The 107160-nt window shown below is 69.5% G+C and carries 71 protein-coding genes; 26 read left to right on the top strand and 45 right to left on the bottom strand.

Translation table 11 applies throughout. The features are described from left to right. Positions 1-385: 385 nt before the first annotated feature. Complete coding sequence (locus ACFXN1_RS28120) at positions 386-1354, bottom strand: helix-turn-helix transcriptional regulator (protein ID WP_379443336.1); 969 nt, start codon at positions 1352-1354, stop codon at positions 386-388. A gap of 92 nt (positions 1355-1446) precedes the next feature. Here ACFXN1_RS28120 and ACFXN1_RS28115 point away from each other — a divergent pair, with 92 nt between their 5' ends. The 4 genes from ACFXN1_RS28115 to ACFXN1_RS28100 all read left to right on the top strand — a co-directional run bounded on the left by ACFXN1_RS28115 (position 1447) and on the right by ACFXN1_RS28100 (position 4620). Next, on the top strand, positions 1447-2601 hold the full coding sequence (locus ACFXN1_RS28115) for an epoxide hydrolase family protein (RefSeq protein WP_379443338.1): 1155 nt from the start codon (positions 1447-1449) through the stop codon (positions 2599-2601). 33 nt (positions 2602-2634) lie between these two features. After that, entirely contained in the window at positions 2635-3216 is a 582-nt protein-coding gene (locus ACFXN1_RS28110) for a TetR/AcrR family transcriptional regulator (protein WP_379443340.1), read from the top strand. 80 nt (positions 3217-3296) lie between these two features. Continuing rightward, positions 3297-4058 (top strand): SDR family NAD(P)-dependent oxidoreductase, encoded by a 762-nt coding sequence (locus ACFXN1_RS28105; protein WP_379443341.1) that lies wholly within the window; start codon positions 3297-3299, stop codon positions 4056-4058. A 136-nt stretch (positions 4059-4194) separates the two neighbouring features. Next, entirely contained in the window at positions 4195-4620 is a 426-nt protein-coding gene (locus tag ACFXN1_RS28100; RefSeq protein WP_379397209.1) for a DUF4254 domain-containing protein, read from the top strand. 6 nt (positions 4621-4626) lie between these two features. Here ACFXN1_RS28100 and ACFXN1_RS28095 read toward each other — a convergent pair whose 3' ends face one another. Genes ACFXN1_RS28095 through ACFXN1_RS28070 form a run of 6 tightly spaced genes read right to left on the bottom strand, consistent with a single transcriptional unit; the run spans position 4627 to position 12679 of the window. Beyond that, complete coding sequence (locus ACFXN1_RS28095) at positions 4627-6561, bottom strand: acetoacetate--CoA ligase (protein ID WP_379443343.1); 1935 nt, start codon at positions 6559-6561, stop codon at positions 4627-4629. A gap of 11 nt (positions 6562-6572) precedes the next feature. Then, positions 6573-7406 (bottom strand): HpcH/HpaI aldolase/citrate lyase family protein, encoded by an 834-nt coding sequence (locus ACFXN1_RS28090; protein ID WP_379443345.1) that lies wholly within the window; start codon positions 7404-7406, stop codon positions 6573-6575. Next, complete coding sequence (locus ACFXN1_RS28085; RefSeq protein ID WP_379397724.1) at positions 7403-7912, bottom strand: MaoC family dehydratase; 510 nt, start codon at positions 7910-7912, stop codon at positions 7403-7405. Before ACFXN1_RS28085 ends, ACFXN1_RS28090 begins: the two co-directional genes overlap by 4 nt. 11 nt (positions 7913-7923) lie before the next feature. Continuing rightward, positions 7924-9084 carry an acyl-CoA dehydrogenase family protein gene (locus ACFXN1_RS28080; RefSeq protein ID WP_354836432.1) on the bottom strand — a complete coding sequence of 387 codons (1161 nt, stop codon included), beginning with the start codon at positions 9082-9084 and terminating at the stop codon, positions 7924-7926. Beyond that, positions 9081-11108, bottom strand: a complete 2028-nt coding sequence (locus ACFXN1_RS28075; RefSeq protein ID WP_379443347.1) for a biotin carboxylase N-terminal domain-containing protein — start codon at positions 11106-11108, stop codon at positions 9081-9083. Before ACFXN1_RS28075 ends, ACFXN1_RS28080 begins: the two co-directional genes overlap by 4 nt. Positions 11109-11116: 8 nt before the next feature. Beyond that, positions 11117-12679, bottom strand: coding sequence for a carboxyl transferase domain-containing protein (locus ACFXN1_RS28070; protein ID WP_379443349.1), 1563 nt, complete (start codon positions 12677-12679; stop codon positions 11117-11119). Between the two features lie 112 nt (positions 12680-12791). Between ACFXN1_RS28070 and ACFXN1_RS28065 the strand changes: the two genes are divergently transcribed. After that, on the top strand, positions 12792-13382 hold the full coding sequence (locus tag ACFXN1_RS28065; protein WP_379443351.1) for a TetR/AcrR family transcriptional regulator: 591 nt from the start codon (positions 12792-12794) through the stop codon (positions 13380-13382). Between the two features lie 244 nt (positions 13383-13626). Here ACFXN1_RS28065 and ACFXN1_RS28060 read toward each other — a convergent pair whose 3' ends face one another. Both ACFXN1_RS28060 and ACFXN1_RS28055 read right to left on the bottom strand, forming a co-directional pair. Further along, positions 13627-14391 carry an enoyl-CoA hydratase gene (locus ACFXN1_RS28060; RefSeq protein WP_379463704.1) on the bottom strand — a complete coding sequence of 255 codons (765 nt, stop codon included), beginning with the start codon at positions 14389-14391 and terminating at the stop codon, positions 13627-13629. Between the two features lie 20 nt (positions 14392-14411). Next, positions 14412-14855 carry an SRPBCC family protein gene (locus ACFXN1_RS28055; RefSeq protein WP_354836440.1) on the bottom strand — a complete coding sequence of 148 codons (444 nt, stop codon included), beginning with the start codon at positions 14853-14855 and terminating at the stop codon, positions 14412-14414. Positions 14856-14950: 95 nt separating this feature from the next. On the opposite strand from ACFXN1_RS28055, the gene ACFXN1_RS28050 reads away from it, so the two are divergent. Then, positions 14951-16171, top strand: coding sequence for a TetR/AcrR family transcriptional regulator (locus tag ACFXN1_RS28050; RefSeq protein ID WP_379443361.1), 1221 nt, complete (start codon positions 14951-14953; stop codon positions 16169-16171). A 3-nt stretch (positions 16172-16174) separates the two neighbouring features. Here the strand turns inward: ACFXN1_RS28050 and ACFXN1_RS28045 are convergent, their stop codons facing one another. Continuing rightward, positions 16175-16378, bottom strand: coding sequence for a hypothetical protein (locus tag ACFXN1_RS28045; RefSeq protein WP_364614165.1), 204 nt, complete (start codon positions 16376-16378; stop codon positions 16175-16177). A 321-nt stretch (positions 16379-16699) separates the two neighbouring features. Here ACFXN1_RS28045 and ACFXN1_RS28040 point away from each other — a divergent pair, with 321 nt between their 5' ends. Beyond that, a complete protein-coding gene (locus ACFXN1_RS28040) occupies positions 16700-16921 on the top strand; it encodes a hypothetical protein (RefSeq protein ID WP_379443355.1) in 222 nt (73 codons plus the stop codon). A 525-nt stretch (positions 16922-17446) separates the two neighbouring features. Next, positions 17447-18322: an esterase/lipase family protein gene (locus ACFXN1_RS28035; protein ID WP_379443356.1), complete on the top strand. Its 876-nt coding sequence runs from the start codon at positions 17447-17449 to the stop codon at positions 18320-18322. A gap of 25 nt (positions 18323-18347) precedes the next feature. Here ACFXN1_RS28035 and ACFXN1_RS28030 read toward each other — a convergent pair whose 3' ends face one another. Continuing rightward, on the bottom strand, positions 18348-19016 hold the full coding sequence (locus tag ACFXN1_RS28030) for a TetR/AcrR family transcriptional regulator C-terminal domain-containing protein (protein ID WP_379443358.1): 669 nt from the start codon (positions 19014-19016) through the stop codon (positions 18348-18350). Positions 19017-19118: 102 nt separating this feature from the next. On the opposite strand from ACFXN1_RS28030, the gene ACFXN1_RS28025 reads away from it, so the two are divergent. Further along, positions 19119-19601, top strand: coding sequence for an ester cyclase (locus ACFXN1_RS28025; protein WP_379399462.1), 483 nt, complete (start codon positions 19119-19121; stop codon positions 19599-19601). Positions 19602-19923: 322 nt separating this feature from the next. Here ACFXN1_RS28025 and ACFXN1_RS28020 read toward each other — a convergent pair whose 3' ends face one another. From ACFXN1_RS28020 to mftF, 6 genes are all read right to left on the bottom strand, one after another. Further along, positions 19924-20070, bottom strand: a complete 147-nt coding sequence (locus ACFXN1_RS28020) for a hypothetical protein (protein ID WP_157184737.1) — start codon at positions 20068-20070, stop codon at positions 19924-19926. Positions 20071-20190: 120 nt separating this feature from the next. After that, complete coding sequence (locus ACFXN1_RS28015; protein WP_354836456.1) at positions 20191-20409, bottom strand: MbtH family protein; 219 nt, start codon at positions 20407-20409, stop codon at positions 20191-20193. Between the two features lie 13 nt (positions 20410-20422). Beyond that, positions 20423-39316 (bottom strand): non-ribosomal peptide synthase/polyketide synthase, encoded by an 18894-nt coding sequence (locus ACFXN1_RS28010; protein ID WP_379463703.1) that lies wholly within the window; start codon positions 39314-39316, stop codon positions 20423-20425. Then, complete coding sequence (locus tag ACFXN1_RS28005) at positions 39316-57420, bottom strand: non-ribosomal peptide synthase/polyketide synthase (RefSeq protein WP_379444649.1); 18105 nt, start codon at positions 57418-57420, stop codon at positions 39316-39318. Before ACFXN1_RS28005 ends, ACFXN1_RS28010 begins: the two co-directional genes overlap by 1 nt. Positions 57421-57860: 440 nt before the next feature. Further along, entirely contained in the window at positions 57861-59213 is a 1353-nt protein-coding gene (locus ACFXN1_RS28000; RefSeq protein ID WP_379399465.1) for a GAF domain-containing protein, read from the bottom strand. A gap of 389 nt (positions 59214-59602) precedes the next feature. Next, on the bottom strand, positions 59603-61000 hold the full coding sequence (gene mftF, locus ACFXN1_RS27995; protein WP_379399466.1) for a mycofactocin biosynthesis glycosyltransferase MftF: 1398 nt from the start codon (positions 60998-61000) through the stop codon (positions 59603-59605). Between the two features lie 374 nt (positions 61001-61374). On the opposite strand from mftF, the gene mftR2 reads away from it, so the two are divergent. Beyond that, positions 61375-61995: a mycofactocin system transcriptional regulator MftR2 gene (gene mftR2, locus ACFXN1_RS27990; RefSeq protein ID WP_354836466.1), complete on the top strand. Its 621-nt coding sequence runs from the start codon at positions 61375-61377 to the stop codon at positions 61993-61995. Between the two features lie 72 nt (positions 61996-62067). Continuing rightward, the gene (locus ACFXN1_RS27985; RefSeq protein WP_379399467.1) at positions 62068-63123 is read left to right on the top strand and encodes a 2Fe-2S iron-sulfur cluster-binding protein; all 1056 of its coding nucleotides are present in this window, start codon (positions 62068-62070) and stop codon (positions 63121-63123) included. A gap of 109 nt (positions 63124-63232) precedes the next feature. Here ACFXN1_RS27985 and ACFXN1_RS27980 read toward each other — a convergent pair whose 3' ends face one another. The 6 genes from ACFXN1_RS27980 to ACFXN1_RS27955 all read right to left on the bottom strand — a co-directional run bounded on the left by ACFXN1_RS27980 (position 63233) and on the right by ACFXN1_RS27955 (position 68733). Continuing rightward, a complete protein-coding gene (locus ACFXN1_RS27980; RefSeq protein WP_379441853.1) occupies positions 63233-63817 on the bottom strand; it encodes a transglycosylase SLT domain-containing protein in 585 nt (194 codons plus the stop codon). A 327-nt stretch (positions 63818-64144) separates the two neighbouring features. Next, positions 64145-64924, bottom strand: coding sequence for a DNA alkylation repair protein (locus ACFXN1_RS27975; protein ID WP_379441855.1), 780 nt, complete (start codon positions 64922-64924; stop codon positions 64145-64147). A gap of 55 nt (positions 64925-64979) precedes the next feature. Beyond that, positions 64980-66068, bottom strand: coding sequence for a hypothetical protein (locus ACFXN1_RS27970; protein WP_379441856.1), 1089 nt, complete (start codon positions 66066-66068; stop codon positions 64980-64982). 115 nt (positions 66069-66183) lie between these two features. After that, positions 66184-67329: a lipase family protein gene (locus ACFXN1_RS27965; RefSeq protein ID WP_379442007.1), complete on the bottom strand. Its 1146-nt coding sequence runs from the start codon at positions 67327-67329 to the stop codon at positions 66184-66186. Positions 67330-67519: 190 nt separating this feature from the next. Next, entirely contained in the window at positions 67520-68146 is a 627-nt protein-coding gene (locus ACFXN1_RS27960) for a TetR/AcrR family transcriptional regulator (protein WP_379399597.1), read from the bottom strand. A 233-nt stretch (positions 68147-68379) separates the two neighbouring features. After that, positions 68380-68733 (bottom strand): SPW repeat protein, encoded by a 354-nt coding sequence (locus ACFXN1_RS27955; RefSeq protein WP_379399471.1) that lies wholly within the window; start codon positions 68731-68733, stop codon positions 68380-68382. Positions 68734-68890: 157 nt separating this feature from the next. On the opposite strand from ACFXN1_RS27955, the gene ACFXN1_RS27950 reads away from it, so the two are divergent. Together ACFXN1_RS27950 and ACFXN1_RS27945 are read left to right on the top strand one after the other, a co-directional pair. Continuing rightward, entirely contained in the window at positions 68891-70111 is a 1221-nt protein-coding gene (locus ACFXN1_RS27950) for an NAD(P)/FAD-dependent oxidoreductase (protein ID WP_379441857.1), read from the top strand. A 114-nt stretch (positions 70112-70225) separates the two neighbouring features. After that, positions 70226-71005: a glutamate racemase gene (locus ACFXN1_RS27945; RefSeq protein WP_379441859.1), complete on the top strand. Its 780-nt coding sequence runs from the start codon at positions 70226-70228 to the stop codon at positions 71003-71005. 6 nt (positions 71006-71011) lie between these two features. Here ACFXN1_RS27945 and ACFXN1_RS27940 read toward each other — a convergent pair whose 3' ends face one another. The 8 genes from ACFXN1_RS27940 to hppD form a co-directional block, all read right to left on the bottom strand. Continuing rightward, a complete protein-coding gene (locus tag ACFXN1_RS27940) occupies positions 71012-72208 on the bottom strand; it encodes a hypothetical protein (protein WP_379463702.1) in 1197 nt (398 codons plus the stop codon). 174 nt (positions 72209-72382) lie between these two features. Then, a complete protein-coding gene (tuf, locus tag ACFXN1_RS27935; protein WP_379399475.1) occupies positions 72383-73573 on the bottom strand; it encodes an elongation factor Tu in 1191 nt (396 codons plus the stop codon). A gap of 118 nt (positions 73574-73691) precedes the next feature. Then, positions 73692-75794 (bottom strand): elongation factor G, encoded by a 2103-nt coding sequence (gene fusA, locus ACFXN1_RS27930; RefSeq protein ID WP_364614108.1) that lies wholly within the window; start codon positions 75792-75794, stop codon positions 73692-73694. 177 nt (positions 75795-75971) lie between these two features. Then, positions 75972-76442: a 30S ribosomal protein S7 gene (gene rpsG, locus ACFXN1_RS27925; protein ID WP_030517120.1), complete on the bottom strand. Its 471-nt coding sequence runs from the start codon at positions 76440-76442 to the stop codon at positions 75972-75974. Continuing rightward, entirely contained in the window at positions 76442-76816 is a 375-nt protein-coding gene (rpsL, locus tag ACFXN1_RS27920; RefSeq protein WP_014353064.1) for a 30S ribosomal protein S12, read from the bottom strand. The genes rpsG and rpsL overlap by 1 nt, the downstream gene beginning before the upstream one ends. A gap of 277 nt (positions 76817-77093) precedes the next feature. Continuing rightward, positions 77094-77672, bottom strand: a complete 579-nt coding sequence (locus tag ACFXN1_RS27915; RefSeq protein WP_354836489.1) for a DUF3558 domain-containing protein — start codon at positions 77670-77672, stop codon at positions 77094-77096. Positions 77673-77683: 11 nt separating this feature from the next. Next, positions 77684-78214: a DUF3558 domain-containing protein gene (locus ACFXN1_RS27910; RefSeq protein WP_379441861.1), complete on the bottom strand. Its 531-nt coding sequence runs from the start codon at positions 78212-78214 to the stop codon at positions 77684-77686. Between the two features lie 164 nt (positions 78215-78378). Continuing rightward, positions 78379-79614 (bottom strand): 4-hydroxyphenylpyruvate dioxygenase, encoded by a 1236-nt coding sequence (hppD, locus tag ACFXN1_RS27905; RefSeq protein ID WP_379441863.1) that lies wholly within the window; start codon positions 79612-79614, stop codon positions 78379-78381. A 137-nt stretch (positions 79615-79751) separates the two neighbouring features. Here hppD and ACFXN1_RS27900 point away from each other — a divergent pair, with 137 nt between their 5' ends. Continuing rightward, positions 79752-80270, top strand: coding sequence for an Lrp/AsnC family transcriptional regulator (locus tag ACFXN1_RS27900; RefSeq protein ID WP_379441864.1), 519 nt, complete (start codon positions 79752-79754; stop codon positions 80268-80270). A 21-nt stretch (positions 80271-80291) separates the two neighbouring features. Here ACFXN1_RS27900 and ACFXN1_RS27895 read toward each other — a convergent pair whose 3' ends face one another. The 3 genes from ACFXN1_RS27895 to ACFXN1_RS27885 form a co-directional block, all read right to left on the bottom strand. Further along, on the bottom strand, positions 80292-81404 hold the full coding sequence (locus tag ACFXN1_RS27895; protein WP_379441866.1) for a winged helix DNA-binding domain-containing protein: 1113 nt from the start codon (positions 81402-81404) through the stop codon (positions 80292-80294). Positions 81405-81464: 60 nt separating this feature from the next. Continuing rightward, positions 81465-82439, bottom strand: coding sequence for an NADPH:quinone oxidoreductase family protein (locus ACFXN1_RS27890; protein WP_379399480.1), 975 nt, complete (start codon positions 82437-82439; stop codon positions 81465-81467). A gap of 247 nt (positions 82440-82686) precedes the next feature. Then, positions 82687-84474, bottom strand: coding sequence for a protein kinase (locus ACFXN1_RS27885; protein ID WP_379463701.1), 1788 nt, complete (start codon positions 84472-84474; stop codon positions 82687-82689). 331 nt (positions 84475-84805) lie between these two features. Between ACFXN1_RS27885 and ACFXN1_RS27880 the strand changes: the two genes are divergently transcribed. Next, entirely contained in the window at positions 84806-85582 is a 777-nt protein-coding gene (locus ACFXN1_RS27880; protein ID WP_354836503.1) for an acyl-ACP thioesterase domain-containing protein, read from the top strand. A gap of 543 nt (positions 85583-86125) precedes the next feature. On the opposite strand, the gene ACFXN1_RS27875 is transcribed toward ACFXN1_RS27880, so the two are convergent. Next, the gene (locus ACFXN1_RS27875; protein WP_379441868.1) at positions 86126-87793 is read right to left on the bottom strand and encodes an FAD-dependent oxidoreductase; all 1668 of its coding nucleotides are present in this window, start codon (positions 87791-87793) and stop codon (positions 86126-86128) included. Positions 87794-88018: 225 nt separating this feature from the next. Here ACFXN1_RS27875 and ACFXN1_RS27870 point away from each other — a divergent pair, with 225 nt between their 5' ends. Next, on the top strand, positions 88019-88510 hold the full coding sequence (locus ACFXN1_RS27870) for a SixA phosphatase family protein (protein WP_379441869.1): 492 nt from the start codon (positions 88019-88021) through the stop codon (positions 88508-88510). Positions 88511-88536: 26 nt separating this feature from the next. Here ACFXN1_RS27870 and ACFXN1_RS27865 read toward each other — a convergent pair whose 3' ends face one another. Continuing rightward, entirely contained in the window at positions 88537-88740 is a 204-nt protein-coding gene (locus ACFXN1_RS27865; protein WP_354836509.1) for a hypothetical protein, read from the bottom strand. A gap of 150 nt (positions 88741-88890) precedes the next feature. Between ACFXN1_RS27865 and ACFXN1_RS27860 the strand changes: the two genes are divergently transcribed. Then, positions 88891-89382: a MerR family transcriptional regulator gene (locus ACFXN1_RS27860; RefSeq protein ID WP_379399486.1), complete on the top strand. Its 492-nt coding sequence runs from the start codon at positions 88891-88893 to the stop codon at positions 89380-89382. An 18-nt stretch (positions 89383-89400) separates the two neighbouring features. Here ACFXN1_RS27860 and ACFXN1_RS27855 read toward each other — a convergent pair whose 3' ends face one another. Next, positions 89401-90204 (bottom strand): dioxygenase, encoded by an 804-nt coding sequence (locus ACFXN1_RS27855; RefSeq protein ID WP_379399487.1) that lies wholly within the window; start codon positions 90202-90204, stop codon positions 89401-89403. A 67-nt stretch (positions 90205-90271) separates the two neighbouring features. Next, on the bottom strand, positions 90272-90907 hold the full coding sequence (gene ribA / locus ACFXN1_RS27850) for a GTP cyclohydrolase II (RefSeq protein WP_379441871.1): 636 nt from the start codon (positions 90905-90907) through the stop codon (positions 90272-90274). 114 nt (positions 90908-91021) lie between these two features. Here ribA and ACFXN1_RS27845 point away from each other — a divergent pair, with 114 nt between their 5' ends. Continuing rightward, positions 91022-91483, top strand: coding sequence for a MarR family winged helix-turn-helix transcriptional regulator (locus ACFXN1_RS27845; protein ID WP_379441992.1), 462 nt, complete (start codon positions 91022-91024; stop codon positions 91481-91483). A 16-nt stretch (positions 91484-91499) separates the two neighbouring features. Here the strand turns inward: ACFXN1_RS27845 and ACFXN1_RS27840 are convergent, their stop codons facing one another. Further along, on the bottom strand, positions 91500-91898 hold the full coding sequence (locus ACFXN1_RS27840; RefSeq protein WP_379441993.1) for a MerR family transcriptional regulator: 399 nt from the start codon (positions 91896-91898) through the stop codon (positions 91500-91502). A gap of 45 nt (positions 91899-91943) precedes the next feature. On the opposite strand from ACFXN1_RS27840, the gene ACFXN1_RS27835 reads away from it, so the two are divergent. The 4 genes from ACFXN1_RS27835 to ACFXN1_RS27820 all read left to right on the top strand — a co-directional run bounded on the left by ACFXN1_RS27835 (position 91944) and on the right by ACFXN1_RS27820 (position 94646). Then, entirely contained in the window at positions 91944-92732 is a 789-nt protein-coding gene (locus ACFXN1_RS27835) for an alpha/beta fold hydrolase (RefSeq protein ID WP_379441995.1), read from the top strand. 107 nt (positions 92733-92839) lie between these two features. Beyond that, positions 92840-93322 (top strand): carboxymuconolactone decarboxylase family protein, encoded by a 483-nt coding sequence (locus ACFXN1_RS27830; RefSeq protein WP_379389289.1) that lies wholly within the window; start codon positions 92840-92842, stop codon positions 93320-93322. 3 nt (positions 93323-93325) lie between these two features. Next, the gene (locus ACFXN1_RS27825) at positions 93326-93640 is read left to right on the top strand and encodes a GNAT family N-acetyltransferase (RefSeq protein WP_354836525.1); all 315 of its coding nucleotides are present in this window, start codon (positions 93326-93328) and stop codon (positions 93638-93640) included. A gap of 16 nt (positions 93641-93656) precedes the next feature. After that, positions 93657-94646 carry a pirin family protein gene (locus ACFXN1_RS27820; protein WP_379441996.1) on the top strand — a complete coding sequence of 330 codons (990 nt, stop codon included), beginning with the start codon at positions 93657-93659 and terminating at the stop codon, positions 94644-94646. 54 nt (positions 94647-94700) lie between these two features. Here the strand turns inward: ACFXN1_RS27820 and ACFXN1_RS27815 are convergent, their stop codons facing one another. After that, the gene (locus tag ACFXN1_RS27815) at positions 94701-95540 is read right to left on the bottom strand and encodes a helix-turn-helix transcriptional regulator (RefSeq protein WP_379441997.1); all 840 of its coding nucleotides are present in this window, start codon (positions 95538-95540) and stop codon (positions 94701-94703) included. A 165-nt stretch (positions 95541-95705) separates the two neighbouring features. Between ACFXN1_RS27815 and ACFXN1_RS27810 the strand changes: the two genes are divergently transcribed. Then, the gene (locus tag ACFXN1_RS27810; protein WP_379399495.1) at positions 95706-96713 is read left to right on the top strand and encodes an aldo/keto reductase; all 1008 of its coding nucleotides are present in this window, start codon (positions 95706-95708) and stop codon (positions 96711-96713) included. A gap of 21 nt (positions 96714-96734) precedes the next feature. On the opposite strand, the gene ACFXN1_RS27805 is transcribed toward ACFXN1_RS27810, so the two are convergent. Together ACFXN1_RS27805 and mqo are read right to left on the bottom strand one after the other, a co-directional pair. Then, positions 96735-97226, bottom strand: coding sequence for a PaaI family thioesterase (locus tag ACFXN1_RS27805; RefSeq protein WP_379441999.1), 492 nt, complete (start codon positions 97224-97226; stop codon positions 96735-96737). 112 nt (positions 97227-97338) lie between these two features. Continuing rightward, a complete protein-coding gene (gene mqo / locus ACFXN1_RS27800; protein WP_379442000.1) occupies positions 97339-98844 on the bottom strand; it encodes a malate dehydrogenase (quinone) in 1506 nt (501 codons plus the stop codon). Positions 98845-99098: 254 nt separating this feature from the next. Here mqo and ACFXN1_RS27795 point away from each other — a divergent pair, with 254 nt between their 5' ends. After that, a complete protein-coding gene (locus ACFXN1_RS27795) occupies positions 99099-99980 on the top strand; it encodes an LLM class flavin-dependent oxidoreductase (protein WP_379442002.1) in 882 nt (293 codons plus the stop codon). 13 nt (positions 99981-99993) lie between these two features. On the opposite strand, the gene ACFXN1_RS27790 is transcribed toward ACFXN1_RS27795, so the two are convergent. Next, a complete protein-coding gene (locus ACFXN1_RS27790) occupies positions 99994-100530 on the bottom strand; it encodes a CGNR zinc finger domain-containing protein (protein ID WP_379442003.1) in 537 nt (178 codons plus the stop codon). A 39-nt stretch (positions 100531-100569) separates the two neighbouring features. Between ACFXN1_RS27790 and ACFXN1_RS27785 the strand changes: the two genes are divergently transcribed. Further along, the gene (locus ACFXN1_RS27785; RefSeq protein WP_379442004.1) at positions 100570-101538 is read left to right on the top strand and encodes a DMT family transporter; all 969 of its coding nucleotides are present in this window, start codon (positions 100570-100572) and stop codon (positions 101536-101538) included. Positions 101539-101667: 129 nt separating this feature from the next. Further along, entirely contained in the window at positions 101668-102363 is a 696-nt protein-coding gene (locus ACFXN1_RS27780) for a hypothetical protein (RefSeq protein ID WP_379399501.1), read from the top strand. An 83-nt stretch (positions 102364-102446) separates the two neighbouring features. Here ACFXN1_RS27780 and ACFXN1_RS27775 read toward each other — a convergent pair whose 3' ends face one another. Continuing rightward, on the bottom strand, positions 102447-102917 hold the full coding sequence (locus ACFXN1_RS27775; RefSeq protein ID WP_379442006.1) for a hypothetical protein: 471 nt from the start codon (positions 102915-102917) through the stop codon (positions 102447-102449). A gap of 135 nt (positions 102918-103052) precedes the next feature. After that, positions 103053-107006 (bottom strand): DNA-directed RNA polymerase subunit beta', encoded by a 3954-nt coding sequence (locus ACFXN1_RS27770; RefSeq protein ID WP_379399503.1) that lies wholly within the window; start codon positions 107004-107006, stop codon positions 103053-103055. Between the last annotated feature and the right edge of the window lie 154 nt (positions 107007-107160).

The raw sequence follows: 107160 nt of genomic DNA, 5'->3' as shown, positions 1-107160 counted from the left end.
ACCGGCGCGATCACTCCTCCGACCGCCACCATCACCAATGATCGGCGGTCACGGCGAAGGGTAAAGCCCACCAGGCGATAGTCCGATCTCGGACAGCACACCCCGCCTCAAACCCTCACCCCGACACCGACCCTCCCACGCTCACCACACCACTGCCTGCCGGAAGGTCGATCCTTTGGCTTCACAACCGATCGGCACTGTCCCCCAACAAGCCCAAGCCATCACGTGGCGACCCCAACCCCGTAATCCCAGCGAATACCTCCTGCAGCAACCCCACATGCGGCTTCAAAGGCGAGGGGGCTGGAAGGTGCAGGCGCGGACGTGAGCCCGACCCCCTCCCTTCTCCAGGCATCTTTAATCTTTTGATCTTTTGGGTTTTGGTTCTTCATCTTTTGGCTTCTATTGCCCGGGCGGCGCGGTCGCGGATTTTTCGCAGCTCGTCGGTGAGTTGTTGGGGGCTGTGCACTTCGAATTCGACGCCCAGCTCCAGGAGGCGGTGTGCTACCCATTCGGGGAGGTCGTCTCGGGACATGTTCAGGGCGCAGGTGTTTGGTCCGTGCGGGATGATGTCGCCGGGGCCTTCGCCCAGCCGGCCGATTACGGCTTCGGCGGGAGCCGCGATGTCGACCTGGAAGTGCAGGGTTGGGGTGCCCCAGTCGGTTCGCTCGCCGGTTACGTAGGCGGCGGGGTTGGCGGCGGGGAGGTCGCGTGGGGTGAAGCGGGCACCGGTGGGGTGGAGGCGGTGGATTCGGTCGGCGCGGAAGACGCGCCAGTCGTTGCGGTCGAGGTCGAAGGCGACCAGGTACCAGCGGTGCCGCCGCAACACCAAGCCGACGGGCTCGGTGTTGCGGCGGGTTTCGGTGCCGTTGGCTGCTTCGTAGGCGAAGCGGATTCTCTCCCTGTTGGTCACGGCTGCGGCCAGGGCGGTGAGGAGCTCCGGGTCGACAGGGGTCGCTCCGGCGCGGGGCGGGACGGTGGCGGCTCCCAGGACTCGCACCCGGCGGCGCAGTTTGGCGGGCAGCACCTGTTCGATCTTGGCGAGCGCCCGGACGGACGCTTCCTCGATGCCGGCGATGGCGGACCCCGCGGCCGCCCGGAGGCCGACCGCGATGGCGACGGCCTCCTCGTCGTCGACCAGCAGTGGCGGCATGGCGGCCCCGGCGACCAGGCGGTAGCCGCCGGTGGCGCCCATGGTGGCCGCGACGGGGTAGCCGAGATCGCGGAGGCGGTCGATGTCGCGGCGCACGGTGCGATCGGTAACGCCGAGGCGTTCGGCGAGTTCGCTGCCGGGCCATTCGCGCGGCGTCTGCAGCAGGGACAGCAGCCGCAGCAGGCGTGCCGACGTGTCGCTCATACCCGCCATCCTCCGTTCGAAATAGGACGAGAATAGTCCTATATGACTCCTACCGTGGTCAGCGGATCGTCCGCCCGACGTCAGGAGTCACGATGACCAGCACCGATATCCGCCCGTTCCGCATCGCCATCCCGCAGTCCGATCTCGATGACCTCCTCGACCGGCTGGCACGAGCCCGCTGGACCCGGCAACTCCCGGGACAGGGCTGGGAGCGCGGTGTCCCGGTGGCCTATCTGCGCGAGCTGGCCGAATACTGGCGCACCGAATTCGACTGGCGCGCACAGGAAGCGGCGCTCAATGAATTCCCGCAGTTCCTGACCGAGATCGACGGGCTGGACGTGCACTTCCTGCATGTGCGCTCGGACGACCCGGACGCGCTGCCGCTCATCCTCACCCACGGCTGGCCGAACAGCTTCGTGGAGTTCACGAAAACCATTCCCCTGCTGACGAATCCGCGAGCGCACGGCATGGAGTCGGCACAGGCGTTCCATGTGGTGATCCCTTCGGTGCCGGGTTTCGGATTCTCGGCGGCGCCGCGCGAACCGGGCATGCGACCGCGGCACGTGGCTCGCATGTGGGTCGAGCTCATGGCCCGCCTGGGTTACGAAAGCTACGGCGCGCAGGGCGGGGATCTGGGTGCGTACGTGGTGCAGGAGATGGCGATCGCCGCCCCCGGCCACCTGGTCGGCGTGCACATCGACGGCGGCATCGGCCTGCCCACCGAGGCGGACGTCCCGACCATGACGGCCGAGGAACGCGCCGAATGGGATCTCATGCAGAAGTGGCAGTCCGGCGTGAATCACCATGTCCTGCTCCGCCAGGCGCCGCAGACCTTCGCGCACGCCTGGACCGACTCCCCCATCGGCCTGCTCGCGTGGCTGGTCCACAAGTTCGACGAGTTCTCCCCGCTGGCCGACCGGCTGGAGGACGCCGTGGACCGCGACCAGCTGCTGACCAATGTCAGCATCTACTGGTTCTCCGATACCGCCGCCACCTCGTCCTGGCCCATGTACAACGGACTGGGCGACCATGGTTTCGTGTGGCCGTCCGGCCAGAAGCTGGTCCCGGTGGGCGTGTACGCCGGGGGCTCGCCGCTCATGCGCCGGCTCGCCGATCGCGACAACACGATCGTGCACTGGCCCGAGGGCAACACGGGCAACCACTTCCTGGCCATGGACGTCCCCCGGGCGCATGTGGCCGATATTCAGGCCTGCTTCGGCAAGATCCACCGAGCCCGCCATATTTGACCGATTGGTCTTGAAAGTCGTAGTGTCCTCGCTATGGCGAGGACCAAGGAGTTCGATCCGGACACCATGCTCCGCCGCGGTCTCGAATTGTTCTGGGAGCGCGGCTATGAGGCGACGTCCATGTCGGATCTGGTTGAGCATCTTGGGATTGCGAGGGCGAGCATCTACTCGACCTTCGGCGGCAAGCGCGACCTCTACCTGAAGGCCCTGCAGCGCTACCTCGAGACCACCGATCCGGTGATCATGGACGAGTTGTCGCAGCCGGGTCCGGTCCTGCCCGCGGTGCGCGGACTCGTGCAGCGGTTCGTGCGCGAAGCATCCAGTCCCGATTCATCTCTGGGCTGCATGGTCGTGAACAGCGCGGTCGAGTTGGCGCACTGCGACGAGGCGGTGGCGCGGCTCGTGGAGTCCAGCTGGGCACACCTCGAAACGACATTGACTTCCGCGCTGCTGCGCGCCCGCGCACAGGGCGAACTGGCCGCGGACGCGGACCCGCGCGCACTCGCCCGATTCCTTCTCGTCTTCTTCCAAGGAGTCCGCGTCATCGAGCGCACGCCGGATTCGGCTGCACGCCTGCAGGATGCGGCCCGCGTGGCCGTATCCGTGCTCGGCTGAACAGGTTTCCCATTCATCCACAGCTTTCCCTACTGCCTACATTCGAGATCGATCATTCTGAAAAGGAGTTACGAACCGTCATGAGCACCCGATTCGATGACAAAACTGTGCTGATCACCGGCGGCGCGGGCACGATCGCGGGCGCGACCGCCCAGGCCTTCGCCGATCTCGGCGCCACGGTGGTGCTGGCGGGCCGTGATGCGCAGCAGCTGGCCGACGCGGCCGGACGAGTTCGGCCGGCGAGCGGCACGGTGGACTGGGTGGTCGCCGACGTCACCGACGGCTACCAGGTCGCGGCCATGATCGAGGAGGTCGTGCGCCGACACGGCGGCCTGCACGTGGCCTTCAACAATGCCGGAATTCTGGGCACGCCCGCCCCGGTCGGCGAGCTGGAGGATGCCGACTGGCACCGGGTGCTGGATGTCAACCTGACCGGTGTCTTCCTGTCGATGAAACACGAGATCGCCCATATGCGCGGCAATGGCGGCGGCGTCATCGTGAATATGGCCTCGAATATCGGCACGCACGGCCGCCGTCCGGGTCTGGCGGCCTACGCGGCATCCAAAGCGGCGGTCAGTGTGCTGACACAGACCGCCGCGCGTGACCATATCGGTGACGGTATTCGCATCAATGCGGTCAGCCCGGGTGCGACCGATACGCGAATGTCCTTCCGACCGGGCGAAACTCGCGCGGATCGCGATGCGCGCGTGGCATCGGCAATTCCGCTGGGCCGGGTCGGGGATCCGGCGGAGATCGCGGCCGCCGTGGTGTGGCTGGCCTCCCCGGAATCCGCTTTCGTCATCGGGCACGATCTGGTGATCGACGGCGGCGCTACGGCTTGATCTCACCGTTTGCCCAACGGGTACGGCGAGCTTCCAATAGCGGAATTGAAGTGGGGTGTTGAACCGGCAGACACGTCCCTGTCATCTGCGCTGACTAACGTGCTGGGAATTCGCAGGTCGCGTTATAGGAGTCGCGATGAGGGATACACTGCCATCCAAGAACCAGGTCCTTGAGGCTTGTCGAGGTTCTGGTCAGCCCGGTCATCCACTACTACGCGCGGCGCAGGATCTGACCGCGCTGCACGAGCGCCTGCTCAGTGCCGAACCGGCCCAGCTGATCGAACTCGACACCATCCGGACGGATCTGGTGCATCAGATCGACTGCTGGGTGACCGCGCAATTGCCGCCGTCACATGGCGCGGCCCGGGTGCACACCGAAACCCTGGGCGCGGTCATCGATCGGCTGGCCCGGTTCACCGCCACCGCCTATGCGGCGCTGGCACGCGAATCCGGACGGGAACTCACCATTGCCTGGGAGCACCTGGCCGAATTGGCGGTCGGCTATGAGGACTTGGCATCGGAAGTGTGCACCGGGCGTCGTCGCCTACCCGGTGCACACTGACCCGCCTCACTTCGGCTTGCGCGCGGCGTACCAGTCCAGGAGTTCGGGGACGTCGACGGCCGTGGGGGCCACCACCGTGGACACCTCGGCGCCCTGGAACAGTTTCTTGATCGGCACTTCCAGTTTCTTGCCGGTGCGAGTATGCGGAATGCCGGGTGCCGCGATGATTTCGTCCGGCACGTGTCGCGGGGACACTTCGGCACGAATGGTCGCATTGATGCGGGACCGCAGCTCGTCGGTCAATTCGGTCCCGGGGGTCAGCACCACGAACAACGGCATCCAGTAGCCACCGTTCGGTTGTTCGGCGCCGATCACCAGTGCCTCGGCGATTTCCGGTATGCGTTCCACCGCCTGATAGATATCGGCGCTGCCCATCCGGATGCCCTGCCGATTCAGAGTGGAATCGGAGCGCCCGTGCACCACGATGCTGCCGTGTTCGGTAATGGTGATCCAGTCGCCGTGCCGCCATACGCCGGGGAACATCTCGAAATAGGCGTCGCGATAGCGGGAGCCGTCGGGATCGTTCCAGAAGGACACCGGCATGGACGGCATCGGCTCGGTGATGACCAGTTCGCCGACCTCGTCGCGCACCGGATTGCCCTGCTCGTCCCAGGCGTCCAGGGCCACACCGAGGTACGGGGCGGACAGCTCGCCGGGCCAGACGGGCACGGTGCGGACGCCGCCGATGAAGGCGGACACCACATCGGTGCCACCGCTGATCGAGGCCACCGGCACCTGCTCGCCGACATTGTCGCGCAGCCACAGCGAGGACGACGGGGGCAGCGAGGAGCCGGTGATGCCGACCAGCCGGAGGGCGGACAGATCGTGGTCGGTGCGCGGCACGGATCCGGCCTTGGCGCAGGCCAGGACATAGCCGGGGCTGGTGCCGAGGACCGTCGCGCCGGTACGGGAGGCCAACTGCCACAGCGCATCCGGCGTCGGCGCGGCGGGGCTGCCGTCGTAGCAGACGATGGTCGCGCCCACCAGCAGACCGGCGACCTGGAAGTTCCACATCATCCAGCTCGGGCTGGTGTACCAGAAGAACGTGTCGTCCGGACCGATATCCGATTGCACGGCAACGGCTTTGAGGTGCTCGAGCAGCACGCCGCCGTGCCCGTGCACGATGCCCTTGGGCTTGCCGGTGGTGCCGGAGGAGTACAGCACCCACAGCGGGTGCGCGAAATCCACCTCCTCGATCGGGAGCACGACGAACTCGTCACCGGGATCGACGCTCTCCCAGGCCAGGGTGTCGGGCACCTCGAGGCCGAGGCGCGGCACCAGCACGGTCGCCGCCAGCGAGGGCAGTCCCGCGCGCAGAGCGGCGATATCGGCGGTCTTGTCGTGCGCCTTCCCGCCGAACCGGTAGCCGTCGGCGGTGACCAGCACCTTCGGTTCCAGCTGCCCGAGCCGGTCGAGCGCGGCCTGGGCGGAATAGTCCTGACCGCAGGCGCTCCAGACGGCCCCGATGCTGGCGGTGGCCAGGAAGGCGATGACGGCCTCGGGGATGTTCGGCAGGTACCCGGCGACCCGATCGCCGGGTCCGACGCCCTGCGCGCGCAGGGTGTGGGCGAAGGCGGCGGCGGTGGCGATCAGTGCGGCCCAGGAGATCTCGGTGATCTCGCCGGTCTCGTCGACGGACAGGATGGCGGGCCGGTCGTCGCGGACCTGCCGCATCACCTGCTCGACGTAGTTCAGCGTGGTGCCCGGGAACCACTGTGCGCCGGGCATTTCCGTGCTCCCGAGCACCTCGTCGGACCGCTCGCCGAGATCGAAGTAGTCCCAGATCGCGCCCCAGAAGCCGGGCAGGTCGTCCACCGACCACTGCCACAGGGCTCGATAGTCCGGCAGGGACAGCCCGATGCGCTTCTCGACGAACAGCGCGAAGCTGGTCACCTGTGCCTCGGCGATGTCCCGATCGCTCGGCACCCACTGTGGTTCCACCGCAATACCTCCTACGACGCGAATCCCGCGCTGCCGGCCGTGGCGGCCCGCTGCACGATTCGCTCGGCATGCCGGATGACCGGCATGTCCACCATGCGCCCCTCGAAGGTGAAGACACCCCGATGGTTCGGCGCTTCCGCCAATAGTCTGCGCGCCCAGTCGACTTCGCCGGGCGTCGGCGCGTAGGCGGTCCGGATGACCGGCACCTGGCTGGGGTGGATGGCCACCTTGGCGTCGAAGCCGATGGCGACCGCGTCCTCCGATTCGGCCGCCAGCCCGGTCAGATCCGGAATATCCAGGTACACCGAGTCCAGCGCGAACTTGCCGTACGCCTTGGCGGCCAGCAGGGATTGGGAGCGCACGTGCCGCGCCACATCCCGGTAGCCGCCGTCGGCGTGCCGGCTGGAGTTGCCGCCGAGCGCAGCGACCAGATCCTCCGCGCCCCACATGACGCCGATGGCATTGCGCACCATGACCGCCCGCCCGACCGCGAGCGCGCCCAGCGGGGATTCGATGAGCGCGATCACCTCGTAGTCGGTCAGCCGCGTGATCTGTTCGGCCGATTCGCATTTGGGCAGCATGATGCGCCGGTACTCGGTGCGCACCAGGGCGTCCAGGTCGAGCATGTGCTCGAAGGTGCCCGCGGCATTGACGCGGACGACGGTGCGGTCGGGGTCCAGCGGGGTGGCGATGAGCGCCTCGCGGGCCGCCGCCTTGTCGGCCTCGGCGACGCCGTCCTCGAGGTCGAGGATGACCACGTCGGCCGCGGCGAGGGCCTTGCCGTAGCGCTCGGGCCGGTCCGCGGGGCAGAAAAGCCAAGCGGGGCCGGGCATTTCCCAACTCATGCGGGTTCCTCCAGCGGGCTGGATGTCGGGCTCCGTCGCACCAGAGTTTTCCGGGCGGCGGTGGCCACGATGTCGCCGTGCTGATTGCGCCCGGTGTGCGCGAAGGTCACGATGCCCTCGCCCGGGCGGCTCTTCGATTCCCGCAGGTCGGTCACCACGGTCTCGGCGTACAGGGTGTCGCCGTGGAAGAGCGGCTTGGGGAAGGCGATCTCGGAGAAGCCGAGGTTGGCCACGATGGTGCCCTGGGTCAGCTGCGCCACCGACAGGCCCACCAGCGTGGACAGCGTGAACATGGAGTTCACCAGCCGCTGGTGGAACGGCGGCAGCGCGTCGGAGAACGCCGCGTCCAGGTGCAGGGCCTGGGTGTTCATGGTCAGCGTCGTGAACAACACATTGTCGGCCTCGGTGATGGTACGGCCGGGCCGGTGCTCGTACACCACGCCGATCTCGAACTCGTCGAACCACAAGCCGCGCTGGACGACCCGCTTCACCTCGGCGGTGCCCATTTGTCGCTCGCTCACAGGCCGAGCTCCCGACCGATCAGCATCAACTGCACCTCCGTGGTGCCCTCACCGATTTCCAGGATCTTGCTGTCGCGATAGTGCCGGGCCACAGCATATTCGTTCATGAAGCCGTAACCGCCGAAGATCTGCGTGGCGTCGCGGGCATTGTCCATGGCGGCCTCGCTGGCCACCAGCTTGGCGATGGCGGCCTGCTTCTTGAAAGGCTTGCCGGACAGCATGAGCGCGGCCGCGTCGTAGTAGGCGGTGCGGGCCATGTGGGCGCGCGCCTCCATGCGGGCGATCTTGAAGGCGATGGCCTGGTTGCTGCCGATGGCGCGACCGAAGGCCTCGCGCTCCTTGGCGTAGCGCACGCTCTCGTCCACGCAGCCCTGCGCCGCGCCGACCGACAGCGCCGCGATGGCGATCCGGCCCTCGTCGAGGATGCGCAGGAAGTTGGCGTAGCCGCGGCCGCGCTCGCCGAGCAGGTTCTCGGCGGGCACCCGGACGTCGTCGAAGCTGAGCGGGTGGGTGTCGGAGGCGTTCCAGCCGACCTTGTTGTAGGCGGGTTCGGCGGTGAAGCCGGGAGTGTCGGTCGGGACGATGATCGTCGAGATCTCCTTCTTGCCGTCCACTCCCCCGGTGACCGCGGTGACCGTCACCAGCCGGGTGATGTCGGTGCCCGAGTTGGTGATGAACTGCTTGGAGCCGTTGATGATCCAGGTGTCGCCGTCCAGCCGCGCGGTGGTGCGGGTGCCGCCCGCGTCACTGCCCGCGCCGGGCTCGGTGAGGCCGAATGCGCCCAGCGCGCGCCCGCTGGCCAGCAGTGGCAGCCACTCCGCCTTCTGCTTGTCGTTGCCGAAGCGGTAGATCGGCATGGCGCCCAGGGAGACACCGGCCTCCAGGGTGATGGCCACGCTCTGGTCGACCTTGCCGAGCTCCTCGAGGGCCAGGCACAGCGCGAAGTAGTCGCCGCCCATGCCGCCGAACTCCTCCGGGAACGGCAGGCCGAACAGGCCCATGTCGGCCATGCCCGAGACCACCTCGTAGGGGAAGCTGTGCTCGGCGTCGTGCTTGGCGGCGACCGGGGCCACCACCTGGTTGGCGAAATCGCGGACGGTGAGGGCGAGTTCGCGGTACTCGTCCGGCAGGGTTCCGGTGGACAGGAAATCGGTCATGACTGGGTGTTCTCCTCGGCGATGATGCGAGCCAGCGGCTGTTCGAGTTTCACCTGCGCGCCGGGCTCGACCAGCAGTTCGACGCGGCCGGCAATGGGTGCGGTGAGGGTGTGTTCCATCTTCATGGCCTCCACGACCACGATGGGCGTGCCCGCGGCGACGAACTCGCCGTCCGCGGCGGGGGTGGCGATGACCGAACCCGGCATGGGGCTCTGGATCTCGGCGTCGCCGACATGGGCGTCGCCGCCGCGGACATCGGCCTCGGCGACCTCGCGCAGCAGCGCGGTGCCGGTGCGGTCGGCGACCCAGATCTGACCGGACCCGGTGGCGACGCGGAAGCGGGTGCGCAGGCCGTCGAGGGTCAGCATCAGCGAGTCACCGTCGGATTCCACTGTCAGGACGTGCTTTTCGCCGCCCTCGACCCAGGCCGTCGCCTGCTCCGGGGTCCCGGACAGGTACACGTGGGCGGTGCGGTCGCCGCCGATGAGGCGGATGCCGACGGGTGCGTGCGCGCCGACCCGCCAGCCGGTGGGCTGCTGCCACGGATCGGCCGGAGCGGCGGGCCAGCGGCGCAGCCAGAGTTCGGCCGCGGCGGCGATGAACTGCTCGTCGCTGACCGGTTCGGGCGTGAAGTCCACGGCGCGGCGGTCCAGCAGACCGGTATCCAGCTGTCCCGCACGGACATCCGGGTCGGCGAGCAGGAAGCGACTGAAATCGGTATTGGTGCGCACGCCGAGGATCTGCGTGTCCCGCAGGGCCGCATCGAGTTTGGCGATGGCGGCGGTGCGGTCGGCAGCGTGGGCGATGACCTTGGACAGCATCGGGTCGTAGTCGCTGCCGACCACGGTGCCGGCGCGCAGGCCCGAATCCACCCGCACGCCGGGACCTTCCGGCTCCGACAGTGCGAGCACGGTGCCGCCGGTGGGCAGAAAGTCGCGGCCCGGGTCCTCGGCGTAGACGCGCGCCTCGATGGCGTGGCCGGTGAGGCGGATGTCGTCCTGCGCGGCCGCCAGCTTCTGCCCGGCCGCGATGCGCACCTGGCATTCCACCAGGTCGACACCGGTGACCAGCTCGGTGACCGGGTGTTCGACCTGCAGGCGGGTGTTCATCTCCATGAAGAAGAACTCGTCCGGCTGGTCGGCGGAGACGATGAACTCGACCGTGCCCGCGCCGACATAGTCGACACTGCGCGCGGTATTGCAGGCGGCCGCGCCGATCCGGGCGCGGGTCTGCGGATCCAGCAGCGGCGAGGGCGCCTCCTCGATCACCTTCTGGTGGCGGCGCTGCAGGCTGCACTCGCGCTCGCCCAGGTGCAGCACGTGGCCGAACTGATCGGCCAGGATCTGCACCTCGATGTGCCGGGGGCGGGTGACGAAGCGCTCCAGGAACAGGGTGTCGTCGCCGAAGGCCGCGCCGGCCTCGCGGCGGGCGCTGACCAGGGCGGCGGGCAGGTCGGCCGGATCGTCGACCCGGCGCATGCCCTTGCCGCCGCCACCGGCGGACGGCTTGACGAGCACCGGGTAGCCGATCTCCGTTGCGGCGTCGATCAATTCGGCGTCGGTGAGGCCGGGTTTGGCGATGCCGGGCACCACCGGCACGCCGTATTCGGCCACCGCGTTCTTGGCGGTGATCTTGTCGCCCATCACCTCGATGGCGCGGGCAGAAGGGCCCAGGAAGGCGATGCCCGCCGCCTCGAGTGCGGCCGCGAAGGCCGAATTCTCCGACAGGAAGCCGTATCCCGGGTGCACGGCCTGCGCGCCGGAGCGCACGGCGGCCGCGACCACCTTGTCGATGCTCAGGTAGGACTCGCGCGCGGGGGCCGGGCCGAGGCGGACCGCGGTATCGGCCTCGCGCACATGGCGGGCGTCGGCGTCGGCGTCGCTGTAGACCGCGACCGATCGAATTCCCATGGCGCGCAGGGTGCGAATGACCCGCACCGCGATCTCGCCGCGATTGGCGACCAGCACGGTGTCGAAGGCGACGGGTTGCGCCTTGTCGGAGACAAAGGAGGACATCGTGTTCATCAAGGTCATCACATCCGGAAGACGCCGTAGGAGACGGGCTCGAGCGGGGCCTGCGCGCAGACCGAGAGGGCCAGGCCGACAACGGTTCTGGTGTCGGCGGGGTCGATGACGCCATCGTCCCAGAGGCGGGCCGTGGAGTAGTACGGGTTGCCCTGGTGTTCGTACTGCTCCCGGATCGGGGCCTTGAACGCCTCGAGGTCCGCCTCGGACTGGTCACCGCGCACGGTGGCCAGCACGGACGCCGCCTGCTCGCCGCCCATGACCGAGATGCGGGCATTGGGCCACATCCACAGGAAGCGCGGCGAATACGCGCGCCCGCACATGGAGTAGTTGCCCGCGCCGTAGGAGCCGCCGACGACCACGGTCAGCTTGGGCACGCGGGCGCACGCCACCGCGGTCACCATCTTGGCGCCGTGCTTGGCGATGCCGCCCGCCTCGTAGTCGCGCCCGACCATGAAGCCGGTGATGTTCTGCAGGAACAGCAGCGGGATCTGGCGCTTGTCGCACAGTTCGATGAAATGCGCGCCCTTCATGGCGGATTCGCTGAACAGCACGCCATTGTTGGCGACGATGCCGACCGGGTGGCCGTGGATGCGGGCGAAGCCGGTGACCAGCGTCTTGCCGTATTCGGCCTTGAACTCCTGGAATTCGCCGCCGTCCACCATGCGGGTGATGACCTCGCGGACGTCGTACGGGGTGCGCAGGTCCACCGGGACCACGTCGTACAGCTCGTCCTGCGGCGCAATGGGATCCACGGTCGGCGCGACATCCCACGGGGTCGGGGTCTTCGGGCCGAGGGTGGCCACGATATTGCGCACGATGCGCAGCGCGTCCTGATCGCTCTCGGCGAGGTGGTCGGTGACACCCGAGGTGCGCGAGTGCAGATCGCCGCCGCCCAGCTCCTCGGCGGTGACCACCTCACCGGTGGCCGCCTTCACCAGCGGCGGGCCGCCCAGGAAGATGGTGCCCTGATTGCGCACGATGACGGTCTCGTCGCTCATGGCGGGCACGTACGCGCCACCGGCGGTGCAGGAGCCGAGCACCGCGGAGATCTGCGCGATGCCCTTGGCGCTCATGTTCGCCTGGTTGTAGAAGATGCGGCCGAAGTGCTCGCGATCGGGGAACACCTCGTCCTGACGGGGCAGGTAGGCGCCGCCGGAGTCGACCAGGTAGATGCACGGCAGGTTGTTCTGCAGCGCCACCTCCTGGGCGCGCAGGTGCTTCTTGACCGTCATCGGGTAGTAGGTGCCGCCCTTGACCGTCGCGTCATTGGCGATGATCACGCACTCGCGCCCGGAGACGCGGCCGATACCGCCGATGACGCCCGCGCCGGGTGACTCGTCGTCGTACATGCCGTTGGCCGCCAGCGGCGACAGCTCCAGGAACGGGCTGCCGGTGTCCAGCAGCTGGTCCACCCGCTGGCGCGGCAGCAGCTTGCCGCGCGCCAGGTGCCGTTCCCGGGCCCGCTCCGGTCCGCCCAGCGCGCTGACGGCCAGCTGCTCCCGCAGCTCGTCGACCAGCGCCAGATGCGCGGCCCGGTTCCCGGTCCGTGTGCCTTCGGTCAGCGTCATCCGCTCCGCCTCCCCGTTCGGCCGATCCGGCCGCTCGGTTAGTCACCAATAACTGGAAAATAAGATAATCTTCACTAACTGAGTTGTCCAGCACCGGCGAGAGGGAGCCACGGTGAACACTGCGGAAACCGTCACGATCACCCGTCGTGAGCAGCTCAAAGCCCAGCGTAGGCAGCAGCTGCTGGAGGCGGGGGCGCGGCTCATCGCCGATCGCGGATTCCTGGGCATGCGGCTCGACGATCTGGGCGCGGCGGCCGGGATCAGTGGGCCCGCGGTGTATCGGCACTTCCCCAACAAGGAGGCGCTGCTGGTCGAGCTGCTGGTCGGCATCAGTCAGCGGCTGCTCGACGGCGGCCAGGCCGTGGCCGAGCAGGCGGCATCGCCGCAGGAGGCGCTGAGCGGGCTGGTGGACTTCCACCTCGACTTCGCCCTCGGCGAGCCCGAACTCATCCGGATCCAGGATCGCGACCTGGAGAACCTGCCGGAGTCCGCGCGCCGTCAGGTGCGGCGCACCCAGCGGCAGTACGTGGAGGTCTGGGTGGCGGTGCTGCGTGAACTGCGGCCGGAGCTACTCGAGCAGGCGGCGCGCGTGCAGGCGCACGCGACTTTCGGCCTGATCAACTCCACGCCGCACAGCGCGCCGGCCAGCGCGACCCGTGCACGGCCGGTGCTGCGGAAGATGGCGCTCGCGGCTCTGGGGTGAGGTCGGCACTGGGCTGAATTCCCCTGGCGCGGTATGGATGTGGCGCGGGCGGAGATGATCCGCCCGCGCGGAGCGGGGTCGGGCGAGGTGGCCCCGCAGCCCGACGGGCCAGCGACCACGCCACGGCGCGGGGCACTCGCGGTGGCGGGCCGAATCTCCCCGAGCGCGGTCGGGGATGGTGGCGGGGTGGGTGGGGTGTTGTTTCCTCTACTCCCCCCCCCCCCCCCCCCCGTCACTGTGTTTCTCAGTTCTTCGAACCCGTGATCCGGGTCTGGGCCGCGGCCAGGCGGGCGGCGAACTCCGGGGATTCCAGGGAGGCCAGCTGCGGCACCACCTCGGTGTTCACCGCCTCGGCGTGGGCTGCCAGGGCGCGGGTGGCGCGCATGGTGCGCTTGGTGGTGATGAGCAGCTCGCGCGGGACTTCCGCGGTGGCGGAGGCGAATTCGACGGCGGTGGCCACCAGGGCGGCATGATCGCCGTCGACGACGCGGTGCACCAGACCGGCCTGCGCGGCGGCCTGCGCGTCGAGCACCTCGCCGAACAGCGTCATGGCCGTGGCCTGCTGTGGGCCGACCGCGCGCTGCAGCATCCAGGTCATGCCGCCGCCCGGGTGGATGCCCAGGCGCAGGAAGCGAGCGTCGAAGCGCGCCTTGGGATTCGCGAATCGCACGTCCGCGGCCAGGGCCAGGTTCAGGCCCGCGCCGACCGCCGCGCCGCCGACCGCCGCGACGGTGGGCAGCTTGCAGCGCGCCACCGCCAGGAAGCCCTCGTAGATGGCCCGCAGGCCCTCCTCTTTCGCCTCACCCAGGGCGGTCAGGTTCGCGCCCGCGCAGAAGGCCGGGGGCGTGCCGGTGACCACCAGCGCGTGTACCGAGTCGTCGGCCTCCGCGTCCGCCACCGCGTCCGCGAGATCGGCGGACAGGTCCAGCGTCAACGCATTCCGCTTGTCGGGGTCGTGCACCGTTACGAGCGCCACTGATTTCAGGCGCTCCACCTTGATCTCCGCCATGGCCCAGATGGTAACCCGCGTCACCGCCCGCCCAACTCGCGCTCCGCGGTTCGCAGCACCATGACGAAGCCGCCGCGCACCACCGGCAGGAAGATCCGCGTCCACAGCGGCGCGAGCACGGGCGCGGCGATCTCGAAGGTGGACGACCAGCGCACCCGGGTGCCGGACGCGACCGGCGCGCAGGTGATGGAACCCTCCTGATGCCGCAGCGGCGGAACGGAATTCAGCAATCGGTAGCGCATGAGGCGGGGCGGATCGTATTCCACGATCTCCTCGGTGAGGCGCAGCAGCGGGGTCACCACCAGGCGCACCGCGCCCGCACCGTTGCCCGCGGTATCGCCGGGACGCACCAGGGTGACGCGGCGGACCATCGGGACCCGTTGGTAATTGGCGACATCGGTGAGCCAGTCGAAGACGTCGGGCGGTGCTGCCGCGATGGTGCGTTCGACATCGACCGTGCGCATGCCGGCTCCGTTCTGATGGACGCGGATCCTGTGGGCAGCCTACGAGATCGGCGGCGCGGCGTCGACGGAAATGCCTGGTGACTACGATTGCGAATATGACCGTCGAGGAGCAGCCGCAGCGCGTGATCCGCCGCCGCCCGAAGAACCGGCGCGCCCAGATCGCCGCCACCTCGGCCGCCGCCTTCGGTTCGCTCGGCTATCACGGCGTCAGCATGGAGGACATCGCCGCGCGGCTCGGCATTTCCTCGGCCGCACTGTATCGCCACTATCCGAGCAAATACGCGCTCTTCCGCGAGGAGTTGCTGCGGCTGGCGCGGCTGACCGCGGAGGCCGCCACCCCGCCCGACGAGTCCGAGGGCCTGTCCCCGCGCGAACGGCTGGACCGGGTGCTGGACCGGTTGATCGCCGAGACCATCGCCAATCGCGCCACGGTCACCCTGGTGCGCTGGGAGCGCCGCTACCTCGACGACACCGACCGGCAGACCCTCGAGGAGCAGTTCACCGCGGCGCTGGCCACCCTGCGCGGGCTCATCGCGGATGTGCGGCCCGAACTGGACGGGCACAGTCGCGCGGTGCGGGCGGTGTCGATACTCAGCGTCATCTCCAGCATTGGCGACCATCACGCCACGCTGCCCGCGAAATCGCTGACGGCCCTGCTACATTCGGCCTGCGACGCCATCATCGCGACCGAGCTGCCGCCCGAGGGCACCGCCGCCGAGCCGCCGCGGGCGGTGGAGATTCCGCAGAGCTTCAAGCACGAGCTGCTGCTCAAGAAGGCCGTCGAGCTGTTCCACGCGCGCGGCTATCCGAACGTGAGCGTGGAGGACATCGCGGCGGCGGCGGATCTGTCGGCGGCCTCGGCGGTGTACCGCTACTACCGCAGCAAGGGCGATCTGCTGGCCGCCGCGTTCCGCCGGGCGGCGGATCGGGTGTCGGGGGCGATCGGGCCGGCGGTGGCGTCCTCGTCGAGTCCGGCCGAGGCGATGAGCAAGCTGGTCGACCTGTACGTCGCGGGGTCGTTCGCCGAACGCGAGCTGACCTTCGTGTACTACGCCGAGTTCGGGCACGTCGCCGCCGAGGAGCGCACCATGCTGCGCAATGTGCAGCGGCTCATCGTGACCGAGTGGGTGCGGCTGCTGGTGGCGGTGCGCCCGGAACTGTCCGAGGGCGAGGCGCGCATCCTGGTGCAGGCCGCCTTCGGTCTGGTGGTGGACCTGGGCCGGGAGTTCGGCGGGTATCCGGCGATCTGCCCGCAGCCCAGGGTGATCCGGCTCATGGAGGTCACCCTCTTCGGAGCCGGGACGCCGGAGTCCTGAGGGCTAACCGGCCAGGGTTTTCAGCGGGGTGAACGGCGCGTAGTCGCACACGTGCCCTTTGTCCCAGTCCCACAGCGAGATCGGATCGACGGCGACGCCGCTCTGCAGGATGAGCCGCCAGCCGGCGTCCTCCCGCTGCCAGATGTCGCCGTCGCGGTCCCAGTAGAGGCCGATGGTGTTCGGTTCGACCGTGTCACTCCGGCTCATGGTCTTCCTCTCATAGCTACCCGTCAGCGATTGCGGGACTCCGGGCAGCCAGGCTGCGGCGCGCATAATCGCCGCCAGGCACGGCCTCGTCGTCCTCGCTCCTGCTCATTGCGGTCACCATTGGCAATCCCGGTGTAGCGGTCATGCCGAAAAGTATTCGCCGCCACGCTCCCGAGACTCTTTCGTGGTGATTAGGGCTTCTCTTCTGAGCAAATATATTTGCCAAACATTCGCCGATGGTTGAAGCTGCACGCGCGAGTCGAATTCACTCACCGGTTTCCGCCGTTTGCGGCCGCGTCTCGGCGGAATAATTGCTGTCATATGGTCGAACCGATTCACGCACTCGGCCCGATCCAACTCAGCATAGAAGACCAGTCGGTTGGTTTGGGAGCCATCGTGTTACGGACTTCGCCGGCCCGCCTCGCCGCTGCGGGCGGCCGCGCCACCAGCACCGATCGGCTCATCGACGATCTGCGGGAAGGCAATCCGCCGCCAACCGGCCTGTCGATGCTGCAAGTGCACATTCGCTATACGAGGGACTAACAGATCTCCGGCTCGCTGCGGCGGAAATGCGCGCGGCGGTGGAACTGGAACTCAATCGGCTCACCGAGGTCACCATCGAACTGCGCACCGTCTTAGACGCGCATCCCCTCACGCGAGGAAATCGCCCGGTTGCTCGCGACCGCGCAATACGGGCCAAGGCGCCGGCCACGCTGCGGCACTCGCGCGGGTATCCGGGCGCCGAATACGGCATCGACCCCGCGCCGGTGACCGGCGCGGTGGGCGAGACCTCGCGGGCCGCGCCCCACCACGCCGCCGGGTCCTACCGGACAGGATCAGGGACGTCGTCGATCGGGATATCGGCGGACCCATGCCCTCGACCAGCGACTACGAGCCGGCGGCAGCACCCTGTTGCGTGTGCTGCGGATACACGTAGTCTCCTTGGAATCGGTTGCGGCAGAATAGTACCCAAGGCAGCGTCGGCACCCAAGGGCCCGCGGGTCGGAAACTGCCGGTTAACGAGGTTTCGGGCGGGTTACACGAATCGGGCCGGAAGGCGTTGTGTCCATGAGAATTATGGCGAAGATCGCCGCTGTCGTCGCGGGGGCTGCGGTGCTGTCGATGGGAACGGCGCAGGCTGCGCCGGATACCGGGTCCGGAAGCCGGACACTCCCGGCCGGGGACACCATCGAGCCGGCCATCGATTGCGCGCCGACGACCGCGCACCCGGATCCGGTGGTGGTGCTGCCCGGCGGGGACGGCAGTCCGGAACAAACCGCCGCGCAATGGGACACCATGGTCGGGGCGCTGCGCGGGGCCGGGTACTGCACCCTGGTGTTCCAGGGCGGGATCGTGAACGACAAGCGATGGAACGGCGATATGCCCGGCGAGGCGCGGCAGGTCGCGGACTTCATCGCGAAGGTGCGCCAGGCGACCGGGGCCGACCGGGTCGAGATCGTGGCGCATTCGGCGGCGACCATCGTGTCGAACTACTACCTGAAGCTGCTCGACGGCGCGCCGACGGTGAATCACGCGGTCTTCCTCACGCCGGAGGTGCGCGGGTGCGATGGGGCGGGTGTCCTCGGCCTGAAGAATCCACCGATCACCCCGGTGCAGCTGCTGACCGCGGCGCCGTGGCTGCAGTCGCTGCTGGCCGCGAGTTCGCCGGATTTGGCCACCGCCATGCAGATGATGCCGGACTCACCGACGTACCGCGCGCTGTTCGACACCGCGGTCACCCAGCCGGGCGTCACCTACTCGGTGATCGCGACGCGCAACGATCAGCTCGCCACCCCCGCCCCCGCCTGCTCGACCCTCGACGAGCCGGGTGTGGTGAACGCGGTGTACGAGGATCTCTTCCCGGGAGCGGAGCCGGTGGATCACTCGCTGATCCGGTCCAGCACCGAAACCGCGGGCTGGGTCCTGCAGCAACTGCAACGCTGACCGGCCGCGATTCCGGGTATCGCTCTCACACCTGGTGATTCGCCGGTAGTCCCGCGGCGGCGAAGCCGTGGACGAGGGCCGCTACGGCGAACTCGAAACGGGTGCGGTCATCGGTGCCCGCGCCGGTGCGTGCCGCCTGCAGGATCAGCGGGAATTCCTCGGGCTCGAGGGTTTTCAGGTAGTCGACCGACCCGGGATCGCCCGCCTCGTTGACGGGGGCCGTATGGGCTTCGGAATTGGCGTGGGCCACCACGAACAGGGTGAGTGCGTTCAGGGCGTCGAGGGCGGGGCCGAGGTCGAAACCTGCCTCCACCAATAGTTTCAGGCCGCGTTCGGCGGTGTGCAGGGTCTTCGGGGTCACCGCGGGCCGGGTCGCGACCAGCGGCAGCGCGCCGGGATGCGCGAGCAGCGCGGTCCGCAGGGCGCGGGCGTAGTCGACGAGGACCGATTGCCAAGGGCCGTCGGTGAATCCGGCGTCGGCCTCGGACATGACGCGCTCGACCATGCCGTCGAGCAGCGCGTCCTTGTTCGGGACGTAGTGGTACAGGGTCATGGCTTCCACGCCGAGCTCGGCGCCGAGCTTGCGCATGGACAGCGCGGCCAGGCCGTCCCGATCGGCGAAGGCGAGCGCCGCGTCGAGCACCTGCTCGCGGGAAATGCCTGCTCGTTCGGCTCGGGTGCGCTTGGCGGCCATCGGGTTTCCTTCCGGTGTTGACAACTCTTACGTCGTAAGTGAATCATAGTCCACAGCAACGACCTCTTACGACGTAAGAGTCATCGGAAAGGGAGAAACCGCATGACCACCACCACCGTCGCCGACAACAAGACCGTCATCACCGCGTTCATCGACGCGCTCAACCACGGCCTCGAGGGTGGGACCGAGTGGGTCCGTTACCTGTCCCCGCAGGTGATCGACCACAACAAGGTGATCTTCGGGGAGGAGGACGCACCGGGCGCCGCCATCGAGGGCTTCCGTCAGCAGCTCGCGGCCTTCAGTGCCATCGACAAGCCACAAGGCAGTGCCATCGACGAGCAGGAGAGCGGAATCCTGGTGCAGGAGTTGATCGGTGAGGACGATCGGATCGTGGCGCGGCTGCGGGTGATCGGCCGCCACACCGGCACGCATGCCCGCATGCCGGAGCCGACCGGACGCACCTGCGACGTCGAGCAGATCTGGATCTTCACCCTGACCGACTCGCGCATCAGCGAGATCCGCGCGGTCAGCGACCGGCTGGGCATGTTTCTTCAGCTGGGCTGGGACTGGCCGGCCGTCGACTGAGCGCCGACGGCCGGACGTCGCGGGCCCGGGGCCGCCAGGACCAGAATGTCCTGGCGGCCTTCATACCTGGCCGACCGCTACGCAGTAGTCGTGGTCTGCGGCGGGAAGGTGTACGAGGAACCGGTGCCCAGCGCCTTGGCCATCATCTCGAAGAGGCTGTTCACTGCACTGCCGCTGAACATTGCGCCTCCTAGCCCTGGACGACCGAGGTCGACGAGCCCGAGGTCACCAGGTGGGCGAAGGCCAGGAGGAGGTCGGTGAAACCGCTGCCGGTGTAGAGAGGCATGGAAATCCTTTCAGAGTGTTCAGTGTTCGACGCGAATTACTTCGCGTTGCGGCGCTTGGCCTTCGGGCCCTTGGGGTTGTAGCTCGCGGTGGAACCAGCGCCGAGGAACTGCAGCACCTGGGTCATCAGGGCGCCGATGTCGACGGTGGTTCCGCCACCGGTTGGGGGAGGAGTGGTGGTCATGGTGTTTCCCTTTCTTTCACGACGCGGACAGACCCCCTCGATTTGTGGTTTCTTCTCGGGACCGCCGCACGGGGCCGATATGACCCCGGGTCTTGGCTGCGGAACTGTTGTGCCGCAGGGCTATTCGGGATCGGCCGCCATCGCCTGGACCAGCGACGCCGGCCGCATATCGGTCCAGTGCGCTTCGACATAGTCCAGGCAGCTCTGCCGGCGGGCCGGACCGTGCGCGACGGTCCAGCCACCGGGGACGGCGGCGAACACCGGCCACAGCGAATGCTGGGCCTCCTCGTTGACAAGTACGTAGAACTGCGCGTTTTCGTCATCGAAGGGATTGCTCATTCGGGTTGCCTTCCTAAGTCCGGGGAGTGCGGGCGTTCAGCACGCGGGCGATGTGGGTGAGCGCGTCGGGCGAGGTCATCCGCCAGTGAGTAGCCGGGAGGGCGTGGTTCTCCAGCACGCCGTCGATGGCGTCGGTCCAGCTGGAGATGCCCCAGCTGCCGCTCGGATCGTCCAGGGCGGCATGGAAATACACCAGGTCGCCCTTGAAGCGGCGGGGCCGGTAGGCGCCGATGAGCGGGAAGGCCGCGAGCGCGCTGTCCACGATCCGGGCGACCCGGTCCGCGCCGACCTCCGCTTCGGCGTCGACCAGTCCCGGCACCTCGCCGAGCAGTTCCGCCACCGGGACGGCGGATTCGGGATCGATGTCGCTCTCGAGCGAGCTGTCCAGCATGGCCAGGACCGCGACCTCCTGCCCCTCGTCCTGGAGCTGCACCGCCATGGCGTGGGCGAGCACACCGCCGAGCGACCAGCCGAGCAGGTGGTACGGCCCTTCGAGCTGTACGGCGCGGATCTCGCGCACGTAGCGCGCCGCCCACTCCTCGATCGAATCCGGCAGCGGCACATCGGCGGCGAGAGTCGGCGACTGCAGACCGTAGATCGGGCGGTCCTCCGCCAGGTAGGGCGCCAGACCGGCGAACGACCAGGAGATGCCGCCGACCGGGTGCACGCAGAACAGCGGTGCACCCGTACCGGACGGCCGCAGCGGCAGCAGGACGGCGAACGCGGCCTCGGTGTCGACACCGCCCGGAGCGCTCAGCGGCCCTGCGATCTCGGCGGGCGTCGGCGCGGCGAAGATCAGCACGACGGGAACCTGCCGGCCCAGCGCCTCACCGAGCCGCGTCGCCAGCCGGACCGCGAGCAGGGAATTGCCGCCCAGCTCGAAGAAGTTGTCGTCCAGGCCGACCCGGTCCACGCCCACGACCTCCGCGAACACCGCACACACGGCGGCCTCGACTTCGGTTGCGGGAGCGCGGTATTCGCGCGGGGCGAAGTCCGGCGCCGGCAGGGCGGCGCGATCGACCTTGCCATTGGCGTTGTGCGGCACGGCGTCCAGGCACACGAGCGCCTCGGGCACCATGTAGCTGGGCAGCAGTCCCGCCAGCCGCGGGCGCAGCTGCGCGGGGTCGGCGCCGGCGTCGAGGCTGAAGTATCCGACCAGCCGCGCCGAGTCGCCCGTGCCGTCGACCACGACGACCGCGTCGGTCACGCCGGGCTGGGCACGCAGGGCGTGCTCGATCTCGGCGAGCTCGATGCGGTAACCGCGCACCTTCACCTGGAAGTCGCGGCGCTCCACGAATTCCAGCACGCCGGCATCGGCGGACCGCACCCAGCGCACCAGGTCGCCGGTGCGGTAGAGGCGCGAACCGGCCGGGCCGAAAGGATCGGCCACGAACCGTTCCGCCGTCAGATCCGGGCGGTCGTGGTAGCCGCGGGCCAGCTGTGCGCCGCCCAGGTACAGCTCGCCGGGGACGCCGACCGGCACCGGTCGCAGCCGGTCGTCGAGCACGTACACCCGGTTGCCCGCCTCCGGGGTGCCGATCGGCACCACGGCCTGGCGCAGGTCGGTGTCGGTGCGGAATCGGGTGACCGACACCGCCGCCTCGGTCGGGCCGTACAGGTTGTCGATGCGCGCGGCGGTCGCGGACCGGGCGCGCCGGAGCGTCTCGGCGGGCAGCGCCTCGCCGATGACCAGCAGGCGGCGCAGTGACGCCGGCAGACCGTCCGCGCCGGCGACATCGGCCAGCATGGCCAGCAGCGAGGGCACCAGGGTCAGGGTGGTGACGGACTCCCGGCGGATCTGATCGAGCAGTCCCTCCGGGTCGTGCTGTGCGCCTTCGGGAGCCAGCACGATCCGTGATCCGGTGCGCAGCGCCCACCAGAGTTCCCACACCGACAGGTCGAAGGCCGCGGAGGTCATCCACAGCACCGAATCGCCCTCGGCGAGACCGTATTCCGACTGCATCCAGTCCAGCTGGTGCGCGACCGCCGCGTGCGGCACGGCCACGCCCTTGGGCTTGCCGGTCGAACCCGACGTGAAGATCACGTAGGCGGGATCGGCGGGCGAGGACGGCGCGCGGCGCTCCTCGTCGCGAATCGCGGTGCCCGGCAGCGTGCGATCGTCGGCGATCGCGACGTCCAGCACGGTCGTGGCGTCTGGCAGGTCGTCCGGCAGCGTCATGGTCCGGGTGGAGCTGGTGAGCACCACGGCCGGCGCGGCCGTCCCGAGGACCATCGCGGTGCGCTCGATCGGGTGCGCGGGATCCAGCGGGACATAGGCCCCGCCCGCCCGCACCACGGCGTACATGGCGATCAGCAGTTCGATGCTGCGCGGAAGCGCCAGCGCCACCAGCGTTTCCGGGCCGACGCCCGCGCCGATGAGCACCCGGGCCAGCCGGTCGACCCGCTCGGCGAAGTCGCGGTAGCTCAGTGCCCGCCCGTCCTCGACGACCGCGAGGGCGAATGGAGTGCGTCGCACCTGAGCATCGAACTCGTCGAGCAGCCCGCGCGCGGGGAGGCCGCTGTCGGCCGCGTTCCAGGACCGCAGCAGGCGTTCGCTTTCCCTCTCGCCGAGGATGTCCACGTCGCCGATCGGACCGTGCGGGTCGGCGATCACGCCCGCCAGCAGCCGCTCCAGGCGTTCGGCGAATCCGGCGACGGTGACCTCGTCGAACAGTGCGGTCGCGTAGGTCATGGTCGCGGTCATCCCGGCCGGGGCGCCGTCGGCGTCGTAGCGGTCCATGACCACCAGGTGCAGGTCGAACTGCGAGACGTCGGTATCGAATTCGATGGCGCCGACCCGCAGCCCGTCCAGATCGAAGGCCGCCCGGTCCTGGTTGTGGAAGGAGAAACCGACCTGCACCAGCGGGTGACGCGCGGTCGAACGCTCCGGGTTGAGCACCTCGACCAGCCGCTCGAAGGGCACGTCCACGTGGTCGAAGGCCGCGACGTCGCGGGCCCGGACCCGCCGCAGCAGGTCGGTGAAGCCTGCGGCCGGGGCGACCTCGGTGCGCAGCACCAGGGTATTGACGAACATGCCGACCAGATCGTCCAGCGCCGCGTCACCGCGCCCGGCGACCGGGGTGCCGACCGCGATATCGGTCGAGCCGGTCAGCCGGGACAGCAGGGCCGCGAAGGCCGCGTGCACGGTCATGAACAGGGTCGCACCGCTGGATCGGCCCAATTCGGCGAGGGCCGTGTGGGTTTCGGCGTCGATGGTGAAATCGACGCGGCGGCCGTCGGTGTCCAGCACCACCGGCCGGGGGCGGTCGGCGGGCAGGGTGAGCAGCGGGGGCAGTCCGGCCAGCGTCTCGGTCCAGAAGCCCAGCTGCCGGGAGACCAGCGAGGCGGGATCGTCCTCGGAGCCGAGCAGTTCGCGTTGCCAGACCGCGTAATCCGCGTACTGGATCGGCAGCGGCGTCCAGGCCGGAGCAACGCCCGACTTGCGCGCCGCGTAGGCCGTCATGACATCGCGGGCCAGCGGCACCAGCGAGCTGCCGTCACCCGCGATGTGGTGCATGACGACCACGAAGACGTGGTCCTCCAGGGCCAGCTGGAACAGCGCCGCCCGCAGCGGCACGGTCGCGGTGACGTCGAAGCCCTGGCCGATCACCTCGAGGACGGCCGCCATGACCGTTTCTTCGGTCACCGGAATCGTCTCCAGCGCAGGCAGATCCGTGGCCGCGGTGGCGGGCAGCACCACCTGCACCGGACCCGACTCGGTTTCCGGGTAGACGGTGCGCAGCACCTCGTGCCGGACCACCACGTCGGTGATCGCGGTGGTCAGCGCCGCCACGTCCAGCGGTCCGGTCAGGCGGATGGGGAGCGGGATGTTGTAGGCGGTGGAGTCCGGATCCAGGCGGTTCAGGAACCACATGCGCTGCTGTGCAAGAGAAACCGGGACCGGGCCGGTCACCGTCCGGGGCAGCAGCGGCGGGCGGGCGGGGGCGTCCGAGTCGATCGCGAGCACCGCGGCGGCCAGCGCCTCCACGGTCGAGTGCTCGAACACCGCCCGCACCGGCACCGGCACGCCGAACGCGGCGCTCAGGCGCGCGGCCAGCTGTGTCGCGGTGAGCGAATTTCCGCCGAGCGCGAAGAAGTCGTCGGCGAGGCCGACCCGCTCCGCGTCCGCGGTGCCGAGCACCGCGGCGACCACCCCGGCGACCGTGCGCTCGGCGTCGGTGCGCGGGGCCCGGAATTCGACGGTGCGGAAGACCGGCTCCGGCAGGGCCTTTCGATCCAGCTTGCCGACCGGGGTGAGCGGGACGGCGTCGAGCACCATGATCGATGCGGGCACCATGTACGCGGCCAGCGAGCGGCCCGCGTGGGCGGCCAGCTCGTCCAGGTCGATGGCGTGTCCGGGCGCGGCCACCACGTACGACACCAGCGCGACCGCGCCGGCGGCGTCGGTGTGGCCGAGGGTGACGGCGAATTCGACCGTCTCGTGGGCGGTCAGTGCCGCGTCGATCTCGCCGAGCTCGATGCGCAGGCCGCGCACCTTCACCTGATGGTCGGCGCGGCCGACGTATTCGAGCCCGCGGCGGCCGTCCGCCCGGGCCGTCCAGCGCACCAGGTCACCGGTGCGATAGAGCCGCTCGCCCGGCGCCCCGTACGGGTCGGCCACGAAGCGCTCGGCCGAGAGTCCAGGCCGCGCATGGTATCCGCGCGCCACGCCCGGGCCGTTCACGTACAGCTCACCGGTGACGCCGACCGGCACCGGCCGCAGCCGGGCGTCGAGCACGACCGCGGTCATGCCGGCGGTCATGGCGCCCAGCTCGACCGGCTCGCCGGGCAGCAGGGGCGCGCTGATATTGCAGGTGATGGTGGTCTCGGTCGGACCGTAGCCGTTGTGCGCGGCCCGCCGTCCGGTACTCCAGCGGGCCACGGTGTCGGGGCCGAAACCCTCACCGCCGATGGATAGTTCGCGCAGTTCCGGCAGCTGTTCCGGGTCCAGGGTCTGCAGTACCGAGGGCGTGATGAAGGCGTGGGTGACACCCTCGGCGGCCATCAGGCCGGTGAGTTCCGCGCCGCCGTACACCTCGGCCGGGGCGATCACCAGGCGCGCGCCGACCGGCGTGGCCATGAGGATCTCCAGCGGGTAGGCGTCGAAGCTCGGCGAGGACACCTGCAGCACCCGGGCGTCGGCGCCCAGGCGGTAGCGCTCGCGCTGGGTGACCGCGATGCCCGCGACGCCGCCGTGCGAGACGACGACGCCCTTGGGCAGGCCGGTGGAACCGGAGGTGTAGATCATCCACGCCGGGTTGGCGATCCGCACCGGACGGCGCAGCTCGCTCGCCGCGATCGGCTGCGCGTCGAGACCGGCCGTGGCCGCGACGAATTCGGGTGCGTCGAGCACCAGCCAGGTGGCCGCGCCGGGCAGCCGGTCGCGGCTGCCGGTGACGGTCAGGCCGAAGGTGGAGCCGGAGTCGGTCAGCATGTGCTCGATGCGGTCGGCCGGGTAGTTCGGGTCGACCGGGACGAAGGCCGCGCCCGTCTTGGCGATGGCCCACACCGCCAGCAGGGTCAGGTCCGAGCGCGGAACCGCCAGGGCGACATAGTCTTCCGCGCCTATGCCACGGCCGATGAGCACCCGGGCGAGCCGGGAGGACTCGGCATCGAGCTCGCGGTAGGTGAACTCCCGGTCCCGGTAGTGCAGCGCGATATCGTCCGGGTGGGCCGCGGCGGCCTCGGCGAAGTAGGAGCCGAGGGTGCGCGGCGGAACCGGTAGCACGGCACCGCGATCCAGCAGTCCCGCGCGTTCCGACGGGGACATCAGGTCGATCTCGCCGACCGGGACGGTGGCGTCGACGGCGATCGCACCGAGCACGCGGCCCAGGCGGCGCAGCAGACCGGCCGCGGTGACCTCGTCGAAAAGGTCGGTGGCGTAGTTCAATTCGATGGCCAGGTGGCCGTCGACATCGGGTTCGTCGGAAACGGTGAACTGCAGATCGAACCGGGCCACCCGGTGTTCGAAGTCGACCGGCTCCAGCACCAGGCCCGGCACCGCGTAGGTCTGCGCACCCAGGTTCATGTAGCTCAGGACCACGGTGAACAGTGGGTTGCGGGCCTGCGTGCGGGGCACGCCGAGGGCCTCGACCACCTGGTCGAACGGCACCGTCGCATGGTCGAAGGCGGCCAGATCGACCTCGCGGGTCTGCGCCAGCAGCGCGTCGAAGCCGAGGCCCGGTTCCGGGCGGGTGCGCAGCGCCAGGGTGTTGACGAACATGCCGACCAGGTCGTCGAGGGCGGCATTGCCGCGGCCCTCGAGCGGGGTGCCGATGGTGATGTCGGCCGATCCCGACATCCGGGCCAGCAGTACCGCGAGCGCGGCATGCCACACCATGAACGGAGTGACGTTGTGCGCCTCCGCGATTCGCTTGATCGCGGCGGCCAGGCCACCGTCCAGCCGCGCCTGCACCCGGGCGCCGCGCCCGGAGGCCACGGCCGGCCGGGGCCGGTCGGTCGGCAGCGGCAGCTCCTCGGGCAGATCGGCCAGCGCCTCGGTCCAGTACGCCAGCTCGCGTGAGCCGGACTGCTCCAGGACAGCCCGCTGCCAGAGCGCGTAATCGGCGTACTGCACCGGCAGTTCCGTCCACACCGGCGCCTGGCCCGCGGCGCGGGACAGGTAGGCGGTGATGGTGTCGCGCAGCAGCGGATCCTCCGACTGGCCGTCGCCGGCGATGTGGTGCAGCACCACCACCAGCACGTGGCTGTGCTCGGATTCGCGAATGAGCGCGGCGCGCACCGGCACCGTGGTGGTGACGTCGAAGCCGCGCCCCACGAAGCTCTCGATCCGGGTGAGGTCGGCCGCGTCGGCGCCGGTCCGCATCTCCAGGGTCGGGAGCGCGCTGTCGGCGGGCAGGACCAGCTGGTAGCCGACCCCGTCCGCGTCGGCCGGGTAGATGGTGCGCAGCGTCTCGTGGCGGCCGATCACGTCGGCGAAGGCGGCGCTCAGCACGCCGGTGTCGATCTCGCCGGTGACGCGGACGGCCGCGGGCACGTTGTAGGCCGCGGATTCCGGGTCCAGGCGGTTGAGCAGCCACATCCGGGTCTGGGCCAGCGACAGCGGGATTCGCTCCGGTCGCGGCATGCGCCGCAGCGGCAGGCGCTGCCCACCGCCGCGAATCCGGGCCGCCAGCTCGGCGACGGTCGGCGCCTCGAACAGCTGGCGCACGCTCAGCTCCGCGCCCAGGGCGGCATTGGCACGCGCCACCAGGCGCATGGCCAGCAGGGAGTTGCCGCCGCGCGCGAAGAAGTCGTCGTCGGCGCCGATGGTGACGCCGCCGAGCAGATCCCCGATCAGGGCGGCCAGCATGGCCTCGGTGCCCGGCGCGGACGCGCGGTAGGCGACGGTGGCGGCGGTGAATTCGACCGGGGGCAGGGCATTCCGGTCCAGCTTGCCGACGCTGGTGAGCGGCATCTCCGCCAGCACCGCCAGGTGGGCGGGCAGCATGTAGGAGGGCAGCTGGGTGCGGGCGTGCTCGAGCACGGTCTCGGCGTCGACCCCGGCGCCGGACACGTAGCCGACCAGGCAGTCGGTCCCGGCGGTGTCGCGGGCCAGCAGCACCACCGCGTGCGCGACGCCGGGCGCGGACAGCAGGGCCGCCTCGATCTCGCCCAGTTCGATGCGCTGGCCGCGCAGCTTCACCTGGAAGTCGTTGCGGCCCACGTACACCAGGTCGCCGGTGCGGTTCCAGCGCACCAGATCGCCGGTGCGGTACATGCGCGCGCCGGGCACCCCGAACGGGTCGGCCACGAACCGGTCGGCGGTGAGCCCGCCCCGGCCCTGGTAGCCGCGGGCCAGCTGCGCACCGGCCAGGTAGAGCTCACCGATGACACCGGTGGGCACCGGGCGCAGCCGGGCGTCGAGTACGTAGGCGCGGGTGTTCCAGTTCGGGCGGCCGATGGCGACCTCGAAATCCGGGTCGGCGTCGGAGAATTCGTGGTAGATGGTCGAGATCGCGGCCTCGGTCGGGCCGTAGGCATTGTGCACCGAGCCGCTCACCAGCTCGCGCAGGCGGCCGAGCAGTTCGACGGGCAGCGCCTCGCCACCGGTGTGCAGGTGGCGGAACGAGCGCAGCGCGTCGCCGTGGCCCTCGGCGACCAGGGCCGCCAGCACCGACGGCACGTGTTCGGCGATGGTGACGCCGAATTCGCGCATGAGCCCGGCCAGGTAGTCGAGGTCCTGGTGGCCGCCGGGACGCGGAATCACCAGGGGCGCACCGACCATGGCGGGCAGGAAGCACTCCCACACCGAGACGTCGAAGGCCAGCGGGGCGCGCTGCATGATGCGGTCGGCGCGGGTGACGCCGTAGCGGTCCTCGAGCCAGCGCAGCTGGTTCATGATGGCGCGGTGGCTGGTCGCCACGCCCTTGGGCAGGCCGGTGGAGCCGGAGGTGTAGAGGACATAGGCGAGGTTGTCCGGCCGCAGTACGCCCCGCCGGTCGGCATCGGTGATCGGCTGGTCCGAAAGACCGTCCAGGGCACCGGATTCCGTCAGCTCGGCGACATCGAGCACGCGCACGCCCTCGAGTGCGGGCAGCTCCGCGCCGCCGACGGTGAGCACCAGGGTGGCGGCGGAGGTACCGAGGACGTGCGCGATGCGGTCGGCCGGATGCGACGGATCGACCGGCACGTAGGCGGCGCCGGCGGCCACGACGGCGTACAGCGCCACCACCATGTCGATCGAGCGCTGCGCGGTGACGCCGACGATGGCGTCCGGGCCGACACCCGCCGAGATCAGCAGGCGGCTCAGGCGATTCACCCGCCGCGCCAGGTCGGCGTAGGCGACCCGGTCGCCCTCGAAGACGAGCGCGTCCGCGTCGGGGTCCTGCGCGGCGCGGGCGTCGAGCAGCTCGGCCAGGGTCTCGGCGGGCAGCACCCGGGTGGTGGCATTGCGATCCACCAGCAGCACACCGCGTTCGGCGCGCGCCATGATCTCCACGTCCCCGGCGGTGGTGCGCGAGTCGGCGAGCAGGGCGCGCAGCACGCGTTCGTAGGTGTCCTGGAACGCGCCGATGGTCGCGGCGTCGAAAAGGTCGGTGGCGTAGGTGATGTAGACCTCGATGCCGGCGGGCGCGCCCTCGGCGTCGGTGGTCTCGGCCATGGTCCAGTCCAGGTCGAACTGGGCGGCGGTGGCGTCGACGGTGAGCGCCTCGATGGCCAGGCGGTTGAGCCGGATGCTGGGCCGGGTGTGGTTCTGCAGGGTCAGCGTGACCTGGCACAGCGGCGAATGCGCCTGGGAGCGCACCGGATTCACCGCGTCGACCAGCATTTCGAAGGGCACCACGGCGTGTTCGAAGGCGGTCAGGTCGGTGTCGCGGACCTGGGTGAGCAGCTCGGACAGCGACGCGTCCGGGCGCACCTCGGTGCGCAGCACCAGGGTGTTGACGAACATGCCGACCAGGTCGTCGAGGGCCTCGTCACCGCGTCCGGCCACCGGGGTACCGATGACGATGTCCCCGGTGCCGGAGAGCCGGGCCAGCGTGACCGCCAGCGCCGTGTGCAGCACCATGAACGGGGTCACCCGGCGGGTGGCTGCGAAATCCAGGACGGCCTTGTGCAATTCGGCGTCGAAGCGGCCGCCGAAGCCCGCGCCGCGGCCGCTGGCGACCGCCGGGCGGGGGCGGTCGGTGGGCAGGGCCAGCACGTCGGGCACCCCGTGCAGGCGCCGGGTCCAGTGCGCCAGCTGGTGCGCCAGCACCGAGTCGGCGTCGTCGGGGCTGCCCAGGGCGGCGCGCTGCCACAGCGCGAAATCGGCGTACTGCACCGGCAGCGGGGCGAGGTTGGGGGTCTCCCCCGCGCAGCGGGCCACGTAGGCGCTGGCGATGTCGCGGGTGAGTGGGCCGAAGGACCAGCCGTCTGCGGCGATGTGGTGTACCACCATGACCAGCAGGTAGGCGCCGGGTTCGTCGGTGAGCTCGAGCAGGCGGATGCGGAAGGGCACCTCGGCGGTCACGTCGAAGGCGGTGCGCGCCACCGCTTCCACCAGCCCGGGCAGCTCGGCGGCCGAGACCGGCTCGGGCATCAGATCGATCAGGCGGGTGCCGGCGGGCAGGACGAGCTGACTGGCCTCGCCGTCGTGCTCGGGGTAGATGGTGCGCAGGGTCTCGTGCCGGTCCACCACATCGGCCACCGCGGCCTGCAGGGCCTCGAGGTTCAGGGAGCCGGTGAGCCGTAGCGCGAACGGAATGGTGTAGCCGTCGCGGATGTCGAAGCGGTTGAGGAACCACATGCGCTGCTGTGCGATGGACAGCGGGATGCGGTCGCCGCGCTGCTGCACCGAGACCGGCGGCAGCTCGACCACGGTTTCGGCGTCGGCCGCGGAGATCCGGGCCGCCAGCCCGGCGACCGTGGCGTCCTCGAAGACCGCGCGCAGCGGAATCCGCACGCCCGCGGCCTTGCCCAGGCGCGCCACCAGCTGGGTGGCGATGAGCGAGTTGCCGCCCAGCGCGAAGAAGTCGTCGTCGGCGCCGGCCCGCTCGACCCCGAGCAGGGCGGCGAAGACCTCCGCGACGATCCGCTCTTCGGGCCCGGTGGGGGCGCGGAAGGCGGAGCCGGCGGCCGCCGGCGCGGGCAGGGCGGCGCGGTCGAGCTTGCCGGAGGCATTGAGCGGGAGGGCGTCCAGCGTCACATAGACAGCGGGCACCATGTAGGCCGGAAGGCGCTGCGCGAGCGCTGATTTCAACTCGAAGGGCGAGATCTCCGCGCCCGGGGCGGGCACCAGGTAGGCGACCAGCTGTGGCTCGGCGCCGGCGCGGCCGGAACCGCGCACCACGACCGCCGCCTGGGCGATCGACGCCGATTCGGCCAGGGCGGATTCGATCTCGCCGAGCTCGATGCGCAGGCCGCGCAGCTTCACCTGGAAATCGGTGCGGCCCAGGTATTCCAGTTCGCCGTTGCCGAGCCACTTCACCAGGTCACCGGTGCGATACATGCGCTCGGAGACACCGAAGGGGTTGGCCACGAAGCGATCCGAGGTGAGGTCCGGGCGTGCCACGTAGCCGATGGCGAGCTGATCGCCCGCGAGGTAGAGCTCACCGGCGATACCCGCGGGCACCGGCCGCAGCCGCGAATCCAGCACGTACACCTGGGTGTTGAACACCGGGCGGCCGATCGGCACCGAGTCCACGTCGGCAGCGGTGACCTGGTGATAAGTCACGTCGACGGCGGCCTCGGTCGGACCGTAGAGGTTGTGCAGCTCGGCGCCGGTCAGCTCACGTAGTCGATGCGCGGACTTCGGCGGGAGAGCCTCGCCCGATGCGAACACCTGGCGCAGGCTGGTGCAGCGCGCGGCCGCCTCCTCCGCGACGAAAACCGCGAGCATGGACGGCACGAAGTGGGTGACCGTGACGCCTTCGCGGGCAATGAGTTCCGCGAGCTGAGCCGGGTCGCGGTGCGCCTCCGGCCGCGCCACCGCCAGCGTGGCGCCGATCAGCAACGGCCAGAAGAACTCCCACACCGACACGTCGAAGGTGACCGGAGTCTTCTGCAGCACCACGTCGGCGGCGGTCAGGCCGTACTCGGCCTGCATCCAGACCAGACGATTGACGATGGCCGAATGCGGCACCGCCACGCCCTTCGGGCGGCCGGTCGAACCGGAGGTGAAGATGACGTAGGCATTGTTCGAAGCCCGCAGCGGCGCAGCGCGATCCGCGTCGGTGATCGGCTCGTCGGAGAATCCGGTCAGGTCCAGCAGATCGATCCGCACCTGCGCGACATCCATCGCCAGGTCCTCGCCCGAGGTCAGCACGGTGACCGGATCGGCGGTGTCGAGAATGTATTCGATGCGCTCGGCCGGGTGGTCCGGGTCCAACGGCACGTACGCGGCGCCGGCGGCGGCCACCGCGTACATGCCGACCAGCAGGTCGACGGAGCGCCGCATGCCCAGGGCCACGAAGGAATCCGGGCCGACGCCCTCGCCGATCAGCCAGCGCGCCAGCTGCCGTACGCGCACGGCGAACTCGCTGTACGTCAAGCTCGCAGCCGGTTGGGAGGTATCGGCGTGCTCGAAGGTGAGAGCGGTCGCGTCGGGAGTCCGGGCCACCTGGGTCTCGAACAGCGACACCAGCGTCGCGGCGTCGCCCGCGGGCAGGTCGAGCGCGGCGGCGGTGTCGTTCCACTCGTGCAGGATCCGGGTCCGCTCGGCGGCGTCGAGCAGGTCGATGTCCCCGACCCGCACTGTCGCGTCGGCGGCCACGGAGGCCAGCACCCGGCTCAGCCGCTCGGCGAGCGCGGCGGCGGTGCCGGCGTCGAACAGCTCGGTCGCGTAGCGCAGATTGCCGCTCAGGCCGGCCTGGTCGCCCAGCTCGCCGACCACCAGGTGCAGGTCGAATTTGACCGTGGGGTCGTCGATCTCGATCGGGGCCACGGTCAGGCCGGGCAGGGCGAAGTCCTGCGCGCCCTCCATGCGGGCCGCATCGGTGAAGGTCAGCATCACCTGGGCCAGTGGCGGCGCCCCGGTGGTGCGGTCCACGGCCAGGGCATCGACGATGCGCTCGAAGGGCAGTTCGGCGTGGGCGAAGGCGGCCAGGTCGGCGGTGCGCACCCGGCCCAGCAGGTCGGTGAAGGACAGGTCGGGCTCGACCTGGGTGCGCAGCACCAGGGTGTTGACGAACATGCCGATGAGGGCGTCGAGTTCGCGTTCGCCGCGGCCGCCGATCGGCGAGGCCACGGCCACGTCGGCGGTGCCGCTGCTGCGCGCCAGCAGGGCCGCGAAGGCGGCGTGCACGACCATGAACATGGTCACGCCGTGGGCCCGGGCCAGCTCGCGCAGGCCGGCGGCGACGGTCTCGTCCACCGAGAACGGCACGGACGCACCGGTATCGGCGGGCGTCGCGGGCCGGGGGCGGTCGGTCGGCAGCGCCAGCTGCGGGGGCAGGCCCGCCAGGGTCGCGCGCCAGAACTCGAGCTGCTGGTGCGCCACCGAGCCCGGTTCCCGGTCGTCGCCGAGCAATTCGTGCTGCCAGAGGCTGTAGTCCGCGTACTGCACCGCCAGCGGCTCCCAGCCGGGTTCGGCGTCGGCGAGACGGGCGGTATAGGCGCGCATGAGATCGGTGATCAGCGGCGCCAGCGAGAGGGCATCGGCGGCGATGTGGTGCACGACGACGGCCAGGACGTATTCCGGGGACCGGTCCTCGGTCTCCTCGTCGAGTACGAAAAGCCCGATGCGCGAAGGCAGTTCGCCGGTCACATCGAATCCGGCCGAAGCGAAGGCGGCGAGCGCGCCGGTGATCTCCGCGGCGGCGACCGGAACCGGGCTCAGGCTCAGTCCGATGTCCGCCACATCCAGAATATGCTGGTAGGGGCCGGATTCCGAGTCCGGGTAGGTGGTGCGGAGGGACTCGTGGCGGGCCAGCACGTCCAGCGTGGCCTGTTCCAGCGCCGCGATGTTCAGCGCACCGCGCAGGCGCAGGACGATCGGCAGGTTGTAGACGCTGTGCTCGCCGTCCTCGCTCTCGATCCGGTTGAGGAACCACAGGCGCTGCTGGGCGGGCGAGAGCGGAATGCGGTCGGGGCGCGAGCGCGCGGCCAGCACCGGGCGGGCGGCGTCGGGGTTGGCGGCGACCAGCGCGGCCGCCAGGCCCTCGACGGTGGAGGCCTCGAAGAGCAGGCGCACCGGCACCCGGGCGCCGAGCTCGGCGCCGATGCGGGAGGTCACCCGGGCGGCGTCGAGCGAGCTGCCGCCGAGGGCGAAGAAGTCGTCGTCCAGGCCGACCCGCTCGGCGGTCAGCACCTCGGCGAACACGGCCGCCACCAGACGCTGGGCGGCGTCGACGGGGGCGCGGAAGCTCTTGGCGCGCAACTCCGGAACGGGCAGCGCCTTGCGGTCCAGCTTGCCGCTGGAGTTGAGCGGCAGTTCGGGCAGCGCCATCAGGGCGGTCGGCACCATGTACGGCGGCAGCACCCGGGTCAGCCCGTCCCGCAGGGTCTCGGGATCCAGGTCGATGCCGGGGGCCGCGACCACGTAGCCCGCCAGGTAGTCGCCGGAGTCGGCGGTGATGAGCCGCACCGCGGCCTGCGCCACCGCGGGCGCCAGCAGCAGGGCGCTCTCGATCTCGGCCAGTTCGATGCGCTGGCCGCGGAACTTGATCTGGAAGTCGAGACGCTCGAGGTAGACCAGCTCGCCGTCCTCGGTCCACTTCACCAGATCGCCGGTGCGGTACATGCGCTCGCCCGGCCGGCCGAAGGGGTTGGCCACGAAGCGATCCGAGGTCAGGTCGACCCGGCCGTGGTAGCCGCGGGCCAGCTGTACACCGGCCAGATAGAGTTCGCCCGGCACCCCGATGGCCACCGGGTGCAGGCGCGAATCCAGCACGAATACCTGGGAATTCCACTCCGGTTCACCGATCGGCACGGTGAGGGTGTCGGAGCTGTGCGCCTCGCGGAAGGTGATGGACACCGCGGCCTCGGTGGGGCCGTAGAGGTTGTGCACCCCGGCGTCGCTGACGGCCCAGAAGGCGGTGACGGTCTCCGGCGGCAGCGCCTCGCCGATGACGAAGACCTCACGCAGCGAATCGAGTTCGCCCGCCTCGGCGTGCGCGGCGAACACCGCGAGCATGGAGGGCACGAAGTCGGTGAGCGTGACCCCGTGGCGGGCAATGGTTTCGGCGATGTAGCGGGGATCGCGGTGGCCGTCGGGGGTGGCGACCACCAGGGTCGCGCCCGCGCGCAGCGGCAGGAAGTAGCCCCACAGCGAGACGTCGAAGGTGGTGGCGGTCTTCTGCAGGTACACGTCCTGGCCGCGGACGCCGTACTCGGCCTGCATCCAGGCCAGCTGGTTGGCGATGGCGCGGTGGGTGACCGCGACGCCCTTGGGCTTGCCGGTGGAGCCGGAGGTGAACAGGACGTAGGCCGGGTGGTCCGGGTGCAGGACGGCGCGCCGCTCACGGTCGCCGATCTTGGCCGCGGAGTACTCCGCCAGCTCCAGCTCGTCGAGGTGATGCAGTGGCACGTCGACGGTTTCGGGCAGGGTGAAGCCGTCGCGGCGGGTGGTGAGCACGGCGTGCGGGCCGGCGGTGGTGAGGATGTGGCCGATGCGTTCGGCCGGGTGGGACGGGTCCACCGGCACGTACGCGCCGCCGGCGCGCAGCACGGCGTACATGGCGACCACCAGCTCCACCGAGCGGGCCAGGGCCAGCACGACCAGCGATTCGGGCCCGACCCCGGCGGCGATGAGGTAGCGCGCCAGCCGGTTCGCGCGCTCGGAGAACTCCGCGTAGGTGAGTTCGGTGTCGCCGAAGACCAGGGCGCGGGCGTGCGGGGTGCGGGCCGCCTGCGCGTCGAAACCTTGGTGCAGGAACTGATCCGGGACGCGGGAGCCGGTGGCGTTCCAGCTGGAGGTGACGTAGTCGCGCTCGCCGGCGTCGAGCAGTTCGATATCGCCCACCGGCACCGCGGCGTCGGCGGTGGCGGCGCTCAGCAGGCGGGTGAACTTGGCGGCGAACTCGCGCACCGCGTGATCGTCGAAAAGGTCGGTGGCGTAGGTGTACTGGACCCGGTAGCGGTCGCCGTCGGAGACGACGGTCAGCTGCAGGTCGAACTTGGCGATGCCCGGATCGAAGTCCAGTTCCTCGGCGGTCAGTCCCGGCAGCGCGGCGGTGAGGTCGCCGAGGTTCTGCATGAACAGCGCGACCTGGAACAGCGGGTGGCGGTTGCGGGCGCGCGCCGGATTGAGCACCTCCACCAGGCGCTCGAAGGGCACCTCGCGATGGGCGAAGGCGCGCAGATCCCGGTCGCGCACATGGGCGATCAGGTCGGCGAAGGAGTCCGCGCCGCGCACCTCGGCGCGCAGCACCAGGGTGTTGACGAACATGCCGACCAGGTCGTCGAGGGCCTGGTCGCCGCGTCCGGCGACCGGGGTGCCGATGGCGATGTCGCCGGTGCCCGAGAGCCGGGCCAGCACCGCGGCCAGCGCGGCGTGCAGCACCATGAACGGGGTGGCGCGGTGGTCGGCGGCCACCCGGTCGACCGCGGCGCGCAGGTCGGCATCCAGCACGGTCTCGAACGAGGTGCCGCGGAAGGTGGACACCGCCGGACGCGGGCGGTCCGCGGGCAGGTCGAGCTGGGCGGGCAGATCCGCGAGTTCGCTTGCCCAGAAGGCGATCTGGCGGGACGCCACCGAGTCCGGATCGGATTCGTCGCCCATCCAGGCCCGCTGCCACAGCGCGTAGTCGGCGTACTGCACGGCCAGCGGCTCGTAGGACGGCCGCTGACCCGCCTGCCGCGCCACGTACGCCAGCACCAGGTCGCGCACCAGCGGTCCGATGGAGGCGCCGTCGGCGGCGATGTGGTGGGCCACCACCACCAGCGTGTGGTCGCCGGGACCCGAGCGCAGCAGCCGGGCGCGCAGCGGCACCTCGGCGGTGACGTCGAATCCCTGTGCGGCCAGCGCCAATACGGTCGCGGCCAGCTGGTCCTCGGGCACCTCGCGCGGGGTCAGGTCCACCGCGGCGGCGGGCAGCACCACCTGGGCGGGGCCCTGGTCGGCGGCCGGGTAGTAGGTGCGCAGCGACTCGTGGCGTTCGATGACATCGGCGAAGGCGGCGGCCAGCGCCGCGGTGTCGAGCTCGCCGCGCAGGCGCAGCGCGAACGGCATGTTGTCCACCGCCGACGGATCGAAATCATCGGCGGCCGGGTCGTATTCGCTGCGCGCGAAGTGGTTCAGGAACCACATGCGCTGCTGGGCGGGCGAGAGCGGAATGTGGTCCGGGCGCGGCCCGGCGGTCAGCGGCGGCCGGGCCCCCGGGCCCGCGCCGTCGCCCAGCGCCGCCAGCGCGGACACGGTCGGACGCTCGAAGAAGTCGCGCACGTCCACGGTGACGCCGAGCGACTCCCGGATCCGGGCAATGGCGCGGGTGGCGATCAGGGAGTTGCCGCCCAGGGTGAAGAAGTCGTCGTCCGCGCCGACCACCGTGAGGTCCAGCAGATCGGCGAAGATGGCCGCGACCGCCTCCTCGGCGGGGGTGGCCGGGGTGCGATAGGCGGTGGCGGTGTCGGCGAAGACCGGGTCGGGCAGGGCGCGCCGGTCCAGCTTGCCGTTCACGTTCATCGGCATCTCGGGCAGAACCACCAGCAGCGACGGCACCATGTACTCGGGCACGTGCGTCCGTGCGGTGGAAAGCACTGCGGCACTGTCGATTTCGACCCCGTCGGCCGCGACGACATAACCGACCAGTGCCTGCTCGCCGTTCGGGCGGGTGTGCATGAGCACGGCCGCCTGCGCGACCGCGGCGGCGCGGCGCAGCGCGGACTCCACCTCGCCGAGCTCGATGCGCAGGCCGCGCATCTTCACCTGGAAGTCGCTGCGGCCCACGTATTCCAGCTCGTCCGGGCCGCCGTCCACACCGGAGACCCAGCGCACCAGATCACCGGTGCGGTACATGCGATCGCCGGACGGGCCCTCGGGGTTGGGCACGAACCGTTCGGCGGTCAGACCCGAGCGGCCCACATAGCCACGGGCCAGCTGGGTGCCGGCGATGTACAGCTCGCCGACCACGCCGACCGGCACCGGGCGCAGATCCGTGTCGAGGACCAGCAGTTCGACATCGTCGCCGGGGCTGCCGATCGGAATGGTGTCGACATCGGCCGCGGTGACCTCGTGGGCGGTGGCCACCACGGTGGACTCGGTGGGACCGTACACGTCGAACAGGGTCGCGCCGCTGACGCTGCGGAAGTCAGCGGCGGTTCCGACGGGGACGGTCTCGCCACCGGTGAGCAGATAGCGCAGGGAATCGGGCAGGTCCTCGCCGCTGCGCATGACCTCGCCCACCAGCGCGGCCAGCATCGACGGCACGAAAAAGGCCGTGGTGACCCGTGATTCGCGAATGACGCGCACCAGGTAGGCAGGGTCCAGGTGACCGTCCGGGGTGGTGATGACCAGTCGCGCCCCGGTCTGCAGGGGCCAGAAGATCTCCCACACCGACGCGTCGAAGGTGGTGCTGGTCTTGAACAGCACCGCGTCGTCGTCGGTGATCCGGAACTGCCGCTGCTGCCACCGCAGGAAGGCGACGACCGCGCGGTGCGGGATGGCCACGCCCTTGGGGCGGCCGGTGGAGCCCGAGGTGAAGATGACGTAGGCCAGGTTGTCCGGGCCCGGCTGGGGCAGCTCGGGATCGTCGGCCGGGGACAGCAGCCGATCACCGTCGATGCCGTATTCCCGTGCGTTGCGCTCGAATTCGTCGATGCGCAGCACCGGGGCCTCGACGGCGAAGGCGGGCTGGTCGGCGGTGGTGGTGAGCACCACCGCGGGCTGCGCCACCTCGAGCACGTAGGAGATGCGCTCGGCCGGGTGATCCGGATCGAGGGGCACGTACGCGCCACCGGCTTCGAGGATGGCGAACATGCCGACCATCAGCTCGAAGGAGCGGCGCACCGACAGGCCCACCAGGACATCGGGGCCGACACCCAGGCCGCGCAGATGCCGCGCGAGAACCGTGACGCGGGTGGCGAATTCGGCGTAGGTGAGCGTCGCGCCCTCGAATTCCATCGCCACCGCGTCGGGGGTGCGCTGCACCTGGGCGCGGAACTGCGTGCTCAGGGTCTCGACCGGGGCCAGCTTGGGGTCGAGGACGTCGGAGGCGGCCAGCACGGCGTCGTCGACCAGCGCCTCCAACGCCGCGGTGAGGCCGCCGGCCTCGCCGCTCATCAGTCCGGGGAGCTGCCCGGACACCACCACCTGCATGAGCGCCTCGGGCTCCAGCGCGCCGCCCATGGCCTCGCTGAGCATGGCGATCTCGGTGGCCAGGGCGCCGTAGGCGACGGTGTCGCCGGCGTCCCGCAGGGCTATGCGGTCGGCGTCCAGCTCGGCCACGACAGCGATCAGACATGGTAGGTCGCCCACGCCGTAGGCTCGGCGCAAGGCCGTGACCCGTCCGTTCCGGCTGGTGGCGATCGACTCTGCGTAGTGCATCAGAGGCTTCCTTCCGACGTGCTCTCCGAGCGAAGAACCAGGGCCTGCGCGTCCGCGGTGAGCGTGCTCAGGGCCTGATGGAGTCCGGCCGCGCCGAGAGCGGCCAGAATGCCGGGTACCAATCCGGCGAGTGCCACGTTCACCAGCGCCTCCGGCTTCGCGGCGGCGCCCATGGCGCGGGCGGTGACGGCGATCTTCTCGGCAAGATCCCGATAGGTGACGGTGTGCTCGCCGTGGGTGAGGGCGACCGCCTCGGGGGCGGCCGCCGCCGCGGCGGCGAGCAGGGCGGGCAGGTCGGCCGGCTGCTGCGGCGCTGCCGCCGCATTCGTGTGCGACACCGCCGCAGTGACCTTGACCGGGGTGCCGCCGGGGCGGCGCGTGCGTTCCGCCTCGGTGCGAATGTCGATGTCGCGCACCGGCGCTTCCGGATCGGCCACCACGGTGTCCAGCACCAGCAGCAGCCGCTGCGCCAGCAGGCGCACGCTGTCCGCACCGAAAATGTCGGTGGCGTACCCGAATCGCATGTCCAGGCCCACCACCCGGCCGGCCTCGTCGTGCCGCTCGATGCCGGTGAGCTGGAGGTCGAACTTGGCCTCGGTGAGCTCGGGGTCGAGCGCCTCGACGGTGAGTCCGGGCAGCGCCGCCGACACCGGCGACATGTTCTGGAAGGCGAAGGCCACCTGGAACAGCGGGCTCACCGACGCCGAACGGGCCCGGCCGGTGGCGGCCAGCACGGCCTCCACCACGCGCTCGAACGGCACGTCGGCCTGGGCGAACGCCGCCAGGTCGCGGTCGCGCACCTGCCGCAGCAGATCGGTGAAGGCGAGCTTGCCGTCCACCTCGGCGCGCAGCACCACGGTATTGACGAACATGCCGATCAGGTCGTCCAGCGCCCGCTCGCCGCGACCGGCGAGCGGGACGCCGATCGAGATGTCGCGCTGGCCGGACAGTTTGGCCAGCAGCACCGCGAAGGCGGCGTGCACGACCCCGAACAGGGTGGCCCCGTGCGCCCGGGCCAGGGCCGAGAGCCGCTCGACGGTCTCCGCGTCGACCGCGAAATCGACCGTCTCGCCGAGCATCTCGCGCCGCGCCGGCCGGGGGCGGTCGGTGGGCAGCGCCAGCTGCTCGGGCGCGGAGGACAGCTCATCCACCCAGAAGCGCAGCTGCCGCGACAGCAGGCTGTCCGGATCGGCGTCCGAACCGAGCACGCGGCGCTGCCAGGCGGCGAAGTCGCCGTACTGGATCTCCAGCGGCGCCCAGGCGGGCGCGTCCCCGGCCAGGCGGGAGGTGTAGGCCAGCACCAGATCCCGGGTCATGGGCAGTACCGAGTAGCCGTCGGCGCTGATGTGGTGCAGCACCACCAGCAGGACGTGGTCGGCCGGGCCGAGTTCGAACAGCGTCACCCGTACCGGCGGCGCGACGGTGACATCGAAACCGGCCGTGGCCGTCTCGACCAGGCGGGCCTGAATCTCGTTCTCGGACACCTGGACCGGGGTGAGCTCGCCCTGGAGTTCGCCCAGCTCCAGCACCACCTGCACGGGCTCGCCGTCCACCTCGGGATAGCGGGTGCGCAGAATCTCGTGGCGCTCCAGCACATCCCGCAGGGCCGCGGTGAGCGCGGCCTTGTCGAGCGCGCCGAAGCGCGGGTCTACGGAGCGTAGCCGGACGGCGGCGGGCACGTTGTAGGCGCCCGACTCCGGGTGCAGGCGGTTGAGCACCCACATGCGCTGCTGGGCCAGCGACAGCGGGGCCGGGCCCGAGTCGGTACGGCGGGTCAGCGCGGGCAGCAGCTCGGCCGGATCGGCGGTGGCGATCCAGCCCGCCAGCCCGGCCACGGTCGGGGCCTCGAACAGGGCCGAGACCGGCACCCGCACACCGAGATCCGAGCCGAGCCGGGCGGCCAGGCGGGTCGCCATGAGCGAATTGCCGCCCAGTGCGAAGAAGTCCGCATCCAGGCCGATCGGGGTGGCCTCGGCCGCGCCGATGACCTCCGCGAAGCCCGCGGCGACGGCCTGCTCGAGCGCGGTCACCGGCTCGCGGTAGGCCGCCACGGCGAAGACCGGTTCGGGCAGCCGCGCCCGGTCGACCTTGCCGTTGGCGTTCAGCGGCAGGGCGTCCAGCACGACCAGCGCGGCCGGGACCATGTACGTCGGCAGCTCCGCGGCGAGCGCGGCGCGCAGGGCGGCCGACACTTCGTCGCGGCGTTCCCCGGAGGTGCCGGGGACCGCGGCGTAGGCGACCAGCCGGGCGCCCGCGTCGGCGGTGCTGCGAGCGACGGCGACCGCGGCGCTCACGCCGGGCTGCCGGTACAGCGCGGTCTCCACCTCACCGAGCTCGATGCGGAAACCACCGATCTTGACCTGGAAGTCGACGCGATCGATGTACTCGAGCGCGCCGTCCGCGCGCCAGCGGACGATATCGCCGGTGCGGTACATGCGGCCGCCGGCGAAGGGGTCCGCAACGAAGCGGTCGGCGGTCAGGGCCGGGCGGCCGTGGTAGCCGCGCGCCAGCTGCGCGCCGGACAGGTACAACTCGCCGGGCACGCCGATCGGGACCGGGGACAGGCGGGCGTCGAGCACGTAGACCCGGCTGTTCCAGGCGGGCGAGCCGATCGGCACCGCCTGCCGGTGCCGCTCGCGCACCTCGTAGGAGGTGATGGAGACCGCCGCCTCGGTGGGGCCGTAGAGGTTGAACAGCCGTGCGCCCTCGGCATTCTCGCTGTCGGGGTGCTGGTCGAGGAACTCCGCGGCCGTCGCGGCCGGCAGCGCCTCGCCGATGGCCAGCACCGCGCGCACCGAGGCAGGGAGCGGACCGCCCGCCAGCAGCATGCCGAGCAGCGAGGGCACCGGGTGCAGGATCGTGACGGCGTGCGTCTCGATCAGGGCGCGCAGGCGGTCGGGATCGCGTTCGTCGCCCGCGGCGGACACCACCAGGCTGCCGCCGGTGGTCAGCGCGGACCAGAACTCCCACACCGACAGGTCGAAGGTGGCGGGGGTCTTCAGCAGCGCGCGGTCGCCCGCGTCCAGCTCGAAGGTGGCGCGCAGCCAGCGCAACTGGTTGACGATGGCCGCGTGCGGCACCGTCACGCCCTTGGGCAGGCCGGTCGAACCCGAGGTGAAGATGACGTAGGCCGGGTGCTGCGGGCGCAGCGGGCGCACCCGCTCACCGTCGGTGATCGGCGCCGCGGACAGGCCGGACAGCTCCAGCCGGTCCACCTCGAGCACCGGGACCGCGGCCTCGAAGGGCACGCCGTCGGCCGACGTGCTGAGAACCACTGCCGGAGCGGCGGTTTCGACAATGTAGGCGATGCGGTCGGCCGGGTGGTCCGGGTCGATCGGCACATAGGCACCGCCCGCCTTGACCACCGCGTACATGGCGACCACCAGGTCGATGCCACGGCGCATGGCGAGCACCACGCCGGTCTCGGGGCCGACGCCCGCGGCGATGAGCCGCCGGGCCAGGCGGTTGACCCGGGCGTCGAATTCCGCATAGCTGAGCGATGTTCCGGCGTCCAGCAGGGCGACCGCGGCGGGGTTCGTCGCCACCCGGGCGTCGACCAGATCGGCCAGGGTGGCCGGCGCGAGCTGGTGCGCGGTGGCGTTCCAGTCGTGCAGGATGCGCTGGCGCATACCCGCACCCAGCAGGTCGATATCGCCGATGACGGTGTCCGGCTGCGCCGCAACGGTTTCCAGCAGCCGCGCCAGCGCGGCGGTGAACCGCTGCGCGGTGCCCTCCGTGAACAGGTCGTGCGCGTAGCCGAGGGTCAGCTCCAGCCCGGCGGGCGCGCCGGTCTCGGTGTAGTGGTCCACCGCGAACAGGTGCAGATCGAATTGCGCCACGTGGGTGTCGAATTCGACCTCCGACACGGTCAGGCCGGGCAGCTGCAGCTCGGCGCGCTCGTGGTTCTGGAAGGACAGGCCCACCTGGACCAGCGGGTGCCGGGCGGTGGAGCGGGCCGGGTTGAGCACCTCCACCAGGCGTTCGAAGGGCACGTCGGCATTGCCGAAGGCGGCGATGTCGCCCGAGCGCACGCGGGCCAGCAGGTCGGTGAACGGTTCGCCGCCGTCGGTGCGGGTGCGCAGCACCAGCGTGTTGACGAACATGCCGATCACGTCGTCGAGGGCGGCGTCGCCGCGGCCGGCGATCGGGGTGCCGACCGCGATGTCGCTGGTGCCCGAGAGCCGCGACAGCAGGGCCGCGAAAGCCGCGTGCACCACCATGAACAGGGTCGCGCCGCGACGGCGGCCCAGCTCGGTCAGACCGGCGTGCAGGTCGGCGTCGAGCGGGAGCCGGATGTAGCTGCCGCGCAGGCTCTGCCGCGCGGGGCGCGGATGGTCGGCCGGCAGGTCCAGCTGATCGGGCAGACCCGCCAGGGTCTCGCGCCAGAAGGCGAGCTGGCCCGCGGCCACCGAGCCGGGATCGTCCTCGGCGCCGAGCAGGGCGCGCTGCCACAGCGCGTAGTCGGCGTACTGCACGGCCAGCGGGGTCCACGACGGCCGGGAGCCGGCCAGGTGGGCGTCGTAGGCGACCATCAGGTCGCGCACGAACGGGACCACCGAGGAGCCGTCGGCCGAGATGTGGTGCAGCACACCGGCGAGCACGTGATCGCCGGTGGGCGCGCCGTCGGCGTCGACCACCCGCAGCAGCAGCACCCGCACCGGCACGTCGACGGTCACGTCGAAGGTCGTGGTGGCGAATTCGGTGACCCGGGCCACCAGCTCGGCCTCGGTCACGTCGACCGGCTTCAGCTCCGAAACCACCTGCGCGGCAGGCAGGATCACCTGCGCGGGCCCGTCCGCGGTCTCCGGGTAGACGGTGCGCAGGGTCTCGTGGCGTTCCACCACGGCGGCGAAGGCGGCCTCGAGCGCGGGGGCGTCCAGCTCACCGGCGAGGCGCAGGGCGAGCGGGATGTTGTAGGCCGTGGACGTGCGATCGAAGCGGTTGAGGAACCACATGCGCTGCTGGGCGGGCGAGAGCGGCAGGTGCTCGGGCCGGGCGCCGGCGACCAGCACCGGACGCTTCGGCCCGCCGGCCTCGGCCTGCACGCGGGCGGCCAGGGCGGTCACGGTGGGCGCCTCGAACAGGGCGCGCACGCCGACCGTGGTGTCGAACAGGGCGCCGATGCGGGCGACCGCCTTGGCCGCGAGCAGCGAGGAGCCGCCCAGGGCGAAGAAGTCGTCGTCCGCGCCCACCCGCTCGATGCCCAGCAGGTCGGCGTAGACGTTGGCGATGAGCTCTTCGGCGACGGTGGCCGGCTGCCGGTACTCGGTGCCCTCGAAGACCGGGGCGGGCAGCGCCGCGCGGTCGAGTTTGCCGTTGACGGTCAATGGGATCCGGTCCACGATCACCACCGCGGCGGGCACCATGTGCTCGGGCAGCTCCCGGGCGACGAAGGCACGCAGGTCGGTGGTGGACGGCGCGGTGTCCACGGCCGGGACCACGTAGCCGACGATGCGGGAGGCGTCCACGGCGGCATCGTGGCGCACGATGACCGCGGCCTCGCGCACCTGCGGATCCCGCAGCAGCGCGGCCTCGATCTCGCCGAGCTCGACCCGGAAGCCGTGCAGGTTCACCTGCTGGTCGATACGGCCCAGGTACTCGAGGTCGCCGGTGGCGGTCCAGCGTGCCAGGTCGCCGGTGCGGTAGGCGGATTCGCCGGGACCACCGTAGGGATCGGCCACGAAGCGACCGGCGGTGAGCGCCGGGCGGTTCAGGTAACCGCGCGCCAACTGCCCACCGGAGACATAGATTTCGCCGGGGACGCCGACCGGAACCGGACGCAGTCGCGAATCCAGCACGCGCATGGTCAGACCCGGCAGCGCGACGCCGATCACGCTGGCGGAGCCGGTGTCCGGGGTGATCGGGCGGTAGGACACGTGCACCGTGGTCTCGGTGATGCCGTACATGTTGATCAGCGCCGGGCCCTGCGGGTGCCGGGCGAACCAGCCCGCGAGCCGCTGCGGTTCCAGCGCCTCGCCGCCGAAGATCACATACCGCAGTGCGAGCTCGGTATCGGACTCGGTGTCGGCGGTGATCAGCTGGTAGAACGCCGACGGAGTCTGGTTGAGCACGGTCACGCCCGCGGTGGCGAGCAGTTCGCGGAACTGCTGCGGCGACCGCGAGGTGAAGTAGTCGACCACCACCACGCTGCCGCCGTACAGCAGCGCGCCCCACAGCTCCCAGACCGAGAAGTCGAAGGCGTAGGAGTGGAACATGGTCCACACGTCGGCGGGCCCGAAACCGTAGTGTCCCTGCGCATTGTCGAACAGGCGGATCACATTGCGGTGCGGGATCACCACGCCCTTGGGGCGGCCGGTGGAACCCGAGGTGTAGATGACGTAGGCGGTGTCGGCCGGGCGCAGCGGCGCGCGCCGGTCGCGGTCGGTGACCGGGTCTGCGGCATAGCCGTCGAGGTCGATGGTGTCCAGGCAGACGACCGGTCCGCCGAACCAGCCGGCCGGCAGCTGCGCGTCACCGCTGCTGATCGCGCACACCGGGCGGGCGTCGTCGATCACGTACTCGATGCGGTCGGCCGGGTAGTTCGGGTCGATCGGCAGGTAGCCGCCGCCGGCCTTCACCACGGCCAGCAGCGCCACGGCCAGCTCCGCGGTGCGCGGCAGCGCCACGGCCACCAGCGATTCCGGTCCGACACCGGCCGCGATGAGGCAGCGGGCCAGGCGGTTGGAGCGGGCGTCGAGCTCGGCGTAGGTGAGGGTCACATCTCCGGCGCGGACGGCCGGGGCCGCCGGGTCGAGGGCGGCGGCGGTCGCGAATCGATCGGCGAGAGTGGTGAATTCGGCGACATCGGGACCGGTGGCGGACCACTCGCGCAGTACGCGGGCGCTCTCCTCGCTGCTCAGCAGCTGGATATCGCCGACCACCACGGTGTGGTCGGCGGCCACCGCCGCCAGCACCCGGCCGAAGCGGCCGGCCAGCGCCGCGATGGTGACGGCGTCGAAAAGCTCACTGGCATAGGTGATCTCGATGTCCATGCCACCGGCGCGGCCGTCCTCGGCGTGGGTCTCGAGCACGGTGAACTGGAGATCGAACTTGGACACTCCGGCGTCCAGGGTCTCCGGGTGCACCCGCAGCTCGGGCAGCTCCACCGTGGGCAGCGCGTAGTTGTGGAAGGTCAGGGCCACCTGGAACAGCGGGTGCCGGGCCTGGGACCGGGCCGGGGACAGCACCTCGACCAGGCGCTCGAAGGGCACCTCCGCGTGCGAGAGCGCGGCGATGTCGTCCTCGCGCACCGCGTCCAACACGGTGTCGAAGCGGGCCCGCGGGTCGATCTCGCTGCGCAGCACCAGGGTGTTGACGAACATGCCGACCAGGCCGTCGAGCGCCTGCTCGCCGCGGCCCGCGACCGGGGTGCCGATCGCGATGTCGGTGCTGTTCGACACCCGCGCCAGCAGCACCGCCAGCGCCGCGTGCACGGTGCTGAACAGGGTGGTGTCGTGCTTGCGCGCCAATTCGCCCAGCTGACCGTGCAGATCGGAGTCGATGCTCAGGCGGTGGGTGCCGCCGCGCAGCGAGGCGACCGCCGGACGCGGCCGGTCCGCGGGCAGTTCCAGCTGCTCGGGCAGCCCGGCCAGGCGCTGCCGCCAGAACTCCAGCTGCCGGTGCGCCAGGGACCGCGCATCGGATTCGTCGCCGCGACGCTCGGCCTGCCACAGCGTGTAGTCGGCGTACTGCACGGGCAGCGGGGCCCACGCGGGGGCCACGCCGGAGCGGCGGGCCTGGTAGGCCGTCATGAAGTCGGTGGCCAGCGGGCCCAGCGAGAATCCGTCCGCGCTGATGTGGTGGACCACCAGCACCAGCACGTGATCGGTCTCCGAAACGCTGAACAGCGCTGCGCGCAACGGGGTTTCGCGGGTCAGGTCGAAGGCGTGGCCGATGATCCCGGCCACCCGGCCGGGGACCTCGTCCGCGGTGACGCGGGCGGTGAGCAGCTCGGCGTCGGCCGCCGCCAGCACCTGCTGCTCGGGGCCGTCCGGGCCGTCGGGGTAGACGGTGCGCAGGGTCTCGTGGCGCGAAACCACGTCCCGCAGTGCGGCATCGAGCACCTCGGCGTCCAGCACGCCGGACACCCGCAGCACGAGCGGGATATTGTCCGAGGCCGCGCCGGGGCCCGTGCCGATCACATCGGCGTGGTAGCGGTTGAGGAACCACATGCGGCGCTGGGCATCCGACAGCGGCACCCGCTCCGGGCGGGGCCGCACGGTCAGCGGCAGCTGGGTTCCGGTGCCCGCCTTGGCCTCCGCGATGGCCGCCAGGCCGGCGACGGTCGGGGCGTCGAACAGGTCGCGCACCGACAGCTCGGCGTCCAGGGCCGCGCCCACCCGGGCCACGGCGCGGGCCGCGAGCAGCGAGCTGCCGCCGCGGGCGAAGAAGTCGTCGTACGCGCCGACCCGCTCCACCCCGAGCAGGTCCGCGAAGACACCGGCCACGACCTCCTCGGCCACCGTCTCCGGCGCCCGGTAGACCGCGGTCTCGAAGACGGGGGCCGGCAGGGCGGTGCGGTCCAGCTTGCCGGAGGCATTGAGCGGGAAGGCATCCAGCACCACGAGCGCGGCCGGGACCATGTAGCCCGGGAGCGTGGCGGCCAGGGCGGTCTTGATCGCGTCCAGGTCGACCACGGCCTCGGGTTCGCGGACCACGTATCCGGCCAGCTGGTCACCGGCGTGCGCGTCGGCGTGCACCACCACGACCGACTGCGCGACGCCCGGCTGCGCCAGCAGCGCGGCCTCGATCTCACCCAGCTCGATGCGCAGACCGCGCAGCTTCACCTGGAAGTCGGTGCGGCCCAGGTAGTTCAGCTCCCCCTCGGGGGTCCAGGTGACCAGGTCACCGGTGCGGTACATGCGCTCGCCGGTGCCGAAGGGGTTGGCCACGAAGCGATCCGCCGACAGATCCGCCCGGCCCAGGTAGCCCCGGGCCAGCTGGTCGCCCGCCAGATAGAGCTCACCCGCGACACCCGGCGCGACCGGGTTCATGCGCGCGTCCAGCACGTAGGTGCGTGTGTTCCACACCGGGCGGCCGATCGGCACGAAGGCCGTATCCGCGTCGGCCACCTCGTGATAGGTGACATCGATCGCGGCCTCGGTCGGCCCGTACAGGTTGTGCAGCCGCGCACCGGTGAGTTCGCGCAGCTTCTGCGCGGTCGGCGCGGGCAGCGCCTCACCGGAGGCGAACACCTGCCGCAGGCCGAGGCACAGCGCAGCGGCCGGTTCGGCCACGAAGACGGCCAGCATGGACGGCACGAAGTGGGCGACCGTGACGCCGCTGCGCGCGATGGTGCCGGCGAGGTAGGCCGGATCGCGGTGGCCGTCGGGCGCGGCCACTACCAGCTTGGCGCCGATCTGCAAGGGCCAGAAGAACTCCCACACCGACACGTCGAAGGTGTACGGCGTCTTCTGGAGGACGACATCCGCGGCGGTAAGGCCGTACTCGGCCTGCATCCACACCAGGCGGTTGACGATGGCCGAGTGCGGCACGGCCACGCCCTTCGGGCGACCGGTCGACCCCGAGGTGAAGATCACGTAGGCGGTGTTCGAATCACGGAGCGGCACAGTGCGATCCGCATCCGTGAGCGGGGCGCTCGAGTAGTCGCCGAGGCCGAGGGCGTCCACGGCCAGCACCGGCAGGTCGCGGTCGGTGGTGAAACCGTCGCGCACGGTGGTGAGCACGGCCACCGGAGCGGCGGCGTCGAGCACGTAGTCGATGCGCAGGCGCGGCTGGTCCGGGTCCACCGGCACGTACGCGCCGCCCGCGGCGAGCACGGCGTACATGGCCACGACCATGTCGTCCGACCGCCGCATGGCCAGGGCCACCCGGGATTCCGCGGTCACCCCGGAGTCGGTGAGCTTGCGGGCCAGGCGGTGCACCCGGGCGGCGAACTCGCCGTAGGACAGAGTTGTAGCCGGTTGGGAGGTATCGGCGTGCTCGAATTCCACAGCGGGGGCATCGGGGCAGGTCAGCGCCCTGGCCTCGAACAGGTCGACCAGGGTGGCGGCGCCGGAACCGGTGGCGGGCAGCAGCTCTCGCGTATCGCGGGTGGTGTCGTTCCAGGACATCAGCACCCGGGAGCGCTCGTCGCCGATGAGCAGGTCGATCTCGCCGACCAGCCGGTCCGGCTCGTCGGTCACGGCCTCGAGCACCACGTCCAGCCGCCGCGCAAAGGCCGCCACGGTGGCCTCGTCGAAAATGTCGGTGGCATAGGTGAACTGGGCGCTCAGCTCGCCGGTCGCGGCGTCGTCGCCCACCGACAGCTGCAGGTCGAACTTGGCGGCACCGGGATCCAGATCGATGCGCGAGACCGTCAGCCCGTCCAGCTCCAGCGTGGGCTGGGTGACATTGGCCAGGTCCAGGGCCACCTGGAACAGCGGGTGGCGGGCCTGCGAGCGCATCGGGGCGATCACCTCGACCAGCCGCTCGAAGGGCACGTCCGCGTGGGCGAAGGCGCGCAGATCGGCCTCGCGCACCCGGGCCAGCAGCTCCCGGAACGAGCGGTGCGGGGTGACCTCGGTGCGCAGCACCAGGGTGTTGACGAACATGCCGACCAGGTCGTCGAGCGCCTGCTCGCCACGGCCCGCGACCGGCGAGCCGATCGAAATGTCCGCGGTGCCGGAGAGTTTCGCGAGCAGCGTGGCGAACGCCGCGTGCAGCACCATGAACACCGTGGCGTGATCACGCTCGGCCAGCTCGCGCAGGCGGCGGTGCCGCTCGGCGGAGATGACGAAGCGGTACTGCGCGCCGCGGCGGGTGGCGACCGCCGGGCGGGGCCGGTCGCTGGGCAGCTCCAGGGTGTCGGGCTGGCCGGACAGTTCGGCGCGCCAGAAGCGAATCTGCTCCGCCAGCAGCGATTCCGGATCGTCCTCGTCGCCCAGCACCGCGCGCTGCCACAGCGTGTAGTCGGCGTACTGCACCGGCAGCGGCGTCCACTGCGGCGCGGCGCCGGCGCGGCGGGCGGTGTAGGCCACCATGAGATCCCGGGTCAGCGGGGCGATGGACCAGCCGTCGGCGCTGATGTGGTGCACGGCGACCACCAGCACGTGGGTCTGCGGCGCCAGGCGCAGCAGGGTCAGCCGCGCCGGCGGCTGCTCGTCCACCGCGAAGGGCAGCACGGCCAGCTCGATGATGCGCGATTCCAGCGCGTCCGGGCTCACCTGCTCGGGCGCCAGGGCGATGCCGGCCGCCTCCGCGGACAGCACCAGCTGGCGGCCGACGCCGTCCACGGCCGGGTACACCGTGCGCAGCGTCTCGTGCCGCGACACCACATCGGTGACCGCCGCGGCCAGCGCGTCCGCGTCCAGCGGGCCGTCCAGCCGGATGGCCGCGACCAGGTTGTCCGCGATCGAGCTGTTGTCGAAGCGGTTGAGGAACCACATGCGCTGCTGGGCGTAGGACAGCGGCACCACCTCGGGCCGCTCCCCCGCCACCAGCGGTGCGCGGGAACCGGATCCGGCCAGCTCGGCCACCCGCGCGGCCAGCTCGGCCACGCTGGAGGCCTCGAAGACCAGCCGCACCGGGATCTGGGTGTCGAGGGCGGCGCCCAGGCGGGCGGTCACCTGGGTGGCGATCAGCGAATTGCCGCCCAGCTCGAAGAAGTCGTCGTCCGCGCCGACCGCGTGTGCGGCCTCGCCGGCGTCGGCGGCATCGGCCGAGGTCGGCCGGGGACGCGGCGGCACGGTCTCGACGGCGGTCTCCGCGACAGCCGGGACCAGGCCCAGCACCTCGGCGAAGACATCGGCGACCAGCTGCTCGACCGGGGTGGCGGGCGCGCGGAATTCGCGCTTGGGGAAGACCGGCGCGGGCAGCGCGCGGTAGTCCAGCTTGCCGTTGATGGTCATCGGCAGGGCGTCGAGCACCATGAAAGCGGCCGGAATCATGTACGCGGACAGGCGATTCGCCAGCCCGGCCTTCAGCTCGGCCAGGTCGAGGCCCGCCGACTCGGGCACCAGGTAGGCGACGATCTGATCCCCGCGCACGGCGTCGCGGTGCACGATCACCGCGGCGCTGCGCACCAGCGGATGCGCCGCCACGGCGGACTCGATCTCGCCCAGCTCGATCCGGAAGCCGCGCACCTTGACCTGGGAGTCGTTGCGGCCCAGGTAGTCCACGGTGCCATCGGCGGTCCAGCGCACCAGGTCGCCGGTGCGGTACATGCGTTCACCGGGCGCCCACGGGCAGGCCACGAAACGGTCGGCGGTGAGGGCGGCACGGCCGCGGTAGCCGCGGGCCAGCTGCGGACCGGCCACGTACAGTTCGCCGATCATGCCCACCGGCACCGGCCGCAGCCGGGCGTCGAGCACCCATTCCCGCACCCCGGCCAGCGGACGGCCGATGGTCACCGGACCGTTGGCCGGCAGTGGCGCACTGGCATTCACGACGACGGTGGTCTCGGTGGGACCGTAGGCGTCGACCAGGGTGCGCCCGGCCTCGGCCCAGCGCCGCACCAGCTCCGCCGGGACGGCCTCGCCGCCGACCGCGATGTGGCGCAGGCCGGGCACGTCGGCGGGATCGATGGTGCCGATCGCCGAGGGCGTCATCAGCACGTGCGTCACCTGTTGCGCGCGAATCACTTCCGCCAGCTCCGGGCCCACGGTGGCCCCGGGCGGCGCGATCACCAGCGTGCCGGCCGACTCGACGGCCATCAGCAGCTCGGCGACCGAGATGTCGAAGTTCGGGGTGGAGCCCTGCAGCACCCGCGCCGACGGCGAACCGACGTAGCGCTCGTACTGCGACGCGGCCAGGCCGGGTACGCCCGCGTGCGTGACCAGCACACCCTTGGGCACACCGGTCGAGCCGGAGGTGTAGATGGTGTAGGCGATATTCCCGGCGCGCAGCGGGCGCACCCGCTCCGCGTCGCCGACCGGATCGGCGGCGAATCCCGCCCAGTCGGCACGGAATCCGGGCTCGTCGAGCACCAGCCAGGGCAGCACCTCCGGCAGCCCGTCGACCACGGCGGAACCGGTCACGCCGAGGACCGCGCCCGAGTCGCGCACCATGTGCGCGATGCGCTCGGCCGGGAACGCGGGATCCACCGGCAGCCAGGCGGCGCCGGTCTTCACGATCGCCCACACCGCGACAACGGCTTCCAGCGACCGCGGCAGGCCGACTGCCACCAGATCGTCCGGGCCGATGCCGCGATCGATCAGCAGGCGGGCCAGGCGGCTGGTGGTCGCGTCGAGTTCGCCGTAGCTGAGCGTGGTTTCGCCGGAGATCAGCGCCGCGCGGTCCGGGCCGACGGCCACGGCGCGCGCCATCATGTCCGGCAGCAGCCGGGTGGCCCGCACCGGGCCGCCCGAACGGGTTGTCAGATCGGTGTATTCGGCGGGGGCCAGCAGCGGCAGCGCGTCCACGATCACGGTGGGATCGGTGGTGACGGCCTCGAGCAGGCGCACGAAACGGTGTGCGAAGACCTCGATGGTGGTGTGGTCGAACAGATCCACCGCGAACTCGAACTCCGCGTGGATCCCCGCCGGTGCCGGACCTTCCCCGGGACCGGCACCGGCGAAGCTTTCGGTGACCGCTACCGAGAGGTCGAACTTGGTCACCTCGGTGTCCAGGGTACCCGTCGTGGCAAGCAATCCGGGCAGTTCGAGGCTGATGTCTCCGGTCGCGGTGAAGGACAGCGCCACCTGGAACAGCGGATGGCGCGACTGCGACCGGGCCGGATTCAGTGCCTCGACAAGCTGTTCGAAGGGCACGTCCGCGTGCGCGAAGGCCGCGAGATCGGTGTCGCGAACCCGGTGCGCGAGTTCCCGGAAGCTCAGCGCGCCGTCGACGTCGGTGCGCAGCGGCAGCGTATTGACGAACATGCCGATCAGGTCGTCGAGTTCGCGCGCGCCGCGGCCGCCCACAGGGGTGCCGATGACGATGTCCGACTCGCCGGACAGGCGGGAGAGCAGCACCGCCAGCGCGGCGTGCATGAGCATGAAGGTCGAAACACCCTCGGCCCGAGCGGTTTCCGAGATACGCGCGTGCAACTCGGCGGGCAGTTCGACGGCCAGCTTGGCGCCGCGGCCGGTGGCGGCCACCGGACGCGGGCGATCGGCCGGGAGCTCCAGCAGGTCCGGGGCGCCCGCCAGGGTCTGCCGCCAGAAGTCCAGCTGCCGCGACAGCAGCGAGTCCGGATCGTCGGCCGCGCCGAGGCGATCGCGCTGCCACAGCGTGTAATCCGCGTACTGCACGGCCAGCGGCTGCCAGGCCGGGGCCTGTCCCTGGGACCGCGCCAGGTAGGCGGTGATCAGGTCGCGGGCCAGGACCGGGAGCGACAGGCCGTCGGCGGCGATATGGTGCAGCACGATGGCGATGGCGTACTCGGGCACGTCCAGATCGGCGGCGTCCACCAGGACCGGACCGCCCAGTCCGCAGTCCGAGGCGACCGCGCCGGTGACGGTGAACAGTCGTGCACGGAACGGGATCTCGCGTTCCAGGTCGAAGCCCTGCGCCGCGAACTCGCGCAAACGCGCGTCCAGTTCGTCGGCGTCACAGGTCTCGTGCGCCACCGGCTCCGCCGCCGCGGCGACCGTCAGCACCTGTTGAACCGCGAAACCCGAAGCCGTCGAAGGGAATACGGTGCGCAGCACCTCGTGCCGGTCCAGCACGTCCATCAGCGCGTACCGCATGGCCGCCTCGTCGGCCTCGCCGCGCAGGCGCACCACGAACGGCATGTTGTAGCCCGCGCTGCCGGTGTCGAAACGGTTCAGGAACCAGATGCGCTGCTGCGCCGGGGACAGCGGCAGCGCCTCGGGGCGCTCGCGCCGCACCAGGGCGACCGCGTTGCCCGCCTCCGCGTCGGCGTCCAGGAACTGGTCGTCGATCACCGCCGCCAGCTCGGATACGCCGGTGGCGGAGAACATCTCACGCACGGTGAGCCGGCAACCCAGCTCAGCGTTCAGCCGCGCCGCCACCTGGGTGGCGATCAGGCTGTTGCCGCCCAGGGCGAAGAAATCGTCGGTGCGGCCGACCTCGGTCGCACCCAGCACCTCGCCGAAGACCCGCGCCACGGCCTGCTCGGTCACGGTGACCGGCGCCTCGTGCCGCACCGCCACCCGGACCGGCTCGGGCAGCGCGGCCCGATCCAGCTTGCCGGAGGCGTTGACCGGCAGGGCATCCAGCACCACGTAGGCGTTCGGCACCATGTAGCCCGGCAGCGCCCGCGCCGCCGCGGCCTTCAACCGGGTGGCGTCCACCTCGGCGGGCGCGACCACGTAGGCCACCAGCTGATCGTCACGCACGATCACCACCGCGCGGGACACGCCGTCCACGGCCACCAGCACCGACTCGATCTCGCCGAGCTCGATGCGCAGGCCGCGCACCTTCACCTGGAAATCGGTGCGGCCCAGGTACTCCAGCTCACCATTGTCGGTCCAGCTGACCAGGTCGCCGGTCCGGTACATGAGCTCTCCGGACTCGCCGGCGAACGGATCGGCGACGAAGCGCTCGGCCGTCAGGCCCGGACGCGCCACGTAGCCCCGGGCGAGCTGAACCCCCGACAGATACAGCTCACCCGGGGTCCCTACGGGGACCGGCCGCAGACGTGCGTCGAGCACGTACAGCCGGGTATTGAACACCGGTGCGCCGATCGGCACGGAAACGGTGTCCGCGGCCGTCACCTCATGGAAGGTGACATCGACCGCAGCTTCGGTGGGACCGTAGAGATTGTGCAGCTCGGCGCCGGTCAGCGCGCGCAACCGCTGGGCGGTCCGGCCCGGCAGCGCCTCACCGGAAGCGAACACTGTGCTTAATTTGCCTCCGCTGCGCTCCGGCGGGTTCGCGGCGCTGGAGGTCTCGATTCTTCCCTCCTCCGCTCCTCCGCTTCGCTCCCCCGCTCCGTCAGTCCAGAATCGAGACGCGCCGCGAACCAGAGCGGACTGCTCCAACTCGGATACATACGCGTCCAGCATGGACGGCACGAAATGTGCGGTGGTGACGCCGTATTCGGCGATCACGGCACGCAGGTAGGCGGGGTCACGGTGGCCGTCGGGCTGCGCCAGCACCAGGGTCGCGCCGATCTGCAACGGCCAGAAGAACTCCCACACCGACACGTCGAAGGTGGCCGGCGTCTTCTGCAGCACCACATCGGCATCGGAGAGCCGGTAGGTCTGCTGCATCCACACCAGGCGGTTCACGATCGCCGCGTGGGTCACCGCCACGCCCTTGGGGCGGCCGGTGGAACCCGAGGTGAAGATGACGTAGGCGGTGTTCGCGGGCCGCAGCGGCGCACGGCGCTCGGCATCGGTCACCGGCGCGGCCGAGTATCCGGCCAGGGCGTCGCCGCCCAGCTGGTCCAGATCCACTGCGGTGACATCGGTTTCGGGGCGATCGGCCGAGGTGGTCAGCACCAGCGCGGGCGCGGCCGTCCTCAGGATGTGCGCGGTGCGCTCGGCCGGGTGGTCCGGATCCAGCGGCACGTAGGCCGCACCGGCGGCCTGCACGGCGTACATGGCCACCACCAGCTCCGGCGACCGGCGCAGGTGCAGCGCGACCAGCGACTCCGGGCCGATGCCCAGCGAGATCAGGTGGCGGGCAAGGCGATTCACGCGCTCGGCCAGCGCGCCATAGCCGAGATCGCGGGCGGGCTCACCGGCGAAACGCACCGCCGGGGCCGACGGCGTGCGGGCCGCCTGCGCGTCGAACATCGACACCAGCGTCGCCCGGCCGTCCACCGGATACGCGGTGTCGTTCCACAGCCGCAGCACCACATCGCGTTCCAGCTCGGTGCAGACGTCCACGCCCGCGAGCCGCTCATCCGACTCCAGGCCGACCAGCCGCTCCAGGAAGGTCAGGAAGCGCCGGTGGTGGCGGACGTTCTCCGCGCTGGTGTACAGGTTCGGGTTCACCTCGAGATCGAGGTGGATCCGGTCGTTCTCCCCGTAGAAGAGATTGAGGCTCATGTCCTCGATCGGGCTGGAGGACAACAGGTGCAGGCGCGCCTGGATATCCCCGAACTCCAGCTGGGGATGGAACAGCATGACATTGACCATCGGGCCGAACAGCGCGCGCGAGGCCGGGCTGCCCTGCTGTTCGGCGTCGCGGTGGATGTCCTCGTGACGGTAGCGCTGGTGGCGCAGCGCGCCCGAGATCTCCACCCGCGCCGAGGTGAGCAGCTCACCCCAGGTGGTCTCGTCCCGGACCGGAATCCGCAGCGGCACGATATTGGACAGCATGCCCGTCGAGCGCCGCATCACCGCGGTGGTGCGGGCCGTCACCGGCAGGCTCAGCACCGCCTCGTCCTTGCCGGTGAGCCGGGCCATATAGGCCGCGAAGGCCGCGATGATCACCCCGGGCAGACCGGAATCGTGCTGCTCGCCGCACTTTTCGATGCGCCGCTGCAGCTCCTCGGGCAGGATCTGGCCGTAGCGCATATTGCCCGCGCGCGGCGGCGCGGAACGGCCCTTGAGAGTGGTGCCGCCCTCCAGGCCGGCGGTGCGTGCGGCCCAGTGCGCGCGGTCGGTGCGGAACCGGCTGCTCTCGCGGTAGGCCAGCTCGGACTCGACCAGCTCCTGCTGCGTGCCGACCTGCACCGTCTCCGGTTCCAGGCCGCGCTTCAGGGCGGTGTAGCGCCGAGCCGTCCACTGCATGGTGTTCATGGCGGCGTAGCCGTCGCCCACGATGTGATGGCCGACCACGAACCAGAACCAGCGCTGATCGGCGACCCGGATCAGCGCGGGCGCGAAGAGCCGCTCGGCATCGGTGAGGACGTTCACCGGCTGGACGATCTGGGTGCGCATCCATTCATGCGCCGCCGCAATGGGATCGGCCTCCGACCGCAGGTCCATGACGCGGGTGTTGTGGCCGGCGGACTCGTCGATGTACTGGAAGGGCTGTCCGTCGATCTCGGTGAAGCGTAGCTGGGAGGAGCGCCAGATCGGCACGCCGTCCTGGGATACCCGCAGGAGCAGGTCGGCATCGAAATCGCCTTGGATATCGACGTACTGGGCCATGCTGCACGGCACGTCGGGGTTCAGCAGCTGGGCGTACCAGACGCCGATCTGTGCGGGTCCGAGGGGAAAAGGCGCTGAGACATCCGACGTCGGAACTTCACTCGGTCCGAGACCACTCGAGTCCGTACCCTGCACCAGAGCCTCCCTTGTCATGGCGAATTGCTATGTCGACCAACGGTTTTCGGGCATCGCGAAATAGACCTGGGTGCGCTCGGCTGACGAGGGCGCACCAGGTCGCGAAAAATCGCACCGCCCTGGGTGATTCGACGAATGCGCGGCGAAGTCCGCGCGTGATCCAACTAGTGCTCGAAGCGGCCGGGCCTGCTGGCTCTCCGGCCTGGATGCGAGTGCCTCCGGGTCATCGCATCCGGGGTGTCCTGCTGCCGATCTCCTCCAACTGTCACCTGCATCACAGGGATGCCGTTCATGCATGTGGACACTAGGCGTTTACACAATAAAAAGGAACTTTTTCCCGAAAAAAAGTTGGACGAGCGTCTAGTTGGCCGACGGCATCGCGCCGAGAACGCGATCAATGTGGGTACGACCACATGACAAGGCGGCGGTGTGACCGACCACACTTTCGGATGTGGAGACTATGAGTCGAAACGTTGCAACTGCGTTGCATCGGCGCCCATGCGCCGATCCAGCACGCGAATCTTGGCCTCGATCTGCGCATACAGCGGAGACTCACGATCGACGGTGGCGCGATAGGCCGCCCACGCGGCCGCATCGTCACGGCCCTCGGCACCGGATGTCCACCGACTCAAGACCGAAGCGTCGCCGGAACGTAATACAGCGGTGCGCAGACGCACCCGCAATTCATCGCGAATGTCTATAACTCCAGGCGCCGTGGAACGCGGCAGCACCGGACCCGCGTAAAGCCGGACCGCCGAATCCACATCCCCGGAATCCAGCGCGGCGCGCAGCGCCTCCACATCCGTGGCGATCGGCACGCGCAGTCGATAGGGACGCGAGCCGAACACATTCGACCCGACCACCGAACGCAAACGCGACATGGCCGCGCGAATGGTGGCGTTGTCCAGATCCGCATCGTCCAGCAGCAGCGCCAGGTGATCGGCCGACAGGCCCTCGGTGTGCTCGGCCAGCAGCAGCAGGATCTCGGCATGCCGCTGCGACAGGGGGACTCGCTCCCCCGCCACCGTCAGCTGCGGCTGGCCCAGCCCGAGCACCTCCAGGCCCAGCCGCTCGGGCGCCGGCGCATCGGCGTTCGAACGGCGATCCTGTCCCGAACGGACCGCGGCCAGCAGCAGATCCATCTCCGCGGCGGTCGCGGCCGCCTTCACCAGCGCCAGGATCTCCGGGCGCGCTACCCGCACCCCGCCGGCGATCATCAGCACGCCCACCAGGCGGCCGTCCGGATCGTGCACCGGCGCCGCGGCTCCGGTGATCTGGTGCATGCGATGCAGGAAATGCTCGGGCCCGTGGATCCAGGCCGCGCGGCCGGTGCGCACCACCAGGCCCACCGCATTGGTGCCCACCCGGCGCTCGCTCAGGTCATTGCCCTCACGCAGGCCCGCCTCCGCGGCCGCCTGCACCCGATCGGCATTGCCGTGCACCGAGAGCACGCGGCCGAACTGGTCGGCCACCACCACGATCAATCCGGTGCTGGTCGCGTCGCGCAGTAGCAGCTTGTCCACCAACGGCATGACCGAGGCGATCGGATGCGCGTCACGGTAGCGCTCGAGGTCGGTGCCGCGCAGGCCACGACCGTCTCCGTCGTCCATCGGATCGACGCCGCCGCGCAGACTGCGCAGCCATGACTCGAGCACCATCGGCCGCAGCAGGCCGGGCAACTGCCCCAGTTGATCCCCGCCCACACTGAGATATCCGTGCGCCTGGGCGGCATATGTTTCGAGCGCCCCGAGTTGACTGCCCGGTTCGACGCCGTGGTTGGGTTGCCCACCACCTGCGAGATTGCTGACCATTTGCCTTTCTTTCCGCCCCGAAGAGTACCCGCGCACCGAGAACCTCAAGGCGGAAGCCGGACGTTTGTCCGGCAGGTCACACGCCAACAGGCGCCCAACAAAATGTGAGCTACACAGCATTTTGTTAAACACGGCGTGTTCAATGCTGGCGCGGCGCCCGCGCGTCGCTCCTCGCCCGGGAGGGTTGCGGTGGCGCTGCGGACCGGGTCACGGCCGCTCGCCGAGGCTCGAATCCCTTGCGGTGAGCAGGATTTCACGGCTGTGCGGTGCATCGAATGTACCGCCCCGCTCCCGGGCACTGTGCCCGGGTGAGTCTGTGGAGGACATCGACCCGACCGACCTCGACCGCTTCGCCCACGGCTTCCCGCAGCCCGGGAGCAGTGTCGAGTTCAGCTCGTCGGCAGGGTCGGCTTCAGCGCCGCCGCGCTGCGAATGCGGGCCGCACCCCACCATAGACCCGTCCCGTAGGCGACATCGTCCAGCCGCCGGCACAGCACATACCGGACCGGGTCCAGGCTGCCCGGCTCCCGGTGGGTGAACCAGTCCGCCAGGCCCTCGGCCATGGCCAGGGTGAACGCGATATGACGGACCCGCCGCGAGCACAGCATGCCCAGCAGCGTGATCGGCCAGTAGTGCCGGCACATGGCCGTGGCCAGCCGCCACACGCCGCCGGTGAAACCGCGCGTCAGATAGATGGCAGCCACCCGGGTCGGATTGTCCAGTCCGGCGAAGACCCGGCGTAGCCGGACCAGGGTGGCGCCCAGCGTCAGCAGACCGCCGAACACGCCCCAGCGCGACATCGTGCTCAACAACACCGCGGACACCGCGGTCCAGATCGGTAGCGACAGCGGCGCGGCCAGGCCGGGATGCCGCTGGGCCAGCGGCGCGACACCGGTCCCGTGGGTGACCTTGTGGGCGAACCACTTTCGCAGTGACACCGGATTGCTGTGCGCCACCCGGGCGGCCGGTTCGTAGCGCAGCCGCCAGCCCGCGCGGTCCAGCCGCCAGCACAGGTCGACATCGCCGCCCGCCGCCATGGTCTCGTCGAACCCGCCCTCGCCGAGTAGCGCCAGCCGGCGCACCAGCACCGCCGAACTCGGCACGTACGGCACCGGGCCGTGCGCGTGCACCGCCGACTCGCGGCGGCCCCGATGCACCGAGCCGCGGGTGTGCTCATAGCGGGCCAGCAGGGTGGAATCCGGATCCATGGCCAGGATGCGCGGGGCCACCAGCGCCACCTTGGGATCGCTGAAGTGCCCGAGCATGACTTCCAGCCAACCGGTGCGGGGCACCACCTCCGGGTCCAGGAAGGCCACGAATTCGGTTGCCGCGGCCCGTAATCCGAAATTGCGGGCGGCGGCCGCCCCGTACCGGCGGTCGCGGCGCAGCACGGTGATCCGGCAGCGGCTTCTGGCATCCGGAATCTGCACCGGCTGATCGGAGCCGTCATCCACCACGATCACCGTGTGGCCGCGCAGCGCCGACAGCAGCCGGGACAGCTCGGGAGCATTGTTGTGCACCGGAACGATCACGGTGACGTCCTCCAGCGACGGCAGCAGCCGCGGGCGCGGATTCGCGACGCCGGAATCGAGAAGACGTCTGGCAACCCGAGCCGACGCGGGGTCGGTCACCTCGAGGTACCCGTCACCGATCAAGGCCGCAGCTTCCGGGGCGAGCCGCAGCAACCTCGTCGGCGTGCCGCCGACCAGGAGCCGTCCACCGGAATAAGTGCGCACCCTGGGATCGATTCGCACCCCGAAACCATCGGGAAGGCGATCATGGCGCATTCCCGAATGCTAAGTCAGCCAACCACTGGCAATGATGATTGGCGCGCTGGCTCTGTCTAATTTGCCCCTCCGCTTCGCTCCGGGGCGGGTTCGCGGCCCCGAGGTCTCGATTCTTCCCTCCTCCGCTCCTCCGCTTCGCTCCCCCGCTCCGTCAGTCCAGAATCGAGACGGCCGCGAACCTCCGGGGAGCTTCTGACAGGTACTCGAGAAATGGAGGATCTCGGCTCGGGATTCAGCCTTGTCCACGCATCGGACCGTAGCTCGACAGCCGGAGTCCGGCGCGCTCTACACTGCGGGAGGAAAATCGGCAGTTGAACAGGTAGGGGACGGAAATCCGTGCCCGTGGTGGTCGAGGCGGTATGGGAGTCGGGCGCATGCAGACAGGCGGGGGCGGTAACACCCTCTCGGAATCCGAGATCGTCGAGGCCGCCCTGCGGGTGGTCCGGCAGGACGGGGTGGAGAAGCTGTCCATGCGACGGCTCTCCCGCGAACTCGGAGTTTCGCCGATGGCCCCCTATTACTACGTCGCCGACAAGCGCGAGCTACTCGATCTGGTCGCCACCGCCGCCCTCACCGGCGTGCGCAAGCCGCCACCCGAATTCGGCACGTGGCAAATGCGATTGCGGGATCTGATCGACCAGATCGACGAGAAATTGCGCAAGCACCCGGGTCTCGGCGACGTGTTGATCGAGCAGATGCTCGGCAAACAGCTGGACCTGATCGCCGCCGTCATGGAAATCCTCTTCGACGCCGGTTTCGACGAGCGCAATGTGCTCTCCGCCTATGCCACCATCCACACCTATCTGTTCGGGCGCTCGAAGGTGAACCCGCGCGATCGGGCGGGCCTGCTGGACCGGGTGCTTCCGGAGGCGGTGGAACGCGCCACCAAACACCTGGCGGATCTCCGCGGCAAGTACTCCTACGACTTCTCGATGGACGTGCTGATCGCGGGCCTGGAAGCTCAGCTTGTCCGGCAGCGGGACGGCCACGTATAGTCAAACTAGAACACGTTCTAGTTTAGGTAGACTGCACCGGCTGCCCAGCACCGCCGGGTTCGAGAGGATACTATGACCACCGTCGACGTACCGCACAGCTCGCGATCGGCCGTGCTGCGGGTCTCCGCGGTCATCAACGAGACGGCCGACTCCTGCTCGCTGGTATTCGACGTGCCCGAGGACCTGCGTGAGCGCTTCACCTACCAGCCGGGCCAGTTCCTGACCCTGCGCATCCCCAGCGACCTCACCGGGTCCGTCGCCCGCTGCTACTCGCTGGCCAGCTCGCCGCACACCGACGACAAGCCCAAGGTGACCATCAAGCGCACCGTCGACGGGTACGCGTCGAACTGGGTGTGCGACAACGTGAAAGCGGGCGACTCGCTCGAGGTGCTGCCGCCCTCGGGCGTCTTCACCCCCAAGAACCTCGACGAGGACCTGCTGCTGTTCGCGGCCGGCAGCGGCATCACCCCGGTGATGTCCATCCTCAAGTCGGCGCTGGCCCGTGGCAACGGCCGCATCGTGGTCGTCTACGCCAACCGCGACCACGACTCGGTCATCTTCGCCCGGGAACTGCGCGAGCTGGCCGACAAGCACCCGCAGCGGCTGGTCGTGATCCACTGGCTCGAGCACCTGCAGGGCCTGCCCACCACCGACGCCTTCGCCACCCTGGTCGCGCCCTACGTCGCGCACGAGGCGTTCATGTGCGGCCCCAAGCCGTTCATGGACCGCGTCCACGACGCCCTCGGCCAGCTCGGGATGCCGCGCAACCGCACCCACGCCGAGGTCTTCAACTCGCTCTCCGGCGACCCCTTCGCGGAGGTCGCACCGAGCGAGATCACCGCCGAGGAGGCCGCCGACGCCGCCAGCGTCGAGGTCGAACTCGACGGCGAAACCCACGAGATGACCTGGCCCCGCAGCCAGACCCTGGTCGACATCATGCTCGCCAAGGGCCTCGACGTCCCGTACTCCTGCCTCGAAGGCGAATGCGGCTCCTGCGCCTGCACCGTCCTCGAAGGCGCAGTGGAAATGGAGAACGCCGAAATCCTCGACCCCGAGGACATCGCCAACGGCTACATCCTCGGCTGCCAGGCCCGTCCGGTGACGGATCACCTGAAGATCCAGTTCTGACGAGCCCGCGAAAAGCGAAATGTGGCCGCCGCGTCGAAAACGCGGCGGCCACATTCTTATTCGAGGGGTGCGGCGTTGAACCCCAGAGCAACCGAAAAGCCGGTGCTGCCTAGTACGCCGAGAAGACGTTGTCGATGGAGCCGTAGCGGTGCGCCGCGTAGTTGCAGGCGGCGGTGATGTTGGCGACCGGGTCGTAGATGTCCCAGGACGTTCCGTCGACGTGGTACGCCTGGAAGGTGGGATCGATCACCTGCATCAGGCCCTTGGACGGGATGCCCGCGGCGGCGTTGGAGTCGTACAGGTTGATGGCCTGCGGGTTGCCACCCGACTCACGCTGGATGTTGCGGAAGACGCCGTCGTAGCTGCCGGGGATGCCGTGCTGGCCCATGACGAAGAGGGCATTCTGGATCCAGCCGTTCAGGTCGTTGCCGAAGGCCGGGGGGAGGACCTGGTTGAACGGGGCCGGGAGGCCCTGGACGGCCTGACGGACCTGGTCCTGCTGCGCAGCGGGGAGGCCCTTGTCGAGCTGGGTGGCCTGCTGCTGGACCTGCTGAGCGGTGGCCTGGAACTCGGGCGGGACGCCGTTGATGTCGGCGGCGGCCGGACCGGCGGCGATCACGGCCGAGACGGCCAGGGCCGCGGCGGCTGCGCCGGTGATGGTCTTGACGGGCTGGGCGAACAGGTTTCGTTTCATGGTGGTAACAGGCGCAGAGCTCACCACGGCGGGCACCCGGAGGGACTCGCCGATGCACTGCATGGATTGTGATGTGCAAGTGGCGGAACGAGATCTGGGATATTTCCCAGCTATCAACGTTCAGTCACGCTCCCGCCGAAGGCGGCGGTCTCTGCGTGGTAGTCACCGGCTCATTTCGAGCTGGTATCGGCCTTCACCGACTGATCACAGACTGATCTCGCCAAGTAAACGTAATCTGAACACAGGATGAACACTCAGTGCGAACTGGCGGAGTGGTTCGTCACAGCAATCCGACAGCGTCATCCGCCGGGCGCGTTTCGCCGCGGATCACCGCTGCGCGCGGTACTTCGCCCGCTGTTCGGGAGCGAGATGCTCGGTCGCGTAACTCAGTGCGGTACGGCCCATATCCGCCGCGTGCGCGTCCAGAAATCCGGTGAGAATCGCGGAATCCACCCGCTTGCCGATCTCCCGCAGCATCCAGCCCATCGCCTTCTGGATCAGATCGCGGCGATCGGAGAGCAGGCGTTCGCACAGCTCGAGCGTGGTCGCGGTATCACCCTGCTTGATGAACGCAAATGTCGTCAGCAAGGCCACCCGCCGCTCCCAGAGCGAATCCCCCGATGCGAATTCGTCGAGCAGGTCCCGGGGACGTTCCAACAGCCACGGGCCGAGAATGAACTCGGCCGAGGAATCCACCAGATCCCAGTTGTTCACCCGGCCGCGGCGCACGGCCGCCACATACAGATCGACGATCTCCCGTTGTTGCGCCGCATCACCGCTGCGATTGTGTGTCCCGCCCCCGCGTTTGCGTGTCGCCCTGGCCATTTCGCCGTTCAGAATCACCAATCCGGCCAGCCGGTGCTCGTGCACCGGACTGTCGAGCAACAGATCGATCTCCGAAAGCGGCAGGCCGGCAAATTGTTTCACCGCCTTCCGGGTCTGCGGAACCCGGACGCCGATGAATACATCCCCTTCCCCGTACTCACCCGGCCCGGTTTTGAAGAACCGCTGCAGATTCACCGCGTCGGCCGGATCGGCGAAGGCCGCCAATTCCGCCCGCATCGCGGCCGCCGTCAGGGTTTTCGACGGCACGCCGGTTCCGCTCATCGCGCCTCCTGCGTCCGTGGGCCGGAGAGACTGTCGATCGAATCCTAGATCTCTATCAAGCGGTTTCAGCCGCGGCCTGTAACAGCACCTCGCCGAATTTCCGCATGTGATCCGCTCCGCCGTACCAGGCCGCCACCAATTCCACGGCCGCGGTGCGGGTGCGCCGCGCGACGTCGGCCAGTTCGGCAACGGTGATCTCGCCGGATTCGACCGCCGCCGCGGCCACGTCCAGATCGTGGCTGGCCACCAGCAGCCGCATGATGTGGTGCAGATCGATGGTGGCGTCACCGGTCCGGAACTCGGCGCCGGCCCTGGTCGCGGCCGTGGTCGAATCCTGCTGCGCCACAGCGGGCTCCGGAGCGGCACGCCGCCGGGACTTGACGCTCGCCGGACGCTCGGGCTCGGCGGGCGAAGCGGGTGCGCTCTCCCGCAGCGAGGCCGCGACGGCCTCCAGGTCCTCCATGCGGGCGGGGGTTTCCATGCGGGCGGAGCTCTCCAGCCGAGCCGGCGGCTCGGGGTCCGGCGCGTGCCGGCGACCGGTGGGAGCCTCGAGGTCGACGGGCCGGCTCGCCGCGAATACATCCTCGTGCACACCGGAATGGGCCGCGAACGGCGAGCCATTGGCCGCGGGGCGCACGGCGATCGTCTCGTTGTCCGCCACGGGCGCCGCCGCGTAGGGCTCGCTGTCGAGGGCGGCACTGGTGAACGATCCGCTGTCGGACACAGATCGGGCGTAGGGCGACCCGTTGGTGGCGGGTCGTACGGCGAAGGGCTCGCCATTGGTGGCGGGCATCGCGAGCGGTTCGCTGTCGGTGGTGATCCGAGCCGAGAACGGCTCGCTGTCGGCGGCGAGCCGGGCGGCCACCGCCTCCGGGTCCGCGGTGCGCTGCGGCAGATCGGGGGCGATCCGGCGCGGCAGCGCATCGGGTTCCGGTGTGGCGCGCAGGGTTACGGGCGCGGTCGACCACTGCACGGCCTGCTCCTGGCCATTTCGGCCCGGGCCGGCGTAGCTGCCGGTGTCGATGCCGGTCAGCACCGGGTTCGGCGACGTGCCCGGTGACTGGGTATCGGGATGGGTGAGTCGGTAGCCCGGCTGGCGCGCGGGGCGCGAATCCCCCGGGCCGGTGGTGAAATCGGCATCCATGGCCGACATTCTTACCGGCCCGCGGGAAGGGGTGCGACTCGGGCTGGGGCCGGGGCGTGCGCATGGTCACCGCGAAACCGGCTCACGATCAACAGTATTGGGGTGTTGACGCCGCTCAGCAATTGCTCGGAGCGGGTTCGCCGCGCAACCGCGCGTCGATCCACCACAGTGCGGCGGGCAGTCCCAGCACCGCCGCCGACAGATGTTCCGGAGACGGATTCATATCCATATCCAGCCGCACCCCGGCCGCGCAATAGCGATGATCGGTATTCACGATGGCGTCCACCGGAATCAGCGGATCACTCGGCGAATGCCATTCGAAGATGGGTGTATTCGGCACCCCGTCGTACAGTTCCAGGCTGTTCTCCTGCAGCACCGACATCACCGCCGGATCGTCGATCAGCGAGGTGCTGGCCGCGAATTCGCGCGCACTGTGCCCGGCGCCGATCGCCATGATCTGATTGGTGCAGCCATTGGCCATGGCATTACGCGCCGCCAGGCCGGCCGCATTCATCTGGGTGCTGATCGGCAACCGGTCCGGATACTCCCGCTCCAATCCGATGGCCGCCGCCATCGCCAGCCCGAACGCCGGATGCGGTTGCAGGCCAAGGGCGTTCACCATCTTCACCAGATTCGTCGGCACGCCGCCCGTGGCCGCGCCCGCGATCTCCAACTCCGGCGCATAGCGGGGCGCGAGCGCCGCCGCCCACGCGGTCGCCATGCCGCCGCCGGAATATCCGGCCATCGCCACCCGGCTGTTCGCCACCGCCAATTCCGGCAGCCGCTTCGCCGCGCGAATACCGTCCAGGGTGATCATCCCGCCCAATCTGGCCGCACCGTAGGCGGAATTCGGGCCCAGATGATCCGGCAGCGTCACCGACCAGCCGCGCCGCAGCGCCACATTCAGCGCGACCGCCTCGCGCACCTGCAGCTTCGGGTCGTCGGTGTACAGCACCCGCGACACCGCGCATTCCGAGCCCAGGCCGTTGATGATGTGCTGATACGACAGCAGCGGCCCGTCCGGCTGATGCTCGCGCGGGGTGAGCACCGTGGTGACCGCCGCGATCGGAGCGCCCTCGGAGCTGGTGGACCGGAATTTCACCATCGTGACCGTGGTCTCGGGAAATATCAGCAGCGGCGGCATCGGCCGCACCGCCAGCACGTCGCCCGGATCATGGCCGGCAATGTCGGCCGGTTGCGCGTAGAACGGGTCCGGGTCGGGCGCAGGATAGATCGGATCCGCGTGCGCCGCGGGTGTCATGCCCACGAGCGCCAGACCCGCCGCCAGGATCCCGAAACCACGCAGCAACAACTTGGCATTCATCAGGTCCTCCACGAACTTCGCAGTGGGAATCAGACGATTACCCCACAACGAGTGTGGTTCGGGAGTTCTCCAGAAGAAACAGCGACACGCCAGCAAACACTCTCGGTCGCTCTGGATTCCCGCCGGCTCAACCCAGATGGGTCATGCCCGCCGCCACCACCTGCGCCACATTCAGAATCTCGTCGGCCGTCGGCAGCGGCACCCCGTCCAGGGCGTGCAACCGATCCGTACTCGCGATGGCCAGCATCGCCGACACCCACGCCGCCGCACACGCCCGCAATGTCCCCGGCTGCACCGGGGCCGGCGCGCTCGCCGCCAGCACCCGCGCCGTCGCGTCCAGCAGCTGATCCCGCATACGGCGCAATTGTTTCCGCACATCCGGGTGGGTATCGGCCTCGCGCCACATGATCACCCGCAGCACCGAGGAATTGTTCTCGCGCAGATTCAGCGCGGCATCCATATTGACCAGACTCTTCGCCGGATCACCCGGCACCACCACCGACTCGATATCGTCCAGCGGCTGCGAGGGGACCCGCTCGGCCATGAGCGCCGACAGAATCGCACCCTTGGTCGGGAAGTAGTAGAAGACGAGGCCCTTGGGCACCCCGGCCTCCTCGGCGATGGACGCCGTGGGAGTCGCGTCGAATCCATTGGCCGCGAAAAGCCTTTCGGCGGCATCCAGGATGAGCTGGCGAGCGTCACCATCGACCTTCTTGCTGCGACGACGGCCCACCCGGCGGGGCGCGGGTCCCACATTGCGCAGCAGTTCAGACTCTGCTGTGCGCGGCGAATCCGATTCCGCCTTGCGTGATGTGGGCACTGCTCGACTTCCTCCTCACGCTTCGACGCGGAGGCGGCCGCCACCGGTCGGCGGACGTAGACGACAAGCATAACGCGCGGACGCGCCGACCTCGCTGCGTCTCCCATGATCACGAGGGCTGTGCACCCGCGATCACGGAGAGCCGAGGCCGGCGCGCCGCGAATCGGTCAGTGATGCGCCGCTGCGCCGAAGCGGCCCGACACCTCGGGCATCTCCGCCAGCGCGACCACGACCGTCAACACACCCACGATCCACGCGACCCAGGATGCGCCGCTGTAGGAGTGGAAGTTCATCACCCACGGGGAGATGAACATCAGGATGCCCAGCACGCCGAGCGCGTAGCCGACCATGCCGGTCGCCATTTCCGCGATCTGCGCCAGGCCCGCGAGTGCGACCAGCACGCCGAGCACCACAAGGGTCCACAGTGCGCGGTTGCTGTGCGCCACCCAGATCGGGGACAGCGCGGCGATTGCGCCGAGCACGACCGTCATGGCCTGCTCCGCGCGACTCACGGTGAACATGGAATGCCTCCTTTGAAAGGCCAGGGAATATGTTCTGATCCCGTTGTATTCCTGATTGACCGCCCGATCAATAAATGCCCGGATACGATTGGGCCGCATCTCGGGTGTGACGGTCGACACGTCGGCGCGTGACCTCGGGAACCGCTATGGTTGGCGCATGTCGCAAGCGGTAGAACACGTTCTAATTGTCGGCGCGGGCCTCGCGGGACTGCGCACGGCCGAAGAGCTGCGACGTGGGGGTTACACCGGCGAACTCACCCTGCTGGGCGACGAGAACCGCGCGCCCTACGACCGGCCGCCGCTGTCCAAACAGTACGTGCGCGGCGAAACCGACGACACCGCCCTGCGGCCCGCGGAATTCTTCACCGAGCAGCACATCCGGTTGCGGCTGGGAGTCGCCGCCACCGGCGTCGACACCGCCGCCCGGCGGGTCCGGCTCTCCGACGGCAGCGAAGCCGGATACGACGCCCTCGTGATCGCCACGGGTTTGCGGCCGCGGCGAATCCCGGGTCTGCCCGAGGTCTCCGGCGTCCACGTGCTCCGCTCGCACTCCGACGCCCACGCCCTGCGCGAACACCTCGGCAGCGCACGCAAGGCCGTCATCGTCGGCGCGGGCTTCATCGGCTGCGAACTGGCCGCCAGCTTCCGGTCCCGCGGCCTCGCGGTGACCATCGTCGAACCCCAGCCCACTCCCCTGTTCGCCGCACTCGGCGAACAGGTCGGCGCGCTGGTGGCACGGCTCCACGAAACCGAGGGCGTCGAACTGCGGTGCGGGATCGGCGTGGAATCGCTTGTCATCGAGGACGACTCGGCGCTTGCCATCGAGGGCGACACCGTCCGCGGCGTGCGGCTGACCGACGGCAGCGTGATCGACGCCGACCTGGTGGTCATCGGCATCGGATCGGTGCCCGTCACCGGCTGGCTGGACGACTCCGGCATCCCGCTGGCCGCGCCCGCCGAGGGCGGCGGCGTCCTCACCGACGACACCGGACGGAGCAGTGTCCCGGGCGTCTGGGCGGTCGGCGACGTGGCCGCCTGGCCGCACGCGAGCGGCCGCAACAAGCGCGTCGAACACTGGACCAATGCCGGTGAGCAGGCCCAGGTGCTGGCCGCCGCGCTGCTGGGCGCCGACCGGTCCACCGAGGTGCAGGTGCCCTACGTGTGGAGCGACCAGTACGACATGAAGATCCAGGTGCTCGGCATCCCGGCGCTCGCCGACGAGGTGCAGATCGTCGAGGACAAGGGGCGGAAGTTCCTCGCCCACTACCTGCGCGGCGGCGAACTCGTCGCGGTCGTCGGCGCGAGCATGGCCGGCAAGGTCATGAAGGCCCGCGCCCAGCTCGCCGCGGCCCTGCGCCCCTCGGCGGCGGTCGGCTGAGCCTCTCTACGGCGGTCGGCTGAGGCTCTCCACCGCGGTCGGCTGCGCCACGCCCACGCGGTTTTTCGACCCGCGGTTCGCGGCGGAGGCGGTTCCTTCACTACCGTGCAGGGTGTGATCGTCGCGCTCATCGACTCCGGACTGGGGCTGCTCCCCACGGCCGCCTGGTTGCGGAAGCTGCGGCCCGATCTCGACCTGCTGCTGCTCAACGACCCCGACGGCGCGCCGTGGGGACCCAAGCCCGAGCAGTGGGTCATCGACCGGGTACTGGACACCGCGCGCCTCGCCCTGGGCGAGGGCGCGGAAGTCATTGTGCTGCCCTGCAATACCGCCAGCGTGCAGGCCCTCGAACACGTCCGCACCATGGTCGGCCCCGGCGTGCCGGTCATCGGCACCGTGCCCGCCATCAAACCCGCCGCCGCGGCCTGCCGGAAGGTGGCGGTCTGGGCGACCGCGGCCACCACCGCCAGCGCCTACCAGGCCGACCTCATCGCCCGCTTCGGCGGCGACGCCGACATCACCGGCGTCGCCTGCCACGGCCTGGCCGACGCCATCGACCGTGGCGACCTCCCCGTCATCGCCGACGCCATCGCCGACGCCGCCGCCCGCACCCCCGCCGACACCGAGGGCATCGTCCTCGGCTGCACCCACTACCCCCTCGTCCTGGACGACATCCTCACCGCCCTCCCCCCGGGCGTCCGCGTCTTCGACAGTGCCGAAGCCGTCGCCGGCCAAACCCTCCGCCGCATGGACGCCCTCGACCGCCCCACCGCGGGCGCCGCCACCGTCCGCGTCCTGGCCTCCGGCCGCACCGCCCAACTCCCCACCGCTGCAGCCGCTTTCGAGTCCGGCCGCCTCCTCGGCGCGACAGCCTCGCAGGCGCAGGTCTGCTGACGGAAGTCAGAAACTGTTCGCCAGCAGTGCATATTGCGCGGCGGCGCGTCGCCTGGCTTCGGCCTGATCCTTGTCGTTGACGGCCGCGAGATAGCGCCCGTAGGCGAGATAACACTTGCCGTCCTGCACATCCGCGGACGGGACATCGGGTTTGGGGACCAGGCAGTGCACATCGGGCACGTGCGCGGGCGGGTCGGCGTCGACGTATTCGTCGTGACGTTTCGCCACGAGCGTATCCATCAGTGCACGAGCCGATTTCGCGTCGCGCGCACGAATCAGGGTGTCGCGGTCCAAGTATGCGAGCAGATCGGCGCCGGCGTCCCCATAGGCCCGGGACCAGAATCCGGCGTCCGCGCTACCCATCACGATCGCGTTCGGGCTCAGCACGGCAAAGCTCTCCACATTGGGCGCACGCTGGTCGCGATCGCGAGTCATCATCCGCGCCAGCATGCTTTCGGCATCGACCCGGAGATTCGGCAGGTCCCGTTCCGGCGTGAGCCGGAACCTGTCCAGGGCCGGGATCTGCACATCGAACACCTTGTGCAACCAGGCCAGCAGGTCGCTTTCATCGGCACTCGGGCGGTGCGCGAAGACCCACAGCACGAAATCACCGTGCGCCAGGAAAGCCCCCGCCGTAGGCACGCCGGGTTGCCAATGGATATGCGCCGCACCGTAATCCGCGAGCAGCAGCCGGCGGTTCAGCGCCGGGGCCACATCGAAATCGGCGGCCTCCAGCTCGGTCGCGGCCCGGGTGGCCGTATCGGCATCCGGGAAGCGCAACAGGGCCGTGGTGATCACCGTCGCGGTCGGGCTGGTGGTGGCATCGGATTTCGGCCGAGGCTGGTCGGCGGCGGTTGCCGTGTAGCCCGCCAGCATGCGATCTCGTTCCAGCACGGGGCGCGTGGCATCGGCCAAGCCGCCCAGACGAACCGCATCATGGACATCGGCCAGCACGTGGCCACCACGGCCCGCCGTGAGCATGGGATCGAGCTGCAGCCCCGTGGCCATGGCCCCCGACATCCGCATGCCCTCGACCAGGCCGCCATAGGTACCCGCGGGCCTGTCGTAGGTCACCCGATTCAGCGGGTACATGCCGACATCCAATGCCCTGACGTCGATTCGGGCCGGGGTCGGCATGCCCCGCACACCCGCGCAACCGGCCAGCAGTGCGACCACCGCGAAACACACTGCCGCACAGGACATTCGAGCTCGACCGGCCATGATCACCTCCGGATCCGCCAGGCCCGTCGCTCGAGGCTACTACTGGATCGCGTGGTGCACCGGGTGAACCGGAGCGCGGAAACACGAACGGCGCCGCTCCTTTCGGAGCGACGCCGTTCGTCAGCGATTCAGAGAATCACCAGTGATTTCGGAAAATCACTTGATGATCTTGGTGACGCGACCGGCACCGACGGTGCGGCCACCCTCACGGATCGCGAAACGCAGGCCCTCGTCCATGGCGACCGGCTGGATGAGCTTGACGCTCATCTCGGTGTTGTCGCCCGGCATGACCATCTCGGTGCCCTCGGGGAGGGTCACGACGCCGGTCACGTCGGTGGTACGGAAGTAGAACTGCGGGCGGTAGTTGTTGAAGAACGGGGTGTGGCGGCCACCCTCGTCCTTCGACAGGATGTACGCCTGGCCCTCGAACTCGGTGTGCGGGGTGGTGGTGCCCGGCTTGATGACGACCTGGCCGCGCTCCACGTCCTCGCGCTTGATACCACGGACCAGCAGACCGACGTTGTCGCCCGCCTGGCCGTTGTCGAGCAGCTTGCGGAACATCTCGATGCCCGTGATGGTGGTCTTGGTGACCTTCTCGCGGATGCCGACGATCTCGACTTCCTCGTTCACGTTCACGATGCCCCGCTCGATACGACCGGTGACGACGGTGCCACGACCGGTGATCGTGAAGACGTCCTCGATCGGCATCAGGAACGGCTTGTCGGTCTCACGGACCGGGTCCGGGATCGACTCGTCGACGGCGTTCATCAGCTCGACGATCGACTCGGTCCACTTCGGGTCGCCCTCGAGCGCCTTCAGACCGGAGACCCGCACGACCGGCGCGTCCTCGTCGAACTCCTGCGAAGCCAGCAGCTCGCGGACCTCCATCTCGACGAGCTCGAGGATTTCCTCGTCGTCGACCATGTCGGACTTGTTCAGCGCGACAAGGATGTAGGGCACGCCGACCTGGCGGGCGAGCAGCACGTGCTCGCGGGTCTGCGGCATCGGGCCGTCGGTGGCGGCCACGACCAGGATCGCGCCGTCCATCTGGGCGGCACCGGTGATCATGTTCTTGATGTAGTCCGCGTGACCCGGGGCGTCGACGTGCGCGTAGTGGCGCTTCTCCGTCTGGTACTCGACGTGGGAGATGTTGATCGTGATACCACGAGCCTTCTCCTCCGGCGCCTTGTCGATCTGGTCGAACGCGAAGGCCGCGTTCAGGTCCGGGTACTTGTCAGCCAGCACCTTGGTGATCGCCGCGGTCAGCGTGGTCTTGCCGTGGTCGACGTGACCAATGGTGCCGATGTTGACGTGGGGCTTCGTCCGCTCGAACTTCGCCTTCGCCACTGTTGTCCTCCTGGACTAGTTAGTGCGTGCTTTTTGCAGCAGTGCGGTTTGTATTACAGGTGGGTCGTTCAGCCGACCGACTCGGGACGGATTCTCGCAAACCCGTCCCGGTAGCGAACTACTCGCCGGTCGCCTTGGCGATGATCTCCTTCGACACGTTGGCCGGAACCTCCGCGTACGAATCGAACACCATCGAGAAGTTCGCTCGGCCCTGGGTCTTCGACCGCAGGTCACCGATGTAACCGAACATCTCCGAGAGCGGAACCAGCGCCTTGACGACACGGGCACCACTGCGTTCCTCCATGGCCTGGATCTGGCCACGGCGGGAGTTCAGGTCGCCGATCACTTCGCCCATGTAATCCTCGGGCGTGGTGACCTCGACAGCCATGAGCGGCTCGAGGATCACCGGACCGGCCTTGCGGGCCGCTTCCTTGAGGGCCATCGCGCCGGCGATCTTGAACGCCATTTCCGAGGAGTCGACCTCGTGGTAGGCGCCGTCGAGCAGCGAGACCTTCATGTTGACCAGCGGGAATCCGGCGAGGACACCGTACTGCATGGCATCCTGCGCACCGGCGTCGACCGACGGGATGTACTCACGCGGAACGCGGCCACCGGTGACCTTGTTCTCGAACTCGTACGTCGCGCCGTCCTCGCCGACGAAGGGCTCCAGGCCGATGATCACGCGGGCGAACTGACCCGAGCCACCGGTCTGCTTCTTGTGGGTGTACTCGAGCTTCTCGACCTTCTTGGTGATGGTCTCGCGGTACGCCACCTGCGGCTTGCCGATGTTGGCCTCGACCTTGAACTCGCGCTTCATGCGGTCCACGTAGATGTCGAGCTGCAGCTCGCCCATACCGCCGATGACGGTCTGGCCGGTCTCCTGGTCCAGCTTCACGTTGAAGGTGGGGTCCTCTTCCGCGAACTTCTGGATCGCGACGCCCAGCTTCTCCTGGTCGGCCTTGGTCTTCGGCTCGATGGCCACCTCGATGACCGGGTCCGGGAAGGTCATGGACTCGAGCACGATCTGGTTCTGCGGATCGCACAGGGTGTCACCCGTGGTGGTGTCCTTCAGGCCGATGACCGCGTAGATGTGGCCGGCCACACCCTCGGAAACCGGGTTCTCCTTGTTGGAGTGCATCTGGAACAGCTTGCCCAGACGCTCCTTCTTGCCCTTGGTCGCGTTGATGACCTGGGCACCGGAGTCGACCTTGCCCGAGTACACGCGGACGTAGGTCAGCTTGCCGAAGAACGGGTGGGTGGCGATCTTGAACGCCAGCGCCGCGAACGGCTCGTCCGAGCTCGGCTTGCGGGTGAGGACCTCGTCCTCCTTGCCCGGCACGTGACCGTGCACGGACTCGACGTCCAGCGGGGACGGCAGGTAGTCGATGACGGCGTCGAGCATGGGCTGCACGCCCTTGTTCTTGAACGCCGAACCGCAGAGCACGGGGTAGAGCTCCGAGTTCACGGTCATCTTGCGGATGGCGCCCTTGATCTCCTCGACCGAGAGCTCCTCACCGCCGAAGAACTTCTCCAGCAGGGCCTCATCGGACTCGGCGACGGTCTCGAGCAGCTCCTGGCGGTACTGCTCGGCGCGGTCCTTCAGATCGGCCGGGATCTCGACGACCTCGTACTGCTCACCGAGCTTGGTCTCGCCCCGCCAGACCTTGGCATTGTTCTCGACCAGGTCGACGATGCCCTCGAAGGTGTCCTCGGCGCCGATCGGCAGCTGGATGACCAGCGGCTTCGCGCCCAGGCGGTCCTTGATGGTCTGGACGGTGAAGTAGAAGTCGGCGCCCAGCTTGTCCATCTTGTTGACGAAGCAGATGCGCGGGACGTCGTACTTGTCGGCCTGGCGCCACACCTGCTCGGACTGCGGCTCGACGCCTTCCTTGCCATCGAACACCGCGACGGCGCCGTCGAGGACGCGAAGCGAACGCTCGACCTCGACCGTGAAGTCCACGTGGCCGGGGGTGTCGATGATGTTGATCTGGTTGTCTTTCCAGAAACAGGTCGTCGCGGCCGACGTGATCGTGATGCCGCGTTCCTGCTCCTGCGCCATCCAGTCCATGGTGGCGGCGCCGTCGTGCACCTCACCGATCTTGTAGGTGATACCGGTGTAGAAGAGGATGCGTTCGGTAGTCGTCGTCTTACCGGCATCGATGTGGGCCATGATGCCGATGTTGCGGACCTTGTGCAGGTCGGTGAGCACGTCCTGTGCCACGGAAATCTTCCCCGCTCGTAGCTAGTTGGGATTCAACGGGATAGGCCTCGAGTTCTCCGAAGCCCTCGGTGTCAACGTCGGGCGCGACGCGTGGTGCCTCGCTTGAAACAGCTCAGCTGTCGCGCCCGACATGTGACTCGTCTCCCGGCACTTCCGAACGGAGGGCCGGGCCACAGGTCACCAGCGGTAGTGCGCGAAGGCCCGGTTGGACTCGGCCATCTTGTGGGTGTCCTCGCGACGCTTCACCGAAGCGCCCAGGCCGTTGCTGGCGTCCAGCAGCTCGTTGGCCAGACGCTCGATCATGGTCTTCTCGCGACGAGCGCGGGAGTAGTTGACCAGCCAGCGCAGCGCCAGGGTGTTGGCGCGGCCGGGACGAACCTCGACCGGCACCTGGTAGGTGGCGCCACCGACGCGGCGGGGCTTCACCTCGAGGGCGGGCTTGACGTTGTCGAGCGCGCGCTTGAGGGTGACGACCGGGTCGGTGCCGGTCTTCTCACGAGCCTGCTCGAGGGCGCCGTAGACGATGCGCTCGGCGGTGGACTTCTTGCCGTCCAGCAGGATCTTGTTGACCAGCTGCGTCACCAGGGGCGAGCCGTAGACCGGGTCGTTGATCAGGGGACGCTTGGGAGCGGGACCCTTACGCGGCATTAGCTCTTCTCCTTCTTGGCGCCGTAGCGGCTGCGGGCCTGCTTGCGGTTCTTGACACCCTGGGTGTCGAGCGAGCCGCGGATGATCTTGTAGCGCACACCCGGGAGGTCCTTCACACGACCGCCGCGGACGAGCACCATCGAGTGCTCCTGCAGGTTGTGGCCCTCACCAGGGATGTAAGCCGTGACCTCGACCGCGCTGGTCAGGCGAACACGCGCGACCTTACGCAGCGCGGAGTTCGGCTTCTTCGGGGTCGTGGTGTACACGCGGGTGCACACGCCACGACGCTGCGGGCTCCCCTTGAGGGCCGCAGTCTTGGTCTTGGCGACCTTGTCGCGGCGACCCTTGCGGACCAGCTGGTTGATGGTTGGCATAGACCGGCTTTCCTTTTAGTAACCAGGTGTCTGGAACTTCATGTCTTTGTCATTCGAGCTTTCCGCCCTGTTCTCATGGCATTTCGTCTCCACGAGGTCGGGCGTGTCGTGCACAGTTCAGAGGCCTTTTTCAAGGCATGCTGAAACGGTCAGCCGCTCTCGCTGGCCTACGTACTGCACATCAACTTGCCCGCATGCTCCGGGCACAGCGGTCCACGATACTCGTCGGCTCTTTCAGGGGCAAAAGAGGGTCCCCCCACCGGGGCTGGTAGAGCCGTTATCGAGCCAGATTCAACGTCAACTCGACCAGCTTGCGCGCCGCGTCGCAGGGGTCCGCATGCTGAGATCCGCTGCGGTAGTTGACCCACCAGCCGACGATGCCGGTATCCGCGGCCGGCGCGCTCACGCCGCAGGAGTCCGGATCGTTCGGGCGACGGGTTTCCACCGACCGGCGGCCCTGCACGGTTATGTCGTTGGTCACATACTTCAGGCGGTCGTTGTTCTGCTTCTCGTTGTTGAGCGAGCCCAGCTCGTACCAGCTGAGGGTGACCATGCCGCTGCCGGCGGTGCCGCCGGTGAGGTTCCACATGCAGACCGCGCCATTGAAGGACGGCTCCACATACATGTTGTCGCCCACCGATTTCGCGATGTCGTCCTGGGCGACCACCTGGCATTCGCGCAGCAGCTTGTCGAAATTGGTGTTGATGCGCGAGGTTCCGCCGGTACCGGTGCCGGTGGTGCCGCCCGCGGGCAGCGCGCTGCCGGGGACGGTCTTGCCGCAGCCGCCCAGCGCGGCGGTCAGGGCCAGCACCGAGAGGGCGATCGCGCCGCGCACCCGCCTGGATCGACCTGACATTCCGGTCCCCCTCATCCGAGCCGCTGCACGGTCAGTTCGGCCATCTTGCGGGTGCGGTCACACGGGTTGCCGAGGTTGCCGCTGCTGAATACGCCGTAGGAGATGGACCATTCGAAGAAGTCGTCGTCCAGCTGCACCGCGAGATCGCAGACGGCGTTGCTGGGGTCGAGGGCCTGGAAGCCCTTCTTCCCGCCCACCTCGATGGTGTCCGGAGTGCGGCCCACACTGGCGACCCATGCCTTCTCACGATCGATGGGGCTGCCGCGGTAGGAGGCGAATGTGACGCTGGAGGAACTGATTCCGCCGGCCTGCCAGTTGCAGCCGGTCGAGTTCTTGAAGACGGTGGTGAGGGTGCCGAGCCCACCCAGGTCGCGTACCTCGTCGTCGGTGAGGTGGCCGCACTCCCCGACGAACGGGCCCAGCGCCGCCACCTTCTGCGGCGGGTGGAACCCCGGTTCGTCGCCGGAATCGCTCTTCCCCCCACACGCCGACACCAGCAGCGCGAGGCTCAACCCCGTGACAACCGCGGACGCCATTCGCATGGACCCGACTCTACTGTGCGCAGCCAGGAGCAGCCGTTGCGTGGACGGCGAAACCCCATGGTTCGCGGCGCGTCTCGTTCTGGACTGAGCGGAGGGAGGGAAGAACGAGACCTCCAGCGCCGCGAACCCGCCCGGAGCGAAGCGGAGGGCAAATTGGGCACAGCTCAGAGGTTTCCGCGTGCCTCTTGTTCCCGCTCGATCGCCTGGAAGAGCGCCTTGAAGTTGCCCTTGCCGAAACCGAGGGAGCCGTGGCGTTCGATCAGCTCGAAGAAGACGGTGGGCCGGTCGGTGACGGGCTTGCAGAAGATCTGCAGCAGGTAGCCGTCCTCGTCGCGGTCGACCAGGATGCCGCGGCGCTGCAGTTCGGCGACCGGGACGCGGACGTGGCCGATGCGGGCCCGCAGTTCCGGGTCCTCGTAGTAGCTGTCGGGGGTGTCGAGGAATTCGATGCCCTCCCGGCGCAGCACGTCGACGGCGGCGAGGATGTCGCCGGTCGCCAGCGCGATGTGCTGGACACCGGGTCCGCGGTAGAACTCGAGGTACTCGTCGATCTGGGAGCGCTTGCGGCTGGGGGCGGGTTCGTTGAGCGGGAACTTGACCCGGTGGTTGCCGTTGGCCACCACCTTGCTCATCAGGGCGGAGTACTCGGTGGCGATGTCGTCGCCGACGAATTCGGCCATGTTCTCGAAACCCATGACGCGCCGGTAGAACTCGACCCATTCGTCCATGCGCCCGAGTTCCACATTGCCGACCACGTGGTCGATGGCCTGGAAGATGCGCCGGGGTTGCCCGGCCCGCGGGGCGTAGGCGGAGCGACGCGGCGTGTAGCCGGGCAGGTAGGGGCCGTAGTAGCGGGAGCGGTCGACGAGGGTGTGCCGGGTGTCGCCGTAGGTGGCGATGGCGGCGGTGCGGACGGTGCCGTAGTCGTCGATCTCGTCGTGGGGTTCGACCAGCACGGTGGCGCCCTGGGCGCGGGCGCGGCGGATGCAGCGGTCCACGTCCGGGACCTCGAGCGCGATGTCGACCACCCCGTCGCCGTGCAGATCGTGGTGTGCGACAAGCGGACTGGCCGGATCCACCGCACCCTTGACGACGAATCGGGCGCCGGCGCTGCGCAGCACGAACGCCTTGTGGTCACGATTGCCGGTCTCGGGACCCGAGTAGGCCTCCAGCCGCATGCCGAAGGCGGACTGGAGGTAGTGCGCGGTCTGGGTGGCATTGCCGACCACCCAGACGATGGCGTCCCAGCCCAGCACCGGGAACGGGTCGGCGGCGGCATCGTGGTCCACCAGGCCGACGAGACGGCGGAGTTCGTCGTCGCCGGGCAGGTCGCCGGATCGGGCCCGAGCGAACCCGGGGCGGGCGTGGGCGCTGCCGTGGTGTCCTGCGTCGATGCTCATGTGCCCAGGAAAGGCCCAGCGGCGCGACTAGGCAATATCGCCGAATTCCACTGGACACTCTGGTGAATTGCACCACCATCTGCCGCCGGGTGCTGGACAATTTGAATAGCAGCGAACTCACGAGCGGAGGTTCCGCCATGTCCCGCACGCCCGCCCGGCTGGATGAGCTGGATCTGGCCATCCTCACCGCCATGCACGAGTACCAGAAGGCGGGCATTCTGGAACTCTCCCGCCGCACCCGGGTCGCCCGGGCCACCGTGCAGTCGCGCATCGCGCGCATGGAGGAGGCGGGGGTGATCTCCTCCTACGATCCGCAGATCGATGTCACCGCGGCCGGTTTCGATGTGCAGGCGTTCGTGACGCTGGAGATCGCGCAGGGCGCGCTGGAAGCGGTCGCCACCGACCTCGACGCCATCCCCGGGGTGCTGGAGGCCTATGCCACCACCGGTTCCGGGGATGTGCTGTGCCGGATCGGCGCGGATTCGCACGCCGGCCTGCAGGCGGTCCTGCTGAGCATCGACCGGACCAGCTCGGTGGTGCGGTCGCACAGCGTGGTGGTGTTGTCCACCGTCGTCCCGCAGCGCACCCTGCCGCTGCTGCGCACGCTCACCCCGTCCGGGTCGAGCAAAGCGCCGGCATACCGCGCCGCGCACTGAGAATCCGGAACGCGTCCATGGTCAGAGGCGCAGGTCCGCTCCGGGATCGAGGATTTCGACGACGGGCTTGCGGTCCGGTTCCGAGAAGGACAGCAGAGCAGCGGCTTCCGCCTCCACCGCGGCGCGGTCGGCGCGGGACCAGCCGGCGTGCGGGCTGATCCGCAGCGACGCGGTGTCGCCCTTGGCGAACACCTTGTAGACGCCCGACAGGAAGCCGTCGATCAGGATCGGGGAGACCTGGTTGGCGAAGGCGCGCAGGGGCGGGGCATTGCCGTCGGGGACGATGCGGGTGCGGTCCTGGTGGGACAGGATGGCGTTGTCGTACCAGCCGAGCAGGCGGACGGGGGCGGGCAGATCCGGGTCGGCGAGGGTGGCGTCGGCGGCGTCGTAGAGGGTGCGGCCGCGATCGTCGGTGTAGGTGCGGACCCGGTCGCCGAGCTTCTCGACGGCCTTCTTCATGCCGGTGAGCTTGGACCAGGTCTGCATGTCCATGGTGGTGGCGGGACCGAAGGCGCGCAGATAGCGCAGCAGCAGTTCCTCCAGCGGGTAGCCGGGGTCGAGGGATGCGCCGAGCCAGGGTCGCACGCGGGACCAGACCGGGCGGCTGCTGTCGCCCCACCGGCCGCGCGGCGGGGTCTGCAGGACGGGGAGCTGGTAGAGCCAGGCCTGCACGATCGCGCCGGGATCGCGGTCCGGGTACCGGGCGGCGGCGTGTTCGCGCAGCGTCGCGGCGGGGGTCGGCTCGTCGCCGAGTACCTCTTCCCCCTGCGCGCGCACCTCCTCGGGATCCAGGCCGACCAGCGCGCCGAAGTTGAAACCCTTACGGAAGGGGATCTTTTCGAGTTCCGGCTGGATGTGCGGGGCGAGGCGCAGCGCGTCGGGCGGAGTGACCAGGTGAATGGTGCCGCGCATCAGGGTGATTCGCACCAGCGACCGGTCGTCGAGGGCCTTCGACACCATCTCGGGATCGAAATCGGCTGTGCGGCTCCACAATGCGACGAACGGCGGCAGCATGTCCTGCGCCTGCAGGCCGACGAGGTGGTCGCACAGCTCGTGCACGCCGAGCCCGGACCGCTCGAGCAGATGCTGACGCGCGAGCAGGGTCCGGTTCAGCACCCGGTTGGACAGCTTCACGATCGGTGACGCTACGTGAGCCGCACCCGGTTCGCGCGCGATCGCGCCGGGCGAACCGGGTCAGCGGAGGGTGACGACGACCTTGCCGGTGGCGGTGCGCTTGTCGAGGGCGGAGACCGCCTCGGCGGTGTGCGCGAGGGCGTAGAGGACGGGCTCCGGCGGGGTGATCTTGCCGTTCGCGAGCAGCGGTTCCACCTCGGCCCATTGTTCCTGCAGGTAGCCCGGGTGGGACATGACCCACTCGCCCCAGGCCGCGCCGACCACCTCGACGTTCTTGAGCAGCAGGCGGTTCACCTTGACGGTGGGGATGTCGCCCGCGGTGAAGCCGACCACCAGCAGCCGCCCGGCCGAAGCCAGCGAGCGAATGCTGTCGGTGAAACGGTCACCGCCGACCGGGTCGAGCACGATGTCGACGCCGCGGCCGCCGGTGAGTTCCTTGACCGCGGCCAGCCAGCCGTCGGTGAGCACCACGTCGGTGGCCCCGTTGGCCCGGGCGACTTCGGCCTTCTCCTCCGTGCTGACCACGGCGATGACGCGCCCAGCGCCCAGCGCCTGCGCCATGCGCAGCGTGGAGGTGCCGATGCCGCCGGCGGCGCCGTGCACCAGCACGGTCTCTCCCGGGGCCAGGCGGCCGCGGTTGCGGAGGCAGAAGTGCACGGTCAGGTCGTTGAACAGCACGCCCGCCCCGGACTCCAGCGAGACATTGTCGGGCAGTTTGAAGACCATCTCCGCCGGCGCCACCGCGACTTCCGCGGCCGCGTTGCCGAGCAGGGTCAGCGCGACCACCCGGTCGCCGGGCCGCACGTGCGAGCCCTCCGGCGCCTCGCGCACGATGCCGCCGACCTCGCAGCCGACGACGTAGGGCAGCGGCGGCTTCATCTGGTACAGGCCGCGGGTCATGAGTACATCCGGGAAGGCGATCCCGGCCGCGTGCACGTCGATGACGACGCCGCCCGGATACCCCGCCGGCTCGGGAATCTCGAGAACCTCGATGGCCTCCGGGCCTTCCAGCTTGCTCACCACGGCTGCGCGCATTCTCGATCAACTCCGATCAATTCACCGGCGGATACCAGCCGAACGTAGCACCCCCCGCCTCCCCGTGTGCCTTCAGCGGACGGCTGAGAGCCGTTGCCGGTTTCGTACCCGTGCCTGCGGGTGGTGCCGGAACAATTCCGGGCGTACCCGTCGAGTTACCCCGAACATTCCGAAATCAGTTGCCGCCTTGGGAGTCGGAGAGCAACAACATCATTCGGCGGGCACGAAGGAATTCGGTCGCCGCGGCTCAGCGATGGGCGTATTCGATCATGGACTCATTGGCCGCGACCTGACCGCCGGTGGTGATGACCAGGCTGTAGGCGGTGATCCGGTACTGCGTGCCGTCGGTGGGATTGGTGACCGTGAAACCGCCGGTGCCGTCGGGCACCGGGTCGTCGAGCTGGATGCCCGCATTGTCGCTGATGCGGACGCCCTTGTAGTAGAAGCGGCCGGTCGCGGTGCGGCAGACCACCAGGCGCGACTTGTCGGTGCGACCGATGGCCATGGCCGGGTCGTCGGCATTGCAGCGCGGCGGCTGTGCGGTGAAACCCTGTGCGTCCGTACCGGATACGGTGCCGGAGAGTGGGACCAGGGTGGTGGTCGGGGCGGTCGTGCGGGCGGTGGTCACGGAGGTGTACGCGGCGGTGGTCTGCGCCGGACCGGTGACCGTCGTGACGCCGCCGGCACCGTTGCCACCGGTCTTGCCGGACAGCAGTGCCCACGCGAGCACCGCGGCCAGCACCAGGACCACCCCGATGAGCGCGCCCACCAGCAGCGGCAGGTTGTGGCGCTGCCTGGGCGGCAACGGCAGCGGCGCGGAGGGGTGCTCGCGGGGCAGGGCCGGGTGTTCGTAGGGCGCTGCGGGGTTGACGGCATAGGACGCTGCCGGGTTCTCGTACGGCGCCTGACCGGGCAGGTACCCGGCCTGCCCGGCGGGAATCGGGCGCAGCACGGTCGGTTGGTTGTTGCCCGGCCCCGTGTGCGGGCCGGAAATCTGGCCGCCGCGGGGGTAATCCACCGGGCCCGAGGGATGAGCGCCCCCGGGGACATTGCCGAACCCGGACGGGTGACCCGGACGCGGGTATTCGACGGAGCCCGACGGCTGGTCGAGGTAATTCGGCCCGGAGTGCCCGGGCGGGACGGCCGGGGAGCCGATGGTCGGCGGGGCGGGCGGCACGGTGGTGCGGGTGGGCTCGCCGTGGCCGGCCCGCATCAGCGCGGCCCGGGCGGCGCGGGCGAGCTGCCCGGCGGTGGCGTAGCGCCGGGTCGGATCCTTTGCCATGCCGATGGCGACCACCTGGTCCAGGCCGACCGGGACCCCGGCGCGGACGCTGGGCCGCGGCGGGGGCGTGAGCATGTGGGCCCGGATGGTGGCGAGATTGCCCTCCACTCGGAACGGCGGCCCGCCGGTGAGGCATTCGTAGAGCACGCAGGCCAGCGCGTAGATATCGGCGCCGGGCGAGACCGAGGCATTGTGCTCGAAACGTTCCGGGGCCATGTAGGCGAAGGAGCCGATGGCATTGCCGGTCTGGGTGAGCTGGACGTCGGACTCGGTGTGCGCGATGCCGAAATCCACCAGGTAGGCGAAGGTTTCGCCGGTGAGCAGGATATTGGCGGGTTTGACGTCGCGGTGCACGAGCCCGCTCTCGTGGGCGGCGTCGAGTGCGGCGGACATCGGCTGCAACGCGGTGGCGGCATGCGAGGGCGCGATCGGGCACGAATAGTGCAGGTATAACTCGAGGTGAAGGCAGCGCACCAGCCGCATGTCGATGAACAGGACCCCGTCCACCTCACCCCAGTCGTGCACCGGAATGACGTGCGGTTCCTGGAGTTTGGCGGCGGTGCGGGATTCGCGGCGGAAGCGCTCGACGTAGGTGGGCTGCCGCGCCAGATCGACATCCAGCAGTTTCACCGCGACCACCCGGTCGCGCACCGTGTCGTAGGCCTCGTAGACCTCGCCCATGCCGCCGACCCCGAGCAGCCGCCGCAACTCGTACTGCCCGAACCGCGAACCGGCCCTCGCCCCTGCGGCCACCCTGCGTCCTCCCTGCCGCTGGATATACAACAGGAAAGGCTACGGGCCGTATGACGCACTGTCATTCCCTCGATAGCGGCACAGTCCTTCCGCCGATGACCGCGACAGTGCGCGACGACCCCGTCAAGCCCCGAACAGTGCCGTTTCCCATTCGGCTGGACTGATCTCCGCAGCCGAGAAACACTGTCGTTCCCCGAACAGAAGTACAGGTGACTCGACGTGAGTGTGTCCCGCACGCCCCGTAGAGTCATGTCACGGACTTCGGTCAGTAGGCACCTCACCGGTGCTTTTGGAAAGACATGCGGCACACCGTGCAGCGCGAGGAGCACCAGTGTCACTCGATGAGCCACTCGCCCCGCTTCCCCAGGAGGGCATGGGCTTCGCTTCCGCGTGGCCCGTCCGAGCCGGCGACGTGGATCCCTATCAACGGCTGCGATTCGATGCCGTGGCCCGCTACCTCCAGGACATCGCCTGGGAGGAAATGCAATCCGGATTCTTCCATCGGACGGATCCGGCCTGGATCGTGCGGCGCACCGTGGTGGACGTGGTGCGGCCCATCCACTGGCCGGACCGGGTGGAACTGCGGCGCTGGTGTTCGGCCATGTCGACGCGGTGGACCAATATGCGGGTGCGGATCACCAGCGAGAACGGCGGTCTGATCGAGACCGAAGGGTTCTGGATCAATATCAACGAGTTCACCAATATGCCGACCCGGATCAGCGACGAGGGCCTGGCCGAGCTCGCCCGCACCACCGATCAGCACCGGCTGCGCTGGCGGCCCTGGCTGACCGACCCCACGCCGCCGGAATCGGATGTGGATCTGCCGTTCCCGGTGCGCGCCACCGATATCGACCAGTACAACCACGTGAACAACGCGGCCTACTGGCAGGCGGTGGAGCAGTACCTGGTCGACTACCCGAAGCTGGTGGCCGGGCCGCATCGCGCGGTCATCGAGTACGTGGCGCCGGTGCTGGCGCGCCAGCACATCAGCGTGCGCAGCCGGTACGAGCCGGGCGATCGGACCGGGCATCCGGCGGCGCTGCGGCTGTGGTTCGTGGTGGGCGGGGTGACGACCACGGCGGTGCGCATCGGGCCGCTGCCCAGCTGAATTCGATACTGCCCAACCGAATTCGATACTGCCGAGCCGAATCGGATGCTGCTCAGCTGAGCCGGTGGCGCAACTGCGAAATCGGCTGACCTTACGCGACATTCCCTGCGGACCGATGTCATCGCCTACGCCAACCAGGCGGGCATCCCCGGCTGCACCGAGGCCATCACCGTCGCCACCGCCTACGGCCGGCAGGTCAGCGATACCGACGTCGCCACCATCAACGGCTTGTCCTGCAACGCCCAGCCCGACCCCACCGTCCCCTCCCTGTGCACCAAGGACGGCCTCCTCATCAACCTCGGCGCGAGCTGACTCCCCGACGCCAAAATGGCTGTGGCCCAACCCATTACAGGTGGGGCCACAGCCGTTGGGGGGTGATCAGCCCCACCCCCGGGCGCCGATGTCCCTGGGAGTCCGGGGCGTGGCCCCGACGCCCCTCGGGGCGCGGGGGCTGAGCCCCGACATCCCTCGGGGGTGCGGGGGGAGCCCCCGATGTCCCTGGGGGTTCGGGGGCGAAGCCCCTGAGAGTCCCGAGAGTTGGGTTTACCCCTTGGCGGCCTTGAGGAGGTTCTCGACGCTGGTGAACTTCACGCGCGGGCGGCCCGCGGACTTGCCCGCGGTCTTCTCGGCGGCGTCGATGGCCTTCCAGCCGTCCCGGCCGATCTGGTCGGGCTGGCGCTCGGAGAGCAGGGCCTCCAGCGCGGCGCGACCGGCTTGCGGGGCAGCGAGCTTGCCCTGGGTGAAGTCCTCGATGAGCTGGTCGACGGTCTCCTGCGAGTCCATGCGGTTGGAGCCGATGACGCCGCGCGGACCGCGCTTGATCCAGCCGGAGACGTACACGCCCGCAACGGGGTTGCCGGCGGCCAGGACTCGGCCCTTGTCATTGGGGATGACGCCGGCGGACTCGTCGAACGGCACGTCCGCGACGGGCTCGCCCTTGTAGCCGATGGAGCGCAGCACCAGCGACGCCTCGACGGTGCCGGTGCGGTCCGAGGCGCGGGCCACGGTGCGGCCGTTCTCCTCGACCAGCTCGTTGTGCACGTACTCGACCGCCTCGGCCCTGCCGTCGCCGGTGATGGCGGTGGGAGAGACCAGGTAGCGGAACACGATTCGCTTGTTGTCCGGGTTGCGGGAACCGGCGGCGTATTCCTGGGCGAGGGTGTACTTGAGCTGCAGCGAGGGCTCGACCTCCGGATCGTCCAGCTCGGCCTGCGAGGCCGGGTCCAGGACCAGGTCCTCGGGGTCGACGATGATATCGACGCCCTTCAGGTGCGTGAGCGCCAGGAACTCCGGCGAGGTGTAGGCGGCCTGCAGCGGACCGCGGCGGCCCAGCACCATGACCTCTTTGATGTTGCTGCGGCGCAGCGCATCCAGGGCGTGGTCGGCGATATCGGTCTTGGCCAGCTCGTCCGGGTCGACGGTGAGCACGCGGGCCACGTCGAGCGCCACATTGCCGTTGCCGACGATGACGGCGCGCTCGCCGGAGAGGTCGAATTCGCGGTCGGCGAAGTCCGGGTGGCCGTTGTACCAGGCCACGAACTCGGTGGCGGAGTGGCTGCCGGGCAGGTCCTCACCGGGGATGCCGAGGTGGCGGTCGGTGGCCGCGCCGACGGCGTAGATGACGGCGTGGTGGTGGGCGAGCAGCTCCTCGTGCGAGATGTGCTTGCCGACTTCGACATTCAACCGGTACTGCAGCGCCTCGCGCCGGAAGGCCGACTCGAACAGGCCGGCCACCGATTTGGTGCCCGGGTGGTCGGGGGCGACGCCCGCGCGCACCAGGCCGTACGGGGTGGGCAGCCGGTCGAACAGCTCCACCTCGACATCGGCGCGGCGCAGCAGCTCTTCGGCGGCGTAGCAGGCGGCCGGGCCCGCGCCGACGATGGCGACCCGCAGCGTGCCCAGTTCCTTGGGCGCCCGGGACGGCGCGACCAGCGGCTCGAAGTTCGACTCCAGCGGATGCCGTTGGAAGTAGGCGGCATTGATATCGCTGAAGCGCGCCAGCGAGGCGAGCAGATCGTCCTCGGAGAAGATCGCGTCGACCGGGCAGGCGTCGACGCAGGCGCCGCAGTCGATGCAGGTGTCCGGGTCGATGTAGAGCTGCTCGGTGGTGGCGAACTCGCGTTGCTCGGGCGTGGGACGAATGCAATCGACCGGACACTCGGGTACGCAGCTGGCGTCGTTGCAACAACGCTGCGTGATCACATAGGCCATATCTCGCAGATCCTCGAAACTGTCGCGTGTAATACTCCGCTCGGGGTCGAGCAGGGTCGGTAGAACACGTTCTAATATAGGCGGCGTTCCATCGGGTGTCGGCACTGCGATGTGTCGCCACCTTCAGTGTGCCTCGAGTGTGAGCACTGTCTCACGTCGGCACCGGCGTGCACCGCTGTGAGACCGGTCTCCCGGGCGCACTCGAGGCCCCCTACCGTAATGCCTATGGTGCGGACTCTCATCCTGATGCGGCACGGCAAATCCGGATACCCCGAGGGCGTGCAGGACCACGAGCGACCCCTGGCCCCGCGCGGGCGGCGCGAGGCGGCACTGGCGGGTGACTGGCTGCGCGCCACCCAGCCGGAGATCGACGCCGTCCTCTGTTCCACTTCGACGCGAACGCGGGAGACCTTGGCGGCCACCGGCATCACCGCGCCGGTGACGTTCGAGAGCTCGATCTACGAGGCGTCCCCGCACATCATCATCGAGATACTGCAACTCACCGACGATGCCGTGGAAACCCTGCTGGTCATCGGCCACTCCCCCGGAATGCCCTGGACGGCCTGGGAATTGGCGGCCAACCGGCATTCGGGCCCGGCCGAGGAGATGAGCGCGAAATTCCCCACCTCGGCGCTGGCGGTCATCGAGTTCGACCGCCCATGGGCAGCCGCCGACCCGGGCACGGGTGAACTGGTGCGATTCCACGTGCCGCGATAGGCCCGGCGACCTCGGAAGGGCCGGGCTCAGCCGAGTAGCTTGCCCTTCCACACCACGACACCACCGAAGATCAGCAGGAGCAGCAGCGCCGGCCAGAAGCCGAGCAGCCACCACACCACGCCCAGCACCGCCACCACGGGCAGCGCGGCAATGGCCGTGATCACCGGTTGTTCCTTGGCCGTCTCCAGGGCCGAGCGGGCCCTGATCCGATCCACGTCTTTTCCAGCCATGACCCCAGAGTAGGCGCGAAACGGGCCGGTCGAGCCGCACATCGAAACTTCGCGCACCCACGCCCTCGACGTCGTACGCCCGTAGGCTTGCTTGGAGTGCACTCCAACCCACTAACGTCGTGGATGGTTCGGCAGGAAGGGGCGAGACCGATGAGCGCAGCACCGGTACAACAGCGCAATCCGGCACCGCAGGACACCGTGGAGCGCGAACGGCCGCGATATTCGATCGGCGAGGTCTCCGATCGCTGCGGCCTGACCCGGGACACCCTGCGCTGGTACGAGCGCATCGGCCTGATGGACTACGTGGGCCGCGACCACTCCGGCCAGCGCCGGTTCAGCGACCGGGATCTGGACTGGCTGGGGTTCATCGGGAAACTGCGGCGCACGGGCATGTCGGTAGCCGACATGGTCAAGTACGCGGAGCTGGTGCGGGCCGGGGAGCACACCTATCCGGAGCGGCTCGAGATGTTCCGGCGGACCCGCGCCGAAGTCCTCGCCCAGATCGAGGAACTGCAGTCCACCCTGGTGGTCCTCGACTACAAGATCGAGCTCTACGGCGGCGGGCAGACGTGTGATCCGCCGGTCGGGTCGTACGGCGCTGCCCGGGTCGGGCCGAACGACGCTGCCCGCCAGGGGAACTGAGCGCAGGCTCCGCCCGGATCAGCCGATCTGGATGGAGCGTTTGGCCATTCCGTACCAGAAGCCGTCGATGGCGGTGTGCTGCGTGGCCAGTTCGTCCGCGCCCGCGCCGAGGGTCACGAACAGCGGCGCGAAATGCTCGGTGCGCGGGTGGGCGCGGCGAGCGTCGGGGGCGGCGTGCTCGAAGTCCAGCAGGGCGTCGATGTCACCGGCGGCCAGTGCCTCGTCGCCCCAGTGATCGAATTCCCGGGACCAGCCGGGCGCGAAGTCGGCCGGCATGGAGAAGTTCGCCTCGCGCAGGTTGTGCGTGAAGAAGCCGCTGCCGAGGATGAGGACGCCCTCGTCGCGCAGTGGGGCGAGACGGCGGCCCAGGTCGTAGAGGCCGACCGGGTCGAGGGTCGGCAGGGACAGCTGCAGGACCGGGATGTCGGCATCGGGGTACATCTCGACGAGCGGCACGTACGCGCCGTGGTCGAGGCCGCGGGTCGGCGCCTCGTGCACCGGCCGGCCCGGACTGCCCAGCAGCGCACGGACTTTCGCGGCCAGGTCCGGAGCGCCGGGGGCGGCGTAGCGGACCCGGTAGTAGTGCTCGGGGAAGCCCCAGAAGTCGTAGAGCAGCGGCACTGTGGTGGTCGCGCCGAGGGTGACGGGCGCGTCCTCCCAGTGCGCGGAGACCACCAGAATGGCGGTGGGCCTGGGCAGTTCGGCCGACCAGGCGGCGAGCTGGCCGGGCCAGATCGGGTCGTCGGCCAGGGGCGGTGCGCCGTGGCTCAGGTAGAGCACCGGCATGCGGTCCGTCCGCTCGTGAGTCACGGCCTGGGACATGGGATTTCCTCTCGATCTCAGCCACGGAGCTGGATGGTCGGCTCAGCCACGGAACTCGATGGTCGGCTCAGCCGACGAGCCGGATGGTGTGCCCGGTGTGCTCGGCCTTGGCGCGCAGGTAGCGCAGGTTGTCGGGGGTGGCGTGGACGCCGGTGGGGACGGTGTCGCGCACCGTCACGCCGAGCGTGGTCAGCTGGCGGACCTTGTCGGGATTGTTGGTGAGCAGGTCGAGTTCGCCGACGCCGAGGGCGGTCAGCATCTGGGCGGCCGCGGTGTAGTCGCGGGCGTCCTCGTCGAAGCCGAGTTCGGTATTGGCCTGGTAGGTGTCCAGGCCCGAGTCCTGCAGCGCGTAGGCATCGAGCTTGTTGTAGAGGCCGATGTCGCGGCCCTCCTGGCGCAGGTAGAGCAGGATGCCGCCGGTGCCGGAGATGAGCTCGACGGCCTCGCGCAGCTGCGGTCCGCAGTCGCAGCGGGCGGAGCCGAAGACGTCGCCGGTGAGGCATTCGGAGTGCAGCCGCACCAGCGGCGTGGCCGGCCCGTCCGGGCCGAGGTCGGTTTCACCGAGGACGAGGGCGACGTGCTCGCGGCCGTCGGCGAGGCCGTCGAAGGTGACCGCCTGCGCGGTCGTCGAGTAGCCGTCGGCGAAGGTCAGCGGAATCCGCACGCGGGTGCGGACGCTTGCGCCGACGAAGGTGCTGCTCATGAGGATTCTCCTGAGGCCAGGGACCAATTCTTTGAATGGGGCACAGTGTTCAAATTTGAACCGCAAGGGCCCGGAGGTTATTCCAACCCGAACAACCGGCTGTAACCTGGGCAGATGAGTCCACGCTGGCTGAACGAGGAGGAACGGGCGGCCTGGCTGGCCTTCCTGAGCGCCTCCAGCCTGCTGGAACGCCGACTCGGCAGACAGCTCGAGCGGGACTCCGGACTCTCCCACCTGCAATACGAGATCCTGGTCCGCCTCGCCGCCGCCCCCGACGGCGAACTGCGCATGACCGAACTGGCCTCGACCCTGCTCAACTCCAAGAGCAAGCTCACCTACCAGGTCGACCAGCTGGAGAAGGCGGGCCTGGTGACCCGCCGCAACTGCCGCACCGATCTACGCGCGGTCTACGCCCGCCTCACCGACGGCGGACGCAAGCGCCTCGAACAGGCCGCCCCGGGCCACGTCGAGACGGTGCGTGAATTCTTCGTGGACGCCTTCACTCCGGAGCAATTGGCCGCTGTGGCAGCGGGTTTCACCGAGGTCAACCGCCGCCTCCGGGAAGAAACCGCCTGATCGTTCCGAGTCGGGCTCAGGACGCCTCGGCCACACCGGGATTCGGGTCGTAGGGCGCGGCCAGGACCGCGTCGTGTTGCCGGGCCAGCAGCATACGGCGCTGGGCCAGCTCGGCGATCTGGTCGTCGAGGCGATCCAGGCCGTCGCTCACCACCTGCCGGGAGTGATCGCAGTGCTGGAAGCCGGATTCGGTGGCGCAGGGCAGCAGTTCCCGGATATCGCGGGTGGGCAGTCCGGCGTCGAGAAGTTCGCGGATGCGGGCGACCCGATCCGGGGCGGTGGCGGGGTAGCTGCGGTAGCCGTTCGAATCCCGGTGCGGGACAAGCAGTCCCTGCTCCTCGTAGTAGCGCAGCAGCCGGGCGGGCACCCCGGTGGCCCGGGACAGTTCGCCGATCAGCACTGTGACCTCCCGCACATCGCGTTGACCTTCACACCCATGTGAATCCCTAACGTCGCCGCCATGACGAACATTTCTCCCGAAAGCCCGGTCCTCACCACCCAGGTCTCCGGTTCCGGCCCCGCCATCGTGCTGGCCCACGGCGGAGGCGGCGGCATCGACGCCAACTTCGGCGGCTTGATCCCCTTGCTCGCCACCGATCACCTGGTCATCGGGTCCGATTACCCGGCCGACGACACTCCGCTCGCCCTGGACTCGCTCGCCGACGCCCTGATCGCCGAGGCGGTGGCTCGCGGGGCCGAGACCTTGTCGATCGTCGCCTTCTCCCTCGGCACCGCGGTGGCGATCCGGGCGGCGGTGCGGCATCCGGAGCGGGTGCGCGGGCTGGTGCTCACCGGCGGCTTCGCCAGGCCCGACAATCGGTCGCGACTGAACATCCAACTGTGGCAGCGCGCCCTGGCGGCCGGGGACCGCGCATCCTTCGCACGGTTCGCCCTGCTCGCCGGGTTCAGCGCGGACTTCGTGAATGCCCTTCCCGAAGAGCAGCTTTCGGAGATCCTGGCGCAGACCGCGGCGAACATCCCGGGCGGCACGGCCGCGCAGGCGGCGCTGATCGAGCACACGGACGTGCGCGCCGACCTGCCGCAGGTGGCGGTGCCGACGCTGGTCATCGGGCTCGCCGGCGACCTGCTCTGCGATCCGGCCAACGCCCGCGAACAGGCCGCCGGGATTCCGGGGGCCGAGTACACCGAGCTCCCGGGCGGGCACGTCGTCATGGTGGAGCAGCCCGATGCCTGGCACGCGGCCGTGCTCGACTTCTTCGCCCGGCAGCGGGCGGCTGCGGCACGCTGAGTTCACGCGGAAGACCCCGGTGAGTTCACCCGGAAGACCTCGGTCTGAAACACCAATTTTCAGACCAGAAGGCACGGTTCACATTCTCGGCTTACGATGCAGCCACTATGCAGTCGCCTGTAACTCACGACCGGGTGTGGATCGACAAGCAGACGCCCGAGGTCTTCCGCGAACTCAACAGCGTCGCGTTCGCCGTGCGGAACGCCGCCGCGGCCGCCGATCTGGACCGCGCGGTCATGGAATTGGTGAATGTCCGCGTTTCCCAGCTCACCGGTTGCCCGTTCTGCCTGGACCTGCATTCCCGGTACGCCCGCGAAGCCGGTGTCACCCAGCAGCAATTGGATGTCCTGACCGCCTGGCACCGCAGTCCGTACCTGTTCACAGAACTGCAGCAGGCCGCACTCTCGGTGGCCGAGACGGTCACTTCATTGCCGGATGAGGAGACCATGCAGCGTGAGTATGCTGCTGCGCGGCAACATTTATCGGATGACCAGATGTCCGTTCTCATCTGGGCTGCGACCACTATCGGCGCGTTCAATCGCGTGTCGATTATGAGCAGACATCCGGTGCGGGTGCGGAAGGAGAACTGAACAATGAGCGAACAGGCCGTGACGGCCGCAGTCGTTCGTAACGACGCGCAACACCGGTACGAGGTGTGGTACGGGAATTCGCTCGCCGGGTTCAGCGAGTACCGCGAGCGCGACGACAACGACACCACCTTCATTCATACCGAGGTGGATCAGGAATTCAGCGGCAAGGGCCTGGCGAATCTGCTCGCGCAGGAGGCGATCAAGGATGTGATCGCCCGCGGCCGCGTCATCGTGGCACGCTGCCCGTTCATCAAGGGCTGGTTGGACAAGCACCCGGAATACGACGAATACGTGGTGGGCAAGGGCATCAAGAGGTGAGCAGGGAGGAGCGGGCATGAGTGATCTGGAGCCGCGGCCGGAAGAGGCGCTGTGCGAATCGTCCGGGCGCCCCGGGCCACGCGCCGAGTTCTTCCCGGCCCGCGAGGTGCCGCTGGGTGGCGTGCGCGGGGTGACCGTCTTCCGCTCGCTGCCGCAGCGGGACCTGCCGACGGTCGGCGCATGGTGCTTCCTGGACCATTTCGACGGTGGCTCGCCCGCCAACCCGGAGGGGCACGACATCGACCCGCATCCGCATATCGGATTGCAGACGGTCACGTGGCCGCTGGACGGGCGGATCCGTCACCGCGACAGTGTGGGCTCGGATGTGGAGATCGCACCCGGGCAGCTGAACCTCATGACCTCCGGACGCGGCATCGCGCACTCGGAATATCGAGTGCCGGGCCACATCTCGGGTCATGGACTCCAGCTGTGGGTGGCACTGCCGGACGAATCCCGGTATATCGCACCGCATTTCGAGCAGCATCGGGACCTGCCCGAGTTCACGCTGCCGGGGCTGCACGGCGTCGTCCTGATGGGCTCGCTCGGCGGGGCCACCTCCCCGGCGCGGGCCTACACCCCGATCGTCGGCGCCGATCTGCGGCTCGAGGCGGGCGCGGCGGTGACGCTGCCGCTGAATCCGGACTTCGAGCACGCGGTGCTGGTGATCACGGGCGGGCTCCGCGTCGACGACACCGACGTCGCGCCCGGCAGCCTGTTCTACCTGGGCAGCGACCGGGAGTCCCTCCGGCTGCACGAATCCACGGGCGGCGCGCATCTGCTGCTGCTCGGTGGTGAACCGTTCGGCGAGGATCTGGTCATGTGGTGGAACTTCGTGGCCCGCAGCCACGAGGAGATCGAACAGGCCCGCAACGACTGGGAGAAGCACGATGTCGGCCGCTTCGCCGATATCGCCGGGCACACGCCGGACCAGCGGATCCCGGCGCCGCCGCTGCCGGGGCTGCATCTGAAGCCGCGCAAGCGCCGCTGCGGCGTGCCGCACGAGTGACAAGGTCGGCCCCGAACCGCACTGGTTCGGGGCCGATTTCGTTGCGGCCGGCAGTCAGCGGCTGGTCATCGACTGAGTTCCGATGACCCGCAACAGATCCAGCTTCTCCTGGGTGTCGGTGCCGGGCGCGGGGTAGTAGATCAGCACGTGCCGGGTGGCGCTGGGGGTGAGCAGCGGTTCGCAGATCAGCTCCAGCACACCGACTTCCGGGTGGACCATGCGCTTGATGTGGCCGGTTCCGGTACCCACCTCGTGCTCGTTCCACAGCCGCTCGAACTCCGGGCTGGCGGCCCGCAACCGGGCCACCAGCTCGGTCACGTCGGCGTCGCCGGCGCGGCGGGCGGAGACCGCGCGCAGATCGGCGACATGCTTGTGGCTCATGGCTTCCCAGTCCTCCGCCGGGAAGATGGCGCGGGAGCCCGGTTCGGTGAACCAGCGCCACGGGATGCATCGTTCCAGCCCGCGCCGCTGCGAGTAGTCCCCGGACAGCAGGGTGTGCATGCGGTTCTGCACCAGCACCTCACCCAGGTCCGAGATGACCACAGCCGGGGTGTCGTCCAGCTTCGAGAGCAGGTGCAGCAGGCCCGGTCCCACGTGGCTGTCGCCGCCGCGCGCGGGGGCCTGGTGGCCGGACAGGTGGTAGACGTGGTCGCGCTCGCTGTCGGTCAGTCGCAGCGCCCGCGCCAGCGACGCCAGCACCTGCACGGACGGGCGCGGGCCGCGCGCCTGCTCCAGCCGGGTGTAGTAGTCGGTCGACATGCCCGCGAGCATGGCGACCTCGTCGCGGCGCAGGCCGGGGGTGCGGCGGCGCGCGCCCGGCGGCAACCCGACGGTGGCGGGTTGCAGCTGCTCACGGCGGCGGCGCAGGAAGTCGGCCAGCTCGGTTCGATCCACCTCACCACTGTCCCCCGTCCCGGGCCCGCTAGCCAGGTACCGGCGATCCCAGTCTGCGCCGCGCGAATTCCTCGCCAGCCGTCCACCGGTGGTAACCAGGGATCGCCGATCCCTGGATGAACGCTCCTCTCCCGGACCCCGCCGCGGAGGCGCAGTGTTATCGGCATGACCACGAACCTCAGCACCGTTCAGCTCGGCAAGACCGGGCCCGCCGTCTCCCGCCCGGCCCTCGGGGCCATGGGTATGTCCGGCATGTACGGCACGGCCGACGACGCCGTCTCGATCGCCACCGTGCACGCCGCCCTCGACTCGGGCGCGAACCTCATCGACACCGGCGACTTCTACGGCATGGGCCACAACGAACTGCTCATCCGGCAGGCGCTGGCCGACCGTAAGCGCGAGGACATCCTGCTCAGCGTGAAGTACGGCGCGCTGCGCGGACCCGACAACAGCTTCGGCGGCGTCGACACCCGGCCCGCGGCCACCAAGAACTTCCTCGCCTACTCCCTGCAGCGACTGGGCACCGACTACGTCGACATCTACCGGCCCGCCCGGCTGGACCCGAACATTCCGATCGAGGAGACCATCGGCGGCCTGGCGGAGCTGGTGCAGGCCGGCTACATCCGCCACATCGGCCTGTCCGAGGTGGGCGCGGAGACGCTGCGCCGCGCGGCGGCCGTGCACCCGATCGTGGACCTGCAGATCGAATACTCCCTGGTCTCGCGCGGCATCGAGGCCGAAATCCTGCCCGTCGCACGGGAACTCGGCATCGGCATCACCGCGTACGGGGTGCTCTCCCGCGGCCTGCTGAGCGATTCGCTGCGGCCCGGGCAGCAGTTCGCACCCTCCGATTTCCGGGCGCACAGCCCGCGTTTCCAGGGCGAGAACCTCGACGCCAACCTGCGCCTGGTCGACGCGCTGGCGAAGATCGCGGCCGAACACCAGGTGAGCGTGGCCCAGCTGGCCATTGCCTGGGTGCTGTCGCGGGGCACGGACATCGTGCCGCTGATCGGCGCGCGGCGTCCTGAGCGCTGGGCGGAAGCCGTTGCGGCGGTGGACATTCGGCTGTCCGAGGCCGAGCTGGCCACCATCGAGGCGGCCGTGCCCGCCGACCAGGTGGCGGGCGGCCGCTACGCGCCCGCGCAGATGGCCATGCTCGACAGCGAGCGCTGAGTCACCTCGCCGGAGCCGGAATCACTTCCGGCGCGGCCGGATCACCGCGGTGAAGGCGGCGCGGGCCACGGGTTTGCCGGTGACGTCGGCGATCGTCACCGGCACCTCGAGCTCGATCTCGGTGCCGGATTCGATGTTCGCGCGGGTCTCGGCGATGGTCTCCGGCGCCAGCTCGGCAGTGGCGCTGAACGGGCCCGCCTCGCCCTTGGCGCGGGCCAGGTATTCGATGCGGCCGTCGCGGGCGACGATGAAGGTGTCGCCGAGCAGGTCCACGATGCCGGAGATGGACGCGCCCATGGCGGCCGTCTCGGCCAGGCCGAACAGCAGGGCGGCGTGGATATCGCCATTGTGGTTGAAGTGCTCGGGGCGCGCGGCCATGCGGACCACATTGCGGCCCGGGGCGTAGTGCACGCCCTCGATACCGGTGAACTGGATGAAGCCGAGCTTCTGGAAGCCCGCCATCACCATCTCACCCATGGCGGCGTTCGCCTCGTCCTTGGTAGCGCTGTCCATCGCCTCTCCTGCCCGGCCAGAAATTGAAACCTGTTCCAATTTCATACCGGGCCGGGCGCGGCTTTGTCCACGGCAGCTTCCTGCCACGGATCCACGGCAGCTGCCCGCCGGATCAGCCCACCACCCGGCCGGCCAGCCCCAGCGCCTCCGCGGTCCGGGCCATGGTCTGGCGCGCCAGCCGGGGATCCTTGGCCAGGCTCTGCCCCAGTGTCGGCATGAGCTCGCGCAACCGCGGCTCCCAGAGCCGGGAGTAGCGCGGGAAGCAGCGCTCCAGCACCTCCAGCAGGATCACCGGGGCGGTCGACGCACCCGGTGTCGCGCCCAGCACCGCGGCGATCGAACCATCCTGCGCGGCAACGACTTCCGTCCCGAACTCCAGCACCCCGCCCTGCTCCGGATCCGGCTTCACCAGCTGGGCGCGCTGACCCGCGGTGATCAGGGTCCAGTCCTCGGCGCGCGCCTCGGGGACGAATTCCTGCAGGGCGGCGAGCCTCCTCTTGCGGGTCGAGGCCAGCTGCGCCACCAGCAGCCGCATCAGCTCGGGATTCGACTTCAGCATGGCCGCGATCGCACCCGCATTGCCCGGCCGCACCGACCCCGCGGCGTCGAAGAGCGAACCCCGTTTCAGGAAACGCGGATTCGCCCCCGCGTACGGACCGAACAGCAGCGCGCGATCGCCGTTCACCACCCGGGTATCCAAGTGCGGCATGGCAATCGACGGCGCACCCGAGGGCGCGCTGCCGTAGACCTTCCCGTCGTGCTCGGCCACCACGGCGGGATTGTCGCAGCGCAGGAATCGACCACTGACCGGCAGCAGACTGTAACCGCGCACTTCCGGAACACCGGCTCGCTGCAGGATTTTCAGCGCCCAGCCGCCCGCGCCCGCGAATACGAAGCGGGCGTCCACCTTTCGCGTGAGGCGGTCGTTGTCGGTGCGCCAGTCGACCCGCAACTGCCAGGTGCCGTCATTGTTGCGGCGCAGTCCGCGCACCTCGCAATTGCGGTGGATCTCGACATCCTGCCAGCGCAGCCAATGGAACAGCTGGCCGGTCAGTTCGCCGAAATCCACATCGCTACCGGTGATATCGCGGGTCGCGGCGATCGGCTCGGAGGCGTCACGGCCCCGGGTGATCAGCGGGGCCCAATCGGCAATGACCTCCGGGTCGTCGCTGAATCGCATATTCGCGAAAAGGTGGTGCGCGGACATGGTTTCGTGGCGGCGGCGCAGGAAATCCACTTCCCGCTGCCCGCGCGCCAGCGTCAGGTGCGGGACCGGATTGATGAAGGTCTCCGGCTTGCGCAGCACCCCGGATTCCACCAGCGACGCCCACAGCTGCCGGGTGAGCTGGAACTGCTCATTGAGCTCCAGCGCCGGCTCGATATCGATACTGCCGTCGGGATTCTCGGTGGTGTAATCGAGTTCGCACAGTCCGGCATGGCCGGTGCCCGAATTGTTCCAGGCCGCCGACGCTTCGGAGCCCACCTCGGGCAATCGCTCGTACACGCCGATGGTCCAGCTGGGTTCCAGATGCTTGATCAGCATCGCGAGCGTCGCGCTCATGATGCCGCCGCCGATCAGCACGACATCGTAGGGCCGCAGCGGCAGTTGTGTTCTCATCGTCATTACCTGGAAAACCCCGATTGAACTCGTACAGCGTACGGGCACGCTAGCACCATCCACCGGCCCGCCAGGGCGGCGCAGCCACACTATCGCCGAACCCCGCCCCGCGCACCCGGAGCTACCGGCCGGGTTGCGACATTGTTCGAAAGCGTCCTATATTGGCCACAATCCAAGAGATGCTCTCCAGAAGTTGTGCCGCAGAATGAGAGCATCCGCCTCCGGAGAGGCGCGGAGTGGGCGGCAGTGCAGTTGTGCCCACTCATCTCTCCATGGAGGTCATCCCCATGCACATCGGTCTCGGACTTCCCATTTCCGATCCCCACGCCCTGCTCGACTGGGCGCGCCGCGCCGACGCCGGCCCCTTCTCCACCCTCGGCCTGCTCGATCGGCTGGTCTACGACAATCCCGAACCGATGGTCACCCTCGGGGTGCTCGCCGGCGCGACCAGCCGCGTCAAGCTGCAGACCGAGGTCCTCATCGCACCCCTGCGCGATCCCGCACTGCTCGCCAAACAGGCCGCCACCCTGGATGTGCTGTCCGGCGGGCGCTTCGTGCTCGGGCTCGGCGTGGGCGGGCGCGCCGACGACCACGAGGCCTCCGGCACCGACCTGCACACTCGCGGCCGCCGCCTCGATCAACAGATCGGCCTCATGCACGACCTCTGGGCGGGCAAACCGTTCAGTTCCACCTGCGGGCCCATCGGCCCCGCACCGAGCTCGCTCCCCGGCCCGGAACTGCTCTTCGGCGGCTTCCAGCCCGCGGCGCTGGAACGCGTCGGCCGCTGGGGCGGCGGCTTCCTCGCGGCCGCCGCGCCCTCCTGGGCGGGCGGGCTCTTCGACACCGTCCGCCGCTCCTGGCGCGACCACGGCCGCGCCGGCGCGCCCCGCATCGTGGCCCAGGTCAATGTCGCGCTCGGCCCGGCCGCCGTGCTCGACGACGCCCGCGCGTCCATGGGCGCGTACTACGAATTCTCCGGCCGCGCCGACTTCATGGTCGACGGCATGCTGACCACGCCCGGCGAAATCCGCGACGCCATCCGGCAATTCGGCGATCTCGGGGCGGACGAGGTGATGCTGTACTGCTACGGCCGCGACGCCGATCAGGTGGATCGGCTCGCCGACGTGATCAGCTGATCGTCCCGCGGGCTCAGCCGACCATCTTGCGAGCCCGGTAGGCCGCGACCGCATTGCGGTTGGTGCAGGCCGTGGAGCAGTAGCGGCGGGAACGGTTGCGGGACAGGTCCAGCACGATGCCCGCGCAGGTCTCGTCGGCGCAGATGGCCAGCCGGGACAGCTCGTCGGCGCGGATCAGGTCGATCATGGCCATGGCGGTCTCGACGGCCATGCGGACATCCAGTGGAGCCTCGGGCGGCACCGCGTGGATGTGGTAGTCGAGGCCGTCGTGGCGGACCAGCCGCGGCACCGCGCGATGCTCGGCCAGGATGGCATTCACCAGGTCGACCGCGGTGTCGCGGTCGGCGGTGAGCAAGCGGCGCAGCGGGGCGCGCTGGGCGCGGACGGCCGTCAGCTCCGCCCGGGTGCGGGCATGGACGCCGGTGTAGCCGTGCTTGACGAAAAACTCGTCCAGCTGGGCGATCTCGGTCAGGGTGTCCGGGTCCTCGGCCGAGTTCACCAGTTCCACCGCCGCCGCCATGGCCGCCACAGTGTCATCAGCGAAAATCACTTTGACAGATTACACCGGGGCCGCTTAGCGTCATTTGTCATGGCGACTTTGACTCATGACAGGGCGGCGGTGTCGCAGCGGCTGCGCTCCGGACTGCTCTGCGCCGCACTGTCGGCGTCCGCATTCGGGCTCTCCGGCCCGCTGGCCCGCGGGCTCATCGACGCCGGCTGGAGTCCGGCCGCCGTGGTCATCGTGCGGGTGCTGCTCGGCGCGCTGGTGCTGCTGCCTGTGGCCGCGCGGCAGCTGCGCGGCGACTGGAACCTGCTGCGCCGCAATGCCGCCCTGCTCGCGGGCTACGGTCTGCTGGCCGTCGCCACCGCGCAGCTGGCCTACTTCAATGCCGTCGCGCACATGGATGTCGCGGTGGCACTGCTCATCGAATACACCGCACCCATCGCGGTGGTGGTGTGGCTGTGGCTGCGGCACAGCCAGAAGCCCGGTCGCGCAACCGTTCTCGGCGCGATCATCGGCGTGACCGGCTTGATCCTGGTGCTCGACCTGAACTCCGGGACGGCCACCAGCTGGGCCGGCATCACCTGGGCGCTGGGCGCGATGGTCGGCGCGGCAGCGTATTTCATCCTGTCGGCGCACGCCGGGGATCAGGTACCCGGCACCGTGCTGGCCACCGGCGGACTGCTGGTCGGCGGGCTCGGCATTCTGGCGGCCGGGCTGATCGGCATCGTGCCGCTGCACGCCACCACGGCGTCCGTAGCGTTCCAGGGCTTCACGGTGGACTGGTGGGCGCCGCTGCTCGCGCTCGGCGTGATCACCGCCGCCGTCTCGTACGTGACCGGCATTGCCGCCACCCGGCTGCTCGGCTCCCGGCTGGCGTCCTTCGCGGCGCTCGGCGAGGTGCTGGCCGCCATTCTGTTCTCCTGGGCGCTGCTCGGTCAGGCGCCGGCGCCGATCCAATTGCTCGGTGGCGCATTGATTCTCATCGGCGTGGTGGTGGTCCGGCTGGGCGAGCCCGCGGACGACCCACTCGCGACCGGCACGCCCCACTCCTGACACCGGCGCTGACCTGCCGATTCCATGTGTCGATTGCCCTTGTGCGCCACAACCCTTCACATCTCGAGTTGATAACGGTAGTTTGTCGCAAATGTCGGGGAACCAGTCCGCAACTCGAGGAAAACCACGATGGCTATAACCAAATACATTGCGCCCGCCCTGCTTTGCCTGACCGCGACCACGGTCGCGGGCACCGCAACCGCCGAACCGGCGCAGGCTCCGGAGCAACCCGCCCTGCAGATCAAGGGCACCGATCACAACATCGGCTATGACGTGGCCCTCACCGCCGACCATCGCGCCGCCGTCAGCACCCTGCAGGCCGGGCACTTCCTCGCCACCTGGGACGGCGACGCCGTCATCGTGACCAACGACGACGGCGTCCTGGTCTCCACGGTCCCCCTGAAGTACGACATCGACGGCAAGACAGCCGAATTCACCCCGACGATCGACCAGGACAACCGCCGGCTGACCCTCACCCCCATCGCGGAATCCGACACCCCGGTCCGCGAGGTCGACGCCCAGCAGCACTTCTTCGACGTCGTCCAGGCCAACCTCCCCGCCGTAGCCACCGGCGCGGCCATCGGCGCCACCATCGGCTTCATCGCGGGCTTCCCCGTCGGCCTGTTCGTCCTCGACTTCATCACCGCTCCCCTGCTCGCCGTGGTCGGCGGCGTGGTCGGCGGCGCCATCGGGCTCCAGATGTCCGGCGGCCAGCAGGCCACCGACGCGGCCCTCAGCTACGTCGACACCCTCGCCCCCGGCACCGGCAACCTCTTCCGCCCGGTCTTCGCCGCCCTCCCCGCCGCCCCCCAACCGGCGAACTGACCCGCCCCGCAGCACAATTCGGCCCGCGCTCCTCGTCAGAGCGCGGGCCGTTCGCATTCCCGATTCACTCGAGCATTCCCGATTCACTCGAGGAAGATCATCGAGTCCACGGGCATGCTGCTGTCCCAGTGGTACCACCACACGTTCATCTCACCGGCGAGGTTGAACCGGAAGGTGTGCCCGCTGCCGGGCCCGTCGGTGATCGTCCACAACGCATTGGGCTGGGCGATCACCGTGCTGAAACTGCCGTCGGCCCAGGCGAATTGGCCCATGGACGGCGCGTCGAGACTGTTGAACGGCAATTCGGCGCTGAAATGCCCCGCCACGATGCCGGGCAGCAACGGACTGGAGCACCCCCACAGATCCGCCTCGCGCCGCACGCTCTGGCCGGCGCTGCCGGTACCGGGAATCCTGGTGCCGCTGAGCACTCCACCGTGCTGACAGCCGCCCAGCCCGCCGCCCGGATCGGCCGCGGCCTGCGGCGCCCACAGGGACAGCACCGCCACCCCGAAGACCGCCGCGAAGACGCCATGACGAACACGACCAACGGACATGTCAGCTCCTCCACCGGGGGATGGGACAAATCGCCGCAACCAGCATAAACCCGCGATACGCACCCGGACGTGAAAAGAGTTCGGCCCCCGCTCCGATCGGAGCGGGGGCCGAATTCCATTGACTGCCTACAAGGCTCAGCGGTAGTCGCTGAAGCCGTAGTCGTCCAGCGGGACCGCGGCACCGGTGGAGGTGCCGAAGCCGTCCGGGCTGTAGTAGCTCTCGTCGTAGGACGGGACAGCGTACGCGGCCTGGCGGGCCTCTTCGGTGGGCTGAACCTGGATGTTGCGGTACCGGTTGATGCCGGTACCGGCCGGGATCAGCTTACCGATGATCACGTTCTCCTTCAGGCCGATCAGCTTGTCGGAGCGGCAGTTGATCGCGGCGTCCGTGAGCACGCGGGTGGTCTCCTGGAAGGAGGCCGCCGACAGCCACGAATCGGTCGCGAGCGACGCCTTGGTGATACCCATCAGCACCGGGCGACCCGAGGCGGGCTCGCCACCCTCCGCGACCACGCGGCGGTTGGCGGACTCGAACTCGGCGCGCTCCACCAGCGAACCCGGGAGGAACTCGGTCGCACCCGAATCGATGATGGTGACGCGGCGCAGCATCTGGCGGACGATCACCTCGATGTGCTTGTCGTGGATGGACACACCCTGCGAGCGGTACACCTCCTGGACCTCGTGGACCAGGTGGACCTGCACCTGACGCGGACCCATCACGCGCAGCACCTCGTGCGGATCGGCCGAGCCCTCGAGCAGCTGCTGACCGACCTCGACGTGGTCACCGTCGGCCAGGAGACGCTCGGAGCCGTCCTCGTGCTTGAACACCCGCAGACGCTGACGCTTCGACAGCTTGTCGTACAGGACCTCGTCCGACCCGTCGTCCGGGATGATCGTGATCTTGTAGAAGCGGTCGTCGTCCTCGAGCCGCACGCGACCCGACACCTCGGCAATGGGGGCCTTGCCCTTGGGCACACGAGCCTCGAAGAGCTCCTGCACTCGGGGCAGACCACCCGTGATGTCGTCACCCGCGACACCACCCTGGTGGAAGGTACGCATGGTCAGCTGGGTACCGGGCTCACCGATGGACTGGGCGGCGACGATACCGACGGCCTCACCGATGTCCACCAGCTTGCCGGTCGCCATCGAGCGGCCGTAGCAGGTGGCACACACGCCGGTGCCGGTCGTGCAGGTCAGCACGGAGCGGACCTTCACCTCGGTGATGCCGGCCTCGAGCAGCGCCTCCAGGGCGGGATCGCCCAGGTCGTGGCCCTTCTCGACGACGACATTGCCGTTCGCGTCCACCGCGTCGGTGGCCAGCGTACGAGCGTAGGTGCTGGTCTCCACGTGGGCGTCCCGGATGAGCGAGCCGTCGGCCTGCTTCTCCGCGATCGGCACCACGATGCCGCGCTCGGTGCCACAGTCGGTCTCGCGCACGATGACGTCCTGCGACACGTCCACCAGACGACGGGTCAGGTAACCCGAGTCGGCGGTACGAAGCGCGGTGTCGGCCAGACCCTTTCGCGCACCGTGGGTGTTGATGAAGTACTCCAGAACCGTCAGGCCCTCACGGAAGGAGGACTTGATCGGCCGCGGGATGAACTCACCCTTCGGGTTGGTAACCAGACCCTTCATACCGGCGAGGGTACGAGTCTGGGTGAAGTTACCGGTCGCGCCCGAGTCGACGATCGTGATGATCGGGTTGTCGGCCGGGTAGTGCGCGCGCAGCGCCTTACCGACCTCTTCGGTCGCTTCCTGCCAGATCTTGACCAGGGCGTTGTTGCGCTCCTGGTGATCGAGCGCACCACGCTGGTACTTCTTCTCGATCTGATCCGACTGCGCCTCGTAGCGCTCCATGATCTCCGCCTTCTCCGGCGGAACGAGCACGTCCGACATGGAGACGGTGACACCGGAGCGGGTGGCCCAGTAGAAGCCGGAGTCCTTCAGCTTGTCGACGGTCTGCGCCACGACGATCATCGGGTAGCGCTCGGCGAGATCGTTGATGATCGCCGCCTGACGCTTCTTCGGCATCGGCTCGTCGATGAACGCGTAGTCCGCCGGGAGCAGGTCGTTGAAGATGACGCGGCCCAGCGTGGTCTTGGTGATCCACGCGTCGCCCCGCCGCCAGCCGTCCGGGAACAGCTCGGCCTCGACGTCCTTCGGCGGACGCTGCTCGGTCAGACGAATCTTGATCAGCGAACGCACGGTCAGCTCACCGCGGTCGACGGCCATCTGCGCCTCGGCGGGCGAGGAGTAGACGCCGAACTCGGCCTCGTCCTTGGTGGCCGCGCGGTACTCGCCCTTCGCGCCCTCTTCCAGGCGAGTCAGGTAGTACAGACCGGTCACCATGTCCAGACGCGGCATGGCGAGCGGACGACCCGACGCCGGCGACAGGATGTTGTTCGAGGACAGCATCAGGATGCGGGCCTCGGCCTGCGCCTCCGCCGACAGCGGCAGGTGCACGGCCATCTGGTCACCGTCGAAGTCGGCGTTGAACGCCTCACACACCAGCGGGTGCAGCTGGATGGCCTTACCTTCGACCAGCAGCGGCTCGAAGGCCTGGATACCCAGGCGGTGCAGGGTGGGCGCACGGTTCAGCAGCACCGGGTGCTCGGAGATGACCTCTTCGAGGACATCCCACACCTGGGGACGCTGACGCTCGACCATCCGCTTGGCGGACTTGATGTTCTGCGCGTGGTTCAGGTCGACCAGACGCTTCATGACGAACGGCTTGAACAGCTCGAGCGCCATCAGCTTGGGCAGACCACACTGGTGCAGCTTCAGCTGCGGACCGACGACGATGACCGAACGGCCGGAGTAGTCGACACGCTTACCGAGCAGGTTCTGACGGAAACGACCCTGCTTGCCCTTGAGCAGATCGCTCAGCGACTTCAGCGGGCGGTTACCCGGACCGGTGACCGGACGGCCACGACGGCCGTTGTCGAACAGCGCGTCCACCGACTCCTGAAGCATGCGCTTCTCGTTGTTGACGATGATCTCGGGCGCACCCAGATCGATCAGTCGCTTCAGCCGGTTGTTGCGGTTGATGACGCGGCGGTACAGGTCGTTCAGGTCGGAGGTCGCGAAGCGGCCACCGTCCAGCTGCACCATCGGGCGCAGCTCCGGCGGGATCACCGGCACGGCGTCGAGGACCATGCCCATCGGCGAGTTGCCGTTGGTCTGGAACGCGGCCACGACCTTCAGACGCTTCAGCGCGCGCAGCTTCTTCTGGCCCTTGCCCGTGCGAATGGTCTCGCGCAGGTTCTCGGCCTCGGCGGCGATGTCGAAGGTCTCCATGAGCTTCTGGATCGCCTCGGCACCCATGGCACCGGTGAAGTACTCGCCGTAGCGGTCCTGCAGCTCGCGGTAGATCACCTCGTCGATGATCAGCTGCTTCTTGGCCAGCTTGGTGAAGGTGGTCCAGATCTCGTCGAGCCGGTCCAGCTCACGCTGGGAGCGGTCGCGCAGCTGACGCATCTCGCGCTCGCCGCCGTCCTTGACCTTGCGGCGGACGTCGGACTTGGCGCCCTCGGCCTCCAGCTCGGCCAGGTCGGCCTCCAGCTTCTGGGCGCGGGCCTCGAGGTCGGCGTCGCGCTGATCGGCGACCGACTTCTTCTCGACCTCCATCTCCGCCTCGAGCGTGGACAGCTCGTTGTGGCGCAGCTCGTCGTCGACCGAGGTGATCACGTACGCGGCGAAGTAGATGATCTTTTCCAGATCCTTCGGCGCGAGGTCGAGCAGGTAGCCCAGGCGCGACGGCACACCCTTGAAGTACCAGATGTGGGTGACCGGGGCGGCCAGCTCGATGTGGCCCATGCGCTCACGACGCACCTTGGCACGAGTCACCTCGACACCACAGCGCTCACAGATGATGCCCTTGAAGCGGACACGCTTGTACTTACCGCAGTAGCACTCCCAGTCCCGGGTGGGACCGAAGATCTTCTCGCAGAAGAGGCCGTCCTTCTCCGGCTTCAGCGTGCGGTAGTTGATGGTCTCCGGCTTCTTGACCTCGCCGAAAGACCAGTTGCGAATGTCTTCGGCGGTCGCCAGGCCGATCCGGAGTTCATCGAAGAAGTTGACGTCTAGCACGTAACTTCCTTTCCCCTGTTCGGGTTGAGAATGAGCAAAAGTTCAAATCCGTTGCCCTGGGGGGACTTTCGGGGGTCCCAGAGAGTTTGCTGACTTAGCCCAGGCTTCTAGCCGCACAGCCGCTGTTGGGGGGCGGGTTTGGGCACAGCTTGCC

Origin of the sequence: Nocardia sp. NPDC059154, assembly GCF_042755705.1 — a bacterium.
Lineage (GTDB): Bacteria > Actinomycetota > Actinomycetes > Mycobacteriales > Mycobacteriaceae > Nocardia.
The sequence above is the reverse complement of the archived record's forward strand: the minus strand, read 5'-3'. Positions and strand labels throughout refer to the sequence as shown.

What these genes read in the sequence shown, in the direction of transcription:
- ACFXN1_RS27965 (WP_379442007.1), bottom strand. Translation starts at nt 67,329, where the DNA reads ATGACACCCGCGGCGCACGCGGATCCGATCTATCCTGCGCCCGACCCG.
- ACFXN1_RS28000 (WP_379399465.1), bottom strand. Translation starts at nt 59,213, where the DNA reads ATGGTCAGCAATCTCGCAGGTGGTGGGCAACCCAACCACGGCGTCGAA.
- ACFXN1_RS28050 (WP_379443361.1), top strand. Translation starts at nt 14,951, where the DNA reads ATGACCGTCGAGGAGCAGCCGCAGCGCGTGATCCGCCGCCGCCCGAAG.
- mqo (WP_379442000.1), bottom strand. Translation starts at nt 98,844, where the DNA reads ATGAGAACACAACTGCCGCTGCGGCCCTACGATGTCGTGCTGATCGGC.
- ACFXN1_RS28035 (WP_379443356.1), top strand. Translation starts at nt 17,447, where the DNA reads ATGAGAATTATGGCGAAGATCGCCGCTGTCGTCGCGGGGGCTGCGGTG.
- ACFXN1_RS27830 (WP_379389289.1), top strand. Translation starts at nt 92,840, where the DNA reads ATGCAGTCGCCTGTAACTCACGACCGGGTGTGGATCGACAAGCAGACG.
- ACFXN1_RS28015 (WP_354836456.1), bottom strand. Translation starts at nt 20,409, where the DNA reads ATGAGCAATCCCTTCGATGACGAAAACGCGCAGTTCTACGTACTTGTC.
- ACFXN1_RS27855 (WP_379399487.1), bottom strand. Translation starts at nt 90,204, where the DNA reads ATGTCCCAGGCCGTGACTCACGAGCGGACGGACCGCATGCCGGTGCTC.
- ACFXN1_RS27955 (WP_379399471.1), bottom strand. Translation starts at nt 68,733, where the DNA reads ATGTTCACCGTGAGTCGCGCGGAGCAGGCCATGACGGTCGTGCTCGGC.
- ACFXN1_RS27900 (WP_379441864.1), top strand. Translation starts at nt 79,752, where the DNA reads ATGTCCCGCACGCCCGCCCGGCTGGATGAGCTGGATCTGGCCATCCTC.
- ACFXN1_RS28005 (WP_379444649.1), bottom strand. Translation starts at nt 57,420, where the DNA reads ATGACAAGGGAGGCTCTGGTGCAGGGTACGGACTCGAGTGGTCTCGGA.
- ACFXN1_RS27780 (WP_379399501.1), top strand. Translation starts at nt 101,668, where the DNA reads ATGGCTATAACCAAATACATTGCGCCCGCCCTGCTTTGCCTGACCGCG.
- ACFXN1_RS28010 (WP_379463703.1), bottom strand. Translation starts at nt 39,316, where the DNA reads ATGCACTACGCAGAGTCGATCGCCACCAGCCGGAACGGACGGGTCACG.
- ACFXN1_RS28120 (WP_379443336.1), bottom strand. Translation starts at nt 1,354, where the DNA reads ATGAGCGACACGTCGGCACGCCTGCTGCGGCTGCTGTCCCTGCTGCAG.
- ACFXN1_RS28045 (WP_364614165.1), bottom strand. Translation starts at nt 16,378, where the DNA reads ATGAGCCGGAGTGACACGGTCGAACCGAACACCATCGGCCTCTACTGG.
- ACFXN1_RS28100 (WP_379397209.1), top strand. Translation starts at nt 4,195, where the DNA reads ATGAGGGATACACTGCCATCCAAGAACCAGGTCCTTGAGGCTTGTCGA.
- ACFXN1_RS28110 (WP_379443340.1), top strand. Translation starts at nt 2,635, where the DNA reads ATGGCGAGGACCAAGGAGTTCGATCCGGACACCATGCTCCGCCGCGGT.
- mftR2 (WP_354836466.1), top strand. Translation starts at nt 61,375, where the DNA reads ATGCAGACAGGCGGGGGCGGTAACACCCTCTCGGAATCCGAGATCGTC.
- ACFXN1_RS28025 (WP_379399462.1), top strand. Translation starts at nt 19,119, where the DNA reads ATGACCACCACCACCGTCGCCGACAACAAGACCGTCATCACCGCGTTC.
- ACFXN1_RS27970 (WP_379441856.1), bottom strand. Translation starts at nt 66,068, where the DNA reads ATGGATGCCGATTTCACCACCGGCCCGGGGGATTCGCGCCCCGCGCGC.
- ACFXN1_RS27825 (WP_354836525.1), top strand. Translation starts at nt 93,326, where the DNA reads ATGAGCGAACAGGCCGTGACGGCCGCAGTCGTTCGTAACGACGCGCAA.
- ACFXN1_RS27890 (WP_379399480.1), bottom strand. Translation starts at nt 82,439, where the DNA reads ATGCGCGCAGCCGTGGTGAGCAAGCTGGAAGGCCCGGAGGCCATCGAG.
- ACFXN1_RS28080 (WP_354836432.1), bottom strand. Translation starts at nt 9,084, where the DNA reads ATGACCGATTTCCTGTCCACCGGAACCCTGCCGGACGAGTACCGCGAA.
- ACFXN1_RS27940 (WP_379463702.1), bottom strand. Translation starts at nt 72,208, where the DNA reads ATGTCCTGTGCGGCAGTGTGTTTCGCGGTGGTCGCACTGCTGGCCGGT.
- ACFXN1_RS27875 (WP_379441868.1), bottom strand. Translation starts at nt 87,793, where the DNA reads ATGGCCTATGTGATCACGCAGCGTTGTTGCAACGACGCCAGCTGCGTA.
- ACFXN1_RS27910 (WP_379441861.1), bottom strand. Translation starts at nt 78,214, where the DNA reads ATGCGAATGGCGTCCGCGGTTGTCACGGGGTTGAGCCTCGCGCTGCTG.
- ACFXN1_RS27805 (WP_379441999.1), bottom strand. Translation starts at nt 97,226, where the DNA reads ATGGACAGCGCTACCAAGGACGAGGCGAACGCCGCCATGGGTGAGATG.
- mftF (WP_379399466.1), bottom strand. Translation starts at nt 61,000, where the DNA reads ATGCGCCATGATCGCCTTCCCGATGGTTTCGGGGTGCGAATCGATCCC.
- ACFXN1_RS27865 (WP_354836509.1), bottom strand. Translation starts at nt 88,740, where the DNA reads ATGGCTGGAAAAGACGTGGATCGGATCAGGGCCCGCTCGGCCCTGGAG.
- ACFXN1_RS28030 (WP_379443358.1), bottom strand. Translation starts at nt 19,016, where the DNA reads ATGGCCGCCAAGCGCACCCGAGCCGAACGAGCAGGCATTTCCCGCGAG.
- ribA (WP_379441871.1), bottom strand. Translation starts at nt 90,907, where the DNA reads ATGAGCAGCACCTTCGTCGGCGCAAGCGTCCGCACCCGCGTGCGGATT.
- ACFXN1_RS28070 (WP_379443349.1), bottom strand. Translation starts at nt 12,679, where the DNA reads ATGACGCTGACCGAAGGCACACGGACCGGGAACCGGGCCGCGCATCTG.
- ACFXN1_RS27835 (WP_379441995.1), top strand. Translation starts at nt 91,944, where the DNA reads ATGACGAACATTTCTCCCGAAAGCCCGGTCCTCACCACCCAGGTCTCC.
- ACFXN1_RS27950 (WP_379441857.1), top strand. Translation starts at nt 68,891, where the DNA reads ATGTCGCAAGCGGTAGAACACGTTCTAATTGTCGGCGCGGGCCTCGCG.
- ACFXN1_RS28020 (WP_157184737.1), bottom strand. Translation starts at nt 20,070, where the DNA reads ATGACCACCACTCCTCCCCCAACCGGTGGCGGAACCACCGTCGACATC.
- ACFXN1_RS27785 (WP_379442004.1), top strand. Translation starts at nt 100,570, where the DNA reads ATGGCGACTTTGACTCATGACAGGGCGGCGGTGTCGCAGCGGCTGCGC.
- ACFXN1_RS28075 (WP_379443347.1), bottom strand. Translation starts at nt 11,108, where the DNA reads ATGAACACGATGTCCTCCTTTGTCTCCGACAAGGCGCAACCCGTCGCC.
- ACFXN1_RS28055 (WP_354836440.1), bottom strand. Translation starts at nt 14,855, where the DNA reads ATGCGCACGGTCGATGTCGAACGCACCATCGCGGCAGCACCGCCCGAC.
- ACFXN1_RS27845 (WP_379441992.1), top strand. Translation starts at nt 91,022, where the DNA reads ATGAGTCCACGCTGGCTGAACGAGGAGGAACGGGCGGCCTGGCTGGCC.
- ACFXN1_RS28085 (WP_379397724.1), bottom strand. Translation starts at nt 7,912, where the DNA reads ATGGGCACCGCCGAGGTGAAGCGGGTCGTCCAGCGCGGCTTGTGGTTC.
- ACFXN1_RS27985 (WP_379399467.1), top strand. Translation starts at nt 62,068, where the DNA reads ATGACCACCGTCGACGTACCGCACAGCTCGCGATCGGCCGTGCTGCGG.
- hppD (WP_379441863.1), bottom strand. Translation starts at nt 79,614, where the DNA reads ATGAGCATCGACGCAGGACACCACGGCAGCGCCCACGCCCGCCCCGGG.
- ACFXN1_RS27975 (WP_379441855.1), bottom strand. Translation starts at nt 64,924, where the DNA reads ATGAGCGGAACCGGCGTGCCGTCGAAAACCCTGACGGCGGCCGCGATG.
- ACFXN1_RS28105 (WP_379443341.1), top strand. Translation starts at nt 3,297, where the DNA reads ATGAGCACCCGATTCGATGACAAAACTGTGCTGATCACCGGCGGCGCG.
- ACFXN1_RS28115 (WP_379443338.1), top strand. Translation starts at nt 1,447, where the DNA reads ATGACCAGCACCGATATCCGCCCGTTCCGCATCGCCATCCCGCAGTCC.
- ACFXN1_RS28040 (WP_379443355.1), top strand. Translation starts at nt 16,700, where the DNA reads ATGGTCGAACCGATTCACGCACTCGGCCCGATCCAACTCAGCATAGAA.
- ACFXN1_RS27860 (WP_379399486.1), top strand. Translation starts at nt 88,891, where the DNA reads ATGAGCGCAGCACCGGTACAACAGCGCAATCCGGCACCGCAGGACACC.
- rpsG (WP_030517120.1), bottom strand. Translation starts at nt 76,442, where the DNA reads ATGCCGCGTAAGGGTCCCGCTCCCAAGCGTCCCCTGATCAACGACCCG.
- ACFXN1_RS27870 (WP_379441869.1), top strand. Translation starts at nt 88,019, where the DNA reads ATGGTGCGGACTCTCATCCTGATGCGGCACGGCAAATCCGGATACCCC.
- ACFXN1_RS27810 (WP_379399495.1), top strand. Translation starts at nt 95,706, where the DNA reads ATGACCACGAACCTCAGCACCGTTCAGCTCGGCAAGACCGGGCCCGCC.
- rpsL (WP_014353064.1), bottom strand. Translation starts at nt 76,816, where the DNA reads ATGCCAACCATCAACCAGCTGGTCCGCAAGGGTCGCCGCGACAAGGTC.
- ACFXN1_RS28060 (WP_379463704.1), bottom strand. Translation starts at nt 14,391, where the DNA reads ATGGCGGAGATCAAGGTGGAGCGCCTGAAATCAGTGGCGCTCGTAACG.
- ACFXN1_RS27820 (WP_379441996.1), top strand. Translation starts at nt 93,657, where the DNA reads ATGAGTGATCTGGAGCCGCGGCCGGAAGAGGCGCTGTGCGAATCGTCC.
- ACFXN1_RS27915 (WP_354836489.1), bottom strand. Translation starts at nt 77,672, where the DNA reads ATGTCAGGTCGATCCAGGCGGGTGCGCGGCGCGATCGCCCTCTCGGTG.
- ACFXN1_RS28090 (WP_379443345.1), bottom strand. Translation starts at nt 7,406, where the DNA reads ATGAGTTGGGAAATGCCCGGCCCCGCTTGGCTTTTCTGCCCCGCGGAC.
- ACFXN1_RS27980 (WP_379441853.1), bottom strand. Translation starts at nt 63,817, where the DNA reads ATGAAACGAAACCTGTTCGCCCAGCCCGTCAAGACCATCACCGGCGCA.
- ACFXN1_RS27775 (WP_379442006.1), bottom strand. Translation starts at nt 102,917, where the DNA reads ATGTCCGTTGGTCGTGTTCGTCATGGCGTCTTCGCGGCGGTCTTCGGG.